Below are 113,852 nucleotides of genomic sequence, written 5' to 3' on the forward strand. Positions count from 1 at the left end.
CCCGGCAACAAGGGCTACTTCGTGACGCGATCGTACCAGACCATATCCGCGTTCAGCCCCTGCTGATACCCCTTCACGTTATCGCGCACCACGATCTGGGTTTTGCCCTGATCGACGAACACGTACGGCGAATTCTGCTGCAGCTGTTCCTGCATCTTCTTGTACAGATCCAGACGCTTCGCCGGATCCGGCTCGGCTACCGCCGCCAGCGTGGCTTTATTCAGCTCCGGAATTTTCCAGCCGTTCAGGCCGGCCACGGTACTGGATTTGCCGTCGTTCCACGCGAAGGCGCTGGCGTTGGAGTGCGCATCGAAGTAGTCCGGGATCCACAGACGAATCGCCGCCTGATGCTGCTTCGCGCGCACGCGGGCATAGACCTGGCTCCCGGCGGCTGGCAGCAGTTCCACCTTCACGCCGCCCTGGGCAAAGCTCGCCTGCATCGACTGGGCGATGGTGATAAACGGCGGCTTGTTCTCCACGTCCAGCGTGAAGTGCGCGTCTTTAATGCCCGCTTTCTCGAGGATCGCTTTCGCTTTCGCTGGGTCAAATTTAAATGGATTGTCTTCCAGCGCGCCCGGCAGGCCGACCGGCAGGAAGCTCTGATGAACAAAATACTGGCCTTTCAGCAGGTTTTTGGTGATGCCTTCATAGTCGACCAACCAGCGCGAGGCCTCCCAGAATGCCGGGTTGTTCAGCAGCGGGTTGGCGCTGTTAGCGGTGTTAAACACCAGGTAATTCTGCTCCGCGGACGGGATGCTCAGCACCTTGACGCCGGGCTTGCCGTCGAGCGCGCTAATCTGATCTGCCCCCAGATCGCGCGCCACGTCGGCATCACCCTGCTGGATCAGCAGGCGGCGCGAAGCCGGATCGGGGACGTTTTTAATAATGATGCTTTTCAGCTTCGGCGCGCCGCCGGGGGCGGAGTCGTTTGCTTCCAGCACGATGGCCTGATGCGGCTGATAGACGCGCATTTTGAACGCGCCGCTGCCCGCCGAGTGCATTTTAAGCCACGCGTTGCCAAAGTCGTTATCCTTCACGTTCGCCGCAACCTGCTTCTCATCGACGATGGAGGCAATCGGCGTGGAGAGAATATTCAGCGCCACCGCCGGGCTGACGTCCGCCGTCCAGTGAAGCTGGAGGGTATGGTCATCCACCTTTTTCAGCTGGCTGGCGATGTTGCTGGCGTCCCAGCCCAGCACGTTGAGGATAAAGGCCGGGGATTTGTTCAGCGTCACGGCGCGGGTATAGGAGAAGATCACGTCTTCCGGGCGCAGCGGGTTGCCGGAGGCAAATTTCGCATCGGGCTTGAGTTTGATTGTCAGGGTTTTTGCTGCCGCATCGGCTTCCCAGCTTTCCGCCAGAATCGGGGTGATTTTTTCCGGGTTATCGCGGTCCGGTTGCACCAGGCGCTGATACAGGCTCGGCACGGTCTGGATACTCGAAAGCTCGTTGGCTTCAGCCGGGTCGAGGCTTACGATGTCATCAAGCCCCTGCGCGACAACCAGCGTGTTGGGCGGAGTAGCGGCGTGGGCAACGCTTGAGAGCGCAGCCAGCACCAGTAACGGCAGCAATTTTTTAGTCATAGCGATCCCTGAAGAAAATATATTGTGATTGTTTTATGCTCCGCTACGGTAGGCTGACTGAGGATTTCCTCAAAGTCGAAATTCTGCTTTGCTTATGCCCTCCGGATATAACGCATTCGGTCTGGTTATGAGTCGCCTCTCTTCTCGCCCGCTTTTTAACCTGCTATAACAAACTCCTTACCTTTCAGGGAGTCAACGCCGTGCCCGAAATCAATCAACATGGTCAAACCGTTAACGATATCGTCCCAGACTGGAAATGCGCCCGCGTGTTAACCCGCACGCCGCTTACCGGCCAGTACTGCCGTCTTGAGCCGCTGGATGCGGAGCATCACTCTTCAGATTTGTTCGAAGCCTATGCTCTGGGCGACGACAGCGACTGGACGTGGCTTGCCAGCACGCAGCCGGAAAGCGTGGAAGCGACCGCGCACTGGGTGCTGGGAAAGGTGCTGGACGATGACCTGGTGCCCTTTGCCGTGATCGATTTACGCACCGAAAAAGCGGTAGGGCTGGTGAGCTATATGGCGATCGAGCGGTTTCTCGGCTCGGTGGAAATCGGCCACGTCACCTGGTCGCGCAAGATGAAAGGCACTCGCATCGGCACCGAAGCGGTGTGGCTACTGCTGAAAAACGCCTTCGAGCATAAGTACCGTCGGCTGGAGTGGAAGTGTGATTCGATGAATATCGCCTCACGTAGCGCGGCAGAGAGGCTGGGGTTTGTCTGGGAGGGACGGCTGCGCCAGAAGCTGGTGCGCAAAGGGCGCAACCGCGACAGCGATATGCTCTCTATTATTGACGGCGAATGGCCGCAAAGGGACGCGGAGCTGCGCGCCTGGCTGGCGGCGGAGAATTTTGACGGGGAAGGGCGGCAGATTAAGCGGTTAGAGGCGTTTAGGTTATAGGTGTTTTTGTAGGGTACATCTGAAACGGTCGATCAATCTGCGGAAATGGCTATTTCAATCAAATTGGTTTTTCCGGACTTCAGCCCCAGCGTCACCGCCGTGGCGATATCCGCGGCCTGGGTGACCCGGCAGCAGCGGATGCCCAACGCGGTACCCAGCGACTGAAAATCAATTTGCGGGTTAATCAGATCCATCCCGATAAAGCGCCCCAGCTTCGTCGAACTGTAGCCCGGCTGACCTTTCATAAAGTTCTTCAGGATGTTGTACTCCAGGTTGTTCATCACGATAAAGGTGACGGGCAACGCTTCGTGCGCTGCCGTCCAGAGCGCCTGCGGTGAATAGAGTGAAGCGCCGTCGCCAACCAGACACACTACCGGCTCGCGCCCCAGCCCCAGCGAGTGACCCACTGCTGCGGGCATCCCCCAGCCCAGACCGCCGCCGCGCATAAAGTAGTATCGCTGATGCTGACGATCGGAAATAAACTTGCGGACGTGTCTGGCCGTGGCAATGGCCTCATCGACAATCGTCGTGCCCGCCGGAATGGCGCGGATGACTTCCCAGGCCGCCACCATCGGTGAGATGGCCGGGCGCAACCGTTCGGCGGTCAGGCGTTCTTCCTGCTGCCGCCACTCGTTTTCCCGCTCCTCGCGCGCCTGAGCCAGCAGTTGCTGGTGGAGCAGCTTGCTGGCGGCCCGGTGCTGGTCCAGTCTCGGCAGCAGGTCGTGCAGAGAGAGCTTGATATCACCCATCACCGAAAGGCGAGTGGCATACGAGCGGCCAAGTTCGTTCATATCCGCCGAGAGCTGATACACCGCGCAGCTTTCCGGAATGGCCTCGCCCTCGCTATACAAAATGGCGATCAGGCTTCTGCCGCCGATGATAAACACGGCATCGTAGGCGTTGATGACGCTGGCAATTTCTCCTGCGGTGGTGGGCATGTTGCCCCGCCAGAGCGCGTGCTGGGTGGGAAAAGGCAAATTCAGCGGCCAGGAGGAGCCGTAGACGTGGGCGCTGAGCGCTTCTGCAAGCTGGACAATCTCCTGCGTTGAGCCGCTGGAGTGAACTTCATCTCCCGCCACTATCATGACCCTGCCGGGGGGAACCGCGCTGAGCGCCTGCGCCAGCTCGTCCAGCGAGCCCGCGACGGTGTGATAGTCCACTCTGGACGCCGTCTGTATCCCGGCGTCGCTCAGCTCTTCCATGACGTTCATCGGCAGAGAGAGAAGGACCGGGCCACCCGGAGGATAGCTGGCCGCGTGAAACGCGCGGCGCACCAGCACCGGGAGTTGGTCGGCGCTGGTAACCTCCTGCGCCCATTTAACCACCGGTGAGCCAATGGAGACAATGTCATCATACAGAAGCGGGTCGCGGACGTAGTGCCGCGTGTCCTGCTGTCCGACGGTGACCACCAGCGGGGTTTTCATGATCCGCGAATTAATCAGATTCCCCATGCCGTGCCCCAGACCGCTGGCGGTATGCAAATTGATAAAGCCGGTTTTGCCGGAGGCTTTTGCGTAGCCGTCGGCAATGGCAACCACGCTGCTCTCCTGGAGCGCCAGAACATAGTGAATATTTTCATGACGAAGCAGAGCATCGATGAGCGGAAGTTCGGTGGTGCCGGGATTGCCAAAAATATATTCCACGCCTTCACTCTCCAGCACCTCAAGGAGAATATCGGCGCCGGAGCGCATATTTAAATCTGATAAGGACGTTAATGATTTAATCATAATGACACCTCATTCAGTATTATTTAAGGCATGCTAAAATTCTTCCTGCGTCGGACGAACAACAATTTCATTAATATCAACGTCGCCGGACTGTTCGATAGCAAATAAAACGGAGCGGGCAATCGCGTCAGCCGAAATAGCCTGCTTATAAAATTCATGGAGAAATTTTTTACTCTCTTCGTCTGAGCTGCCGAACTGCAGCTCGCTTTCGACCGCGCCGGGAGAGATAAGCGTGGTGCGTATCGTTTTACCTGCTTCCTGGCGCAGACCCTCGCTCAGCGCGCGAACGGCGAATTTTGTCGCGCTGTACACCACGCCGCCGGGGGCAAGGACCTTGATGCCCGCCACCGAGGCAACGTTAATAAAGTGTCCGCTTCCCTGGCGCAGGAACACCGGTAATGCGGCCGCGACGCCGTACAGCACCCCTTTCAGGTTGGTATCAATCATCTTGTCCCATTCGTCGGTTTTCAGCTCGCTTAGGGGGGCGATAGCCATAAAGCCAGCGTTGTTGATCAGCACGTCCACGCGCTGGTATGCGGAGATGGCGGCCTCAATGGCACGCTGGACCTCTTCCTGACGGGTCACATCGGCCTTGACGGCGATGGCCTTACCGCCTTGCTGGATTATCCTGTCCACGAGGGCATTAATTTTGTCCTGACGGCGCGCCACCAGGACCAGTGAATACGCGTTATTCGCTAAATGGAGGGCTATGGCCTCACCAATCCCGCTGCTGGCTCCGGTGATAACGACAACCTTGTTTGCACTATTATTCATGATCTTATCTCACTGTTGTGTGATTCAAAAAATAAAAGGCACGGAAGGATTAAAGAATAACGGTGAATTCTTTAATTCTCGTTTTTTGATATATTTTATATCTGACATGGAATAAGGTTCATTTAAAACTTAATGGAGTCCGGAAGAGTATGTCAATAACGTTTTATAATAATAAAATTAATTGCAAGCCTAATATTTAATTCTTATATGTAACTGTCATATGAACAGAATGAAATTGGGTGGTCCTCGCGTCCCTGCGAATTAGGCAGGAGGGTTATATTTTTCCACTGTAAAGCACGGGCCCCGTGGGAAGGCCGGTGGGTGAGCCTCCCTCTGGTTCAAGGCTTATCGCTATCGTGGCGTCAGGAGTCAGCGCTGTGTTCCTGAGCGTAACGCGTGTCGGTATGGCGGTATGCAGCAGCCCCAGCGATATCGGTGCCTGACCGTCAGGGATCAGCCAAAGCTGCAGGCTATGTTGCGCCGCAATGGCGTTCGGTCTGAGCGGGGTAATGCTCAGATGCTCGCGTCTGGCGTCCGCACTGACTACCCACTCCCCATGCTGCCGGGCATCGTTAAGCACCATTAGCGGAGCGAGTTCCGGCGTGCGGGTGGAATACCAGGCAATGACGGTAACGGCGGCGAGGGAAGCCGCGGCCAACCAGCCGATATAAGGACGGCTTTTACGCAAAGGCATTGTAGAGGGCAGATCGAGGGCGATTCTCTTCCACACCGTTTCTGGCGGAGGAACTGGCGCAAGATGGCTATCGAGCGTGCTGAACATGTTCTGCCAGTATGCAGCGCGGGCGGCCAGGGCGGGTTCAACGGCAAGCCTTTTCTGAAACTGAAGCCGCGCCCCTCCCCGCAGGGTGCCGAGGGCATATTCTGCTGCCAGCATGTCGTCGCGTTTTTCAGCGTCATTCATAGCCCTACACACTCCCGAAGATGATCCATTGCGCGGCGGATCCAGCTTTTTACTGAGCCCACAGGCTGCTGAAGCCAGTCTGCTATGTCGCTGTGGGACATGCCCTGATAGTAGGCGAGCGTAATGCTCTGACGCTGTTCGTGGCTCAGGTGTTCCAGGCAATGCCTGAGCCGTGCTGCCTGCGCGTCGTCGTGCCAGCTGTTCGGCTCGTCGCTTTCGCTCAGCAGAATATCTTCGGAATACGACTCCTCGCGGGCGGCAGCGCGGGTTTGCCCGCTGCGCAGCCAGTCAATACAGCGGTTGCGAACAATATGCGTAAGCCAGGTCATCGGAGAACTCAGGGCGGCGTTATAGGTTTCAGCTTTACTCCAGACGGTGACAAAACAGTCGTGAAGGATCTCTTCTGCCCAGGCGCGATGATGAAGCATGCGCAGCGCGACGGCAAACAGGTGAGGCGATGTGAGTCGGTAAAGTTGTTCAAATGCGCGGCGATCGCCGTTAGCGATCGCCTGCATTAATTTCAACTGCTGTTGAGCCAGCGCGTTATCCATGTTTTTCCCGGAAGGCAACGTCACACTTCCGAAGTATAGACAACTACTTAGGCATCAGGACGGTATCAATCACATCGATCACGCCATTTTTCTGATGGACGTCATAGGTGCTGATGTTCGCCACGTTACCTTTACCGTCCTTGAGCTGAATATTGTGCGGGCCGTTGCTCATGATCCACAGAGGCTGACCGTTAACGGTTTTCAGTTCAGCGTGGCCGCCGCCCTGTTTAATTTTCTGCTCCAGCGCTTTCATATCGTAATTACCGGCTACCACGTGATAGGTCAGGATGCTGGTGAGCAGCGCTTTATTTTCCGGCTTCACCAGATTGTCGACCGTACCCGCAGGCAATTTTGCAAACGCCGCATCGGTTGGCGCAAAAACGGTGAAGGGACCTTTGCTCTGAAGCGTATCTACCAGCCCGGCCGCTTTGACCGCCGCAACCAGCGTGGTGTGATCTTTTGAATTCACAGCGTTTTCAACAATGTTTTTGCTCGGGAACATTTCCGCTCCGCCCACCATCACGGAGCCTGATGTCATGGCCGCTGATGCGCCTGCACAGAAGAGTAAAGCGCTGGATACGAATGCAACACTGAGTAGCTTTTTCATCATTTATCCTCGGATTAGGGAGCAAAGGCGTTGCTCACATACTCACATACGAGGGCAGGGGGAAAACTGGATGCAGGGAAATGAAAATAAATTTTTGAAGGGGTAGGTTAATCCCCTCTCCCCTATGGGGCTGAGGGGGCCCCACAAAGTAATGCCAGCACGGAACAGTCCCCTCGCCCCTCCGGGGAGAGGGTTAGGGTGAGGGGAACATACAGCTGTAGTGGTCATTCCGTTCACTTTATGTTCCTTGCTACTCTGTAACTCCATAACCGGTGAACGTGCCAGGGTGGCTCAGTCGCCACCACCCTGGCGACCCGGGCTCCCGGCGGTAAATCGCCGCTACGCGGTGCCCTCGGCTTATTCCTTCCGGCTTATCGGGGACGGGCGGAGGTAACGTCCCTGTAAAGCCCGCCCTCTCGGCGCATCCATGCGCCTCGCCCCGGCCTGCAGGAAACGCCTCAGCGATTTACAGCCGGACCAGGGCATCGCTGAAAGGCTTCAGTCGTTCTTAAACAACGTTATTGCTGCTGCTTAAAAATTACTGGGGATCCTTCAGCCTATGGGGAGAGGGCCAGGGTGAGGGGAAATATTTTCAGCGCCTCACCGGTGCCCCGTTCGCCACATAATACGCCGCCGTGCTCTTCGCCAGCGGCGCGCGACCGCGAATGGCGTCGGCAACCTTCTCGCCAATCATAATGGTGGTGGCGTTCAGGTTGCCGGTGATGATCTGCGGCATAATTGACGCATCCACCACGCGCAGCCCTTCCAGCCCGTGAACGCGACCTTCGCCGTCGACCACCGCCATCTCGTCATAGCCCATCTTGCAGGTGCCACACGGGTGGAAAGCGGTTTCGGCGTGGTTGCGCACGAACTCGTCCAGCTGTTCGTCGGTCTGGCAGTCGATGCCCGGGCTGATCTCGCGCCCGCGGTATTTATCAAGCGCCGGCTGGTGCATGATCTCGCGGGTGATGCGGATTGCGTCGCGGAACTCCTGCCAGTCCTGCTCGTGAGACATATAGTTGAACAGGATCGCCGGATGCTGGTGCGGATCGCGTGACGTGATGCGCACGTGCCCGCGGCTCGGCGAGCGCATGGAGCCGACGTGGCACTGGAAGCCGTGCTCTTTCACCGCGTTCGAGCCGTTGTAGTTAATCGCCACCGGCAGGAAGTGGTACTGAATATTGGGCCACTCGAACTCTTCGCGGCTGCGGATAAACCCGCCCGCCTCGAAGTGGTTGCTCGCGCCCACGCCGGTGCCGCCAAACAGCCACTCGGCGCCAATCTTCGGCTGGTTCCACCACTGCAGGGCAGGGTAGAGGGAAACCGGCTCTTTGCATTCGTACTGGAGGTACATCTCCAGGTGATCCTGCAGGTTTTCGCCCACGCCGGGCAGGTCGTGTACCAGCGGAATATCGAACTGCTTCAGCAGCCCGGCATTGCCCACGCCGGAGCGCTGCAGGATCTGCGGGGAGGCTATCGCCCCTGCGCACAGCAGCACCTCTTTGTTCGCCGTCGCTTTGGATGGGATAGTGCTTTCGCCTTCCAGCCACTCGACGCCCACGGCGCGTTTGCCGTCAAAGACAATATGATCGGTCATGGCGTGGGTGCGGATGGTCAGGTTCGGACGCGGTTTCGCCTGGTCCAGATAGCCGCGTGCGGTGCTGGCGCGTCGGCCCTGCGGCGTGACCGTGCGGTCCATTGGCCCGAAACCTTCCTGCTGATAGCCGTTGAGATCCTCAGTGCGAGGGTAACCCGCCTGCACGCCGGCTTCGACCATCGCTTCAAACAGCGGGTTCACGCCTGGTTTCGAGGTGGTGACGCTCACCGGACCGTCGCCGCCGTGGTAGTCGTTCGGCCCCACGTCGCGCGTCTCTGCCTTGCGGTAGTAGGGCAGGCAGTTGAGGTAGCTCCAGTGCTCCAGACCCGGCTCTTTAGCCCAGTTGTCCAGATCCATGGCGTTGCCGCGCACGTAGCACATGCCGTTGATCAGCGACGAGCCGCCCAGCCCTTTGCCGCGTCCGCACTCCATGCGACGGTTGTTCATGTAAGGCTCTGGCTCGGTTTCATACGCCCAGTTGTAACGCTTGCCCTGCAGCGGAAACGCCAGCGCGGCGGGCATCTGGGTGCGGAAGTCAAAGCGGTAATCCGGCCCGCCCGCCTCAAGCAGCAGGACGGTGGTATTTGGATCTTCAGTCAGTCGCGTTGCCAGTACGTTGCCGGCAGAGCCGGCCCCGATAATGATGTAGTCAAATTGCAAATAAACCTCCCGGTTAAAATATGGACTGGAATTTACCCATCTCAACCTGGATGGACTTCACCTGGGTGTAGCTCTGGAGCGTCATCACCCCGTTCTCGCGGCCAATGCCGGAGTGTTTGTAGCCGCCCACCGGCATCTCTGCGGCGGATTCACCCCAGGTGTTGATCCAGCAGATGCCCGCTTCGAGCTGATGAATAGCGCCGTGCGCGCGGTTCAGGTCGGCAGTAACGATGCCCGCCGCCAGTCCGTAGTCGGTGTCGTTGGCGCGGCGGATCGCTTCTTCATCGGATTCATAGGAGAGGATGGACATCACCGGGCCGAAGATCTCTTCGCGCACGATGGTCATCTCGTCGGTGCAGTCGGTAAACACGGTCGGGGCGACCCACGCGCCGTTATCAAAGCCGTCACCCTTTAGCACGTCGCCGCCGCACAGCACGCGCGCGCCTTCCTCTTTGCCTTTGGCGATGTAGCGCAGCACGCTGTCGCGGTGCGGGAAGCTGACCATCGGGCCAAAGTTGGTGCGTTCGTCGAACAGATCGCCCGCGCGGATGCGGCCCACGCGCTCGACGATTTTCTGCTCAAACGCGGCTTTAAATTTCGCGGGCACGAACACGCGGGTGCCGTTGGTGCACACCTGGCCGGAGCTGAAGAAGTTCGCCATCATGGCGATGTCCGCCGCGAGATCCAGATCCGCATCGTCAAAAATAATGAGCGGGGATTTGCCGCCCAACTCCATCGTCACCTCTTTCAGGGACGAGGCCGCCGAGTTGGCCATCACTTTCTTGCCGCTGGCGACGCCGCCGGTGAAGGAGACTTTCGCAATGCCCGGATGCTCGGTCAGGTACTGTCCGGTCTCCGCGCCCACGCCCGGCAGGACGTTAAACACGCCGTCCGGAACGCCCGCTTCGGTGTAGATCTCGGCAAGCTTCAGGGCAGTGAGCGGGGTCACTTCGCTCGGCTTGAAGATCATCGCGTTGCCCGCCGCCAGCGCCGGGGCGGATTTCCACAGGGCGATCTGGATCGGGTAGTTCCACGCCCCGATGCCCGCCACCACGCCCAGCGGTTCGCGGCGGGTGTAGACGAATGAGGTCTCACGCAGCGGGATCTGGCTGCCTTCCAGCGCCGGGATCAGCCCCGCGTAGTATTCCAGCACGTCCGCGCCGGTGACGATGTCGACGGTTGAGGTTTCGGAATACGCTTTACCGGTGTCGAGGGTTTCCAGCTTTGCGAGCTCGTCGTTGCGCTCGCGCAGGATATCGACGGCGCGGCGCAGAATGCGCGAGCGCTCCATGGCGGTCATCGCCGCCCAGATTTTTTGCCCGCGCTGTGCGCTTTCCACGGCGCGGTCCACGTCTTCGCGCCCGGCGGCCTGTATGCTCGCCAGGACTTCACCGTTGGCCGGGTTGATGGTCTCGAAGGTGCGACCGCTGGTGGCGGATGTATAACCACCATTGATATAAAGCTGCTGTTCTGCCATTCGGGACATAAATCCTCCTCGGTTATTCGGTCGGTAAATGCTGGCTGATAAAGTGGCTGGTGAGCGACTGGGCCAGCGTCTTATCCAGCGGCTTGCCGCTCAGGGCGGCGCGCAGCCACAGCCCGTCGATCAGCGCCGCCAGCCCGTAGCCCGCCTCTTCGGCCTGTTCGCGCGGCAGCTCGCGGCGGAACTCGTAGACCAGGTTCGACAGGAGACGGCGGCTGCTCACCTGCTGCAGGCGGTAGAGCATCGGCTGGTGCATGCTGCTCGCCCAGAAGGCCAGCCAGGCCTTCATCGCCGCACCGCTGGTCTGGGTTTCATCAAAATTGCCGCCGACAATGGCCTGCAGGCGCTGCTCCGCGCTGCCGTCAGGCAGGGCGTGCAGACGGCTCAATACCGCATCGCGCAGCTGGCCGGTGATGTCGCGCATGGTCGCTTCCAGCAGACCGTTTTTGTCTTTGAAGTAGTGGCTGATGATCCCCGTGGAAACGCCCGCCCGACGGGCGATCTGCGCGATCGTCGCGTCATGCATACCCACTTCATTTATTGCTTCCAGCGTGGCGTCGATAAGCTGCCTGCGCCGGATCGGCTGCATCCCCACTTTGGGCATTTTTGCCACTCCATTCATCAGCGTTGGTTAACCATTAAAGCGGTTTTTGATTGGACGTTCAATATAAAATGTGTCTTAATTGTTGCGGATTTGGATTTCAATAGTTACAAAAACAGTGGGGATACTGGATGACAGACCTTTCACAGGACAGAGAAAAAGACAAAATCAACCCGGTCGTTTTTTATACTTCCGCCGGGCTGATTTTGTTGTTTTCCCTGACGACCATTTTCTTTCGTGATTTTTCTGCCGAGTGGATTGGGCGCACCCTGAACTGGGTGTCGAAGACCTTCGGCTGGTACTATCTGCTGGCGGCGACGCTCTATATTGTCTTCGTGGTCTGCATTGCCTGCTCGCGCTTCGGTTCGGTGAAGCTCGGGCCCGAGCAGTCCAAGCCCGAGTTCAGCCTGCTGAGCTGGGCCGCGATGCTGTTTGCCGCGGGCATCGGCATCGACCTGATGTTTTTCTCCGTGGCGGAACCGGTCACGCAGTACATGCAGCCGCCGGAAGGGGCAGGTCAGACGATGGAGGCCGCGCGCCAGGCGATGGTCTGGACGCTTTTCCACTACGGCCTGACCGGCTGGTCGATGTATGCCCTGATGGGCATGGCGCTCGGATACTTTAGCTATCGTTATAATTTACCCCTCACCATCCGCTCCGCGCTCTACCCGATCTTCGGTAAAAAGATTAACGGCCCGATTGGCCACAGCGTCGACATTGCGGCGGTGATCGGCACCATCTTCGGTATCGCGACGACGCTCGGGATTGGCGTGGTGCAGCTCAACTACGGGCTGAGCGTGCTGTTTGATATCCCGGATTCAATGGCCGCCAAGGCGGCGCTGATTGCGCTCTCCGTCATTATCGCCACCATCTCGGTGACGTCGGGCGTGGATAAGGGCATCCGCGTGCTGTCCGAGCTGAACGTGGCGCTGGCGCTGGGCCTGATCCTGTTCGTGCTGTTTATGGGCGATACCTCGTTCCTGCTCAATGCTTTAGTGCTGAACGTGGGCGACTACGTGAACCGCTTTATGGGCATGACGCTGAACAGCTTCGCCTTCGACCGCCCGGTAGAGTGGATGAACAACTGGACGCTGTTCTTCTGGGCGTGGTGGGTGGCGTGGTCGCCGTTTGTCGGCCTGTTCCTCGCGCGCATTTCGCGTGGCCGCACCATTCGTCAGTTTGTAATGGGCACGCTGATTATCCCGTTCACCTTTACCCTGCTGTGGCTGTCGATTTTCGGCAACAGCGCGCTGCACGAAATTATCCACGGCAATGCGACCTTCGCGCAGGAAGCGATGGCGCACCCGGAGCGCGGCTTCTATAGCCTGCTGGCGCAGTATCCGGCGTTTACCTTTAGCGCCTCGGTGGCGACCATCACCGGCCTGCTGTTTTACGTCACCTCGGCGGATTCCGGCGCGCTGGTGCTGGGGAACTTCACCTCAAAGCTGAAGGACATCAACAGCGACGCACCGAACTGGCTGCGCATCTTTTGGTCCGTCGCCATCGGCCTGCTGACGCTCGGCATGCTGATGACCAACGGTATCTCTGCGCTGCAGAACACCACGGTGATCATGGGTCTGCCGTTCAGCTTCGTCATCTTCTTCGTAATGGCCGGGCTGTATAAATCACTCAAGGTGGAAGATTACCGCCGCGAAAGCGCCAACCGCGACACCGCGCCGCGACCGCTGGGGGCGCAGGATCGCCTGAGCTGGAAGAAACGCCTCTCACGCCTGATGAACTACCCCGGCACGCGCTATACCCGACAGATGATGGAGACGGTGTGTTACCCGGCAATGCAAGAGGTGGCGCAGGAACTGAAGCTGCGCGGTGCCTACGTGGAGCTGAAAAACCTGCCGCCGGACGAGGGCGAGAACCTGGGACACCTGGATCTGCTGGTGCACATGGGCGACGAGCAGAACTTTGTCTATCAGATCTGGCCACAGCAGTATTCGGTTCCCGGCTTTACCTACCGGGCGCGCAGCGGGAAGTCGACCTACTACCGGCTGGAGACCTTCCTGCTGGAAGGGAGCCAGGGGAATGATTTGATGGATTACAGCAAGGAGCAGGTGATTACGGACATTCTGGACCAGTATGAACGGCACCTGAACTTTATCCATCTGCACAGGGAAGCGCCGGGGAATAGCGTGATGTTCCCGGATGTCTAAACGGATTCTTAAAATACCTTTAATCTGTATATAAATACAGTTGTATGGCGCAATATTACTCAAGGAAGAGTAACAATGCAGCAAGAGCCTGACCCTGATGTCTTCAGGCTTTTGCTGCGATTAAGGAAGGAACCATGGATGAGTCACGCGATAGAGTTTATCGAAACATCTCTCTTTACCCGGCAGATAAAAAGCATTGCTACGGATGATGAATTAAAGGATCTGCAAAAGGAACTCATTGCCTGGCCTGATAAAGGCGACCTGATCCAGCAGACGGGTGGTTTACGTAAAATAAGAATGGCGGCAGGCACAAAGGGAAAGAGAGGCGGTGCCAGAGTGATTTACTTTTTTGCCACGGAGGAGGTGATCTATTTCATCATGGCCTATCCAAAAAACACCAAGGATAACCTGACTGAGTCAGAGAAAGCAGAACTTAAAAAACTTACTTCTGTTCTGAAAAATACGGCTTCCAATGCCATAAATAAAAGGTGTACTATGTACTCCAGTCAGGCAGGCGGAGGCTAACAATGAGTATCTTTGATGAGTTAAAATCTTCGCTCGAAGAGGCTGTTGAGATCCATAGCGGAAGGAAAGCGGCTTCCAGAGTTACTCGCTATGAAGTTGCAGATGTTCGCGCAATCAGAGAACAGCTCAATGTCACGCAAAGTGAAATGGCTAAGGCGCTTGGCACGAGCGTTGATACGATAAAAAGCTGGGAGTCTAAACGCCGAAACCCAACGGGATTAGCGGCGAAAGTGCTGAATGTGATTCGGGAAAACCCTGCGTTTTATAAAGCGCTTGCAGGGCAGTGAGTCATCCCCATGCCGTAAGGTGGGAGTTGTCCATCACATCGGCCTACCAGAGCGCTTTACCGTAGGCCTGATAAGCGAAGCACCATCAGGCGCAGTTTGACATCTTCCGACCAATACCTCTCCTGACCTCCCCTCTGCTGACACAACTTTAATGATAACCATTTTCATTTAAATATAGCCTGTGCTATACCTTATAGCACGGGCTAATTTTGCTTTGAATTTAATCACCTCAGGAGACTTCTGCGATGCACCCACGGCAAGGATTGAAGCGTCTGTTGCTCGGCGCGCTGCTCATGACTGCGACCACGACCGGCGCGCTGGCGGCTGAAAAGTTTCAGGTTATCACCACCTTTACCGTTATAGCCGATATGGCGAAAAACGTGGCGGGTGACGCCGCAGACGTGACGTCCATCACTAAGCCGGGCGCTGAAATTCACGAGTATCAGCCCACTCCGGGTGATATCAAACGCGCGCAGAAGGCGCAGCTGATTCTGGCGAACGGCATGAATCTGGAGCTCTGGTTCCAGCGTTTTTATCAGCACCTGAACGGCGTGCCGGAAGTGATTGTCACTAACGGCATTACGCCGATGGGGATCGGCGAGGGGCCGTATAACGGCAAGCCCAACCCGCACGCGTGGATGTCGCCGGACAACGCCTTGATTTACGTTGATAACATCCGCGACGCGCTGGTGAAGTACGATCCGGCCAACGCGCAGACTTACCAGCGCAACGCCGACGCCTACAAGCAGAAGATCACCGCCACTCTCGAACCGCTGCGTAAGCAGGTGGCGGAGATCCCGGAAGACAAGCGCTGGATGGTGACCAGCGAAGGTGCCTTCTCCTATCTGGCGCGGGATCTGGGGATGAAAGAGCTTTACCTGTGGCCGATCAACGCCGATCAGCAGGGCACGCCCCAGCAGGTTCGCAAGGTGATCGACCAGGTGAAAAAACATCATATCCCGGCGGTGTTCAGCGAAAGTACGGTCTCCGATAAGCCCGCGCGTCAGGTGGCGCGGGAAACCGATACCCACTACGGCGGCGTGCTGTACGTCGACTCACTGAGCGCGGAAAACGGCCCGGTGCCGACCTATATCGATCTGCTGAACGTCACCACCCGCACGCTGGTGCAGGGCATCCGTGACGGCATGAAGGAGTAACCATGCACGAGGGGATTGTTGTCTCAGACGTCACCGTGACCTACCGCAACGGCCACACGGCGCTGCGCGACGCGTCGTTCAGCGTGCCGGGCGGATCGATTGCCGCCCTGGTTGGCGTGAACGGTTCCGGCAAGTCCACGCTGTTCAAGGCGGTGATGGGCTTTGTGCGGGCGGCGAGCGGCACTATTACTATTCTGGGGCTGCCGCCTCACCGGGCGCTGCGCCAGAACCTGGTCGCCTACGTGCCGCAGTCGGAAGAGGTTGACTGGTCGTTTCCGGTGCTGGTCGAAGATGTGGTGATGATGGGCCGCTACGGGCACATGGGGTTTCTGCGTCGGCCCAAAGATCGCGACAGACAAATCGTGACCGACGCCCTGAAGCGCGTGGATATGCTCGAGCTGCGCCACCGGCAGATTGGCGAGCTGTCCGGCGGGCAGAAGAAGCGCGTGTTTCTGGCCCGGGCGATTGCCCAGCAGGGTGAGGTGATCCTGCTCGACGAGCCGTTTACTGGCGTGGACGTCAAAACCGAAGCCAGGATCATCAGCCTGCTGCGCGAGCTTCGCGACGAGGGCAAAACGATGCTGGTCTCGACCCATAACCTGGGCTCGGTCTCGGAGTTTTGTGATTACACGGTGATGGTCAAGGGCACCGTTCTGGCGAGCGGCCCGACGGAAACCACCTTTACCGCCGAAAATCTCGAGCGCGCCTTTAGCGGCGTGCTGCGCCACGTGGTGCTCAGCGGTTCGGAAGATCGCATTATTACCGACGATGAACGCCCCTTCGTGACGCACCGACAGGAGGCAAAATGAACGCGCTTCTCGAACCCTTCGGCTACGAGTACATGCTCAACGCGATGTGGGTCTCGGCGATGGTGGGCGGGCTGTGCGCGTTTCTCTCCTGCTATCTGATGCTTAAAGGCTGGTCGCTGATCGGCGATGCGCTGTCGCACTCCATCGTGCCCGGCGTGGCGGGCGCTTACATGCTCGGGCTGCCGTTCTCGCTGGGGGCGTTTTTATCCGGCGGACTGGCGGCGGGCAGCATGCTGTTTCTCAACCAGCGCAGCCGCCTGAAGGAGGATGCCATCATCGGGCTGATCTTCTCTTCCTTTTTCGGGCTCGGGCTGTTTATGGTCTCGCTTAACCCGACCTCGGTGAACATTCAGACCATCGTGCTCGGCAATATTCTGGCTATCGCCCCGGAGGATATCGTTCAGCTGACGATTATCGGCGTGGTGTCGATGGTTATCCTGCTGTTCAAATGGAAAGATCTGATGGTGACCTTTTTTGATGAGAATCACGCCCGCGCCATCGGCCTGCGCCCTGAACGCCTGAAAATTCTCTTCTTTACCCTGCTGGCGGTCTCTACCGTGGCGGCGCTGCAAACCGTCGGCGCGTTTCTGGTGATCTGTCTGGTGGTCACCCCCGGCGCGACCGCGTGGCTGCTGACCGACCGCTTCCCGCGCCTGCTGATGATTGCGGTCGCCATTGGCAGCATCACCAGCTTCCTCGGCGCGTGGGCCAGCTACTATCTGGACGGCGCGACCGGCGGCATTATCGTGGTTGCCCAGACGCTGCTGTTCCTGCTGGCGTTCGTCTTTGCGCCGAAGCACGGGCTGCTCGCCAGCCGCCGTCGGGCGCGTCAGACGCAGGAGGCACAGCCATGATGGCGCTGCTCCTTGAACCCTTCCAGTTTGCGTTTATGAACAACGCGCTGCTGATTTCACTCCTGGTGGCCGTGCCCTGCGCGCTGCTGTCGGTTTTTCTGGTGCTGAAAGGCTGGGCGCTGATGGGCGACGCCATGAGCCACGCGGTGTTTCCCGGCGTGGTGCTGGCGTGGATGATGGGCCTGCCGCTGGCGCTGGGGGCGTTTGTGGCCGGGTTATTCTGCGCGGTCGCCACCGGATACCTGAAGGATAACAGCCGAATCAAGCAGGATACGGTCATGGGGATCGTGTTTTCCGGCATGTTCGGCGCGGGCCTGATCCTCTATATCGCCGTCAAACCCGAGGTGCATCTCGACCACATTCTGTTCGGCGATATGCTGGGCATTAACGGGATGGACATTCTGCAAAGTGGGATCGTGGCGGGGCTGATCGCGCTGGTGATTGGCCTGAAGTGGCGCGACTTTCTGCTGTTCTGCTTTGATTACCAGCAGGCGCAGGCGAGCGGGCTGCGCACCCGCTGGCTGCACTACGGCTTACTGTGCATGGTCTCGCTAACCATCGTGGCGACGCTGAAGGCGGTGGGGATTATTCTGTCGATTTCGCTGCTGATTGCCCCCGGCGCGGTGGCGGTGCTGATCACCCGACGCTTCCACATGGCGTTGCTGGTCGCGGTCGCCGTTTCAGCCCTCGTGTCGGTAAGCGGTGTGTATGCGTCGTTTTATCTCGACAGCGCGCCTGCGCCGACCATCGTAGTGCTGTTCGCAATGGTGTTTATCGTGACGTTCGGGGTCACCAGCGTGAAGGCCCGTCGGCAGGAGAGCGTGACAGCAGGGTGATCGCCTGTTCACCCTGCTGTTGCCAGTGAAGGGTGAAGGCGGCGCCTTCGTTAAAGTCTGCCAGTTGACGAGTCAACGCCAGCGTAAGCGTCTTATCGTCAAGCTTTGTCACCCGGGCGCTGTCAAACCCCATATAAGCCTGCGCCCGTGGAAAGAGGGCTTTAAACAGGCTCTCTTTGGCGCTAAACACCAGCGTCAGTGCAAGGGCGAACGGGTATCCCGAGCGGGAAAGCACAGGCTCTTCCTGCAAATCGATGATCCCATCCTTTATTTCTCTGGCTTCGTTTTCGGGAAGTATCGCTTCGCAATCGATGCCGATAAGCGCCTGTCGCTCGCGGACCACAACCGCCATGGCCTGCGTACCGCTGTGGGTGATGCTGCCGGAAATACCGTCCGGCCAGAGCGGTTCGCCGCTGGGACCGATGCCGGGAACGGGGTGATCCGGTAAGGCGTGCGCGGCGGCGATACGACCCGCCAGGTGCTCGGTTTTGCGTTTGCGTCCGGCGTGTGAAAGCTCAGCGTGGTGGGGGAGCCAGAGGAGATCGGCGTCGGTGAAGGTGGTGGGGTCGAAGGTAATGCGGTGAACGGTGAGGTTGGCGAGAGCGAACGTGCGGTGGGTGGTGTGCATGGGATTTCCTTTATCAACGAATAGTGCGGCCTGATGCCCTCACCCCGACCCTCTCCCACAGGGAGAGGGAGCAAACACTAAAAACGGCAACAGGGTTGCCGTTTTGCTTTCACCTAGAAATGCGTATTCACGCTCATATACCAGGTCCGGCCCGGCTCATTATACGTATACGCACCCGCACCGTACATATACGCACCGGTAGTGGTGTTCCCGGTGGTCTGGGCATTACCCGCACGCCACTGGCGCTTGTCGAAGACGTTATCCACGCCGCCGGTCAGGCTGACGTTTTTGGTCACGTCCCAGGTCGCGCTCAGGCCAACGATGCTGTACGGGCTGACTTCGTCTTTCTCAGACCCGGTCACCGGCTGACCTTTGTAGTTGTACTTCTTCGGCTGCTGCTTGCCGTACCAGGTGAAGGTCGACTGGAGCGACACGTCCTGATGCACCTGCCAGCTCAGGGTTGAGTTCAGCGTGTACTCCGGAATAATCGACAGACGGTCGCCGGTCTCCTTATTCTTGCTCTGCAACATGTAGGTGATGTTGTTGGTCCAGTTGATGGTGTCGCTGACCGGCACGTTCAGGGAGCCTTCCAGCCCTTCGACCACCGCCTTCGGCACGTTTTCCCACTGGTAAATATCGGTGGTGACTTTGCTGGTGGACGTCTGACCAATCGGCGCGTAGCCCGCTTCGATCTTGTCGCGATAGTCGTTACGGAACCAGGTCACACCCGCCTGCCAGCCGTCACGTTTCCACTCCAGGCCGATCTCTTTGTTGATGCTGGTTTCAGCTTTCAGGTCGTCGTTACCCATCATGTAGCAGCCCACGCCGTCGGAGCTTGCGTAGCAGCCCTGACCTTTGCTGTAGAGCAGGTAGTTCGGGTTAGTCTGGTACAGGCTCGGTGCTTTGTAGGCGCGCGCGATCCCCATCTTCAGCGTAAATTCATCGCCAAGGCCCTGCGAGAGGTTGAGCGACGGGCTCCAGTTATTGCCGACGATGGTGTGGTGATCGAAGCGCAGGGCAGGGGTCAGCATGGTGCTGTCGGTCAGCTCCATGTTGTTTTCGGCGAACAGGGAGAAAATCTCCGCCGAGGAGTACGGGCTGCGGTCGTCGCTCATGCCCGGAATGGTGCCGCCCTGCTGGGCCTGGGTGTTAGAGGTGGAATCCTTCATGCGCTGCTGGTTCCACTCGGTGCCCAGCGTCAGGTTCTGGTTGACGATGAAATCAATCGGCAGGTTGATTTCGCTGTGCAGCATCACGTCGGCCAGGTCGGTGTCGGTGAATTTATTGCTGTTGAACAAGCCTTCCAGACCGCCCGCCAGCCCTTCGCCCAGACGGGAGTTGCGGGTGTGTTCGTACTGCGCCCAGTTGCTGGTGGTAATGCCGTTATCCCAGCCGCCGTTCCAGGTCACCGCAAAGTTCTGGCGGTAGATACGGTTAGTCTCTTTACCGTAGTTTTTCTTCACCAGCCCGCTGGAGCTGTTGTCGTTGTTGGTGTTCTGCGTGTCACCTGCGTACAGGTTGTTCTGGCGGCTGTAGCCGGCTTCAAACTCCAGAGACTGCATTGGCGCGAAGTCCCAGCGCACCACGCCGTTAATGTCTTTGTTTTCCACACCTTCACGGCCTGCGGGCAGCGTGTCGGCGTAAGCACCGGTACGGTCAGACTGGTGGCCCTGATTGATGTCCCACGCGTCGGCCTGGGTTTTGTCCAGGTTGCCGAACATGCGGAAGCTGAAATCGCCGCCCAGCGGACCGCTGAGGCTGAAGTTGGTACGCTTGGTGGAACCTTCGTCCTTGTGTTCTGGCGCATTCAGGTAGGTGTTCCAGGAGCCGTGCCACTGGTTGTCGAATTTTTTGGTGATGATGTTCACCACGCCGCCAGCCGCGCCGTTACCGTAGCGCGCGGCGGCCGGGCCGCGGATCACTTCGATGCGTTCGATCATCTCTGGTGGCACCCAGCCGGTATCGCCGCGGGTATCTCGCTCGCCGCGCCAGCCCAGGCGGATGGAGTTACGGCTGGTGACCGGCTTACCGTCGATCAGGATCAGGGTGTTTTCCGGGCCCATGCCGCGAATGTCAATCTGACGGTTGTTCCCGCGCTGGCCGCTGGTGGAGTTCCCGGTCAGGTTGACGCCCGGCATGGTGCGGATGATTTCAGCCACGTCCCGCGCGGGCGGGTTTTTGCGGATTTCATCGGCGGTGATGGTCGACACGCCCGGCGCCTGCAGGTTCTGCTCGGCGGCGGTGATCACCATCGTGTCTTCGTGCTGCGCGGTGGCGGTGTTGTCGTCAGCCATGGCGGGCAGCGCGACACCATAAATCCCTAAATTGACCAGCAAGGCCAGAGAGTGAATCTTCTTATTCATTGTACGTCCCGCTTTTATGGTTATTTAATGAGCGCGCTTCCCACAGCGCGGGCATTACGCTATTGCAAATGCAAATAGTTATCAATAATATTATCAATAAAATTTGTCCTGAAACAAAAAAGACTGTTAAACATGAGGTTATAAGGGTGACGGCGTTAACAACGGGAAGTGAAGCCTGGTGGCAGTCGAAAAACGGGCCAGAATGGGAACGTCTGAAGGCGAGCTATCGCGTCACCTTCTGGTGGCGTGACCCGGCAGGAACGCAGAAAACGTCAACGGTTAAACGCGTCTGGCTCTACATCACCGGCGTGACCGATCATCATCAAAATGCCCGCCCGCAATCTCTTGAGCGCATCCCGGATACCGACGTCTGGCAGTGGCAGGGCGAGTTCAGCCCCGAATGGCGCGGCAGCTACTGTTTTATCCCCTCCGATAACGAAAACGATTTTGCCAGCGCAGTGTTTGAAGGCGAGCAGCCGGACCGCATGGCGCTGCGCGAAGGCTGGCGCAAACTGTTGCCGCACGCGGTCTCCGACCCGCTGAATCCGCAGAGCTGGCGCGGCGGGCGCGGTCACGCCGTCTCGGCGCTGGAGATGCCGGATGCCCCCGTTCAGCCCGGCTGGGATCGTCCCGATACGCCGTATCAGCCGCCGGTCTGCATTGAGTGGAACAGTGCACGTCTGAACAACCGTCGCCGCGTGTGGATTTTTACCACCGGAGATGACAGCTCCGGGCGCCCGCTGGCGGTGCTGCTCGACGGGCAGTTCTGGGCCGAAAGCATGCCCGTCTGGCCTGCGCTGGCGTCGTTGACCCGCGACGGCAAACTGCCGCCTGCGGTCTACGTCTTAATTGATGCGATCGACACAGAACATCGCAGCCGGGAACTGCCCTGTAATCCCGATTTCTGGCTGGCGGTGCAGGAAGAACTCCTTCCCCTTGTGAAAACAACCGCCTCGTTCAGCGACCGTGCCGATCGGACCATCGTGGCGGGCCAGAGCTTTGGTGGCCTCTCTTCGCTTTATGCTGGCCTCAACTGGCCGCAGCGTTTTGGCTGCATCCTCAGCCAGTCCGGCTCTTACTGGTGGCCGCACCGCGGCGCGCAGCAGGATGGGCTGCTCATCGAACAACTTAAAGCGGGTGAAAAAACCGCACGCGGGCTGCGCATTGTCCTCGAGGCCGGGCGCAACGAGCCGCTTATCTTCCGCGCGAATCAGGCGATTTTCGCCGAACTACACACGCAGCAGCCGATTTTCTGGCGTCAGGTTGACGGCGGGCACGATGCGCTTTGCTGGCGCGGTGGGCTGACGCAGGGGCTGATGACCCTCTGGCAGCCGCTTATTCACTAACGGAGTCTGTATGGAATTCAGCAATCCTTTCGATAATCCGCAGGGACAGTTCGCCATTCTGCAAAACGACCAGGGGCAGTACAGCCTGTGGCCGCAGCAGTGCGAACTGCCCGCAGGCTGGCGCGTTGTCTGCGAGCCGCAGTCCCAGGAGGCGTGCCAGCAGTGGCTTGCCGGGCATTGGCAAACGCTTGTCCCGTCCCATTTTGCGGAGGGGAGCGCATGAACCGTCTTCCTATCGTTGCCGCCCAGCCGGGTATCTGGATGGCGGAGCAGCTTTCCTCCCTGCCAAACGCCTGGAGCGTGGCGCACTACACCGAACTGAAAGGCGACATTGACGCGCCATTGCTGGCAAAAGCGATTGCTGAAGGCATGATGCAGGCCGATACCCTGCGGATGCGTTTTGCCGAGGATAACGGCGAGGTGTGGCAGTGGGTGGATGACACCTTCATTCTGCCGGAGCCGTCCATCGTTCGCGTTACCTCTCACGACGACGCCGTGGCGCTGATGGAGGCCGATCTTAACCAGAACTTGCGCGTCGATAGCGGCCAGCCGCTGGCGTTTCACCAGCTGATTCAGGTGGGGGACAGCCACTGGTACTGGTATCAGCGCTATCACCATCTGGTGGTGGATGGCTTCAGCTTCCCGGCCATTACCCGCCAGATCGCCGCGATTTATACCGCCTGGAAAAAGGGTGAACCGACGCCTGCACCCCCGTTTACGCCGTTTGCCGAGGTGGTGGACGAGTATCAGCGCTATCGCGACAGCGAGGCGTACGCGCGCGACGGTGCCTTCTGGGCAGAGCAGCGCAAGCAGCTTCCTTCTCCGGTCTCGCTCTCTTCCGCGCCGCTGCCGGGACGCGCCGCCACTACCGACATTCTGCGCCTGAAAATTGCAATGGACGGCCGCGCCTTTAGCCAGCTTGCACAGGCGGCAGGGCAGGCACAGCGCACCGATCTGGCCCTTGCGCTGGTGGCGCTGTGGCTGGGCCGCCTCACCGGACGGCTGGACTACGCCGCCGGGTTTATCTTTATGCGCCGCATGGGTTCCGCGGCGCTCACCGCGACCGGGCCGGTGCTCAACGTGCTGCCGCTGGCGGTCAATATCGACGCGCAGGAGAGCCTGCCCGCGCTGGCGCTGCGACTGGCTAACCAGCTGAAAAAAATGCGCCGCCATCAGCGCTACGACGCCGAGCAGATCGTGCGCGACAGCGGGCGTGCCGCAGGCGACGAAGCGCTGTTTGGCCCGGTGCTGAACGTTAAAGTTTTCGATTATCAGCTGGATATCGACGGCGTGGAGGCCATCACCCACACGCTGGCAACCGGCCCGGTGAACGATCTCGAGCTGGCGCTGTTCCCGGACGAGCAGGGCGATCTCCGCATTGAGATCCTCGCCAATAAACAGCGTTACGATGAGGCGACGCTTACCCGTCACGTGGCGCGCCTGAACGCGATGCTGCTGCAGTTTTCGGCTAATCCGGACCTGCGCTGCGGCGAAGTGGAAACCGTTTCAGAGCAGGAATACGCGAAGCTCGCCCGCATCAACGATACCGGGCTGGCGTTACCGTCTACCACGCTGGCGGATCTGGTGGCGGAGCAGGCGAGCAAAACGCCGGACGCCCCTGCGCTGGCGGATGCGCACATCGAGCTGAACTATCGCCAGATGCGCGAGCAGGTCGTCGCGCTGGCAAACTTACTGCGCGAACGCGGCGTGAAGCCCGGCGACAGCGTGGCGGTGGCCCTGCCGCGCTCGGTGTTCCTGACGCTGGCGCTGCACGGCATCGTCGAGGCCGGTGCCGCGTGGCTGCCGCTGGATACCGGCTACCCGGACGACCGCCTGCGGATGATGCTGGAGGACGCGAAGCCGTCCCTGCTCATTACCACCGACGAGCAGCTCCCGCGTTTTAGCGATCTGCCGATTACGACGTTTAGTTACAACACACTGTTACCGGCTGCGGATGCGAAACCGCTCCGCCTGGCGACGCCGGAGCAGACGGCGTACATCATCTTTACCTCCGGTTCGACGGGACGCCCGAAAGGGGTCATGGTCGGCCATACCGCAATCGTTAACCGCCTGAAGTGGATGCAGGACCATTACCCTCTGACGGCGTTTGACGTGGTGGCGCAGAAAACGCCGTGCAGCTTTGACGTGTCGGTGTGGGAGTTCTGGTGGCCGTTTATCGCCGGGGCGAAGCTGGTGATGGCCGAGCCGGACGCGCACCGCGATCCGCAGGCAATGCAGAGTTTCTTTGCGCAGTACGGCGTGACCACCACCCACTTCGTGCCGTCGATGCTGGCGGCCTTTGTCGCCTCGCTGACCCCGGAAAACGCTGCGTGCTGCAAAACCCTTAAGCAGGTGTTCTGCAGCGGCGAAGCGCTGCCTACCGGGCTGTGCCGGGAGTGGGAACAGCTCACTCGTGCGCCGCTGCACAACCTCTATGGTCCAACGGAAGCGGCGGTGGATGTGAGCTGGTATCCGGCGTTTGGCCCCGAGCTGGCGGCGGTGGAAGGCAACAGCGTGCCAATTGGCTTCCCGGTGTGGAACACGGGGCTACGCATCCTTGACGCGATGATGCGCCCGGTGCCGTTCGGCGTGGCGGGCGACCTTTATCTCACCGGCATTCAGCTGGCGCAGGGGTATCTGGGCCGTCCGGATCTCACCGCCAGCCGCTTTATCGCCGACCCGTTTGCCCCCGGCGAGCGGATGTACCGCACCGGCGACGTTGCCCGCTGGCTGGACAACGGCGCGGTGGAGTATCTGGGCCGCAGCGACGATCAGCTAAAAATTCGCGGTCAGCGCATTGAGCTAGGTGAAATCGACCGGGCGATGCAGTCGCTGCCGGACGTCGCCCAGGCCGTCGCCCACGCCTGCGTGTTCAACCAGGCGGTGGCAACCGGCGGTGATGCCCGTCAGCTGGTAGGGTATGTCGTCTCTGAATCCGGCTTACCGCTGGATCGCGACGCGCTGCTGGCGTCGCTCAAAGCCCAGCTGCCGCCGCACATGGTGCCGGTAGTGCTGCTGCAAATCAGCGCGCTGCCGCTCAGCGCGAACGGCAAGCTCGACCGCAAGGCGCTGCCGCTGCCGGAGCTGACCAGCAAAACTTCTGGGCGCGCGCCGGAAACCGAAACCGAAGTCGCCGTCGCGCAGGCGTTTTCCGCGCTGCTGGGCTGCGAGGTGAGCGACATTGAGGCCGACTTCTTTGCCCTCGGCGGCCACTCGCTGTTGGCGATGCGCCTGGCGGCGCAGCTTAGCCGCGCGTTCGAGCGCAGGGTGACGCCGGGGCAGATTATGGTCGCCTCCACGGTGAGCAAGCTCAGCGCGCTGCTGGACTCGCAGATGAGCGACGAGCAGGCGCAGCGTCTGGGGTATGAAACCCTTCTGCCGCTGCGCGAAGGTAATGGCCCGACGCTGTTTTGCTTCCATCCGGCGTCCGGCTTTGCCTGGCAGTTTAGCGTGCTGGCGCGCTACCTCAGCCCGCGCTGGTCCGTCATGGGCATTCAGTCGCCGCGCCCGGAAGGGCCGATGCAGCAGTGTGCGGATCTGGATGGAGTGATTGAGCATCATCTGAATACGTTGCGTAAGCAGCAGCCGCAGGGGCCATACTATCTGTTCGGTTATTCTCTCGGCGGCACGCTGGCGCAGGGCATTGCGTCGCGTCTTTGCCAGTCGGGTGAAGAGGTCGCGTTCCTCGGCCTGCTGGATACCTGGCCGCCGGAAACCCAGAACTGGGCGGAGAAAGAGGCCAACGGTCTCGACCCGGAGGTGCTGGCGGAAATCGAGCGCGAGCGCCAGGCGTTTATCGCCGCGCAGCAGGGGCAGGGCTCCAGCGAGCTGTTTAACGCTATCGAAGGCAACTACGCCGACGCGGTGCGGTTGCTGACCACGGCTCACAGCGCGCGCTTTGACGGCAAAGCGACGCTGTTTGTCGCCGAGCGAACGCGAACGATGGATCCGCAGCAGGCCTGGTCACCGTGGGTGGCGGAGCTTGAGGTGTACAGCCAGGATTGCGCCCACGTGGATATCATTTCACCGCAGGCATTTGAGAAGATTGGGCCGGTACTGAAGGAAATTTTAGTATAGTGCAAATGCCCGGTGGCGCTGCGCTTACCGGGCCTACCGGAGCCGAGTGTAGGCCGGGTAAGGCGCAGCCGCCACCCGGCAATTACCGCCGACCTAACGGCACCACCAGCGGCGTGCCCGCCACTGGGTCGTCAATTATCATGCAGCGCATGCCGTAGATCCGCTCGATCAGATCCGGCGTCACAATCTCTTTCGGCGCGCCCTGCGCCACAATCTCGCCGTTGCGAAGCGCAATCAGATGCGTGGCGTAGCGGCACGCCTGGTTTAAATCGTGCAGCACCGCTGCCAGGGTATAGCCCTGCGTGCGGTTCAGCTCGCTCAGCAGCTCCAGCAGGTCAATCTGATGGCTGATGTCGAGCCAGGTCGTCGGCTCGTCCAGCAGCATGATGGCGGTCTCCTGCGCCAGCACCATCGCAATCCACGCGCGCTGGCGCTGCCCGCCGGAAAGGGTGTCCACGCTCTGCTGGGCCAGATCGGTAATCCCCGTCGCCTGCATCGCGCGGTTCACCGCCTCGTCATCCTCTTTACGCCAGCGGGTGAACAGCGGCTGGTGCGGATAGCGCCCGCGCGAGACCAGCTCCTGCACCGTGATGTCTCCCGGCGTGGTGGCGTTTTGCGCCAGCAGCCCGATGCGCCGCGCCACCTCTTTGCTGGCGAAGCGCTGGATCTGCTCTCCGTCGAGGAAGACGCTGCCTTCAGCCGGCGTCATCAGGCGGCTCAGCGTGCGCAGCAGGGTCGATTTGCCGCAGCCGTTCGGCCCGATGATTGCCGTAAAATGACCGTCCGGAATGGCGACGGATAAGTCACGGGCAATGATTTTTTTGCCGTAGCCGAGGGTAAGGTTTTCGCCGCGCAAGCGGGTAGTTGTGTCTGTCATTTCTTGCGTGACTCCTGAACGAGCAAGACGATGAGGTAAATCCCGCCGAGGCTGACGGTCACCACGCCCACCGGCAGTTGATAAGGCATAAACAGCCGCTGGGCGCAGAGATCGGCGGCCAATAGCAACAATGCGCCGCAGAACGCCGCCTGGGTTAATCCCCAGCGCGCGGTCCCGCTTAGGCGGCGGGCGATGTGCGGTGCCACGAGGGCGATAAACGAGATCGGCCCGGCGATGGCGGTAGAGGCGGCAGTCAGCAGTACGGCGACCAGCATCAGCATCAGGCGCGAGCGCTCGACGCCCACGCCCAGCGCGCAGGCGCTGTCGTCGCCCATCTCCAGCAGGCGCATGCGTCGCACCAGCAGCAGCGCGCCGATAAACATCAGCAAAATCAGCGGCGCGGCGGGCCAGGTTTTGCCCCACGTCAGGCCGTTGAGAGAACCGGCATACCACAGCCCGGCGGAGAGCGCGGTTTCCAGCGAGGCCTGCAGTAAAAGCCAGGTATTAAAGGCCATCAGCATGGCGCGGATGCCGATCCCGATGATGATCAGACGGAAGGTGTCGATACCGTTACGCCAGGCCAGCGCCCAGATCAGTAATGACGTCAGAATGCCGCCCGCCATCGCCGTAAAGGTAATCGCCGTCAGGTGCTGACCAAACAGCACCATCGCCACCAGCACGCCGCTCCAGGCCCCGGTGTTGAGGCCCATCACGTCCGGGCTGCCGAGCGGGTTGCGCATCAGCGACTGGAAGATTGCACCGCTCACGCCGAGCGCCGCGCCCACCAGAATGGCCATCGCCACGCGCGGCAGTCGCCACTCCGTCACCACCATAGTGATGTTGCGCGGCGCGCTGCCGAGCAGGGCGTTAAAGACCTGCGCAAAATCGAGCGTGACCGCGCCGCTGCGCAGGCTCCAGACCGCCAGCAGCAGAATGGCGACAAGCAGCAGGAAGACGCAGGCGACTAAACGCCGGGACGGGGCCATCATGCGCCACCTCCGCGTTTACGGCGTACCAGGAAGATCAGCACCGGCGCGCCGATAAAGGCGCTGACCACCGAGACGCGCAGTTCACCGGGCACCAGCAGGCGGCCCAGCACGTCGGCAAACAGCAGCAGGGCAGGGGTGGCCAGCAGCGTCACCGGCAGCGACCAGCGGTGATCCGCCCCCACCAGCCAGCGCGCCATGTGCGGCATCATCAGGCCAATAAAGGCGATCGGGCCGACCACCGCGGTCGCGCTGCCGCACAGCACGGTGATGGCGAGCAGACCAATCAGCTGCGTGCGCGCCACGCGGTTGCCGAGGGCGGTCGCGGTGTCGCTGCCGAGACTCAGGCTGTTGAGCGCGCGGCTTAAAAACAGCGCCACGGCGGCAGCGATAATGACCGGGATCGCCACCACTTTTAACGTTTCAAGGGTGCGGATATCCAGCGAACCGGCCTGCCAGAAGCGCAGCTGGTCGTAAACGTCCGGGTTGAGCAGGGCGATGCCGTTGGATAAGCCTTCCAGCACCGCCGCGAGCGCCACGCCCGCCAGCGTCAGGCGGACCGGACTCAGCTGGCCGCCGCCCTGGCTGCCGGTAAAGGCGACGACCAGCGAGGCGGCCAGCGCGCCGCAGAAGGCCATCGCCAGCTGTTCGGAGGGCGAGGTCAATCCGAACAGCGCCGCGCCGAGCACGATGGCAAAGCTGGCGCCGGAGTTAACGCCGAGAATGCCGGGGTCCGCCAGCGGGTTACGGGTAAGGGTTTGCATCAGGGCACCGGCAAGGCCGAGCGCGCCACCCGCCAGCAGTCCGGCAAGCGTGCGGGGGAGTCGGGCGTCGAGCACGATAATACAGTCAGCGCTCTGGCAGGTGCCGGAGAGCGCATCAACGATAACGGACGCGGGCAGCGGCTTCGCGCCGACCAGCAGGCTGAGTGCAACCGCAAGGCTCAGGAGCAGCAGTAAAACGGGCACGGCAACGGCGCGCACCGCAGAAGAGGAAAACGACATAGCAACATCCATGATTTGATAATGATAGTGATTATCGTTATCTATCTTATTTGGCTATGTTAGCATGTGCGCCCATGGAAAGGGTAGAAATAGACTCAAGGCTTTGTCATGAATCAAAAATCCTGGCTGCTCAACCTCAGCCTGCTGAAAACGCACCCGGCGTATCGCGCCGTATTTATCGCTCGCTTTATCTCCATTTTGTCCCTCGGGCTGCTCGGCGTGGCCGTGCCGGTACAGATCCAGACCCTGACGCACTCCAGCTGGCTGGTGGGGTTATCCGTCACCTTAACCGGCGGGGCGATGTTCATCGGCCTGATGGTCGGCGGCGTGCTGGCGGACCGCTACGAGCGTAAGAAGCTGATCCTGCTGGCGCGCGGCACCTGCGGCGTGGGCTTTATCGGGCTGTGTCTGAACGCCATGCTGCCGGAGCCGTCGCTGATCGCCATTTACGCGCTGGGGCTGTGGGACGGTTTCTTCGCCTCGCTGGGGGTGACGGCGCTGCTGGCGGCAACGCCCGCGCTGGTCGGGCGCGAGAACCTGATGCAGGCGGGGGCGATCACCATGCTCACCGTGCGCCTCGGCTCGGTGATTTCGCCAATGGTGGGCGGCCTGCTGCTGGCGACCGGCAACGTGGCGTGGAACTACGGGCTGGCGGCGGCGGGGACCTTTATCACCACCCTGACCCTGCTGCGCCTGCCGCTGCTGCCACCTCCGCCGCAGCCGCGCGAGCATCCGCTGAAATCGCTGATGGCCGCTATTCGTTTCCTGTTCAGCAACCCGCTGATTGGCGGCATTGCGCTGCTCGGCGGCCTGCTGACGATGGCGAGCGCCGTGCGCGTGCTCTACCCAGCGCTGGCGGGAGAGTGGCAGATGAGCGCCTCGGAGATTGGCGTGCTGTACGCCGCCATTCCGCTCGGCGCGGCCTGCGGGGCACTGACCAGCGGCAACCTGGCGCAAAGCGCGCGTCCGGGGTTGATTATGCTGCTTGCCACGCTGGCGTCGTTTATCGCCATTGGCTTCTTTAGCCTGATGCCGGTGTGGGCCCTGGGCGTGTTGTGTCTGGTGATCTTCGGCTGGCTGAGCGCCATCAGCTCGCTTTTGCAGTACACCCTGATCCAGACCCAGACGCCGGAAGGGATGCTCGGGCGCATTAACGGCTTGTGGACGGCGCAGAACGTGACGGGGGATGCGATTGGCGCGGCGATCCTCGGCGGGCTGGGGGCGATGATGACCCCGGTGGCCTCGGCGAGCAGCAGCGGGTTTGCGTTAGCGATGGTTGGCGTGATTTTGTTAGTGGCGCTGGTGGAATTGCGGCGGTTCAGGCAGGAGAGTGCCCCGGTGTGATTTGCCGGGTGGCGGCTGCGCCTTACCCGGCCTACATTTTGCACCCGTAGGCCCGGTAAGCGAAGCGCCACCGGGCGCAGGCATTACCCGAAAATTGCCTCTAAACGCTGCAACACCAACATCGCGCTGTAATAATCCAGGCGGAACGTCTCGGTTCCCAATGCCCAAACCCGTTTGTTCTTCACCGACGGCAGATGCGTCAGCAGCGGGTTGGCGTAAATCGCGTCGACGTCTTTCTTATCGCCCGCAAACACAAACAGCCCTTCACCGTTCAGCCCCGTCGCCAGGTTTTCACCGCCCAACTGAATAATGTCGTGGCGTTTGCCCTGGCTTTTCGAGGTCTGCAGCCCGGCGGGCAGCTCCGCCAGCGTAAAGCCCAGCTGGTGCAAAAGCTTGCCCTGTGCGGATTCAGCGGTCCACAGGTTGGCGCTGTGCGCGGCGGCGGTGTAGACGATGGCGTTCACAGGCTGCGGCGGCAGCTTCATCTGCTCTTTTACCTGCGCGAGCTGTTTATCAAAGGCGGCAATGCGCCCGGCGGCCTGTTTTTCCTGACCGGTGATGGTGCCCAACTGGGTCAGCAGTTCCTGCCAGCTCTTGTCGTCGTAGTTGATGATAAGCGTCGGCGCGATGGCGGAGAGCTGATCGTACAGCGCCAGCGCGGAATCCCCGCCGGTAGCGCTGATCAAAATCAGATCCGGCATCTGGGCGGCAACCGCTTCGGCGCTCGGCTCGCCAATGTACAGCCGCGCAACCTTGCGCTGTTTCGCAATATCCCCCCACTGGCGCAGGAAACCCTGCCCATCCGCCACGCGGTTGTTCGGCGTGGTGGCGCCGCTGGCGACGACCGGGGCGTCAATCGCCAGCAGGGAGCCGGTTAAGGTCACGCTGGTGGAGACAATGCGCGTCGGTTTGCTCTCAAGGGTATGCACGCCGCGGCTGTCGGTCACCTGGCGCGGCCAGTCGGCGGCGGTCGCTGAGGTTAGTCCTAAAACAAAAAGACCTGTCAGAAGAAAGGCATTACGGCAAAGGGCAGGGAATTTCACTGAGCGGCATCCTGTTATCGTTGAAGTTAATGCTTCTCATTTTCATGATTGCCGGGAAGGGATGCAAGCGTTTGTCGCACAAGTTGTTTGACCGACGGTTGACAGCGGGGCGCTGTGGGATTAGGTTAGCCGACGAAAATATAAATGATAATCATTATTGCTTCTTTTATCATTTTGAGGAGGATGATATGGATACGTCCCTGGCTGAGGAAGTTCAGCACACCGCAACTACGCTGCAATCAGACAGCTTTTTCTTTATGTCGCCTTACCGCAGTTTTACCACGTCCGGCTGCGTTGCCCGCTTTTCTGAGTCCGCCGTTGGCGGCGACGATCCGGCAGGCCGCTTCCAGCAGAAATTAGCCCAGGCTTTTCAGAACGCGAAGGCCAGCGGCATCGCCCATCCGGTCATGGTAGGGGCAATCCCATTCGATACCCGCAAGCCGTCGTCGCTGTTTATTCCCGAACGCTGGCAGACGTTTTCTCGCCCGGCGCGTCAGCAGTCTTCACGCTATTTCTCCGGTGCGCAGTCACTGAATATTGAAAAACGTACCGAGATCCCCCCGCAGCCTGTGTTTGAAGAGATGGTCGCCCGCGCCGCGGCGCTGACCGCCACGCCGCAGGTGAACAAGGTCGTGCTGTCGCGCCTGATTGATATTGCGACCGATAACAACATTGATAGCGGTGCGTTGATGGAGCGTCTTATCGCTCAGAACCCGGCGAGCTTTAATTTCCACGTGCCGCTGGAAGACGGCGGCGTGCTGCTGGGGGCAAGCCCCGAACTGCTGCTGCGCAAAGAGGGCGCGCACTTTAGCTCGCTGCCGCTGGCAGGCTCGGCGCGTCGTCAGCCAGACGACGTATTAGATCGCGAAGCGGGCAATAAGCTGCTGGCCTCCGAAAAAGACCGTCACGAGCACGACCTGGTGACCCAGGCGATGAAGGCCATTCTGGCACCGCGCAGCCACCATCTCAGCATGCCGGATTCTCCTCAGTTGATTACCACGCCGACGCTGTGGCATCTGGCAACGCCGGTAGAAGGCGAGGCGCGTGAAAATGAAAACGCCCTGACGCTGGCCTGCCTGCTGCACCCGACGCCTGCACTGAGCGGTTTCCCGCATCAGGCAGCAAAACAGCTGATTGCCGAGCTGGAGCCGTTCGACCGCGAGCTGTTCGGCGGCATCGTCGGCTGGTGCGACAGCGAAGGCAACGGCGAGTGGGTGGTGACCATCCGCTGCGCGCGTCTGCATAAAAATAGCGTTCGCCTGTTTGCCGGTGCGGGCATTGTTCCCGCCTCCTCGCCGGTGGGCGAGTGGCGCGAAACCGGCGTGAAGCTCTCCACCATGCTCAACGTTTTTGGTTTGCACTAAGGAATACTCATGACCATTCCCTTTACCCGCTGGCCTGAGGAATTCGCCCACCGCTACCGTGAAAAAGGCTACTGGCAGGATCTGCCGCTGACCCACATTCTGACGGATCGCGCGGACAGCGATGCGGTAGCGATAATCGACGGCGAGCGGCACATTACCTACCGCACGTTTAATCAGGCGGTGAACAACCTGGCGTCCGCCCTTGAGGCGCAGGGGCTGCACCGCGGCGAGACCGCGCTGGTGCAGCTCGGCAACGTGGCCGAGTTCTACATTACCTTCTTCGCGCTGCTGCAAATCGGCGTCGCGCCGGTGAACGCGCTCTTTAGCCATCAGCGCAGCGAGCTGAATGCCTACGCGGAGCAGATCAAACCCGCCGTGCTGATTGCCGATCGCGACCACGCGCTGTTTGTGGGCGATGACTTTCTCAACGCCTTTGTAGATGCGCACCGCTCGGTACGCGCCGTGCTGCTGCGCAGCGATAAGGGTGAACACGCGCTGGAAGCGGCGATTGCGCGCCCGGCGGACAATTTCATCCCGAACCCGACGCCCGCCGACGAGGTGGCGTTTTTCCAGCTCTCCGGCGGCAGCACCGGCACGCCGAAGCTGATCCCGCGCACGCATAACGATTACGACTACAGCATCCGCCGCAGCAACGAGATTTGCGGCATCACCGCCGAAACGCGTTACCTGAACGCGCTGCCCGCGGCGCATAACTACGCCATGAGCTCGCCAGGATCGTTAGGCGTTTTCACCGCGGGCGGCTGCGTGGTGCTGGCGAACGATCCGAGCGCGACGCTTTGCTTCCCGCTGATTGAACGGCATCAGATCAACGTCACCTCGCTGGTGCCCCCGGCGGTGAGCCTGTGGCTGCAGGCGATTGCCGACGGCGCGGGGAACGCGCAGCTGAGATCTCTGAAGCTGCTTCAGGTGGGCGGCGCGCGCCTCTCCGCCACGCTCGCGGCGCGCATTCCGGCGGAAATCGGCTGCCAGCTTCAGCAGGTGTTCGGCATGGCGGAAGGGCTGGTGAACTACACAGCGCTCGATGACGCGCCGGAGCGCATCATCAACACCCAGGGCCGTCCGATGTGCCCCGACGACGAAGTGTGGGTGGCGGACGAACACGGTAACCCGCTGCCGCGCGGCGAAGTCGGGCGTCTGATGACGCGCGGGCCGTATACCTTCCGCGGCTATTTCAACAGCCCGGAACACAACGCCAGCGCCTTCGACTCCAACGGCTTTTACTGCTCAGGGGATCTGATCGCCATCGACGAACAGGGCTACATCACCGTGCAGGGGCGCGAGAAAGATCAGATCAACCGAGGCGGGGAGAAGATCGCCGCCGAAGAGATTGAAAACCTGCTGCTGCGCCATGAGGCGGTGATCCACGCCGCGCTGGTGAGCATGGAGGACAGCCTGCTGGGCGAAAAAAGCTGCGCGTATCTGGTGGTGAAACAGCCCCTGCGCGCGGTCGAGGTGCGTCGCTTCCTGCGCGAGCAGGGCGTTGCCGAGTTCAAGCTGCCGGACCGCGTGGAGAGCGTGGATGCGCTCCCGTTAACGCCGGTCGGCAAAGTCGATAAGAAACAGTTGCGCCTGTGGCTCGCTGAACGCGCCCGGGGCTGAGGAACAGAGTATGGCTATCCCAAAATTAACCGCTTACGCCCTGCCGACGGCTGCAGAGCTGCCGACCAACAAGGTGAACTGGAGCTTTGAGCCGGAGCGCGCGGCGCTGTTGATCCACGATATGCAGGAGTATTTCCTGAACTTCTGGGGTGAAAATAGCGCGATGATGCAGCAGGTGGTGGCGAATATCGCCAGACTGCGCGCCTTCTGCAAAGCGCACAATATTCCGGTGTACTACACCGCTCAGCCGAAAGAGCAGAGCGACGAAGACCGCGCCCTGCTGAACGACATGTGGGGGCCGGGACTGACCCGTTCGCCGGAGCAGCAGCGTATCGTCGCTGAACTCACGCCGGACGAAGCCGACACGGTGCTGGTCAAGTGGCGCTACAGCGCGTTTCACCGCTCGCCGCTGGAGCAGATGTTGAAAGAGACGGGCCGCAACCAGCTGCTGATTACCGGCGTGTACGCCCATATCGGCTGCATGACCACCGCCACCGATGCCTTTATGCGCGACATCAAGCCGTTCTTTATCGCCGACGCGCTGGCGGATTTCACCCGCGACGAGCATCTGATGTCGCTGAACTACGTGGCCGGACGTTCGGGCCGCGTGGTGATGACCGACGAGCTGCTTCCGTCCGTTCCGGCGACCAAAGCCGCGCTGCGCGAGCTGATCCTGCCGCTGCTGGACGAGTCCGACGAGCCGATGGATGACGAAAACCTGATCGACTACGGCCTGGACTCGGTACGCATGATGGCGCTGGCCGCGCGCTGGCGCAAAGTGCACGGTGATATCGACTTCGTGATGCTGGCAAAAAATCCAACAATCGACGCCTGGTGGGCGCTGCTCTCCCGCGAGGTGAAGTAATGCGTTTTGATTTTACTGGCAAAACCGTCTGGGTGACGGGCGCGGGGAAGGGGATTGGCTACGCGACGGCGCTGGCGTTTGCGGAGGCGGGCGCGCAGGTGACCGGGTTCGATCTGGCCTTCCCGCAGGAAGATTATCCGTTTGCCATCGAAACGCTGGACGTGGCGGATTTTGCTCAGGTCAGCGATGTGTGTGGCCGTTTGCTTAATACCCTTGAGCGTCTGGACGTGCTGGTCAACGCGGCGGGTATTCTGCGCATGGGGGCGACGGACCAGCTCTCGCTGGAGGACTGGCAGCAGACCTTCGCGGTCAACGTCGGCGGCGCGTTCAACCTGTTCCAGCAGACGATGGGCCAGTTCCGCCGTCAGCAGGGCGGGGCGATAGTCACCGTGGCGTCCGACGCGGCGCACACGCCGCGCATCGGCATGAGCGCCTACGGTGCGTCGAAAGCGGCGCTGAAAAGCCTGGCCCTGACCGTCGGGCTGGAGCTGGCGAGCAGCGGCGTGCGTTGTAACCTGGTGTCGCCTGGCTCAACGGACACCGACATGCAGCGCACCCTGTGGACCAGCGACGACGCGGAGCAGCAGCGTATTCGCGGCTTTGGCGAGCAGTTCAAGCTCGGCATTCCGCTGGGCAAAATCGCCCGCCCGCAGGAGATTGCCAGCACGGTGCTGTTCCTGGCATCCGATGTCGCCAGCCATATCACCCTGCAGGATATCGTGGTGGACGGCGGCTCCACGCTGGGGGCGTGATGATCTGGAAACGTCATTTATCGCTCGAGGAGCTGAACGCCACCAGCATGAACACCCTGGTGGCGCATCTCGGCATCGTCTATACCCGTATCGGTGACGACACGCTGGAAGCGGAGATGCCGGTGGATGCGCGCACCCATCAGCCGTTCGGCCTGCTGCACGGCGGCGCGTCGGCGGCACTTGCGGAAACGCTGGGGTCGATGGCCGGCTTTCTGATGACTCGCGACGGACAGAACGTGGTGGGCACAGAGCTTAACGCCACGCACCACCGGGCGGTGTCGCAGGGGAGAGTGCGCGGGGTGTGCCAGCCGCTGCATCTGGGGCGCTCCAGCCAGAGCTGGGAGATCGTGGTCTTCGACGAGCAGGGGCGGCGGTGCTGCACCTGCCGGTTGAGTACGATGGTGTTGGGGTGAACGGGGCAGAATTGCCGGGTGGCGGCTTCGCCTTACCCGGCCTACACCTCACGTAGGCCCGGTAAGCGAAGCGCCACCGGGCAATGTTTACAACATCGATACCACCCGCTTCAACAGCCGAATTCGCGGTGCAATCGACGCTTTATCCAGCCATTCCGCAGGGCTGTGGAACCCGGCGCCAATCGGCCCCAGGCCGTCGAGCGTCGGGATGCCGAGCGCCGCGGTGTGGTTGGCGTCGCTCCCGCCGCCGACCGCCTGCCAGGTAATGTCGATACCCTCCGCTTTTCCTGCCGCTTCAACCTGCTGCATCAGGGCCTGAGTCGCTTTACTGGTTGCCATCGCCGGTTTGTGATTCACCCGCGCAAGCGTAGTGGTCACGCCGTCTAAAAAGCCTTTTTCACATAACGCCTCCAGCGCCTGATTCACCCGGTCGTACTCGTCGTTTTCCCAGAAGCGCACGTCGAGTTCGGCTACGGCGTTATCCGCCACCACGTTGGCCGCGCTGCCGCCGTGAATCACCCCGATGTTAAGCGTGGTGCCGCGATCCCAGTCGGTTAGCGCATTAATGGCGATGACGCTGTTTGCCAGCGCGGTAATTGCCGAGCGACCTTTCTCCGGGTCGTTGCCCGCGTGTGCCGCCACGCCGCTGAAGGTGAGGTGATAGCCCGCCATCCCTTTACGCGCTTTCACCAGCGAGCCGTCGGCTCGGGCGGCTTCGCAGACCAGCACGCAGCGGGAACGCTTAGCCAGCTCGCCAATCCATTCGTGGGAATGCACCGAGCCGGTCTCTTCGTCCGGGTTCATCGCCACGGCAATCGCGAGACGATCGTTGTCTGCGGCGTCGAGCCCGCGCATTGCCCACAAAATATTCAGAAGTCCGCTCTTCATATCCGAGACGCCGGGGCCGTACAGGCGGGTATCGTCCTCGCTCATCGGACGCTCGGCGACGGTGCCGGGGGCAAATACGGTATCCAGGTGCCCGACCAGCAGCACGTCAAAGCGTTCGGCCTGCGGTTTGTTGCTGACGAAGACGCCGGGACCCACCTTGTCGCCCAGGTTCACCTGCTCGGTGTGCCAGCCCTCGCGCTGCCAGAGCCGCTGCATGATGCCTGCCACGGCGGCAACGCCCGCAATGGTCTGGGTGCCGCAGTCCACGTTCACCAGGGTTTTCAGCTCTTCAATGTAATGGTCAAGATTCATGTTCACCTCCTGTTCAGAGAATAATGCGCATCAGCAGCATGGCTAAAAACGCGTTGACGACCGAGATGGCGATCATCAGCGGGATACGTTTGGCGCGGGTGCCGATCACGCCCAGAATGCGGCCCAGGTACTGTACCTGCGAGCCCATCAGGTAGATGGCGGGCGCCAGAATCGCCAGGTGTTCGCCGGTGAGGATACCTTTATCAAACAGGCCGATGGCGACGCCTATCCCGCCGCCCATCGACATCCAGCCGCCAATCAGCACGGCGGCCGCTTCGCCCGGCAGGCCGAACAGGCCCATTAACGGGGCGAAGATCATGCCCAGCCCTTTCAGGGCACCGGTAATTTCCAGCGCTTTGATGATGATAAACGCCATCACCACGTTGGGCAGGGTGCTGCTGGTGGCAATGCTCCAGCCTTTGCGCGCGCCTTCGACGAAGACATCGGTAATGACGGGGTTAGACTGTGGGGCACTCATGCGGCGTCTCCTTTGCGGGTGAAGGACAGGATCAATCGCAGCAGATTTGCGCCCACGATTTTCATGATGAACATGACGGCGATACAGGCTCCGATGGACGTGGGAACCGCCGCCGTGCCGTCAACGGCGACCAGCGTAAAGAGGATCGCCCCGGAAGAGAAAAAGTTGGTGATCATCGCCCCGGCGGAGAACTGGAACATGGCGAAAACGTCTTTCTCTTTTTCGCTGATTTGCCCTTCGTCTGACAGATTGCGGGTAAGCGATGCGCCCACGTCGGTGCTTTGCAGGCTGCCAATCAGCGCCAGCCCGGTGGTGCCGGGAATGCCCAGAAGCGGGCGCAGCAGAGGGGTTAAGAGTTTGCGGGCGGCACGCAGCGCGCCATAGTGCTCCAGCACGTTGATCATCCCCAGCGCGAACATCACCGCGGGAATTAAACCGAGCGCGAAGAGAAACCCGTCCATCGCGCCGCTGCCGCCGGTGCCGCGAAAGGCGCTGCTGGCTGTGGTTAACGTACCGTCATCCAGACTGGCTTTACTGACCACTTTGCCAAATGCGCCGTTGAGGGTGGTGAAATCAAAGATGCCGTACCACTCTTTTCCGCCTAACAGGCCGGAGAAGAAAACGGCTGCAAACGCCAGGGCGAAGTACGCGCCCGGACCGACCTTACTATCCTGAGGTACAGAACTGTTCATATCCTTTTCCTTGTATGTACGCGATTGCGCAGGATCATTCTGGCGAGGTTATGAGCAAAAAAAATGATACAAATCATTCCGTAAGGCGGCGCACGGATGAAAAAGGCAAAAGTGTGACCGAGGACGTCACGAAAGTGATCGGCTTAACAATGTGGTGTAAATGTCTGGTTTGACCACGCATTATTGCGTTTCAAAGTTGTTAAATTTTTCCGGTTGTTCTAGAAACAAAATGTAACATCTCACTGTTTCACAACAACGGATAACCACTATGAACAACTCAGGGAAATACCTTATATGGGCAGGGCTCTCCGTTGTGGGAGCCTTTGCCCTGGGCTATATCGCCCTCAACCGGGGGGAACAGATCAATGCGCTCTGGATCGTCGTCGCCTCCGTCTGCATTTATCTGATCGCGTACCGTTTTTATGGCCGCTATATCGCGAAGAACGTGTTAGGGGTTGACGCGACGCGCATGACGCCTGCCGTCCGCCATAACGACGGGCTGGACTACGTGCCGACCGATAAAAAAGTGCTGTTCGGTCACCACTTCGCGGCGATTGCCGGCGCGGGCCCGCTGGTGGGGCCGGTGCTGGCGGCGCAGATGGGCTACCTGCCGGGGATGATCTGGATCCTCGCGGGCGTGGTGCTGGCGGGCGCGGTGCAGGACTTTATGGTGCTGTTCGTCTCCACCCGCCGCGACGGGCGTTCGCTGGGTGAGCTGGTGAAGGAGGAGATGGGGGCAACCGCCGGGGTGATCGCTCTGGTGGCGACCTTTATGATCATGGTGATCATCCTCGCGGTGCTGGCGATGATCGTGGTGAAAGCGCTGACCCACAGCCCGTGGGGAACCTATACCGTTGCCTTCACCATTCCGCTGGCGCTGTTTATGGGGATCTACATTCGCTATCTGCGCCCGGGGCGCATTGGTGAAGTGTCGGTGATTGGCCTGGTGTTCCTCGTGTTCGCCATTATCTCCGGCGGCTGGGTGGCGGAAAGCCCAACCTGGGCACCGTTCTTCGACTTTACCGGCGTGCAGCTGACCTGGATGCTGGTGGGCTACGGCTTTGTGGCGGCGGTGCTGCCGGTGTGGCTCCTGCTGGCTCCGCGTGATTACCTTTCCACCTTCCTGAAAATCGGCACCATCGTCGGGCTGGCCATCGGCATTCTGATTATGCGCCCGACCCTGACCATGCCTGCGCTGACCAAATTCATCGACGGCACCGGCCCGGTCTGGACCGGTAACCTGTTCCCGTTCCTGTTTATCACCATCGCCTGCGGGGCGGTGTCTGGCTTCCACGCGCTGATTGCCTCCGGCACCACGCCGAAGATGCTGGCGAATGAAAATCAGGCCTGCCTGATTGGCTACGGCGGCATGTTGATGGAGTCCTTTGTCGCTATCATGGCGCTGGTCTCGGCCTGCATTATCGATCCGGGCGTGTACTTCGCGATGAACAGCCCGATGGCGGTGCTGGCACCTGCCGGAACCGTTGACGTGGTGGCATCCGCTGCACAGGTGGTGAGCGGCTGGGGCTTTGCCATTACCCCTGAAACGCTAACGCACATTGCTAATGAGGTGGGCGAGCAGTCGATCATCTCCCGTGCGGGCGGTGCGCCGACGCTGGCGGTGGGGATGGCCTACATCCTGCACGGCGCGCTGGGCGGGCTGATGGACGTCTCCTTCTGGTATCACTTCGCCATCCTGTTCGAGGCGCTGTTTATCCTGACGGCGGTGGACGCAGGAACCCGTGCGGCGCGCTTTATGCTCCAGGACCTGCTGGGCGTGATCTCCCCGAACCTGAAGCGTACCGATTCGCTCCCGGCTAACCTGCTGGCGACGGCGCTGTGCGTGCTGGCGTGGGGCTACTTCCTGCACCAGGGCGTGGTCGACCCGCTGGGTGGGATTAACACCCTGTGGCCGCTGTTTGGTATCGCCAACCAGATGCTGGCGGGCATGGCACTGATGCTCTGCGCGGTGGTGCTGTTCAAGATGAAGCGCCAGCGTTACGCGTGGGTGGCGTTAGTGCCAACCGCATGGCTGCTGATTTGTACCCTGACGGCAGGCTGGCAGAAAGCCTTCAGCCCGGACAACAAGGTGGGCTTCCTGGCGATCGCCAACAAGTTCCAGGCGATGATCGACAGCGGTAAGATCCCGGCGCAGTACACGGAGTCGCAGCTGTCGCAGCTGGTGTTTAACAACCGTCTGGACGCCGGGCTGACTATCTTCTTTATGGTGGTGGTCGTGGTGCTGGCGTTGTATTCTCTCAAAACCGCGCTGGCGGCGTTGAAAGTCGACAAGCCAACGGCAAAAGAGACGCCTTACGAGCCAATGCCTGAAAACCTGGAAGAGATTGTCACCCAGGCCAAAGGGGCACATTAATTTAATCAGACATACCCCTCACCCCGGCCCTCTCCCCAAAGGGGAGAGGGTGTTGTAAGTTCCCTCACCCCTTTGGGGAGAGGGTTAGGGTGAGGGGGAAACAAACGAGAAATGACCTATGTTCGACACCCTTTCCAAAGCAGGTAAGTACCTGGGCCAGGCCGCCAAAATGATGATTGGCGTGCCGGACTACGACAACTACGTCGAGCATATGCGCGTCAATCATCCGGACCAGACGCCCATGACCTACGAAGAATTTTTCCGCGACCGCCAGGATGCCCGCTACGGCGGCAAGGGCGGGGCGAAGTGCTGTTAACCCTCTTTCGGTAAATAGAGGCTGATCTGTTCCTGCCTGCAGCCGTAGATTGCCGCGAGCTTTTCGCGGGTGCGCTTTTGCGGACGGGAGTCCAGCGCTTCCAGCTGTGACACGGCGGACTGGCTGATGCCGAGTTTCTCCGCCACTTCCTGTTGTGACATGCCGCGCAGGATGCGCCATGCGGCCTGCAGGCTGACGTTCTGCCAGGTCATAATGCTGCACACTTCTCCGGGCAATTCCACGTCATCCAGACTATCGTGTTCGACCTCAATATCTTCCAGATCGTCATCGGTTTCGTCGTCAATTTCTGACATCTGTAAGAGCATACGAAAATATTCGTGATAGGGAATAACGGCGTACTGCGTTTTCCCGTTATCGTCCTTGATTAGCTGTACAGCCATAGGTGGCACTCTCCTCATGCAGGTAAGTCGTTGAAGTTCTGCGCTTGACGGCCAAAACATAACAATGGTTATCGGGATCGTCCCGAAGTGTATAGATGATGCGGTAATCGCCAACGCGTAGCCGGAAATGATCTTCTGTCGCCGATATTTTTTTGATATCGGGCCGGGGAGTTGAACGGTCATCCAGCTCAGTAAGCTTTACCTCAATGCGTCGCTGATACCGTTCGTCAATCTTTGAAAACGCCTTTTTTGCACCATTGGACCAGACAATCTTCATCCGTACCTCCACTGTACGCCCACATAAAATATAAGGAAATAATAAGACTATTAGATAAATTCCGAATTTCTTATGGGGGACTGTAGAGCGGAGAAAAAGCGCAGGTAAGAGGCAAAACGCAAACCGTCGAAGCGGCTCGAAAACGCCTCTGCCAGGCGACAGAGGCTTACAGAAAATCTGCGATCAGGCGTTCAAACCGCCGTCTACGTCCAGACCGGTACCGGAGATCTGCCCGGCTGCCGGGCTGGCGAGGAAGGTGACCGCCGCCGCGATGTCCTCCGGCTGGCCATAGTGACCGACAGCAATCATCTGGCGCTGGGCTTCCGCCTGTTCCCCGTCTTCCGGGTTCATATCGCTGTTGGTGGGGCCGGGGTGCACCAGGTTAACGGTAATGCCGCGCGGCCCTAAATCACGGGCCAGCCCGCGGGTGAGGGAGTTGAGGGCCGATTTGGTCATCGAGTAGACGGCGATACCCGGCTGCGCCACGCGGTTTGCCAGACAGCTGCCAATGTTAATGATGCGCCCGCCGTCGGACATATGCACCAGCGCTTCCTGAATGGCGATCACCACGCCGCGGATGTTGACGTTGATAAGGGCGTCGATGTCCGCCAGCGTCATGGACTCCAGCGGGCCGCCGCGCGCGATACCCGCGTTGTTGACCAGAATGTCCAGCCCGCCGAGGGAACGCGCCGCATGGGTGACGGCATCCTGAATCGCCTGCGCGCTGGCGCTGTCCGCCTGCACCGCTTCACCGTGCCGCCCAAGCGCCTTTATTTCATCGGCAACCGCCTGGGCTTTATCGGCCGATTTTTCATACGTAATAACCACGTCGGCACCGGCGCGTGCCAGCGACAGCGCGATAGCCCGACCCAACCCGCGGCTGGCGCCGGTAACCAGCGCCTTTTTACCTGTTAAATCGATCTGCATGATGACCTCGTTGCAAGAGTAGAAAGAATCATCATTAGGTATAGACGGTCGGGGCGGTTAACGGCTGAAGGATTCCACTTTCTCAAACGCGGCGCGCAGAACGTCAGGCGTTAGCGCAACCGGCAGATAGTGAATCGACTCCACCGGGCGCAGGGTGTGGGCAATGACCTTATCCAGCGCTTCCCGGTTATTGATGTCGACGTCCAGCTCGCGAAGCGTGGTCGGCAGGTTAAAACGCCGGTACGCCGTCACCAGCTGCGCCAGCACGTCGTCCTGGCCGAGCAGGGCGCTCTGCACCAGAATGCCGTAGGCCACCTTGGTGCCGTGGAGGTATTTTTCCGTCTGCGGCAGCACGGTTAGGCCGTTGTGCACCGCATGCGCCGCCGCCACGCGGGTATAGCGTTCGCCCAGGCCGCCGACCATCCCGCCACCGGCGATAATCGCATCCACCACGTCCCGGAACGCCTGGGTTTGTTCGCCGCGCTGCTGGTCGGCCAGCGCCTCTTCGCTGCGCGTCAGCAGCACGTCGCGGATCGCCAGCGCGCCGTTGATGCCGAGCCGCACGGTCAGCGGCAGGTTCTCCGGCTCAGGTGCCAACACCACCGCTTCGTACCACTTCGCCAGCGTATCGCCGATGCCTGCCAGCAGATATTCCGCCGGGGCGTTAAGGACGATCTGCGGCTCCACCAGCACCAGGAAGTTGGCGTCGTCGAAGATCTCAAAATGCAGCGCCTGACCGGCATCGTTGTACCAGACGGAAAGCGGGGTCCACGCCGCGCAGGTAGCGGCAATGGTGGGGATGCCCACGAACGGAATGCCTAAACGACGCGCCACGGCCTTGACGGTATCCATCACCGCGCCGCCGCCGACGCCAATCACCACGCTGGCGTCGCTGCCGGATTCATTCACCAGGTGGGTGACGTCGCGCTCGCTGCAGTGGCCTTTAAACAGCAGGCGTTTCGCCCCCGGCGCGTTAAAGCTCTCCGGCAGGAAAGGGCGCGCGCCTTCGATAGCGCGCTCGCCGTAGATCCACACCGCGCGGGAAAGCTGTTCCGGGGTAAAGAAGTTATCCAGCTGCGCAAGGCTTCCGGAATGGGAGAAATAGTTCGCCGGGCCAGGCACGACGCGGATATCGGTGTTGCTCATGGTGTTGTCCTTTTTTAGCAAGCGCTAACCCGATGTTATGTCTGGACATCCGGATGGCTAATAATATTTCGCTTTAAGTTATGCCTTTTCCGTCGTTGTCAGTCAACCGAAGCTGTGAAAAATTCGATAAATCAGAAGAGTAATGAAGGATTTACGCGGATGGTTTCCAGTCGCCTTGAGATGCGCGGTATCAGCCTGGCCTTTTCCGGCTTTCAGGCGCTGTCGCGCGTGAATTTCACCTTAACCGGCGGATCCGTACATGCGCTAACCGGTGCCAACGGTGCGGGGAAATCGACCCTGATGGCGGTGCTGTGCGGCACGCACAACCACTATGAGGGTGAGATCAGCATTAACAACCAGCCGGTGACGATCCGCGAACCGCTTGATGCCAAACGGCTGGGGATCCACCTCGTGCAGCAGGAGGTGGACGTAGCGCTGATCCCGGGGTTGAGCATCGCCGAGAACATCATGCTCGACCAGCTGGCGCAGCCGGGTCATCGCTTCAACTGGCGCGCGACCCGCCAGCAGGCGAGACAGGCGCTGGCGCAGCTGGATGTCTCTCTGGACGTACGCCGTTCCATCGACAGCTGTTCGCTGGCCGAAAAGCAGCAGATTTTGCTGGCACGCGCCTTGTCCCACCACTGCCGTTTTTTGATTCTTGATGAACCCACCGCGCCGCTGGATGCGCACGAGAGCGAGCGCCTGTTTGCGGTGGTGAGACGTTTAAAGCAGCAGGGCATCGGCGTGGTGTTTATCTCCCATCGCATTCACGAACTGAAGGCCATCTGCGACACCCTGACGGTGCTCCGCGACGGCAAGCTGATCGAGTCCGGACCGATGGCGGACCTCAGCGGCGAAGAGATTGTCGAGAAGATGCTCGGACACGTGCTGAGCGATATCTATCCGCCCGCACGACCGCCGCACGGCAACGAAACGCTGCTGCGGGTGGAAGGACTGCACGACGATGCGCTGCTGAAAGATATCTCCCTGCACCTGCGCAAAGGCGAAATCCTCGGCATCGCCGGGCTGGCGGGCGCAGGGAAAACCGAACTCTGCAAGGCGCTGTTTGGTGCCAGCAAAAGCCGCGTGGCAAACGGCGAGTTGAATCATCAATCCTGGCAGCCGCGCGACCCGGCTGACTCCGTGCTGCGCGGGCTGGCGCTGGTGCCGGAGGAGCGGCGCAAAGAGGGCATTTTTATCGACGAGCCGGTGAGCATGAACCTTGCCGTGTGCGCCGATAACAGCTTTTCGCGCTGGAGCCTGTTTGGCCATCGTCAGGCGTGGCGCTGGGCGGAAGAGGTGATTGCCCGCGTCGGCGTGCGCGCCCGCGGGCCGGGGCAGGTGCTGCGCCGTCTGTCCGGGGGTAACCAGCAGAAGGTCGCCATTGGTAAATGGCTGCGCAATGACGCCAGCGTGCTGATATTTGACGAGCCGACCAAAGGCGTGGACGTGAAGGCTAAAACCGATCTGTTCCAGCTGATCGACGGCCTGGCGCGCGAGGGTAAAGGGGTGATTTACGCCTCGGGCGAGTTTGCCGAGCTGGTCGGGCTATGCGACCGCATCTGCGTGCTGTGGGACGGGCGCATCGTGGCGGAAATCGCCGGGGCCGAGGCCCGAGAAGAGACACTACTTTATTATTCAACCGGAGGAACGGCGTCGTGAGCAAGGCCCTTTCAGTGAACGCGGCGGCGTCTGGCCGTCAGCAGATTTTCGATTTTCTCTACAAGTGGGGCATGCTGTTAACCGTCGTCGCGCTGGTGGCCGTCTTTGGCCTGGCGTCAGACAGCTTCCTCGATCCGAACAACATCATCAATATTCTGCGCTCGATTGCCATCGTGACGGTGATTGCCATTGGCGTGTCGATTTCACTGACCATCGGCGGGTTCGATCTCTCTGTGGGATCCACCGCCTCGCTGGCGAACGCGCTGGTGATCTCCCTTTTCGTCTGGCACGGATTCGGCACTACCGAGTCGATTCTGATCACCCTCGCGCTCTGCACGCTGGTGGGGCTGTTTAACGCTTTTCTGATCGTCATCCTGCGTATTCCGGACATGCTCGCGACCCTTGCCAGCCTGTTTGTGATTCAGGGTGTGGCGATGACCTACAGCTACGGCGGGTCGATTACCGAAAACATGGTGCTGCCGAGCGGCGACATGGCGGAAGGCACCATTCCGGCAGCGTTTAGCCTGCTGGGGCAGGTGCCGACCATTGTGATCGTCATGCTGGTGGTGACCGTGCTGGCGCAGCTGGGGTTGTCTTTGACCACTCACGGACGCCGGATGTACGCCATCGGCGGCAACCCCGAAGCCGCGCGTCTCTCCGGCATTCGCACTACGCGCTATAAGGTGGCGGCCTACGTGATCGCCTCGCTGCTGGCGGGATTGGGCGGGATTTTGCTGGCTTCGCGCATCGGTTCGTCGCAGGTGAATGCTGGCGGCGGATACCTGATGGACGCGGTGGCGGCGGCGTGGATCGGCTTCTCGCTGGCCGGATCCGGCAAGCCTAACGCGCTGGGCACGCTGGTCGGGGCGGTGATCCTCGGCGTGCTTTCAAACGGACTGGTGATGCTCTCCGTGCCGTACTACGCCATGGACATTATAAAAGGGCTGGTGCTTGCGGTGGCACTGGCGATTACTTACATACAAAAACGCTGACAACACAACGGGATAAAAAATGAAAAAGATTGCACTCTCTTTGGTGGCACTTGGGTTGCTCACGGCTCTGCCAGGCTTCGCGGCTACGCCCGCGCCGCTTCCGGCTGCCATTGCCAACCATGACGGCCCGATCCGCATCGCGGTGATCCGTAACCTTGGCTCAGACGACAACACCACGCAGTTTATTGCCGGGGCAATTCAGGAAGGGAAAAAGCTCGGCTTTAAGGTCAGCACCTTTTTAAGCAACGGGGACGATGCCAAATTCCAGGACTTCGTGAACCAGGCGATCAGCCAGAAATATGACGGGATTATCCTGTCTCAGGGGCGCGATCCGTACTCCACCGCGCTGGTGAAGAAAGCGGTGGATGCCGGGATCAAAGTCTCGGTGTTTGATACCGCCGTGAACGGTGAGATCCCGGGCGTGACCGTGACCCAGCAGGACGATGCCTCCCTGACCAACCTCTCCTTCGGCCAGCTGGCGAAAGATTTCAACGGCAAGGCCAATATCGTCAAGCTGTGGGTGGCAGGCTTCCCGCCGATGGAGCGTCGTCAGGCGGCGTACAAAGCGCTGCAAAAGCAGTATCCGGACATCAAAGAGCTGGAGTCTATCGGTGCCGTCTCATCTGACGTGCAGGGTGACACCGCCAACAAGTTGGGTGCGATCCTGGCGAAATACCCGAAAGGCAAAATCGACGCCATCTGGGGCACATGGGACGCCTTCAGCCAGGGCGCGTATAAGGCGCTGAAAGAGAACGGCCGCACCGAGATCAAGCTCTACAGCATCGATATCTCCAACCAGGATCTGCAGCTGATGCGCGAACCGGGCAGTTCGTGGAAGGTGAGCGTGGCGGTGGATCCGAAGCTGATTGGCGCGACGAACGTGCGTCTGGTGGCGAACAAGATTGCCGGGGAAGCGACGCCAGCGACCTACGATTTCAAAGCGGCAGCTATTCCACAGGCGCTGCTGACCGCCCAGCCGGGTGCGGTGAACGTGGCGTCTCTGGGGAAAATCATTCCGGGCTGGGGCCAGACGGAAGATTTTATCGCGCCGTGGTTTGCGACGCTGGAAGCCAGGTCAAAATAATGCCCGGTGGCGCTGCGCTTACCGGGCCTACGGTGTTGTAGGCCGGATAAGGCGCAGCCGCCACCCGGCGAAAGGACTCAAATATGTCTGCATTACCTCAACCCGAATACAGCCGCAATATGCGGCTGATTGGCCATAGCGACCAGGGCGGTCGCCCTGACGGCGTGCAGCTGATGGTGCACCGCGGTTTTGCTTATATCGGCCATATGGTGTCGCAGGGCTTTTCGATTGTCGACGTGCGAGACCCGAAGAATCCGAAAGCGGCGGGCTACGTGCCCGCGCCGCCCGGCACCTGGAACGTGCACCTGCAGGCGCATGACGACCTGTTGCTGGTCATCAACGCCCGGGACCTGTTTGCCGATGCGCGTTTTGCCGATGAAAAGGTCTACTACACCCGCCAGGTGGGCGAAACCGTCAGCGACGTGCAGGACAAAGGCTGGAGCGCGGGCTTGCGGGTGTTTGATATCTCCACGCCGGACAGGCCGCGCGAAATCGGCTTTCTGTCGCTGAGCGGCATTGGCATTCACCGCATCTGGTACGTCGGTGGCCGCTGGGCGTACGTCTCGGCGCTGATCGACGGTTTTACCGATTATATCTTCCTCACCATCGATCTTGCGGACCCGCGTAAGCCTGAAGTGGCGGGGCGCTGGTGGCTGCCGGGGATGAACCAGGCGGAAGGGGAGAAACCGAACTGGCCGGAAGGGAAACGCTTCGCGCTGCATCATGCGATTATCGCCGGGGATACCGCCTACGGGAGCTGGCGCGACGGCGGGCTGACGCTGCTGGACGTGAAAGACCGTACGCAGCCGACGCTGATTAGCCATCGTAACTGGAGCCCGCCGTTTGGCGGTGGGACGCACACCGCGCTGCCGCTGCCGGACCGCTCCCTGCTGGTGGTGCTTGACGAGGCGGTGCTCGATAACCAGGAAGACGGCGAAAAGCTGATCTGGCTGTTTGATATCCGCGAGCCGTCGAACCCGGTCAGCATCTCGACCTTCCCGCAGCCGGATGAAACCGACTACGTGGCGAAAGGGGCGCATTTCGGGCCGCACAACCTGCACGAGAACCGGCCGGGAAGCTTCGTCAGCTCAACGCTGATTTTTGCCACGTACCAGAATGCAGGTGTGCGCGCGTATGACATTTCCAATCCGTATCGCCCGGTGGAAACGGGGGCGCTGGTGCCCGCCGCGCCGGAGAGAATGATGGACACGCGGCCGAATCGCCCGCAGGTGATCCAGTCGTGCGACGTGTTTGTGGATGCGCAGGGGATTATTTACAGCACGGATTATAACGGTGGGTTGTCGGTGATTGAATATTTGGGGTGAGTGCGGTTTGATGCCCTCACCCCGGCCCTCTCCCACAGGGAGAGGGAGAAAATCAGGAGCGTAGGCCGGGTAAGGCGAAGCCGCCACCCGGCAAAAGCACTCAGCTGTACTGACGCACCCGCGCGACCAGCTCTTCCGCGCTGTCGATTCGGTCGGCAATGACAATCAGCGCCTTGCCGAGCGTAATCGCGTGGCGCAGGCATTCGTGGCGCATGGCGTCGTCCTGAATGGTGTCGATATCCGCCACGTGAGAAAGCCCCACGCTTCGGCGAATCAGCTCGGTGCCGCAGAAGCCGATAGCATCATGCCAGACCTTTTTCAGAAACGCGGAGGCGTAGCCCGGTGCGCTCAGCGCCGTATCGCGCGTTTTTTCGTTTGCCAGCGCCTGGAAGCGTTCTGCGAAGGTATTCCAGAGTTCCTGAATATCGGTCAGGCGCTGCTCGCGTGCGGCAGCGGCATCGCGAATGCCCAGATGCCCCGGCAGACCGCAGAAATTGAGCAACAGGTTGCCGATGGCGGTGCCCACGTCAAAGCCAATCGGCCCGAAATAGCCGAACTCGGCATCGATGGCCTTCAGGCTGCCGTCGGCCACAAAGATCGACCCGCTGTGAATATCGCCGTGCAGCAGGGCTTCAGCCTGAGAAAAGAAACGGTGCTTCAGGGAGGCCACGGCAATCTTCAGCTGGGCGTCGTCGCGCAGGGCGGCAACATCGTTTTCCAGCTCGGCCGGGTAGCTGTTGCGCTCGTGGATCTGGTACGGATCGTTAAAGAACAGATCTTCGGTGATCTCGCACATCTCCGGATTAATGAATTTTGCCACCTGCGCTTTTTTCTCGTGCGGGTGCAGGTAGAAATCGCTGGTGTGGAACAGCGCGTGAGCGAGGTATTCGCCCAGCTGCCGCGCCGCCTGCGGGTAGTAAATGTTGTTGATAAGCTCGCCGCGCCAGATGCGATGGCTGGAGAGGTCTTCCATCACCATCACCGCCAGTTCCGGGTCATAGTGGTGGATTTTCACGGTGTGCTGCGGGCTGTGCCGGTAGTGTTCGACCAGCGTTTGCGCCTCAAGACGGGCGCGGTCCAGCGTCAGCGGCCAGGACTCCCCGACGCAGCGCACGTAGGGCAGCGCCTGCTTGACGATGATGCGGCTCACGCCCGCGCTGTCGAAAATTTTGAACACCAGATTGAGGTTGCCGTCGCCTACCTCCTGCGCCTCCACCAGCGATGATGGGTCATCAAGGCCGCCAAACTGCCTGGCATACTCCACGGCGTCCTGGGCGGTAAAGGTACGGTATTGCGACATGGCCTGTTCCTCACGGGTTTGCTAATAAAGACATGTAGACGTCTATACATCTGGATTTCATCCTGACACAATGTGATACAACAACGCAACAGGGAATTAACGACATGCAGACAATACAGACGACCAGCCTGCGGGTGGCGGATAATCAGCTCTTTATTCTCGACCAGCAGGCCCTTCCGCAGGAGAAACGCTGGCTGGATGCCTCGACCGTAGAGGCGCTGGTGGGGCATATTCACGCCCTGCGGGTGCGCGGCGCGCCGCTGATTGGTCTCTCTGCAAGCCTGCTGCTGGCGCTGCTGGCGGAAAGCGGTAAAAGCCGCGACGAGCTGGCCTTGGCGCTGGACACCCTGCGCGCCTCTCGCCCGACGGCCGTGAACCTGATGAACAACCTCGACCGCATGAAGCTGGCGCTGTGGCAGGAAGATTTCGTTCCGGCGCTGACTGCGGAAGCGCTGCGTCTGATTGACGAAGACAAACGGCTATGCGACGCGATTGCGGCAGCCGGTAGCGCGCTGGTGAAACCCGGTAGCCGCCTGCTGACCCACTGCAACACCGGCGGGCTGGCAACGGCGGGCGTCGGCACCGCGCTGGGCGTTATTGCTCGTGCGCATAAGGAAGGAAACGTCAGCAACGTCTGGGTGGATGAAACCCGTCCTCTGCTGCAGGGCGGTAGATTGACCGCATGGGAACTCGGCGAACTGGGCGTGCCGTATCAGCTCATCACCGATTCAATGGCCGCCAGCCTGATGGCGAAAGGGGAAGTAGACGCCGTGTGGGTGGGTGCAGACCGTATTGCCGCCAACGGCGACGTGGCGAATAAGATCGGCACCTATTCCCTGGCGGTGCTGGCGAAATTCCACGGCATTCCGTTCTACGTTGCCGCGCCGCATACCACGCTGGACCCGGACTGCCCGAATGGAGACGCGATCCCCATCGAGCAGCGTGCGGCCAGCGAAGTGACGGGCGTGGCGGGAAGCTTTGGTGCGGTGCAGTGGGCACCGGAGAACGCACGGGTCTATAACCCGGCCTTTGACGTTACGCCTGCCTCGCTAATTAGCGGCTGGGTACTGGATACGGGCGTGGTCACGCCGCAAGAGGTGGCGGAAGGGAAATTCGCCTGAGTCCGGCTATCCTTTAAGGGGTTCCCTTAAGAGGACAATATCGTGACGCTCGATCCTGAAACTGACTTAAAACTGGAGCGCGTGGTGGATGCCCCGCGCGACCTGCTGTGGCTGTGCTGGACCACGCCGGAACATATCAAAAACTTCTTCATTCCTGCTCCCCATAAGGTGACCGAGTGCGACCTCGATCTCCGCGTGGGCGGGCGGTTCAATACCGTGTTTGAGGTGGACGGTCAGCGTATGGATAACCGCGGTGTCTTCCTGGAAATCGATCCCGGTAAAAAGCTGGTCTTTACCGACGGTTATACCGAAGGCTGGAAACCGGCCGAGAAACCGTTTATGACAGCGATCTTGCTGCTGGAAGACGTAGGCGAGGGCAAAACCCGCTACACGGCGATTGCACGTCACCCGACGAAGGACATCCGCGAGCAGCACGAGCAGATGGGTTTCCACGAAGGGTGGGGCATTGTGCTGGATCAGCTGGTGGGGTATGTGAAGGGGTTGAAGGTGTAACGCGCGCGGATGCCCTCACCCCGGCCCTCTCCCACGGGGAGAGGGAGAAAAGATCATGCCAGCCTTGGATACGCATCCGCGATCGCATCGCCCGTAAACTGGGCCACCCAGCCTTCCGGGTTATCGAAAATACGAATCGCCGTAAAGTTCGGCTCTGAACCCATATCGAACCAGTGCGGCGTGCCCGCGGGCACGGAGATCAGGTCGTTTTTCTCGCACAGCACCTGATACACCTCATCGCCAATGTGCAGGCAAAACAATCCCGCGCCTTCTACAAAAAAGCGCACTTCATCTTCGCCGTGGGTATGCTCGTTCAGGAATTTTGCGCGCAGCGCGTCTTTCTGCGGGTTGTCGGCGCGCAGGCTGATCACGTCCCAGCTCTGGTACCCTTTTTCCGCCACCAGCTTATCGATCGCATGCTGATAGGCTTCGATCACGGCTTCGGGCGCAGGATCGTGGCCTAAATCACGGTCAGCCGCCCAACGTTCAAACCGCACCCCTTTAGCGTTGAGCTGCTGGGCGATCTCGGCGGCGTCGGTGCTGTGCCACTGGTGTTGGCTGGCGTCTTTATCGGAATAAATGGTCAATGCGCTCATGAAGGGATCTGCTCCGGATTAATCTCGTCAAACTGGTGGACCTGATGGTGATGGCTTGCGCCGTCATCATCGCCGCGAATCAGCTGCAGGGTGCGAAAACCTGCCTGTTCAGCCGCGTCCAGCTCCTGATGGATATCGGACAGGAACAGGATCTGCGACGGGGCGATGCCCGTTTGTGCCGCAATGTTTTGATACGACTGCACTTCGCGCTTGGCGCCGATGTGGGTATCAAAATAGCCGCTGAACAGATGAGTAATATCACCTTCGTCGCTGTAGCCAAATAACAGTTTCTGCGCGGCGACGGAGCCCGAGGAATAAACATAGATATCAATGCCTTGCGCTTTCCATTTTTCCAGCGCAGGCAGTACGTCCGGGTAGAGGTGGCCGGTAAAGTCGCCGTTAACGTAGCCGTCGTGCCAGATGATCCCCTGCAGGGCTTTGAGCGCCGTGGATTTGCGGTCTTCGTCCATAAAGGCAAACAGGGCGTCGATAAGCTCGCTGACGCTGGCGTGCGGGCTGCCGATTTCATCGCGCAGGTTGTCCAGAATGGATGTGACCGGCTCGGCGTACTGCTGCGTGGTGACGAAGGCCGCCAGCCGCTCACGCGCATAGGGGAACAAAACATCATGGACAAAACGGATATCGCTGGTGGTGCCTTCAATATCCGTCACAATTGCGCGAATCATACTCTCTCCAGTTGTCGTAAACGCATTTCACATTCAAACAGGAATTCCAGTCCTTCCAGATGACGGCGGGCTTCGGCCACGTCGCGTCCCCAGCAGGTTAAGCCATGACCGCGCAGAAGAAAACCATAATTAAGCGGGCGTTCCTGCGCGTAATGGGCGATGCGCGAGGCGAGGGCATCGATGTCCTGGTCGTTATCAAATACCGGGATGGAAACCGTATCCAGATGCGTGGTCTGTCCGCTGAGCGATTTTTGCATCTCGAAGCCGCTGATGTTCAGTTCAGCCTCTTTTACCAGACGTGACAGCACCGTGGCGTTGACCGTGTGCACGTGCAGGACGGCGTTGGCCTCCGGGAACAGACGATAGATAAGGGTATGCAGCCCCGTTTCGGCTGATGGCTTACGACCAGACGGCGCGCGGTTGGTGGCGATTTCAACCTGTAGAAAATCTTCCGTCGTCAGGCTGCCTTTGTCTTTACCTGATTCGCTGAGCCAGCAGAGGCGTTCGTCCTGACGCACCGACATGTTGCCGCCGGTGGCGGGAGCCCAGCCTTTGGCACCAATCCAGCGGCATGCGTCGACCAAATGTGTGAGTTGCAGGTTGTCCGTCATTTCCTTTTACCCTCGCGGCCAGGAATATTCATATGGTTTAGACGTCTAAGCGTCTTGATTGCCAAAGACTAACATCGTGTTATAGTGGCAGCAACATAAGTATTACAAGCAGGCACAGCACAATGAGCAATAACGCATTGATTCCGCAGAGTAAACTCCCCAATCTCGGCACCACTATCTTTACGCAGATGAGCGCTCTGGCGCAGCAGCACAACGCCATTAACCTCTCGCAGGGGTTCCCGGATTTTGACGGACCGTCCTTTTTGCAGGAACGACTGGCGTACCACGTTGCCCAGGGAGCGAACCAGTACGCGCCGATGACCGGCGTGCCGGCGCTGCGGGAAGCCATTGCGGACAAAACGGCGGAGCTGTATGGCTATAAGCCCGATGCGAACAGCGAGATCACGGTGACGGCAGGGGCGACCGAAGCGCTGTATGCGGCCATCACCGCGCTGGTGCGCACCGGTGACGAGGTTATCTGCTTTGACCCGAGCTACGATAGCTACGCGCCTGCCATCGAACTTTCCGGCGGCGTGGTCAAGCGCGTGGCGCTACAGCCGCCGCATTTCCGCCCGGACTGGGAGGCATTCGCCGCGCTGCTGAGCGATAAAACCCGCCTGGTGATCCTGAATACGCCGCACAACCCGTCCGCGACGGTGTGGCAGAAAGCCGATTTCGCCGCGCTGTGGCAGGCCATCGCCGAACGTGACATTTATGTCCTGAGCGACGAAGTGTACGAGCACATCTGCTTTGCAGAGGAAGGGCACGCCAGCGTGCTGGTGCATCCGCAGCTTCGCGAGCGGGCAATCGCCGTGTCGTCATTTGGTAAAACCTATCATATGACCGGATGGAAAGTGGGCTATAGCGTGGCACCGGCCGCCATTAGCGCGGAGCTGCGCAAAGTGCACCAGTACCTGACCTTTGCCGTGAATACGCCTGCTCAGCTGGCGCTGGCGGACATGCTGCGTGCGGAACCTGAGCACTATCGCGAGCTGCCGGACTTCTATCGAAAACGCCGGGATCTGTTTGTGAACGCGCTGAGCCAAAGCCGTCTGGAGATTTTACCCTGCGAAGGGACCTACTTCCTGCTGGCCGACTACAGCGCCATTTCCGATCTGGACGATGTGAGCTTTTGCCAGTGGTTGACGAAAGAGGTGGGCGTTGCGGCGATCCCGCTCTCTGTTTTTTGCGCCGATCCCTTCCCGCATAAGCTGATTCGTCTCTGCTTTGCGAAACAGGAATCGACGCTGCTGGCGGCGGCAGAACGCCTTAACGCGCTCTGATTATTTTACCGTCCAGGCTTCCGAGTATCGACGGTCTGCAAAGAGTTCCAGCAGACCGTTGATCTGCTTGAGGCGCAGGACCTCGTCGCTGTCCATCCCCAGTTCCTGACCGATTTTCTCATCATCCCAGCCAAGCTGAACCAGTTCGCGGACGATATCGGACATCGCATGAATCTGGTGACGGCCGCGCGCCCGGTTATGGCGGATGGTCGCCGCCATCCGGTCGCCTTTTTTCTGTCGCGCTTTACGCAGGCAGGTGACCGGGAGGTAGCCTTTCAGCTGACGCTTTAATATCGCCCGGTTCGACCCCATTTCGTGGCGATGAAAGCCGTCGACGATCTCATAATGCTGAGCGTCGCTTTCCGTTACCACGATGGGCTGGGTGAAACCGTCCATCTCCAGCGATTTGCAGAGCAACCGTTTTTCCGGCGGTGCGACATTGTTGGGGTTGTAATCGTTCGCAGTAATCTCGCCCTGTTTGATCCACAGCACGCAGTCGACAGGCTGCTCGCGAAAAGGGCTGTGTTCATGGATGGCCTGGCGAAAGGCGTTGATGGCTTCAATGCGTTGGTCTTCGGGAAGAGACTGAAGATAGCGCGCCATGTCGTTAATCAATCGTTGTTGCATAAGATCCCCCATTCCTTGCGTTTTGACTTTATCCGTTCGCTGTAGCGCTGATAGTGCTTCGGTTTGTTAGGGCTGAATGAAAGGGCACGGCACCAGTAGTCATTGTTGAGTAATACCTTGCACACGCGTCGCCAGGACGGGATATCCTTCGCCCCGATATCGCCCTCCTGGGTGTCGGGAATATCGGCCATGCCTCTCTTCTGATACCAGTGCAAATAAATCGCGATTTTATTGCGGTAATGTTCCGCCGTGGTTTGCGGCATGCTGTCGAGCAGCAGCATGGCGTACTCGCGCCAGCTGAGCGCGTTGGGTTTAAGGAGTTTACGGTGGCCATAAAAGTGATTGTCCTGGCCCGCGTAAACCCCCCCGCTGTGCACGCCGCTTACCCGTTCGCACATCGCCGCCCAGCGTTCGGGCTCAACAACATGATAGAGCCACAGTCCCTGGCGCTGTTCCGGGCCAAAGGGTTCACAGATGCGCATGTAGCGCGGAGGAACGCCTGCCTGAAACATCAGGTCGTAAAGAGGGTTGTAACATCCGCCCGTTTTAGCAAACCATGTCCAGATATCGGCGGTTTTCCAGTCGTAGAGCGGATAGATGTACCAGGCGTGACCGCCCGGGGCGATGGTGGTCCAGGGTTTGTCATCGGCAAAGCGGCGCTTGCGCGCGTTCGCGATAGTCAAAAAACGATTGTAGGGTTCATCGGCGCGAATACCGACCATCATGGCTGCCGGACGGCTTCCGGAGAACCAGTCTGAAAATGCGCGAACAAAGGCTTCAAACGTCATGCCGGGCTGGTAGAAATCGAAGTAATCCGGATCGGTAATCGCGTCTGCGGGAGGCTGACGCACCCATCGCTTTCCTGGCTCCCAGCATTGCCATTCAGGGTAAAATTGCGTAAGCGCATTTTGCGTGGTGAGTGGCAGCGCCACCCACCAGCATTGCTCAATGACATCGGCATACTGCGCAATCATATTATTTACGTGCTGAATGGTATAAGTGAACTGCGCTTCCCAGTCGATAAAGAGCAGGTGGATTTTCTTTCCCATTTTTCGGGCCTCTCGGGCCGTCAAATGCAGCATAATGGTAGAATCCTTCCCCCCTGAAAATGAAACACAAACCCTGGGTAGATTCTCAAGTGTCCATGCAATGCGCTCTTTCGCGGCCTCAAGCACATTTTGATTAAGCGGATACTTATACATTGACATAGCCAAACTCCTCCCTGGATATAAATACCGGATGGGTGTCAATAATGGAGAAAGGATAATAGTAGTGAAAAATAAGAGCAGGTAAACGGAAAAAAGAAATGTTTTTATTATCTATAAATGAGACTTATCTTTTAACAAAATAGAAAGGCTGTGAGATCACAGCCTTGGGTGTTTATTTTTCTGCAAGCTGCTCAATAAATGTCGAGAACACCGTGCTGTTGAGCGCTGAGCGGTTATAAATCATGTACACCTCCAGAGGCGGAAGCTCAAAAGGGGCCTCTAATTTTTTTAATCTCAGAATGTCTTTGTATTTTTCATACAGGGCTTCTGGCACATAGCCGAGTAAATGTGAGGCGCTGATCATGGCGATAATGGTGAATACAGAGTCGCAGCGAAAACCGATGTTTTTTTCGACGTGCAATTTTTCCGCCATCGACTGGTAGTTCTTCACGCCGGGTTCTTCACTGAGGAAGAGCGTAAACTTCTCCTCCTGAAGCTCCTCCATCGTCACAACGTCTTTCATGCGCGGATGATCCTGACTGCATACCAGCAGCATGGAATAGATTGCATAAGGGACACAGACCATTGAACGGTTGTTAACCGGCGCCACAGAGAAAATCAGGTCCGCTTTACGGTACGCCAGCAGGTCTTCGGCGGAATCCGCCGTCAGCAGCATATCGTGAAGTTCTATCTGATAATTATGATTTCTCATCAACAGCTTGAGTGGCGAAAGCAGATTTTCCGTCGTCAGGATCTGCGGGCTGTAGACGACGAAATTCTTCTGTAGAGAAGACGCATTCATGATGTTAATGGTCTGCTCAAGCTGGTTGAGGTTTTGCTCAAGATGGTGATGAAGATTAACCCCAACGGTCGTCGGCGTGATCCCTTTGCCTGAACGGATAAATAATGGATCGTTGAGCTGATTACGTAAACGCTGCAGCGACTGACTCACCGCCGACGGCGTAATGTAGAGCGTTTCCGCCGCCTTGCTGATGCTGAGGTGTTGGTAAATGCATTCGAAAATCACCAGCAGGTTAAGGTCGAATTTTTTAAGGTCGTAAAGGTTTGCCATTTTTCATCCTGAGTACGCGACGTTGCGTTATCACATAACTGATAACTATAGAACTAAGTTAACCATTTACCATCCATGAAAGTTAACTGACTTAATTAGTTATGAAAACCCACTTAATATATCACGAACGTAGATTAATGAAATGGAACTTCAATGATCATTAAGATATTTTTATCTTTAAAAGAGCACGTGATAGTGAATAAAAATAGTGTGATTTATATATCGACAAGGAATTATAACGTGCTTTTATTTTTCTCCCGGTGGTCATGACGGCTACGCGACAGCACCGTTTGGTAAAACCTATCGCAGCCATAGATACGATTGCCCCTTACGTCCATTGCCCTGCGTCAGCACGGATGGTGTAATCAGGGGGCTGTTACGACCTTGATACCAGGGTAAGTAGAGCGCAACGCAACGCCGGTAGTTTTACCGGCACTGAAAGTTCCTGTGGAAAGTTCAGGTATCAGGGCCGCCCACCAGGGCGGCCTTTTTACTTTCGGGCTTTTGTTTGTTTCACAACGTTGTCTTGTTCGGGTTGTTAGGTTTGGCTGATTGATTTGATAAAGCATACGCATTAGCCCCGATGAATAAAGTTGGTTACCTTACATCTCAACGAAAACACGGAGGAAGTACAGATGTCTTTGATTAACACTAAAATTAAACCTTTCAAAAACCAGGCGTTCAAAAACGGTGAGTTCATTGAGGTCACTGAGAAAGATACCGAAGGCCGCTGGAGCGTCTTCTTCTTCTATCCGGCTGACTTCACCTTCGTTTGCCCGACCGAACTGGGTGACGTGGCTGACCATTACGACGAACTGCAGAAGCTGGGCGTAGACGTTTACTCTGTGTCTACCGATACCCACTTCACCCACAAAGCATGGCACGGCAGCTCTGAAACCATCGCGAAAATCAAATACGCGATGATCGGTGACCCGACTGGCGCCCTGACCCGTAACTTCGAAAATATGCGTGAAGATGAAGGCCTGGCAGACCGCGCGACCTTCGTTGTTGACCCGCAGGGCATTATCCAGGCTATCGAAGTTACCGCTGAAGGTATCGGCCGTGACGCATCTGACCTGCTGCGTAAAGTGAAAGCGGCTCAGTACGTGGCTTCTCACCCAGGCGAAGTGTGCCCGGCGAAATGGAAAGAAGGCGAAGCGACTCTGGCTCCATCTTTAGACCTGGTCGGCAAGATCTAAGTCTGTTAAGCCTGGCGGCGCTGCGCTTGCACAGGCCTACAGTATCGTAGGCCGGGTAAACGAAGTGTCACCCGGCAATCAATGGGCGCCCCCCGCGCCCATTTCATTCCAGCACCATGATGCAAGTTGCATTCAGGCCGCCCGTAAAAGGCAGCTTGCATGATGACGTTTTAAGAGAGGGAAGAACAATGCTCGACACAAACATGAAAACCCAGCTCAAGGCCTACCTTGAGAAACTGACCAAACCCGTTGAGCTGATTGCCACGCTGGACGACAGCGCGAAATCGGCAGAGATCAAGGAACTGCTGGCTGAAATCGCAGAGCTGTCACCGAAAGTGACGTTCAAGGAAGATAACGCGCTGGCCGTTCGTAAGCCTTCTTTCCTGATTACTAACCCAGGCTCTGACCAGGGGCCGCGCTTTGCCGGTTCTCCGCTGGGGCATGAATTTACCTCGCTGGTGCTGGCGCTGCTGTGGACCGGCGGTCATCCATCGAAAGAGGCCCAGGCGCTGCTGGAGCAGATCCGCGATATCGACGGCGATTTTGAGTTTGAAACCTATTATTCACTCTCCTGCCACAACTGCCCGGACGTGGTGCAGGCGCTGAACCTGATGTCTGTCCTGAACCCGCGCATTAAGCATACGGCGATTGACGGCGGTACGTTCCAGAATGAAATTACCGATCGTAACGTGATGGGCGTGCCGGCGGTCTACATGAACGGTCAGGAGTTCGGCCAGGGCCGTATGACGCTGACCGAAATCGTTGCCAAAGTGGATACCGGTGCTGAAAAACGTGCGGCGGAAGAGCTGAACAAGCGCGATGCCTACGATGTGCTGATCGTCGGTTCCGGCCCGGCGGGTGCGGCGGCGGCGGTGTACTCCGCGCGTAAAGGTATCCGTACCGGTCTGATGGGCGAACGCTTTGGTGGCCAGGTGCTCGATACCGTGGACATCGAAAACTACATCTCCGTGCCAAAAACGGAAGGTCAAAAACTGGCAGGCGCACTGAAAGCGCACGTCAGCGACTACGACGTGGACGTGATCGACAGCCAGAGCGCCAGCAAGCTGGTTCCGGCAGCGGTCGAGGGTGGTTTACACCAGATTGAAACCGCGTCCGGCGCGGTGCTGAAAGCACGCAGCATCATCATTGCCACCGGTGCAAAATGGCGCAACATGAACGTGCCGGGTGAAGATCAGTATCGCACTAAAGGCGTAACCTACTGCCCGCACTGCGACGGCCCGCTGTTCAAAGGCAAGCGCGTGGCGGTGATCGGCGGCGGTAACTCCGGCGTGGAAGCGGCTATCGACCTGGCGGGTATCGTTGAACACGTGACCCTGCTGGAATTTGCGCCAGAGATGAAGGCCGATCAGGTGCTGCAGGATAAAGTTCGCAGCCTGAAAAACGTCGACATCGTGCTGAACGCGCAGACCACGGAAGTGAAGGGCGACGGCAGCAAAGTGACCGGTCTTGAATACCGCGACCGCGTGAGCGGCGACGTGCACAGCGTTCAGCTTTCGGGGATCTTCGTGCAGATTGGTCTGCTGCCAAACACCACCTGGCTGGAAGGCGCGATTGAGCGCAACCGCATGGGCGAGATCATCATCGATGCGAAATGCGAAACCAGCGTGAAGGGCGTGTTTGCGGCGGGCGACTGCACCACCGTGCCGTACAAACAGATCATCATTGCCACTGGCGAAGGTGCGAAGGCGTCTCTGAGTTCGTTTGACTACCTGATTCGCACCAAAACCGCATAATAAAAGAAAGTAAGACGACACCTGCAATAGCAAGAGGCCACCGAAAGGTGGCCTCTGTTTTTTTACCGAACGACCATCACCGGAATGTGGGTGTGGCGGATCACGCTGGAGGCATTCGATCCCAGCAGGTGAGTGGTGATCGACGGATTACGTGAGCCAATCACCACCACGTCGGCTTTTAACTCACCCGCCAGTTCGTTTACGGCGTCGCGCACGTTGCCAAAACGCACGTGGGTTTTAATGCGCGACGGGTCAATGCTGAAGTGCTCAACCATGGTTTGCAGCCGCGTTTCCGCTTCGTGCTGCAGGTGCTCTTCGAAGCGACGCACGTCGGCGGCAAAACGATGCAGACTCAGGCTGGCCGAACCCGGTAATACATGAAGAAGATGAATAATGCCGTCCTGCTGCGCAAGGAACTCCGCGTGGCGAACAGCCTTGTCGCTCAACTCCATCTCAAAAACATCAACCGGCATAATGATTGTCTGGTACATACCCGTTACTCCTTGTTTATAAACGCTGAAATCATTCAAACATAAAATATTATCGGTTTCTGTAACCGCTACAGCACTTTTGTATTCCGCCAGGATAAATCTCAAAACGCCCGGATTTCAGGGCTGACCTTCAGAGGACGCTACCCTTTTAGAAGCTTACTCACATCCTTTCGGAGGTCGCATGAAAGCACTCACATACCACGGTCCACACCATGTTCGCGTTGATAATGTTCCCGATCCCGTCATTGAACAACCTGACGATATCATCCTGCGCGTCACGGCGACGGCGATCTGTGGATCCGATCTGCACCTCTACCGCGGTAAGATCCCGAAGGTCGAGCATGGCGACATTTTTGGTCATGAGTTTATGGGTGAAGTGGTCGAAACCGGCAGGGATGTGAAGAACTTGCAGAAGGGCGAGCGGGTCGTGATCCCCTTCGTGATTGCCTGTGGCGACTGCTTTTTTTGCCGTCTGCAACAGTATGCGGCCTGCGAGAAAACCAACGCCGGGCAGGGCGCGGCGCTGAACAAAAAGCAAATTCCTGCCCCTGCCGCACTGTTTGGTTATAGCCACCTATACGGCGGGGTGCCGGGAGGACAGGCGGAATACGTTCGCGTGCCGAAAGGCAATGTCGGACCGTTCAAGGTGCCGCAACTGTTGTCAGATGACAAAGCGCTGTTCCTCTCAGATATTTTGCCTACAGCCTGGCAGGCCGCAAAAAACGCGCAGATTGCAAAAGGCTCGAGCGTGGCCGTTTTCGGCGCGGGGCCAGTCGGTTTGCTGACCATCGCCTGCGCAAGGCTGTTAGGGGCTGAACAGATCTTTGTCATTGACCATCATCCGTACCGGCTGCAGTTTGCTCAGGAACGTTACGGTGCCATTCCCATTAACTTTGACGATGATAACGACGCGGCGGAAAAAATCATCGAGCAGACGGCGGGGCAGCGCGGCGTGGATGCGGTGATTGACGCGGTCGGGTTTGAAGCCAAGGGCAGCACCACGGAAACCCTCCTCAGTAATCTCAAGATTGAAGGAAGCAGCGGCAAAGCGCTACGCCAGTGTATCGCGGCCGTACGACGCGGCGGGGTGGTGAGCGTGCCGGGCGTCTATGCCGGGTTTATTCATGGGTTCTTATTTGGCGACGCATTTGATAAAGGGATCAGCTTTAAGATGGGGCAGACGCACGTTCATGCCTGGCTGGGCGAATTGCTGCCGCTGATTGAAAAAGGGCTGCTGACGCCGGAGGAGATCGTCACGCATTATTTGCCTCTGGCCGACGCTGAACGTGCGTACAAGATTTTTGAGAAACGGGAAGAGGCATGTCGCAAAGTCATTCTGGTCCCCGGCGCGGAAAGCCCCGAGGCGGCAGAGCAGCAGGTTAAGGGGCTGGTTAACGCTTTTCCAGGCGGGGTAGTGTGAGCGTAGTCGTTTACCAGTGACGCTCAAGATAAAGCACGGCCATGACGATAATCGCCATAAAAATGAGAAAAATAAGTGTGATAGCCAGTATCTCACTCATAACCGTCCCCGCGGCAACAAAACAGATTAAGCGTGGATTAAGGTGTTTTTGAGCGCTATAGGACAATCGGGTGAAATGACGAAAAGAGGATGCAAGTGCATCCTCTTTGCAAGGCAGGAAGCGCGGGATTAACGAAGGTAATCGCCTGCGGCTTCTGGCTGGTAGAGCAGCTCAAGCACTTCCAGATGCGTCGACGCGCCACCCGGTAGTTCCCAGTGAATGGTATCACCTGTGCGCAACCCAAGCAGGGCCGCACCCACAGGTGCCAGTACGGAAAGCTGTGTGCTGCTGTCGGTCATTTGCGTCGGATAGACCAGCGTGCGGGTCAACTCTTCGCCCGTCGTCAGGTTACGAAATTTCACCTGGCTGTTCATGGTAACCACATCCTGAGGCATGGTCTCAGGCGTGCACATCTGCGCCCGGTCAAGCTCCTCGTTCAGCGCATCGGCTACCGGGAGAGAAGCGAATTCGGGTTTCTCCAGAAGACGGTCAATACGTTCTGCGTCGAGCTCATTAATGATAATTGTGGGTCTGGACATTTTTTACTCCATGTCGTTAATACTGCGTGTAACGCAGAAACCAATCCAAAAGAAAACCCTCGCCGTCTGGCAGCGAGGGTTTAACTCTCCCGATGATACTGGCTGAGCGTGCAAGTTTGAAGTGATGAAGGTCACATTCATGGCCCATATGAATTTTCGCTGAAATTTATTCAGTCTTCATTTCGGGCGGAATACGTTACGCTGAGTGTCCTGAACCTGGGCGTTGCGCCCCCCAACGAGAGAGAACTATGTACTTCTACCAACCGTCTCAGGGTCACGGCCTGCCGCACGATCCGCTGAACGCCATTATTGGCCCGCGCCCGATTGGCTGGATCTCGTCCTGCGACACGAACGGCCTGCTTAACCTCGCGCCGTATAGCTTCTTTAACTGTTTCAACTATCGGCCACCGATCATTGGTTTTTCCAGCAACGGCTGGAAAGACAGCGTGCGCAATATTCGCGAAACGGGCGAGTTTGTCTGGAACCTGGCCACGCGCGATCTGGCTGCTGCGATGAACAAAACCTCGGCCATGCTCCCCCATGATGAAGATGAGTTTACCTTTGCCGGACTCACGCCCGTCGCCAGCCAGCTGGTGAAAGCGCCGCGCGTGGCAGAAAGCCCGGTGAATTTTGAGTGCCGCCTGTCGCAGTGCATCCAGCTGACCGGCGCAGACGGTACGCCAGTGGACACCTGGCTGGTATTGGGAGAAGTAGTCGGTATTCATATTGCTGACACGCTGCTTGAAGAGGGGATTTATCAGACCGCAAAAGCGCAGCCCATCCTGCGTGCGGGTGGGCCGACGGCGTATTACGGCATCAGCGATGAACACCGGTTCGATATGGTGCGTCCGGGCGCGGGTCAATAACCTGCTTTATCAATAACGAACTGTTTGCCGCAGTTGCCGGGATGCGGTTGCGGCGCAAAAGAGGCCGACGAGAGAGGGGCATTAATGGTGTCGGCTTTCAGGGAGATCTGCATCTCGGTCAGATAAGCCGGATTGCCGTTACAGGTAAGCTTAATGGCTTTGACGTTCTGTTTGCCCCAGCTTTTCGCGACGGCATTATCAAAGTCACGGCGGCTGACGGTCTTGCCGTAGTTATCCGCCAGAAATTTACCGACTGCGCTGGTTTTAACATCCTGATTTAAACGCACCATGGTGCCGAAGTAAGCGTCGGGATCAAAACCAAAGCAGACGCCATGTTTGGCATATTCGTAACGTTCCAGGCAGGAGTTCCCGCCCGCGCCGGGCATCACGCTGTTAAGCTTTGCGGCGCCTGAAAGTGACAGCCCGGTTTCTGCGGCAGAACATTTACGGCTTGCTTTTGCTTCAGGCATGTTCGGGACGGGGCGGGTGGCGCAGCCAAAGCGCATCCAGCGGCGTTCATCTACCCCGCGTGACGCGATGGATTTTGGCAGGCCAGGCCATAAGCCGTGCACGGTCAGGAAATCAGTTTTGCTGGCGCTCTCTTTTTGCAGGCGACATTCATCGGGTTCATTGCGATTGCGTTCGACCATGCTCTGACAGAATCCGGTTTGCCAGGAGAGCGCCAGAACGTAGCGATCGAAATCGCCATATTGCGTTGCCTTGAGGGGTTCTGCTTGTGCGGAGAGGACACAAAGGGCAAGCGCCATAGCGCCAGATGGGATAGCAATATCCTTACTGAACATTTGATTTCCTGATCGATTGAGTGCAATTAATTTCTGGAAATTATTAAAGCACAAAAAGCGCCCGCAGGCGCTTTTTGGTTATCAGGAATTTCGCTTAGGCGGCGCCGGGAACCAGCACTTCAGTGGCGATGATTACAATGATCAGGCCAACCAGCACGGGTACTGACGTCCGTTTCACTACCTCAAACGGCGAGATTTTTGCCATACCGGCGACGGCAACCACCACACCCGATACCGGAGAGATGGTACGGCCCAGGTTTGAGGCCTGAAGCATCGGGATGGAAAGGTAAGCCGGGTTAATGCCAGAGGAGTGAGCCAGTTTCGGGATCATCTCTACGAAGGCATAAAACGGTGCGTTACCGGAACCCGTGGTCATTGCCGCCAGCATGGTGAGGATCACCAGGACCAGCATCAGGATAATGCTGGCAGAGCCGAACGAGGTGGCTATGGAGATCAGGCTCTGAATAAAGCCGATGGTGCTGAGACCCTGGGCAAACACGCCCGCGGCAACCAGCAGCATCACGACGCCAGCAAACGCATCCGCCATCCCGCGATAGGCCACTTCCAGTCCTGAGAACACCTTCTGCGTGTTGAAGCCGCGCACAAATTCCAGCAAGGCAGCCAGCAGCATACAGATCACCAGAATGGTGATGATGTGCAGCTGTGGGCCCCATTTGCCGTCAAAAATCAGTACTCCGATAATCGGGGTGAACGGCAGAATGGCGTAAAACGCGGGCGCAGTGGTGGTGATTTCACTCACGTCCAGCATTTCATGGCTAATGTTCTCTTTCTTATCCAGATAGCGCTGCCAGAAGAAGTGGGCGATGCCCATACCCACGATGGCAACAATGGAGATGGGCAGCGTGGTCTTAAAGGCGAAATCGATGAGTGACATCTCCGCCGCCTTTGCCGCCAGCACAACGTCGCCGGAGGTTGGGGAGAGAATAATGGCTGCCGGAGAGGCACAAATTGCCGCGGCCGCGCCACGGCTGATACCGACGTTGACCATAACCGGGAACAGCGTTGCCATTAACAGTACGCCAAGGCCGGTTGCTGACGACACCGCAAGGGACATCAGGCAGGCGAGGAAATAGGCCGCGACCATGAGCAAATAGGGGGAGTTGATGTACTGCAGTGGTTTCGACGCCAGTTTGACCACCATATCGTTTGCGCCGATATGGGTCATATAGGCGGCAAAACCGCACAGCATCATAATCATCATGCCCAGGTCGCCACCGCGGCTCATGAGCAGAATTTTTATATATTCAACAATGTCGGTGGCCGTGTAGCCGGTGCTGGCTGCGCTGGCAGGTAACACCTGATGACCCATTAGCGCGCTAACAATCAGCAGGGTTAAGCCGCCGACAAATAACACGCCTGTGGCTGAGTACCCTTTAATGATGTAGCGGGCTACACCAACAATGACGACGACTCCGATAAGGAGTTCGATAAACGTAAGCATGATTTCCCCTGTCTCCTTGCTACCCGAAAGCACAAATAATCAATAAAAAAGAAGGATGAGAATGTGCCGAATTATTGCTCAGTCCTTGCTGATTAAAATCAATAAAAAGACTACTAAAGAAGGCATTGACGCTATTTTTGCCATCACTCCGGCATTTATGTCATATGGGTATTGACCGCCGGATACACCATTATATGTCATTTAGCGCACGGCAGGTGGGGAACGTGCGGGGCGCTGAAGCCTGTCTCTTCTGTGCACCTGGCAGCCTTTTGCCATAAGCCATATGATGCGTGTGGTTCAAAATCCTTTTTTCTTCTCCGGGTATATGATTATTTTGGCACAACGTATAAATATCTTTCACATGCTATGTGAATTTAAAAAGGCTTTGTGGGTTGCATTGAAAGTTATATTTTATTGTGAAAATTCATTGTCTTTAAAAATAGCGTCGTTGGCCTTCAGGTTTTGTTGTTGAATATAGTAGTGATGAAGTAGAAGTGCTACGAATATGTACCAAGGTGAGAACGGATGGCGGGCTTGCTGACGAGTGCTGAGGGCGGCGGCAGAGCCCGCCAGGGCTTGAGTGCATCTTCTCATCCTTTTTCTAAGAATATTCTCGGATTTAGGGCCATTAATTAGGAATAACGCTGATGTTGTTAAGGATTCATTCAACTATTCTATGGTAAAATTTGCCTCGAATACTAAGAATGGTAATTGCATTGTGATGGTACGTAATAAATTTTTCCTGATTTTGTTGTTTATTTTTGGGCAGTTAACTTTCTCTTCTGTCGCCAGGGCAGAGGATAACGCGGCGGATAAAGGTTGGTTCTCAACGTTTACGGATAACGTCGCGCAAACCTGGAAGGAGCCAGAACATTACGATCTCTATATTCCGGCGATAACGTGGCATGCACGTTTTGCCTATGACAAAGAAAAAACGGACCGCTACAACGAACGTCCCTGGGGAGCGGGTTTTGGTCAGTCCCGTTGGGACGACAAAGGAAACTGGCACGGACTGTACCTGATGGCGTTTAAGGACTCCTACAACAAGTGGGAGCCGATTGGCGGTTACGGTTGGGAGAAAACGTGGCGTCCTTTAGCGGATGAGAACTTCCATCTTGGCCTGGGCTACACGGCAGGCTTTACGGCGCGTGATAACTGGAAGTACATTCCGGTCCCGGTCTTGCTGCCGTTGGCATCCATTGGCTATGGTCCCGCGACGTTCCAGATGACCTACATCCCGGGAACCTATAACAACGGAAACGTTTACTTTGCCTGGATGCGTTTTCAGTTTTAACTGACAAAACGTAACAAACTGGCGAAAAAATGCACTCCTGTTGAATCGTAAAGGATAAAAATCCGTCAACGAAAATTAACGCGACTTTTGTCACTTTTTAGCAAAGATCCGCTGGACAAAAGGTTCCACAATTGATGTACTGATACCCGACACAGCATTTGTGTCGTTTTTTAATGTAAAGGTAATTTTGATGTCTAAGATTAAAGGTAACGTTAAGTGGTTTAATGAGTCCAAAGGATTCGGTTTCATTACTCCTGAAGATGGCAGCAAAGATGTGTTCGTACACTTCTCTGCAATCCAGTCTAATGGTTTCAAAACCCTGGCTGAAGGTCAGCGTGTTGAGTTTGAAATCACTAACGGTGCCAAAGGCCCTTCTGCTGCTAACGTAATCGCTCTGTAATTCAGACGCGTCAGCAAGAATTTCAAAACCCGCTCTTTGAGCGGGTTTTTTTCGTTCTGAATCAACCCATCAGATACATTTTCAGGAAGCTGGCGACGATTGCCACGCTCAGCAAAACCATTCCTGCGCTCATCAACTGTTCTTTCATACTGTCACCCTCGCTCCGTATTACGTCCAGAGTGGCAGAGAAAAATTAAGCCAACATTAACGTCGGGCGATTAATGCGCGCTGGCGGAAGAAAAGAGCCAAAATGCGATCCCGGTCATCGCAAATGAACCGAGCATATTGATGGCGATGTTCGTTAATGCCCAGCCAATGCGACCTTCCTGAAACAGGAACACCACTTCAGCAGAGAAGGTGGAGAACGTCGTTAAACCGCCACAGAAGCCGGTGGTAATCAATACCTTCCACACCGGGTCGATATGTGTCATGCGGTTAAACCAGGCTAGCCCCATACCGATAATAAAGGCACCAATCAGGTTTGCTGCCAGGGTTCCCATGGGAATGGCCTGATGAAGAGGGTTAAACCGCATACTCAAAAACCACCGCGCAACGCTACCCGTGCCTCCACCAATAAAAACGGCTATAAGTAGTTGTAACACTGTCAATACCTGCTATTGGATGTGTAAGTACGTCGAGTGTAACGCTGTTTTTTACCGGGGGACAAATATGTATGTTGCAGTAGGGCAGTTTGCGGTAACGCCGGACTGGAATGAGAATGCGGGAACATGCGTCTCCCTGATGGCTCAGGCGCGACAGAAAGGGGCGTCCTTGCTGGTGCTTCCCGAAGCGCTGCTGGCACGGGATGATAACGATCCTGATATGTCGGTTAAGTCGGCGCAGTCGCTGGACGGGGCGTTTTTACAGCAGCTGCTGGCAGAGAGCGCTGGCAATCTCATGACGACCATTTTTACGGTGCATGTACCTTCTGCGCCGGGCCGGGCAGTGAATACGCTTGTGGCTATCCGTGGCGGCGAGATTATTGCACGCTACGCTAAGCTTCATCTCTATGATGCGTTCAACATTCAGGAGTCACGACTTGTCGATCCCGGCGACAGCGTTCCACCCCTGCTGGAGGTCGATGGATTTAACGTGGGATTAATGACCTGCTACGATCTGCGTTTTCCAGAAATGGCACTGAATCTGGCTTTACAGGGTGCCGACGTCCTGGTATTGCCAGCGGCCTGGGTTAAAGGGCCCTTAAAAGAGCACCACTGGGCGACGCTGTTGGCCGCAAGGGCGCTTGATACCACCTGTTACGTGGTCGCTTCAGGAGAGTGTGGGAATAAGAATATTGGACAGAGCAGGGTTATCGATCCCTTGGGCGTGACCATCGCCTCAGCAGCCGAAGCGCCAGCGCTTTTGCTAACGGAGATACTATCAGAGCGAATTGCGCTTGCACGTCGGCAGTTACCCGTTCTTCGCAATCGACGGTTTGCGCCACCGCAATTATTGTGATGTTTTTTTCAACAATGCTTGATTCACCTTGTTACAGATTGCTATTGTGTGCGCGCGTCAAATGTCCGTTAATACGATCGGGTTTTTGGCGCTTAATGCAGCCTGTTTTATGTAAAGAAGGTATCTATGGGTGAGATTAGTATTACCAAACTGCTGGTGGTTGCCGCACTGGTCGTCCTGCTGTTTGGTACCAAGAAGTTACGCACGTTGGGTGGAGACCTGGGTGCTGCCATTAAAGGCTTTAAGAAAGCGATGAATGACGATGACGCGGCCGCGAAGAAAAGCGCCGAAGATAGTGTTCCTGCAGAGAAGCTTTCGCACAAAGAGTAATGGCAATCCTGCAAGGCTTGCATAAAAAAACCGGCTCATGAGGCCGGTTTTTTTGTGTTTCTGTAAAAAGATATTACAGGTTTATTTTACTTCTTCGCCTTTCGCCTGCATATCGGCGTGGTAGGATGAGCGAACAAACGGGCCACACGCTGCATGGGTAAAGCCCATCGCCATGGCTTCGGCTTTCATCTCGTCGAACTCATCAGGGCTAACATAGCGCTGTACCGGCAGATGGTGACGGCTTGGCTGCAGATACTGCCCCAGCGTCAGCATAGTAACACCGTGGCGGCGCAGATCGCGCATCACTTCGATGATTTCTGCATTGGTTTCACCGAGACCCACCATCAGACCGGACTTGGTTGGAATATGCGGATGCGCTTCTTTAAAACGCTCCAGCAACTTCAGAGACCAGTTGTAGTCTGCGCCTGGACGCACCTGACGGTAAATACGTGGCACGTTTTCCAGGTTGTGGTTGAATACGTCTGGTGGGGTGGCGGTCAGGATATCCAGCGCGCGGTCCATACGTCCACGGAAATCGGGAACCAGCGTCTCAATCTTGATGCTTGGGCTTTTCTCACGGATGGCAGTAATGCAGTCGGCAAAGTGCTGTGCACCACCATCACGCAGGTCATCACGGTCAACTGAGGTGATAACGACATAACGCAACGCCATGTCGGCGATGGTTTGCGCCAGTTTCTGCGGCTCGTTCACATCTGGCGCAACAGGGCGGCCATGAGCAACGTCGCAGAACGGGCAGCGGCGGGTACAGATAGCACCCAAAATCATAAATGTCGCGGTACCGTGATTGAAACATTCAGCAAGGTTAGGGCAGGAGGCTTCTTCACACACGGAGTGAAGGCCATTTTTGCGCATCGCCGCTTTGATCCCCTGGATACGCGAAGAGTCCGCCGGCAGTTTGATTTTCATCCACTCCGGTTTTCTTAACAGCGCTTCGCGCTCTGTAGCCACGTTTTTAACCGGGATAAGGGCCATTTTATCGGCATCGCGGTATTTAACACCGCGTTCCATCACAATGGGTTTACTCATAGCGTGCGTGTTCCAGTTGCGAATATCGAAGGAAAGCGTTTCAATTCAAGGGAATGTTGTATTTATCAACTATTTTTGAACGAACGACAGGCAGTATATCATTGAAACGGTCGGTAAAGCAGCCTGCCAGGTCGCCAATTTGTAAAATAGTTGTTGTTTTGTGCGTTTTGCCCCGCATACAGCAGGGGCTTGTGCTGCCAGGCGGGTTCAGAAGGCCTGGCGGATAACGTTGATGACGTTTTCCAGTACCGGATCGCGCAGGCTTAGCTTGTTGTAATGCAGCGAAATTTCAAGCGTTTCGTCATTTAACTGATCGAGCGGAATGCTCTCCAGCGGCCAGCATTTGCGCAGCAGGTTAAAGAGGCGCAGAGGCATTACGCACAGCATGTCGCTACTGCCAATGAGGGATGCAACGGTAAACATATTGTAACTGCTGAAGCTCACCTGGCGCTCCGGGAAGAGTTCATCAATGCGCTGCCGTAGCGGGTTGGATCCCTGGCCTTCTGCCATAAAAGAGGAATGCTCGTAGGCACGCAGGTTTTCAAGCGTCAAAGGCGCATTGAATGCGGGATGATGCTGACGGCATACCAGGATCAGGCTGTCGGCGTACAGGACATGCTGGCCTAAAGCCCTTGCACTGAAATTATTGCTGTCAATGATCAGGTCGGTCTGGAACTGCGCCAGCTGGGTTTCAGGATCATTCACGGTGACGTTGCGGATCAACAGCTGCGGCGCATGTTGCTTTATTGTCTTGTAGATAGCAGGCATCACCAGCACGCCCAATGATGGAGAGGTGCCAATAGTGATGGTTCTGTGTTTATCGTAGCTACCCGTGAGGTCCAGCGCGCCGAGAATCGATTCCAGTCCCTGGCTAATGTATTCATGCAGATGTGTGGCATAAGCCGTAGGGGTTACGCCCTGGCCCTTACGTATAAATAACGGATCCGGGAAAATAGCGCGCAGCTTTTGAATTGACTGGCTAATTGCTGAGGGAGTCAGATTAAGAATTTTCGCAGCGTTAACGATACCCTTATGGACATAAACTGCCTCAAAAATAGTCAACAAGTTGAGATCAATATTACGTAAAGTCCGAAAAATTTGTGGCTTATCTTCACCGCCGGGTTCATTCAGGCGTTTGGCTGGTAAATTAGTAGACTCCACGCTTTCACTCCGTATCCATTCACAATATGAATGATAGTTGAATTTATTTATTATGCTTGCAGAGATTCGTAAAGTGTTTCACTTGTTTAACGAAAACAGACAGTTGGGTGATTGTCACGCAAGTAATATGAGATCCGCAGGCGGCACTATCAAATTGATGAATAATATGTATCGCTAATATGCGGGCGCTTCGAAAATATAGAATCTGCTGATTGTTGTAAAGCGTAAATGCGGGAAATAGCCGTGGCCCGTCAAATAATCGAGCCACTAGCAAGAATATATTAAGCAGGGATATATTTGTGAGGAGGATTGTTAAGCAGTGCTAAAAAGTTCTTCAAAAGGACAGGACGAATTATTTCCGGGGTGGCGGTGGCTACCCACTGGCACATTTGCGTCATCTCCATACCCGCATAGCCGCACGGATTGATGCGCAGGAAGGGGGCGAGATCCATATTGATATTGAGCGCCAGCCCATGGAAGGAACAGCCTTTACGAATGCGCAGACCCAGCGAACAGATCTTCATCTCTCCCACATATACGCCCGGCGCATCCGCACGCGGATGGGCATCAATGCCGTATTCTGCGAGGGTGTTTACGACGGTTTGCTCCAGCAGGGTGACAAGTTCACGGACACCCAACTTTCTGCGCTTCAGGTTGAGCAACACGTACATCACCTGCTGACCCGGACCATGATAGGTCACCTGCCCGCCACGATCGCTTTGGATCACCGGGATATCGCCCGTCATCAACAGATGTTCGGCTTTTCCTGCCTGCCCCTGGGTAAACACAGGAAGGTGTTCAACTAACCAGATTTCATCGGGTGTGGTTTCATCGCGTGAATCAGTGAAGTCATGCATAGCCTGGGAGACAGGCTCGTAAGGTTGAAGCCCGAGATGGCGGACAAGAATGTTATCCTGGTACAAAACGACGTCTCCGAAGACGGGGAGAAAAGGGTGCGGAAAGTATATCACAGCAGGGAGAGGGGTTACCCGGCAAACCGGGTAACCGCAGAGGGACTACAGCACCATACGAACGATTTCGATATTGCCGAGTTCTTCGTACAGCGTCTCAACCTGCTCAATGTGTGTCGCAGTGATGGTAATAGAAACCGAGTGGTAGTTGCCCTTGCTGCTTGGTTTTACTGACGGAGAGTAGTCACCCGGCGCATGGCGCTGTACCACTTCAACCACCTGATCAACCAGCTCAGGCTTCGCCAGACCCATTACTTTGTAAGTAAATGAGGTAGGGAATTCAAGCAGTTCGTTAAGTTTGGTTTTCATGTCAGCTCCGGCGTAACGTCAAAAAATAATAACTCCCACGTCGGGTGGGAGTTATCAGGATACTTAGTATATGGGGATCAAAATCACACTTTCAAGTGTTCAGTTTTTAGCCAAACCAGTGGTGGAACATCAATTTGATGTAATCAATGATTTTGCTGAAGAAATTGCCTTCAGGAATTTCATCCAGCACCACGAGCGGACGCTGATCGATGGTTTTGCCGTCAAGCTGGAAGTTGATGGTGCCCACAACCTGGTTCTTCTGCAGCGGGGCGTGCAGTTCGGTGGTGTTGAGCACGTAGCTCGCTTTCAGATCTTTCATGCGGCCACGAGGAATGGTCAGATACAGATCTTTATCCACACCCAGGGAAGCACGGTCATTATCACCGAACCAGACTGGCTCTGAGGCGAACTCTTTACCCGCTTTCAGCGGATTGACGGTTTCGAAGAAACGGAAGCCCCAGGTCAGCAGTTTTTTGCTTTCGGTTTCACGGCCTTTGAAGGTGCGACCGCCCATCACGGCGGAAATCAGGCGCATCTGGCCTTCAGTCGCAGAGGCCACCAGGTTGTAACCCGCTTTATCGGTATGGCCAGTCTTGATGCCGTCAACGTTCAGGCTGTTATCCCACAGCAGGCCGTTACGGTTGGTCTGACGGATACCGTTGAAGGTGAACTCTTTTTCTTTATAGATGGTGTATTCGTTCGGGACATCACGGATCAGCGCCTGGCCAATCAGGGCCATGTCACGTGCGGAGCTGTACTGACCGTCTGCGTCCAGGCCGTGTACGGTCTGGAAGTGACTGTTTTTCAGACCCAGTGCGGAAACATAGCTGTTCATCAGGCCAACAAACGCGTCCTGGCTGCCTGCTGCGAAATCTGCCATGGCGACGCAGGCGTCGTTACCAGACTGCAGGTTGATACCGCGGATCAGCTGGGAGACGGGAACCTGCATGCCAGGTTTCAGGAACATCAACGATGATCCTTTGAACACCGGGTTACCGGTCGCCCAGGCATCGTTACCGATGGTGACCAGGTCGGTTTCTTTGAATTTACCTGCCTTCATGGCCTGGCCGATAACGTAGCTGGTCATCATTTTAGTCAGGCTGGCCGGATCGCGACGGGCATCGGCATTCTGTTCTGCCAGAACTTTGCCAGAGTTGTAATCGATCAGGATGTAGGATTCCGCGTCGATTTGCGGAACGCCAGGGATCATGGTCTTGATGTTCAGGTCATCCGCGTGAGCTGCAGAGAGAGCAGCTGCGCAAAGGGCCGCGGTCAGCGCCATGCGCTGCACAAAACGAGCAGAAAAAGTGGTCTTCATGGTCAGAACTACGACATCCGTGATGGAATTAAAAAAAGTGCCTTACTATAGCAAATGCTATACAGGCAGGCATCCGACTTTCATCATGAGATTGTGAATGTGTTTTACACAAATTGACATTTCGGATACCGCCGATTCATTACTTCGCAACAGTGATAAATGACTGGAGCTGCGCTTCACTTTGCAAACGCTGTTGCAGGGAAGCTGCCTGAGATTTGCTGGCAAACGGCCCCATCTGAATACGCCAGACTGCACCGTTTTGCTCAACGCGGCCCGGCACGCTGAACTGCTGGCTTAAGCGCTGCTGATACTGTTGTGCACGTGCCCGATCGCTGACGGCGCCGACCTGAACCACGTAGCTGCCGCTTGCGGCCGCAGGGGAGGGAGTACTTTGCGTGGTCGCTGGTGCGGTCACGGGAGCAGGTTGCGTGACTGGGGCTGCGACAACCGGGGCTGGCGTGGGTTCACTGCCTTCAAGAACGCCAGAGGATAAGGTTGTCGGCGCTCCAAGGAAACCGCTGCTTTTCACCGGGGCACCGGTACTGTCATCGCTTTGTAACGTATCGTTACTGATGGCGCGGACTTCGCCCTGTGGTTGAGCTGGCTCTGCAGGGGTAGACGCGCCTCCCATTCCGCCACTCAGATCAGGGCGAGCCGGCAGGGCATAGGTTTGTTTTGCGACAGTCGTACAGGCGGTGCCTGGACCTGAAAGGGTACCATCCTGCGCGACGATAATCGGATCGATACGCACTTTGGTGTTGTTCGAGGTGTTCAGACGGTCAGCCGCTGCGCGGGACAGCGAGATGACGCGGTCATTCCCGTATGGGCCACGGTCGTTGATACGCACGACGATCATACGGCCGTTCGCCAGGTTGGTGACGCGAGCATAGCTTGGGATCGGCAGCGTAGGATGCGCCGCCGTGATTTGCATCGGATCGAAGGTTTCGCCTGATGCGGTCAGGTTACTACCCGGCTCGGCATCATAAATGGCGGCAAAGCCAGCCTGGCTGAAACGGGAAGGATCCTGAACAATTTTGAAGCTTTTGCCGTCGCGCTGATAATCCTGATTCGCCGTTGCGTTCAGCGGTTCATAAATCGGATCGGCACCGCTAATTTCAACAATCGGGCCGTTACAGACCGCAGGCTGCGGCGGCGCGACGGTTGCCTGTTGCTGACCATCATCACTCGTGCAGGCTGCAAGTAAACTTGCTGCGATGCAGATCCCCAGCCACTGCTTACGCATTGCGATCCCCTTATTTTTATACGCTTTTGGACAACATTTTTCTGTGGGTATGGATCGACATGACGATACCAAACCCGGCCATCAACACGATCAGTGCCGAGCCCCCGTAACTCACCAGCGGCAGCGGTACGCCTACAACCGGCAGAATACCACTTACCATACCAATATTTACGAAGACATAAACGAATAAAATCAACATCAATCCGCCTGCCATCACGCGACCAAAGGTGGTTTGCGCTCGTGCGGCAATCCACAAACCTCGCATGATCAGCAGCACGTAGAGCGCCAGCAGAATTAAGATGCCAACCAGCCCTAACTCTTCCGCCAGCACGGCAAAGATAAAGTCGGTGTGGCGTTCCGGTAAGAATTCCAGCTGCGACTGTGTACCGTGCAGCCAGCCTTTCCCGCGCAGGCCACCGGAGCCAATCGCAATCTTCGACTGAATAATATGATAGCCCGCACCCAGCGGATCGGTTTCCGGATCGAGGAGCATCATCACGCGCTGGCGCTGGTAATCATGCATCAGGAAGAACCAGAGGATGGGGATAAAGGCGGCAACCAGCACCACCGCGATACCGATCAGACGCCAGCTCAGGCCTGACAGGAACAGGACAAACAGGCCGGACAGTGCGATAAGAATCGAGGTGCCGAGGTCAGGCTGTGCTGCAACCAGCAAGGTCGGCAGGAAAATCAGCACCAGCGCGATCGCGGTATTTTTTAGCGAAGGCGGGCAGACGTCGCGGTTAATAAATCGGGCGACCATCAGCGGTACGGCAATTTTCGCGATTTCCGACGGCTGGAAGCGGACGATCCCCAGATCCAGCCAGCGCTGTGCGCCCTTGGATATCGCACCAAAGGCATCAACCGCAACAAGCAGGATGATACAGAAAATATAGAGGTAGGGCGCCCAGCCTTCGTACACGCGGGGTGGGATCTGCGCCATCACCACCATGATGACCAGGCCCATCGCGATTTGGCCAATTTTGCGCTCCATCATGCCGATGTCCTGACCGCTGGCGCTCCAGATAACCAGGGCGCTGTATACCAGCAAAGCCAGCAGAATCAATAGCATGGCAGGGTCAATGTGGATCTTGTCCCACAGCGATTTTTTATTCGGATTATCCGTCATGATTATTGGTCCTCCGCCGCAGCGGCTGCCGGGTTTTCTGCCGGCAGTTCGGTGTTGTTATCACCCAGCATAATGTGGTCGAGGATTTGACGCATGATGGTACCTACAGCCGGACCTGCACCGCCGTTTTCGAGAATCATCGCCACTGCAACCTGCGGGTTATCATAAGGGGCAAACGCCGTCATGAGCTTGTGGTCACGCAGACGTTCAGCAATTTTGTGCGCGTTATAGGTTTCGTTTGCCTTCAGGCCGAAGACCTGCGCGGTACCCGATTTAGCGGCCACTTTGTAGGGTGCGCCAGCGAAGTACTTATGCGCCGTCCCGTTTGGACGGTTTGCCACGCCGTACATACCGTCTTTGGCGATTTCCCAGAAGCCGGAATGGATATCGCCCACTGGTGCCTCATGCGGCTGGATCCACGGGACTTTCTTGCCATTCTCAACCGTACTTTGCAGCAGATGCGGAACCTTCACCACGCCGTCGTTGATGAGGATCATCATCGCTTTGTTCATCTGCAGCGGGGTGGCTGTCCAGTAACCCTGGCCGATCCCGACCGGAATGGTATCACCCTGGTACCACGGCTTCTTAAAGCGCTTCAGTTTCCATTCGCGGGTGGGCATATTGCCAGAACGTTCTTCCGCAAGATCGATGCCGGTGTAGTGTCCGTAGCCGAATTTACTCATCCACGTCGACAGACGATCAATACCCATGTCATAGGCGACCTGGTAGAAGAAGGTATCCGCAGACTCTTCCAGTGATTTGGTCACGTTCAGATGACCGTGACCCCATTTCTTCCAGTCGCGGTAACGTTTTTCAGAGCCTGGTAGCTGCCACCAGCCGGGGTCAAACAGGCTGGTATTGCGATTGATCACGCCCGCACTCAGTGCAGAAACCGCAACGTAAGGTTTTACCGTTGACGCAGGCGGGTAAACACCCTGTGTCGCACGGTTCACCAGCGGGGTGTTTGGATCGTTAAGCAGACCGGAATAATCTTTGCTGGAGATACCGTCCACGAAGAGGTTAGGGTCGTAGCTCGGCATGGAGACCATGGCCAGAATCCCACCGGTGCGCGGGTCGGTGACGATAACGGCGGCACGGCTGCCTGCCAGCAGGGTTTCGATATACTGCTGCAGCTTAAGGTCGAGTGTCAGATACACATCATGACCCGCCTGCGGCGGTACCTCTTTCAGCTGGCGGATCACGCGGCCACGGTTGTTAACTTCAACCTCTTCATAACCGGTTTCGCCATGCAGCACATCTTCATAATAACGCTCAATCCCCAGCTTACCGATATCATGCGTTGCGGCGTAGTTGGCCAGCTTGCCGTCTTTATCAAGGCGGTCAACGTCTTTATCGTTAATCTTGGAAACGTAGCCAATCACGTGCGTCAGCGCAGAGCCGTAGGGATAGTAACGGCGCTTATAGCCTTTCACTTCCACGCCGGGGAATCGATACTGGTTCACGGCAAAACGGGCCACCTGCACTTCTGTCAGGTTGGTTTTGACCGGAATAGACGTGAAGCGGTGAGAGCGGGAGCGCTCTTTTTTAAAGGCGGCGATATCGTCATCGTTGAGATCGACCACGCTTCTCAGCGCGTTCAGCGTATCCTGCACGTTGTCGACCTTTTCCGGCATCATCTCTATTTGATAGATGGTGCGGTTTAAGGCCAGCGGCGTGCCGTTACGGTCGTAGATAATGCCGCGGCTTGGCGCGATCGGCACCAGCTTGATGCGGTTCTCGTTTGAACGCGTCTGGTAGTCGGTAAAGCGGACAATTTGCAGATTATAGAGGTTGGCGATCAGCACGCCGGTCAGCAGCAAAATCCCCGTAAAGGCGACCAGCGCCCGGCGCACAAACAGCGCGGACTCAGCCGTATAGTCGCGAAAAGAATTCTGTAGTTTCATCCGCTGCTTAATCTACCCTGGTCAGTCATTACTCGCGGTGGTAGGGGTGGTTGGTAGTAATGCTCCACGCGCGGTACAGGCTTTCTGCCACCAGCACCCTAACAAGCGGGTGGGGGAGCGTCAGCGCGGAGAGAGACCAACTTTGTTCTGCTGCCGCTTTGCAGGCGGGGGATAACCCTTCAGGTCCGCCAATCAACAGACTGACATCACGACCATCCTGCTTCCAGCGCTCCAGTTCGTGCGCCAGCTGCGGCGTATCCCAGGGTTTACCTGGAATATCGAGGGTAACGATGCGGTTTTTGCCTGCGGCAGCCAGCATCAGTTCGCCCTCTTTATCGAGAATACGTTTGATATCCGCGTTCTTGCCGCGCTTACCGGCAGGAATTTCCACCAGTTCGAACGGCATATCTTTTGGAAAACGACGCAGATACTCAGTAAAACCGGTTTGTACCCAGTCCGGCATTTTGGTGCCGACAGCGACCAGCTGCAACTTCACGCATTAACCCCAGAGTTTTTCCAGCTCATACAGGCGACGACTCTCTTCCTGCATGACATGGACAATCACATCGCCGAGGTCAACAACCACCCAGTCGGCGGTCGCTTCACCTTCAACGCCAAGCGGTAACAGCCCTGCTGCACGTGATTCCTGAACGACGTGATCGGCAATCGAAACCACATGGCGAGTAGATGTACCGGTGCAGATAATCATGCAGTCGGTGATGCTGGATTTACCTTTAACGTCGATAGCGATGATGTCCTGACCTTTCAGGTCATCAATTTTGTCGATAACAAAATCCTGGAGTGCTTTACCCTGCAAGTTTTCCCCCTGGGTGAATGAGATTGTGTAACTATAAATTCGTAGCCAGACAGTATACCTGAACTGACGCCAGTGTCGGGACAAATGTCACCGGCCGGGCTTTTGAAGGCGGGTATCATCCCACCCTCCGCCGGAGATTGCATCGCCATTTTTGTAAAACAATTTCTGTAAAGCAATGATCGGCGGGAAAGTCTGGCAGCGGAGGATAACAGTATGGCTTACCCTGTCAAGGCAGGATAATCAATCAGCCGCTTTTTCTTGCCTCAGGCTATGCGTCTGCGCTTTTCTGATACAACCCGTGCTGATTGATATACGCCAGCACTGACGAAGGCAGCATATCGTCACAGGCTAAACCCTGTTGCAGGCGCTCGCGAATGAGCGTCGCAGAAATATCAAACCACGGCGTTTCTGCCAGATAAATCTTCCCGGCTGGCTGATTATGCAGATCTTCCACGTTGTCGGTGAGATGAGCTTCAAGCCATTGCTGGTACTGTGGTTCGCGCATGGTCAGCGGATAGCCGGGGCGACGGCACACGAGAAGGTGGCTGTTCTCCAGTATGGTTTCATACTGATGCCAGGTAGGAAAGTTGAGCAGGGAATCCTGACCGATAATAAAGGCCAGCGGTTTATTCGGCCCTTGTTCAGCTCGCCACTCCTGCAGCGTCTGGGACGTCCAGGACGGGGTGTTGCGACGCAACTCCCGTTCGTCAAGACGGAAAAGGGGTTTATCCGCAATCGCCAGCGCGAGCATCTCTTTTCGCTGTTCGCTGGTGGCCTCTGGTTGAGGACGGTGCGGCGGAACGTTATTGGGCATAATGATTACGCGCTGCAGGCCGATCAGATTCGCCAGAATTTCAACCGGCTTAAGATGCCCGTAATGCACAGGGTCGAAGGTTCCGCCGTACAGCGCTTGTAGAGAATGCATGCTATCCATCGATAAATACGTCTGCCAGCGCCTTGTGGCAGAGCAGCAGTGAAAGGCTTTCCAGCTCCGACCAGACCGACTGACCGTAATCTTGTTTCAAGGTGAGCTCGGCGCGCATCAAAAGCTGAACAGCCTGGCGCAGCTGCTCATGACTCAGGCGGTTGATGGCCTCGGTGGTCATCGCCCTGCGGTTTTGCCATACACGGTGTTTATCAAACAGTGAACGCAATGGCGTATGGGCAGACTGACGCTTGAGCGTATTCAGTAACAACAGCTCTCGCTGGAGCGTGCGCAGCAAAATGACAGGTTCACTGCCTTCAAGGCGCAGCTGCTGCAATATGTGTAGCGCGCGTTTGCTCTTTGCTGACAGCAGCGCGTCAACCCAGTGAAACGGCGTAAAGTGGGCTGCATCATTTACCGCCTGCTCAACACGCGGTAACGTCAGTTTACCGTCAGGCCAAAGCAGAGAAAGCCTGTCGAGTGCCTGCGCCAGCGCCAGCAGGTTGCCTTCATAGCAGTAGCAAAGCAGCTGGTTCGCCGCCTCATCCAAGTGAAGATTGTGCTGTTTTGCTCGCGCGGCTACCCATTTAGGCAGATGTGCCTGTTCAGGTGTCTGGCAGGTGACCTGCACAGCGTTGGTCGCAAGTTGAGTAAACCACGCTGCGTTTTCCTGCGCCTTAGTGAGCTTGTTACCGCGCACAATCAGCAGCAGATCGCTGTGTAACAGGCTGACCAGGGTGGCGAGTTGCTCATTCATGGCCGCGTTAGGGCCATTTTCCGGCAGCAGGATCTGGATTGTCTGGCGCGATGCAAACAGGCTCATTGCCTGGCAAAGTGAAAAGAGGGCGTTCCAGTCGGTGTTGTTGTCCAGCTGGACGGTGTGGTGCTCATCAAAGCCCTGAGCGACCGCCGCGTGACGAACGGCATCCAGACTTTCCTGAAGTAATAGCGGATCGTTTCCGAGCAGCAGATACGCCGCGCGCAGCCCTTCATTGAGCTGCGCGCGGAGTTGTTCAGGATACAACCTGATCATCAGTTACCCATCGACGTTGACATGGTCGGCGCGTTAGCGTCCGGTGTGTCGATAATGTCAGAGCCTTGTTTCGTCGACGCAGCAATGCTTGGCAGTTTACGGATCAGCTGTTCCGCTGCCTTATCATACATTTCGTTGATGATAATCTGCTGCTCGGCATCTTTTGCCAGTGCCGTTTGCGGGTTATCGAAGAACGAACGGTAGACTTTAGTACTGATTGGATAAATGTCTTTACCCGGAATCAATACGGCCGCTTTCACGTTAAGCACCATCTGATATTCCGCAGTACGGCCATCCTGGAAGATGGACGCGGTATCTTTAGACAACGTCGAGGTCAGGATGCGGAATGACGGAACATCCTGGCGCAAAGTGCCTTTCTCGATCAACTCAACATCGTTCAAACGGAGCTGGTTACGTACAGCCCGGCTGAGTGGGCCATTCGGATCCGATGAGTCGAAGATCAACGTTTTCATCTGAGGCGGCACTGCCGTCGTATTGCGCAGATGCCACCCGCAACCTGCGGTGACAAGCACCGCCAGGGATAAGAGTATTGTTGCCAGTTGTCGCACGTTTCCTCCCGCGCTTAGCCAACGACCAGATTAAGCAGTTTACCTGGTACGTAGATCACTTTACGTACGGTAACGCCCTCAAGATATTTTGCAACCAGCGGTTCCTGACCTGCGCGTTCGCGAACCTGCTCTTCGGTTGCATCAACAGCCACGGTGATTTTACCACGCACTTTGCCGTTGACCTGCACCACAACCAGGGTGGTATTTTCCACCATCGCTGATTCGTCTGCTACTGGCCACGGCGCGTTGTCGATATCGCCTTCGCCTTTCAGCTCCTGCCACAGGGTGAAGCTGGCGTGTGGTGTGAACGGATTAAGCATGCGAACAACGGCCAGCAGCGCTTCACGCATGATGGCACGATCCTGCTCGCCATCCTGCGGGGCTTTCGCCAGCTTATTCATCAGTTCCATAATAGCCGCAATTGCGGTATTGAAGGTCTGACGACGACCAATATCATCGGTTACTTTCGCAATTGTTTTATGAACATCGCGACGCAGCGCCTGCTGATCTTCAGTCAGTGCCGCAGCGTTCAGTGCTGGCGCATCACCCTGTGAGGTGTGCTCGTAAACCAGTTTCCAGACGCGTTTCAGGAAGCGGTTAGCGCCTTCAACGCCGGATTCCTGCCATTCGAGGGTCATGTCGGCCGGAGAGGCAAACATCATGAACAGACGCACGGTGTCAGCGCCGTAACGCTCAACCATGACCTGCGGGTCGATACCGTTGTTTTTGGACTTGGACATCTTGCTCATGCCGGTGTAAACCAGTTCATGACCTTCAGCGTCTTTCGCCTTAACGATACGGCCTTTTTCGTCGCGCTCAACGATCGCATCAACCGGAGAAACCCAGTTACGTTCGCCGTTCGCGCCCACGTAATAGAACGCATCTGCCAGCACCATGCCCTGACACAGCAGCTGTTTCGCGGGTTCGTCAGAGTTCACCATGCCCGCATCGCGCATCAGCTTATGGAAGAAGCGGAAGTAGAGCAGGTGCATGATGGCGTGTTCGATACCACCGATATAGATGTCTACCGGCAGCCAGTAGTTTGCCGCATCGGAATCCAGCATACCGTCCTGATACTGCGGGCAGGTGTAGCGCGCGTAGTACCAGGAGGATTCCATAAAGGTATCGAAGGTGTCGGTTTCACGCAGCGCAGGCTGACCGTTGACGGTGGTTTTTGCCCACTCAGGATCGGCTTTGATCGGGCTGGTGATGCCGTCCATGACGACGTCTTCCGGCAGGATCACCGGCAGCTGATCTTCAGGCGTTGGCATGACGGTGCCGTCTTCCAGCGTCACCATTGGAATTGGCGCACCCCAGTAACGCTGACGGGAAACGCCCCAGTCGCGCAGACGGAAGTTCACTTTACGCTCGCCTACGCCCAGCGAAGCCAGCTTGTCGGCAATGGCGTTGAAGCCGTCTTCAAAGCTCAGGCCGCTAAATTCGCCGGAGTTGAACAGGGTGCCTTTTTCGGTCAGCGCTTGCTCGGACAGGTCGGGTTCAGAACCATCGGCGGCCAGAATAACGGCTTTAATCGGCAAACTGTATTTGGTAGCAAACTCGTAGTCGCGCTGATCGTGGCCCGGTACGGCCATTACCGCACCAGTGCCGTATTCCATCAGAACGAAGTTAGCTGCCCACACTGGAATGGCTTCGCCAGTCAGTGGATGTTTGGCATAGAAGCCCGTTGCAACGCCTTTTTTCTCCATCGTCGCCATGTCGGCTTCGGCCACTTTGGTGTTGCGGCATTCGTCGATGAAGCGAGCCAGTTCCGGATTGTTCTCTGCCGCTTTCTGCGCCAGCGGGTGACCTGCGGCTACGGCCAGGTAGGTCGCGCCCATGAAGGTATCCGGACGGGTGGTGTAGACGGTCAGGGTCTGGTCGTAGTTCTCAACGTTGAAGGTAATCTCCACGCCTTCAGAACGGCCGATCCAGTTGCGCTGCATGGTCTTAACGGTATCTGGCCAGTGATCCAGTTTATCCAGATCGTTCAGCAGTTCGTCGGCGTAAGCGGTGATTTTGATAAACCACTGTGGGATCTCTTTACGCTCAACTTTAGTGTCACAGCGCCAGCAGCAGCCGTCGATAACCTGTTCGTTCGCCAGAACGGTCTGGTCATTTGGGCACCAGTTCACGGCAGAGGTCTTCTTGTATACCAGGCCTTTTTTATACAGCTCGGTGAAGAACTTCTGTTCCCAGCGATAGTATTCCGGGGTACAGGTTGCCAGCTCGCGGCTCCAGTCATAGCCAAAGCCCAGCATTTTGAGCTGGTTTTTCATGTACGCGATGTTGTCGTACGTCCACGGTGCCGGTGCGGTGTTGTTTTTAACCGCCGCGCCTTCAGCAGGCAGACCGAATGCATCCCAGCCGATTGGCTGCAGGACGTTTTTGCCCAGCATGCGCTGGTAGCGTGCAATCACATCACCGATGGTGTAGTTACGCACGTGGCCCATGTGTAGTCGACCAGAAGGATAGGGAAGCATCGACAGGCAGTAATACTTCTCTTTGCTCTCGTCTTCGGTTACTTCAAAGGTGCGCTTCTCGTCCCAGTGTTGCTGGACTTTTGATTCTATCTCTTCCGGGCGGTATTGCTCTTGCATGGCAGCCAGTGGTCCTGTTTTCAATACAGCTACTAAATGTAGCCAATGGATGTGGTATCTCAGATCCGCATAGCATAGCCCAAACGCCCGCGTCAAAACAGCCTTTCGCACAAATGCGCTTTGCAGGAATTTACCGCGTCTGTGCGTCACCTGACAAAGCGGCGGCGAAATAAGGTCTATTATTAGAAATAGTTACTTACCCGGGAGGCAAAATGATGAACAAGGTTGCTCAATTTTACCGCGAACTGGTGGCGACACTGACGGAACGGCTGCGCAACGGCGAGCGCGATATCGACGCGCTGGTCGAGCAGGCGCGCTCCCGGGTGGTGCAAACGGGTGAGTTAACGCGAACCGAAGTGGAAGAGGTGACGCGCGCCGTGCGGCGTGATCTGGAAGAGTTCGCGCGCAGTTACGAGGAGAGCCAGGACGAGGTCGCGGACAGCGTCTTTATGCGGGTTATTAAAGAGAGTCTGTGGCAGGAGCTGGCGGATATCACCGACAAAACGCAGCTGGAGTGGCGCGAGGTGTTTCAGGATTTGAACCACCACGGCGTCTACCAGAGCGGTGAAGTGGTGGGGTTGGGGAACCTGGTCTGTGAGAAGTGTCATCACCATATTGCGGTGTACACGCCGGACGTGCTGCCGCTGTGTCCGAAGTGCGGGCACGATCAGTTCCAGCGTCGGCCGTTTGAGCCCTAGGTAAAAGCAAAACTGTTTGCTCCCTCTCCCCATGGGAGAGGGTTGGGGTGAGGGCATCAGGCCGCACTATAGTAAGCCAGTCTCTCCGCCAGCAAATCCACAAACGCCTCCCGGTCGATATTCACCATCACCGTGGTATTCGGTTTATTCCCCGTCAGCGAGTAATAATCCACCACCGTCATGCCCTGGGTGTATTTTCCCTGTGTCTCAACGCCAACCCATCTGTCCACCGTGGTAAACATTTCAGGTTTTAACAGCCAGGCAATGGTGCACGGGTCGTGCAGCGGTGCGCCGTGGAACCCCCACTTCTCGGCTTTGTGATACTCCATAAAGAAGTCGAGCAGTTCGGCCACGGTTGTCGCAACCGGGTTGCCCACCGAGCGGAAGCGCTCAATATCGTCCGCCATAATCTGCGCGCGGTGGGTAACATCCAGCCCCGCCATCACAATCGGTAATCCTGACTGGAAGACAATCTCCGCCGCCTCCGGGTCGACAAAAATGTTGAACTCCGCCGCCGGCGTCCAGTTCCCCAGCCCCATTGCGCCACCCATAATCACGATCCGGGCGATTTTACCGTGCAGTTCCGGATGACTGTTCAGCAGCAGCGCAACGTTGGTTTGTGGTCCGGTTGCCACCAGCGTTACGGGCTCCGCGCTTTCGCGCAGCACCTTCGCCATCAGCTCGACGGCGGTACAGTTTTGCGGTGCAAACACCGGCTCCGGCAGCGTAGGGCCGTCCAGCCCGCTTTCACCGTGGACGTTATCCGCGATGATAAGCTCGCGCATCAGCGGCTTCACGGCCCCACCCGCAACCGGAATATCGGTGCGTTTAAGCAGCGTGAGCATGCGCAGCACGTTGCGCAGGGTTTTTTCAGGCGTCTGGTTTCCGGCGGATGAGGTGACGGCTTTTACGTTGAGTTCAGGGGAGGCAAGTGCAAGGACGAGTGCGATCGCGTCATCATGACCTGGATCGCAATCGAGAATGATCGGCTGTGCCATAGGGTTCTCCATTCTTAGCGTTATTTTGTGACAAGGTTAACGCTGCAATGTGACGCCGACGAGAAGCAGAGTGTGAAAGCGTGAAGCAGTGCGCAATCCGCAGATCGCGCACCGGGAAGATTAATGCAGGATTTTGGCGAGGAAGTCTTTGGCGCGGTCGGATTTCGGGTTGGCAAAAAACTCTTCTTTCGGAGAGTCTTCCACAATTTTCCCTTCGTCCATAAAGATCACGCGGTTGGCCACTTTACGGGCGAAGCCCATTTCGTGGGTTACGACCATCATGGTCATCCCTTCGTGCGCCAGCTCGACCATTACGTCCAGCACTTCATTGATCATCTCAGGATCGAGCGCCGACGTTGGCTCATCAAACAGCATCGCCACCGGATCCATACACAGCGCGCGGGCGATCGCCACGCGCTGCTGTTGGCCACCGGAAAGCTGTGCCGGGAATTTATCGGCATGTGCCGAGAGACCCACGCGTTCCAGGAGCTTCAGCCCTTTCTCGCGCGACGCCTTTTTATCACGCTTAAGCACTTTTACCTGTGCCAGCGTCAGGTTCTCGATGATAGAGAGGTGAGGGAACAGCTCAAAATGCTGGAACACCATGCCGACGTGTGAGCGAAGCTGAGCAAGATTGGTTTTCTTGTCGTTCACTTTGGTACCGTTGACGACAATTTCACCCTGCTGCACCGGCTCCAGGCCGTTAACGGTTTTGATCAGCGTCGACTTACCGGAGCCGGACGGTCCACACACCACCACGACGTCGCCTTTTTTCACTTCTGTGGAGCAGTCGGTCAGCACCTGAAAGTGCCCATACCATTTCGAAACATTTTTCAGGGAAATCATTATACAGTCCTTTTCTTCAGCCAGCTGACCAACAGCGACGCGCTTAAACTAATCACAAAATAGACCCCACCCGCAAAGAGGACCATCTCAACCTGCGTACCATCACGCTCGCCGATGGTGGACGCGGTACGGAAGAAGTCTGCCAGGCTCAGGACGTAGACCAGAGAGGTATCCTGGAACAGCACGATGCCCTGGGTCAGCAGGAGCGGAACCATGGCGCGGAACGCCTGCGGCAGAATAATGAGCTGCATGGATTGCCAGTGGGTCATCCCCAAAGCCAGTGCGGCGCTGGACTGCCCGCGGGAGATACTCTGAATGCCCGCACGGATAATCTCGGAGTAGTAAGCGGCCTCAAACATCGAGAATGCCACCATGGCGGAGATCAGGCGGATATCGGTTTTCGGCGACAGTCCCAGTACGTTCTGCAGGAAGCCGGGAACAATCAGGTAAAACCACAGCAGCACCATCACCAGCGGAATGGAGCGGAAGACGTTAACGTAGGCAGTCGCAAACCAGGCGAGGGGTTTAAAGCTCGACAGGCGCATCACCGCCAACAGGGTGCCCCAGACGATACCGATGATGATGGCGATCACGGTGATCTTTAAGGTGATCACCAGGCCATCCAGCAGGTAAGGCATGGATGGAACGATAGAACTCCAGTCAAATTCGTACATTATTTGCCCCCCAGATTGCCCGGCAGGCGAATTTTGCGTTCAACCATGTTCATCACCAGCATGATGAAAGCGTTAATCAGAACGTAAGCGAGGGTAATCGCGGTGAAGGATTCCCACGCGTGGGCGGAGTAGTCCAGCAGCTTACCCGCCTGCGCCGCCATATCCACCAGACCAATAGTCGAGGCGATGGCCGAGTTTTTCACCAGGTTCATCATCTCTGACGTCATCGGTGGAACGATAACGCGATAGGCGTTAGGCAGCAGAACGTAACGGTAGGCTTGCGGCAGCGTCAGGCCCATCGCCAGAGCCGCGTTCTTTTGCCCGCGCGGCAGTGACTGGATGGCAGCACGCACCTGTTCGCAAACGCGCGCGGCGGTGAACAGCCCCAGGCACAGCATGGAAGAGACAAAGAACTGAACGTTAGGATCCAGTTCCGCCTTGAACCACATGCCGATATTTTCCGGCAGCAGTTCCGGAATGACCAGGTACCAGGTAAAGAACTGCACGATCAGCGGAACGTTACGGAACAGTTCAACGTACAGGGTGCCGAGTGTTGAAAGAAAGCGATTGGGAACGGTGCGCAGAATACCGAACAGCGAACCGACAAGAAACGCGATAATCCACGCCGTTATCGATAGCGCAACGGTGACCTGAAAGCCGCTCCACAGCCAGCCAAGATAGGTGGTGTTGCCGAACGGGGCTTGTTGCAGAAAGATGCCCCAGTTCCAGTCAATTGACATAATAAACTCCAGAAAAAAAAGGGTAGCAGCGCTACCCTCGAAGATTGGTGAGAAGCTCATTTTCGCGCTGAGTGGGGAACGACCACTCAACGTATAGTCTGTCCATGCTTCCCGACAATCGAGAGGGCAGGAGATCCCGCCCCTGTCGTTCTAATTAGTTAAGCGCTTTATCGTTTGGTGATTTGAACAGTGCTTTCATGTCGTCAGACAGTTCAAAGTTCATGTTGAGGTTCTTTGGTGGAATCGGGTTCTTGAACCATTTGTCGAACCATTTTTCCGCGTCGCCGGATGTCTGTGCCTGCGCGATGGTGTCATCAATCAGCTTTTTGAAGTCAGCATCGTCTTTACGCAGCATACAACCGTAGGCTTCTTTCGACTGCGCGGTGCCCACGATTTCCCAGTTGTCTGGTTTCTTCGCTTTCGCACGTTCGCCCGCCAGCAGGGCGTCATCCATCATAAACGCGACGGCACGACCGCTTTCCAGGGTACGGAAGGAGTCGCCATGGTCTTTCGCGCTGATGATGCGCATATCCATTTTCTTCTCGTCGTTCAGCTTATGCAGCAGCACTTCGGAAGTCGTACCGGAGGTCACAACGACCGCTTTGCCTTTCAGGTCAGCAAAATCTTTGATTGCGCCGCCTTTCTTGGTCAGCAGACGGGTACCCACGACAAAGATGGTGTCGGAGAAGGCGGCCTGTTTCTGACGCTCAAGGTTGTTGGTGGTGGAGCCACATTCAAAATCAAAGGTGCCATTCTGCAGCAGCGGAATACGGTTCTGTGAAGTGATTGGGATCAGCTTCACCTGCAGGTCAGGTTTGTTCAGCTTTTTCTTCACAGCTTCAACGATGGCGTTGGAGTAATCCTGTGAATAGCCTACGACTTTTTGCGTGTTGTCGTAGTAAGAGAACGGGACAGAAGATTCACGGTGGCCGACCACGATGACGCCGTTTTTGGCAATCTTGTCGAGAGTGCTGCCTGCTGCCGGAGCATCTTCAGCGTGAACGACGCCAGCAGACATTCCCATAACCAGCATTGCTGTGGCCAGTTTACGTAATTGCATACCCAACTCCTTTCTTATCAGCGCCAGTGACGCATTGATACCCATTGTGATGTTGTTATATCTCGCGCTATGCGAGTGCAGTGTTATGCAAGCTTGTTAACATTTAGTCTGGCTTAATGTAAAGATTTTGCTGCGTTATTGTTTATTTTTGCGAAGCGCGCCGCACCATTCAGAGGCAATAATCTTTCGTTGCACCGTTTCGGTGCTGCCGATGATCTACGCTGGTGCGACAAGGTTGCACGTTAAGCCAAACTGCGTTTGCGCGAATAAACAAAGCAATAGGCGTGCCAGAATGGGAGTTTGGAGGGTATTGTCGGGTGGCGGCTACGCCTTACCCGACCTACGGGAGCAAAAATGTAGGCCGGGTAAGCGTCAGCGCCACCCGGCAACAGAAGGTAAAATTATTTACGACGCTGACGCAGACTCATCAGCACCGCGGCAAAGCCGAACAGCGTGGTCAAAATCCACAGCGGCCAGTTGCCGGTACGTGCGTACGGCGTCAGCCCCGTGGTAGGCGTGACGGTAGTGGTCAGCACCTCGCGGGTGAACTGCGGGATCATCGCCTGAATGTCACCCTGCGGACCAATCACAGCGGTGATGCCGTTGTTGGTGCTGCGCAGCAGCGGACGCGCCAGCTCCAGGGAGCGCATGCGCGCCATCTGGAAGTGTTGCCACGGGCCGATTGACTTACCAAACCACGCATCGTTGGAGATGGTCAGCAGATAGTCAGTATCCGGGCGGAAGTTATCGCGCACCTGTTCCCCGAGAATGATTTCGTAGCAGATGGCCGCCGTCAGGGCGAGACCGTGCGCGTGCAGCTGAGGCTGAACGTACGGACCGCGGCTGAAAGAGGACATCGGCAGGTCAAAGAACGGGGCCAGCGGGCGCAGAATCGACTCCAGCGGGACAAATTCACCAAACGGTACCAGGTGATTCTTGTTGTACCGGTCAGTGGATTGATAGCTGTATTCGCTGTCTTTACCGAGCGTAATGATGGTGTTGTAGGTGTCGTAGCGGTTTTGCTGATTCAGACGTGCATCAACGATGCCGGTAATCAGCGTGCTGCCGCGCGCCACCAGCAGATCGTTCATCATGTTGAGGAACGGCTGCTGGTTAATTTCCAGATCGGGAATGGCGGACTCCGGCCAGATAATCAGCTGGGATTTACCCATCACCTCTTCGGTGGCGTTGGCGTAGATCTTCAGCGTATTCAGCAGCTCTTTTTCGTCCCACTTCATGGACTGCGGGATATTCCCCTGCACCATGGAGACCTGCATGGCGCGCTCGGGTTCAGGCGTGAACCACTGGATATAACGCAGCGGGAAGGGCAGGACGAAAAGCACCAGCGCCACAGCCAGCGGTTTCCAGCAGCGCGTGACCAGCGCCAGCACCAGCAGGCCGCTGACCACCATCAACAAGAAGTTAATTGCTTCAACGCCCATCACCGGTGCCAGCCCTTTCAGCGGGCCGTCAATCTGGCTGTAGCCGAACTGCAGCCACGGGAAGCCGGTAAGCACCCAGCCGCGCAGGAACTCGGTAATTTGCCAGACAACCGGCGCGGCAATCGCGACGCGCAGCCAGGTGGTTTTAGGCCACAGACGCGAGAGGATCCCTGCGAACAGTCCGGTATAGAGCGAGAGATAGGCGGCGAGCAGCACAACGAGGAAGACGTTAACCGGCCCCGGCATGCCGCCAAACTGCGCGATGCTGACGTAGACCCAGTTGATGCCTGAGCCAAACAGCCCCAGCCCCCAGAAGTAACCGATGGCGGCAGCCTGTACCGGACGACGATTCAGGGTCAGGCCCTGAAGCCCCATCAGGGAGAGAAGGGCCACGGGCCAGATGTCGTAAGGAGAAAAAGCCAGCGTACCGCTGGCTCCGAGCAACAGCGCCAGCAGCAAACGGACGCGCTGGCGTTCAAGTAATGGGGCAAATGCCATTTACATTAATCTTCCAGTTTTGGCACCGGTGAGTCGTCCGGCGTTCTGACGTGAACCTGAATAATACGTCGGCTGTCGGCCATGGCGACTTTGAATTGGTAACCGTCGATGTCAACGGTCTCTCCGCGCGCCGGAAGATGACCAAAGGCCTGCATCACCAGTCCGCCAATGGTATCGACCTCTTCATCGCTGAAGTGAGTGCCGAAGGCGTCGTTGAAGTCCTCAATCGAGGCCAGCGCACGAACGGTCCATGTGTGGCGGCTAAGCTGACGGAAGTCGATATCTTCTTCTTCGTCATACTCGTCTTCGATTTCGCCTACGATCAGCTCAAGAATATCTTCGATCGTGACCAGACCTGAGACGCCGCCGAATTCATCAATAACAATCGCCATGTGGTAACGCTGAGAACGAAACTCTTTCAGCATCCGATCCACACGTTTACTTTCCGGCACAACCACGGCCTGGCGTAACACTTTTTCCATGCTGAAGGCTTCGGCATCGCTGCGCATAAACGGCAGCAGATCTTTGGCCATCAAAATCCCTTCGATGTGATCTTTATCTTCGCTGATGACCGGGAAACGCGAGTGGGCGGATTCGATGATCACATCGAGGCACTCGTCCAGCGTCTGGTTACGTTTCAGGGTGATCATCTGCGAGCGGGGGATCATGATGTCGCGGACGCGCTGGTCGGCGATGTCCATGACCCCTTCGAGCATTTCGCGCGTATCTTCGTCGATAAGGTCGTTCTGCCCGGAATCACGAATCAGCTCCAGCAGTTCATCACGGTTTTTCGGTTCGCCGTGGAAAAGCTGGTTCAGAATGAGGGAGAAAAATCCCTTTTTACTGTTTGTCGTGTCGCTACTGTGTGAATTGTCGTCGCTCATGGCGTTTGTTAAGGGTTCTCTTGTGAGTTCAATGTTTACCGCCGCGCTATGTCCTTACGCGGCGGCATGTTAGTCAGGCGTTAGACCGACTATTCTTTCTCGGCAATGTACGGATCCTCATAGCCCAGAGCAAGCATTATCTCTGTCTCGAGGGACTCCATCTCTTCCGCTTCGTCATCTTCAATGTGATCGTAGCCGAGCAGGTGCAGGCTGCCGTGTACCACCATATGCGCCCAGTGGGCGTCGAGCGGCTTTTGCTGCTCTTTGGCTTCCTGTTCAACCACCTGACGGCAGATGATCAGATCGCCAAGCAGCGGCATCTCGATGCCCGGTGGCGCTTCGAACGGGAAAGAGAGCACGTTGGTCGGCTTATCTTTCCCGCGGTAGGTCAGGTTAAGCTCATGGCTTTCTGCTTCATCCACCAGGCGAATCGTGACTTCTGATTCTTCCTGAAACTGGGGGATGACCGCATCCAGCCATTTCTGAAACTGTGCCTCATCTGGCATGCCGGAATTGTCTTCACAGGCCAGCTGTAAATCGAGGATCACCTGACTCATTTCTGTTCTTGCTCCTGCGCTTCGCGCTTACGTTCCGCGGCCTGTTCGGCCCTGCGTTTTTGATCTGCCTCTTCCCAGGCTTCATAGGCGTTAACGATACGTGCGACCACCGGGTGGCGAACGACGTCTTCACTGTGGAAGAAGTTGAAGCTGATTTCATCGACCTCGGCCAGGACCTCAATGGCGTGGCGCAGGCCAGATTTGGTGCTGCGCGGCAGGTCGATCTGGGTGACATCACCGGTGATAACCGCTTTCGAGTTAAAGCCAATACGCGTCAGGAACATCTTCATCTGTTCGATGGTGGTGTTCTGGCTCTCATCGAGAATGATGAACGCGTCGTTAAGCGTACGGCCACGCATGTAGGCCAGAGGCGCAACTTCAATCACGTTACGCTCAATCAGCTTTTCAACTTTCTCAAAGCCTAACATCTCGAACAGCGCGTCATAAAGCGGACGCAGGTAAGGGTCCACTTTCTGACTTAAATCGCCCGGCAGAAAGCCCAGTTTTTCACCCGCTTCAACGGCAGGGCGGGTCAACAGGATACGACGAATATCCTGACGCTCCAGCGCATCCACCGCAGCGGCAACGGCGAGATAGGTTTTACCCGTACCTGCCGGGCCCACGCCAAAGGTGATGTCGTGGTCGAGGATATTGGCGATGTACTGCGCCTGGTTCGGCGTACGTGGCTTGATGACGCCGCGTTTAGTCTTGATGTTGATCGCCTTGCCGTAGTCCGGCACGCTTTCCGCGCTTTGCTCAAGCACGCGTGCCTCTTTAATGGCGAGGTGAATTTGTTCCGGTTCGATGTCCTGAATCTCGCCACGCATTGGGGCGGTATCGACATACAGGCTGCGCAGAATATCCGCAGCCGCGTTGACGCAGATAGGGCGTCCGGTGAGTTTGAAATGGTTATCGCGACGATTGATTTCGATACCCAGACGTCGTTCCAGTTGTTTGATGTTGTCATCAAACGGCCCGCACAGGCTCAGCAGGCGAGCGTTGTCTGCGGGCTCAAGGCTAATTTCACGCGTGTCTATATTCAAACCGTTCCTCTTTGAGTGTTTTGTAGGCCTGGCGACATAAAACTGTCATTACCGAAAGTATTCACGCCTTAGATTAAAGGCGCAAGCATTGCTATGCATATTGGGACGACGAGAGGAAATACAAGGCCTGCCGGAAAGGCAGGCCAGAAGGATTACGGCTGGTAAATGCCCACGCCTGAATCGTTGACTTTGCGGGTGCGAGAGATAACAGATTCCGGAGATTCAGCAATTCGCAGGCCCATTTCGTCTTCGGTACGTACCAGCTTCGCGCGCAGCGAGTTGGTCAGCACGTCGACAATCTCGACGTCCACGAATTTACCGATCATGTCCGGGGTGCCTTCAAAGTTCACCACGCGGTTGTTTTCGGTACGACCGGACAGTTCCATAATGCTCTTGCGCGAGGTGCCTTCCACCAGAATGCGCTGAACGGTGCCGAGCATACGGCGGCTCCACGCGTTGGCCTGCTGGTTAATACGCTCCTGCAGAATATACAGACGCTGCTTTTTCTCTTCTTCCGGCACATCGTCAACCATATCGGCCGCAGGTGTTCCAGGACGCGCAGAGAAAATGAAGCTGTAGCTGACGTCAAAATTCACTTCACCAATGAGCTTCATGGTGCGCTCGAAGTCATCGGTGGTTTCGCCAGGGAAGCCAACGATGAAGTCGGAGCTGATCTGGATATCCGGACGCGCGGCAAGCAGCTTACGAATGGTGGATTTATACTCCAGCACCGTATGTGGACGGCCCATCAGGTTCAGCACGCGGTCAGAGCCACACTGAATCGGCAGGTGCAGGAAGCTCACCAGCTCAGGTGTGTCGCGATAAACGTCAATGATGTCGTCAGTGAATTCCATCGGATGGCTGGTGGTAAAGCGAATGCGGTCGATACCGTCAATCGCGGCCACCAGGCGCAGCAGCTCGGCAAAGCTGCCGGTAGTGCCGTCGTAGTTCTCACCGCGCCAGGCGTTAACGTTCTGGCCCAGCAGGTTCACTTCGCGAACGCCCTGTGCGGCAAGCTGGGCGATTTCAAACAGAATATCGTCTGCCGGACGGCTGACCTCTTCACCGCGGGTGTAAGGCACCACGCAGTAAGTACAATATTTGTTGCAGCCTTCCATGATGGAGACGAAAGCGGTCGGGCCATCAGCGCGCGGTTCTGGCAGACGGTCAAATTTTTCGATCTCCGGGAAGCTGACGTCAACGACCGGGCTGCGATTGCCGCGCACTTTATTGATCATCTCTGGCAGGCGGTGCAGGGTCTGTGGGCCAAAGACAATATCCACATACGGCGCTCTCTGGCGGATCAGCTTACCTTCCTGCGATGCGACGCAGCCGCCCACGCCGATGATCAGGTCCGGATTTTTACGCTTGAGAAGCTTCCAGCGGCCTAATACGTGAAAGACTTTCTCCTGCGCTTTTTCACGAATCGAACAGGTGTTCAGCAGCAGCACGTCCGCTTCTTTCACGTTTTCTGTCAGCTGGTATCCGTGGGTTGAATCCAGCAGATCGGCCATCTTGGATGAATCGTATTCGTTCATCTGACAGCCCCAGGTTTTTATATGGAGTTTTTTAGTCATCGACTTGCTCAGCTCAGGATTGCAAGCCGCGTATTGTAATGCTTTGGTGGGGTTGTGACCAGTATGAAGGTTATGGGCCTCAAGACCACAAAAATCCGGTAAACTTAAGGGATTCTCCAATAAGGAAAATTGACCATGACACTCCTACACACCGAAGTTGCCGTTGTCGGCGGCGGTATGGTCGGCGGCGCGCTGGCGCTGGGGCTGGCGCAACAGGGATTTGAAGTAACGGTAATTGAACAGGCTGCTCCGCCAGCCTTCGATCCCGCCAGCAAACCGGATGTACGCATTTCCGCGATCAGCGCGGCGTCTGTCGATTTGCTGCGCGGGCTGGGCGTCTGGGAGGCGGTGCTGGCGATGCGTGCGCATCCGTACAGCCGTCTCGAAACCTGGGAGTGGGAAAATGCCCACGTCGCGTTTGATGCCGCCGAGCTGAAGCTGCCGCGTCTGGGCTATATGGTAGAGAACAATGTGCTCCAGCTCGCGCTCTGGCAGGCACTGGAGGCGCACCCGAACGTCACGCTGCGTGTTCCTGACTCCCTCAAGGCGTTGCATCATCAACCGGGTGGATATGTGCTGACGCTGGATAACGGCGATGAGCTGGCCGTGAAGCTGGTGGTGGGGGCGGATGGTGCCAATTCGCAGGTCAGACAGATGGCGGGCATTGGCGTTCATGCCTGGCAGTATCAGCAATCCTGCATGCTGATCACCGTTCAGTGTGAAAATGCGCCCGGTGAGGGCACCTGGCAGCACTTTACCCCGAACGGCCCGCACGCCTTTTTACCGCTGTTTGATAACTGGGCCTCACTGGTGTGGTACGACAAACCAGCGCGCATTCGCCAGCTGCAGGGGCTGAGTATGAAACAGCTGCAGCGTGAAATTCTGCTGCACTTCCCGAGCCGCTTAGGTCACGTCACGCCGGTTGCGGCTGGCGCATTCCCGCTTACGCGCCGTCACGCTTTACAGTATGCCCGTGAAGGGCTGGCGCTGGTGGGCGATGCGGCACACACCATTCACCCGCTGGCCGGGCAGGGGGTGAATCTGGGATATCGTGACGTCGACGCGTTACTGGACGTGTTAGGTAATGCGCGCACTCATGCTGAAGCCTGGGCCAGCCATCAGATTCTGAAACGCTACCAGACGCGACGTATGGCGGATAACTTCATCATGCAGTCGGGGATGGATCTGTTCTACGCCGGGTTCAGTAACGACCTGGGGCCGGTGCGCATTTTGCGTAACATTGGATTAATGGCGGCAGAGCGTGCCGGTGGTTTGAAGCGCCAGGCGCTGAAATACGCTCTCGGACTCTAATCCTTTTACCCTCTCCCCGTGGGAGAGGGCCAGGTTGAGTCAGTACAAAAAAAAAAAGCCCGCAGAGCGGGCTTTTTTGTTACTTAAGTGGCTGGGGTGCAGGGATTCGAACCCCGGAATGCTGGTATCAGAAACCAGAGCCTTACCGCTTGGCGACACCCCAATTGCGTTAAACAGACTGCTTAACGACTTTTTTAAATTGGCTGGGGTACGAGGATTCGAACCTCGGAATGCTGGTATCAGAAACCAGAGCCTTACCGCTTGGCGATACCCCAACAATTTTTTCTAGTCTATCGAATAACTCGACAGATTACTAATTTGGTGGCTACGACGGGATTCGAACCTGTGACCCCATCATTATGAGTGATGTGCTCTAACCAACTGAGCTACGTAGCCAGTACTGCAATCTTCGATGGCTGGGGTACCTGGATTCGAACCAGGGAATGCCGGTATCAAAAACCGGTGCCTTACCGCTTGGCGATACCCCAATACCGCGGAGAACCGCAAAATCGAAGAAATATGGCTGGGGTACCTGGATTCGAACCAGGGAATGCCGGTATCAAAAACCGGTGCCTTACCGCTTGGCGATACCCCATCCGTGCAACGCTATCCTGGGAATGGTGCGGGAGGCGAGACTTGAACTCGCACACCTTGCGGCGCCAGAACCTAAATCTGGTGCGTCTACCAATTTCGCCACTCCCGCAAAAAAGATGGTGGCTACGACGGGATTCGAACCTGTGACCCCATCATTATGAGTGATGTGCTCTAACCAACTGAGCTACGTAGCCATCTTTTTTCGCGTTACCTTATCGGCGTTGCGGGGCGCATTATGCGTATAGACCCTTGCAGCGTCAACACCTTTTTCAACGAAAATAGCCGGAATGTGACTGTTTGGTTAGGTTGCGAACAGCGTGGCCGAATATTCGGCAATTATTGGTTATTAATCGGTTTTAGCGGGTGAAAAGTGGGGAAAAAAATCAGGCCCCGGAGGGCCTGATGTCTTCATATTGATTATTTGTAGGCAGACTGGTGAACGCCGACCGCACGTCCTGACGGATCGTTCATGGATTTGAACGATTCATCCCATTCAATCGCTTTGGCAGATGAGCAGGCAACGGAAGGACCACCCGGCACACATTCGGCAGCGCTAGGTACCGGGAACAACTCTTCGAAAATTTCACGGTACAGATACGCCTCTTTCGAGCCTGGCGTGTTGTACGGGAAGCGGAAGCTTGCGGTTTCCAGCTGTTGGTCAGAAACCTGTTTCGCCGCCACCTCTTTCAGGGTGTCGATCCAGCTGTAACCGACGCCATCAGAGAACTGCTCTTTCTGACGCCATGCAACGCTCGCCGGCAGGTAGGATTCAAAACATTCACGCAGGATATGTTTTTCCATTTTGCCGTTGCCGCACATTTTGTCCTGCGGGTTGATGCGCATCGCCACGTCGAGGAATTTCTTATCCAGGAACGGCACGCGCGCTTCCACGCCCCAGGCGGACATCGCTTTGTTGGCGCGCGCACAGTCAAACATATGCAGCGCCTGCAGCTTACGCACGGTCTCTTCGTGCAGCTCTTTGGCGTTCGGCGCTTTGTGGAAGTACAGGTAGCCGCCAAATACTTCGTCAGAACCTTCACCGGAGAGCACCATTTTGATGCCCATCGCTTTGATCTTACGCGACATCAGGTACATCGGCGTTGAGGCGCGGATGGTGGTCACGTCATAGGTTTCAATGTGATAGATCACATCGCGGATCGCATCCAGACCTTCCTGCACGGTGAAGTGAATTTCATGGTGCACGGTGCCGAGGTGGTTCGCGACTTCCTGCGCGGCTTTCAGGTCAGGAGCCCCTTCCAGGCCTACAGCGAAGGAGTGCAGCTGCGGCCACCAGGCCTCAGAGCGCTCCTGATCTTCCACGCGACGGGCCGCGAATTTTTTGGTGATCGCGGAGATCACGGAAGAGTCCAGGCCGCCGGAGAGCAGTACGCCGTAAGGCACGTCTGACATCAGGTGGCTTTTTACGGAATCTTCCAGCGCCTGACGCAGCTCGGCTTTGTCAGTCACGTTGTCTTTTACCGCGTCGTAGTCGAACCAGTCGCGCTGGTAGTATTGGCGGATCTCACCGTCTTTGCTCCACAGGTAGCTGCCTGCCGGGAACTCTTTAATGGTGCGGCACACCGGGACCAGGGCCTTCATTTCAGACGCAACGTAGAAGTTGCCGTGCTCATCGTGGCCCATGTACAGCGGGATAATACCGATGTGGTCGCGGCCAATCAACCAGGCGTCTTTTTCACTGTCGTACAGCGCGAAGGCAAACATGCCCTGCAGGTCGTCCAGGAACTCCGGGCCTTTTTCCTGATACAGCGCCAGGATCACTTCACAGTCGGAACCGGTCTGGAACGCGTAGCGATCGCCGTATTCGGCGCGCAACGCCTGATGGTTATAGATTTCACCGTTTACCGCCAGCGCGTGCGTTTTTTTCTCGTTATACAGCGGCTGTGCACCGGCGTTGACGTCAACAATGGACAGACGTTCGTGAGCCAGAATCGCTTTATCGCTGGCGTAGACGCCTGACCAGTCCGGGCCGCGATGGCGCATCAGGCGGGACAGTTCGAGTGCTTTTTTACGCAGTTCGCCTGCGTCAGTTTTAATATCCAGTACGCCAAAAATTGAACACATAACCTTCTCCGTTAACCCTGTTGCTTTGTAATGTTGCTTGCTTATGAAAATGCCGCAAAGGGTAAAGGCGCGCAAGCGTTTTACCGGGGAAAACGCAAATAGCGCAATGGTGATTGCAGAATGTTGAAAAAAGCGTACGCCTGACGCGCTTTTATTGAGGATTATTTAATAGAAGGCGTTTTTTATTAGATGGTGCTTCGGTTTTGCGAGCCAGAAATGAAAAACCACGCCCTGAGGCGTGGTTGGGTGTCAGATAATGTCGATTTCATCGACGGAGGGGTAAATCCAGCTTGGCCGGAACGGCATCGCGTCAATGTCATCAAGTTGAGAGACGCCAGAAAGCACCAGGATGGTCTCAAGACCCGCCTGGAAACCGGCCAGAATATCGGTGCGCAGGTTATCGCCGACAATCACGGTTTCTTCGGAGTGTGCCTGCATCTTGTTCAGCGCGGCACGAATGATCCACGGGCTCGGTTTACCGACCACAAACGGCTGACGACCGGAGATTTTCTCAATACCGGCGCACAGCGCGCCGCAGGCCGGATAAAAACCACGGCCGTGCGTATCCGGATTGGTGGCGATAAAGCGCGCGCCGCTGGCGACAAAGTACGCCGCTTTATGCATCATCTCCCAGTTAAAGGAGCGCGTTTCGCCGACAATCACAAAGTCCGGGTTCACATCGGTAATGGTAAAGCCTGCTTTATACAGCTCGTGGATCAGCGCGCCTTCACCGACGACATAGGCCTTTTTTCCTTCCTGACGCTTCAGAAAATCAGCGGTTGCCATCGCGGAGGTATAAAATACGCTGTCCGGCACGTTGACGCCCGCCGTGGCAAAGCGATTTGCCAGATCCTGACCGGTTTGGGAAGGGTAGTTCGTGAGAAGAACCAGTGGCATTCCTTTGTCGATGATGCGGTGAAGAAACTCCGCAGCACCCGGCACGGCAACGTTGTCGTGCATCAGCACGCCGTCGATATCACAAATTACATTCTTAATGGTCATGGACAATCCGGCATCAAAAAAAGAAGGCGTTACTATAAGTCCCGATCAACTTTCCAGCAAATGCTGGAGCAGGATCCCGTTGAGCATGGCGCGTTTTACCAGGGCAAACGCACCAATTGCGGAGCGGTGATCCAATGTAGATCGCACTACCGGTAAATTCTGACGAAACGCTTTCAGCGCCTGGGTATTGATGCAACCTTCAATGGCGGGCAGCAAGACTTTTTCGGCTTCGACGATTTCCCCGGCAATCACGACTTTTTGCGGGTTAAAAAGGTTGATAGCAATGGCGATGGTTTTGCCAAGATGGCGTCCAACCTGCTCGATCACTTCGCAGGCCAGCGCATCGCCTTTATTAGCGGCTTTGCAGATGGCGCCGATCTTACAGTCGTTCAGCGTTACACGGCTTTGATAGCCCTGTTCCAGCAGATGGCGAACGCGGTGCTCGATGGCGGCGTTGGCGGCAACCGTTTCAAGGCAGCCGAAGTTGCCGCAGTGGCAGCGCTCGCCGAGCGGTTCAACCTGAATGTGACCAATTTCGCCGACGTTGCCGTTGCGACCGATAAAAATGCGGCCATTCGAGATAATGCCCGCACCCGTCCCCCTGTGTACGCGCACCAGAATAGAGTCTTCGCAGTCCTGGCTCGCACCAAAGTAGTGCTCAGCCAGCGCCAGTGAGCGAATATCATGACCCACAAAGCAGGTGACTTTAAAGCGCTTTTCCAGCGCGTCGACCAGCCCCCAGTTCTCGACCTGGATATGCGGCATGTAACGAATCACGCCGCTTTCCGGGTCGACAAGGCCGGGCAGGATCACTGAGATAGCGATAAGTTCGCGGATCTTACGCTGACAGCTCTCAATAAAGCGCGCGATGGTGTTCAGCAGCGCGTGTTCCAGCGTCTCCTGGGTGCGCTCCGGAAGCGGATAGTGCTCTTCAGCGATGGCTTTACTGCTCAGATCGTAAAGCGTAAGGGTGGTGTCGTGACGTCCAAGACGCACACCAATCGCCTGGAAATTGCGGGTTTCGGTAATGATGGAGATGGCGCGGCGGCCCCCGGTGGAGGCCTGCTGATCGACTTCTTTGATCAGACCGCGCTCAATAAGCTGACGCGTAATTTTTGTTACGCTGGCGGGAGCAAGCTGGCTTTGTTCGGCTATCTGAATTCGAGAGATTGGCCCGTGTGAGTCAATCAGGCGATAAACCGCCGCACTGTTAAGTTGTTTAACGAGATCGACATTACCGATTTGAGCTTGTCCGCCTGGTGTCATACTTTTACTTACTCAGTGACGACCTCGTTACCATTAACGATGGTCTTAATAATTTTATAATCGTGTGTGAACGCCGTCAGGTTTGCAACCATACCCGGTGCAATTCCGCCAAGCTGTTTATCCACGCTCATTGCGCGAGCCGGATAAAGCGTCGCCATACGCAGCACTTCATCAAGCGCAATGCCGCAATGCTCAACCAGGTTACGTACCCCTTCAATCATGGTCAGGGCAGAACCGCTCAGCGTGCCGTTTTCGTCCACACAGAGTCCATTGCGGTAGTATATTGTTTTACCAGCAAAAATGAACTGCTCAATATTTGCCCCTGCTGGCGCTGTGGCATCTGTCACCAGACACAGCTTGTCGCCTTTCAGGCGTTTTGCGTTGCGAATGTTGGTGAAATCGACGTGCAAGCCGTCTGCGATGATGCCGCAGTAAACGTCTGGCTCATCCAGAATCGCGCCGACCAGCCCCGGCTCGCGACCGGTAATATACGGCATTGCGTTGTACAGATGCGTCGCAAAAGTAATACCTGCGCGGAAACCGGCTTTCGCTTCTTTCTGCGTGGCGTTTGAGTGACCCGCTGACACCACGATCCCGGCGGCAGCCAGTTTGCTGATAACCTCAGTACCGGTCATTTCAGGTGCCAGCGTCACTTTGGTGATGACATCAGCATTAGCACACATGTAGTCAACCAGCTCAGCGTCCGGTTTGCGGACGTAGTCCGGGTTATGCGTACCTTTCTTCACCATGTTCAGCCACGGCCCTTCAAGGTGCAGACCCAGCGCCTGATTAGGGTGTTTGGCCAGGTATTCACGCATCACGCGGATACCCTGCTTCATGAGGTCATCACTGCTGGTGATGAGCGTTGGCAAATAGCTGGTGCAGCCCGATTTCTCGTTGGCTTTCTGCATGATCTCCAGCGTTTCGACCGTCACGGCATCCGCGGAGTCATTGAACTGCACACCGCCGCAGCCGTTAAGCTGTACGTCGATGAAACCGGGGGAGATTACTGCTCCATTGAGTGAGCGCTGTTCAATCTCCGGCGGCAGTTCTGCCAGCGGACAAACACGTTCAATCAGGCCATTCGCGATAACAATCGCGTGGTCATCCAGAATTTCATGGCCGGTATAAATCCGACCGTGGGTTAAAGCGTACATAACGACCCCCGGTTTAAAAAAAAGCGACCGCCCCTGCATACAGAGGCGGTTATTCAATTACAGACCTTTGATGTTCTCTGCTTCTAACTCGTTGAAGTATTTCAGCGTTTTCACTTTCAGCTCCATCGTGGACGGTTCGTCACACACGACGACGGCTTTAGGATGCAGCTGCAGGCAGCTGATGGTCCACATGTGGTTAACGTTGCCTTCAACGGCAGCCTGGAGTGCCTGCGCTTTCACGCCGCCCAGTACCAGAATCATCACTTCTTCGGCATCCAGCAGGGTGCCTACGCCAACGGTCAGGGCGTATTTTGGAACCTGGTTCACGTCGCCGTCAAAGAAACGGGAGTTTGCCACGCGGGTGTCATGGGTCAGCGTTTTAATACGGGTACGGGAAGCCAGAGAAGACGCTGGTTCGTTGAACGCGATATGACCATCGTTGCCCACGCCACCCATGAACAGGTGGATTTTACCGTAAGAACGGATTTTTTCTTCGTACTGACGGCATTCTGCGTCAATATCAGGCGCGTTTCCATTCAGCAGGTTAATATTTTCAGCTGGGATATCAACGTGATCAAAGAAATTACGGTGCATAAAGCTATGGTAGCTTTCCGGATGTTCCTTTGGCAGGCCAACGTATTCGTCCATGTTGAAGGTCACAACATGCTTAAAGCTAACCTGGCCCGCTTTGTGCATTTCAACCAGGGCTTTATACGCTGTCAGTGGGGTACCGCCGGTTGGAAGGCCAAGAACGAAAGGACGATCGGCGGTAGGTTTGAACGCATTAATGCGGTTAACGATATGACGCGCAGCCCATTTACCGACTTGTTCAGCTGTTGCCAGGGGGATCAGTCTCATTGTTCACCTCTAAAGTTTAATTAAAAAAGTGGGCGGATGATTAGTGCAACCTGATACTTAAGCGTAACCTGGAACCTTTCAGGCCGGATCAATCCGTCTTGATTTTTTGAATGATAAAATAAGTTTTCGCTGTTAGCCAGTGAAAGGGAGGGGTGATTACGATATTTGGTGACAAAAATCACAAAAAATGGGTGTTTAATTTGCGATACGAATTAATTTTTCACACACTCACAATGCCAGTGAATCATCAACTGTATCTATTAGTTAATGACACAATAAAAACACAGCAGAGAACGTGCCTGAAACGGGGTCTCATAGGGGGAAGAAAGTGAGTATTCTAGGTTATTTACAAAAGGTTGGCCGCGCGCTTATGGTGCCGGTTGCCACGCTGCCAGCGGCAGCGATATTAATGGGTGTCGGTTACTGGATTGACCCGGTTGGCTGGGGTGGAGACAACGCGCTAGCGGCGTTCTTCATTAAGTCTGGTTCTGCCATTATCGACAACATGTCCGTACTGTTCGCCATTGGTGTGGCTTACGGTATGTCCAAAGATAAAGACGGTGCTGCGGCATTGACCGGCTTCGTGGGCTTCCTGGTGCTGACCACGCTCTGTTCTCCGGCTGCGGTTTCCATGATCCAGAAGATCCCGGCGGACCAGGTTCCTGCCGCGTTCGGTAAGATCAGCAACCAGTTCGTGGGTATCCTCGTCGGTATTATCTCTGCGGAACTGTACAACCGCTTCAGCAGCGTTGAGCTGCCGAAAGCGCTGTCGTTCTTCAGCGGCCGTCGTCTGGTGCCAATCCTCACCTCCTTCGTGATGATCTTCGTTGCGTTCATCCTGATGTACATCTGGCCGGTGATCTTCGACGGTCTGGTGAACTTCGGTGAACACATCCAGAAGCTGGGTTCCGTCGGTGCGGGCGTGTACGCGTTCTTCAACCGTCTGTTGATCCCTGTTGGTCTGCACCACGCGCTGAACTCCGTATTCTGGTTCGACGTTGCCGGTATTAACGATATTCCTAACTTCCTGGGTGGCGCACAGTCCATCGAAGCAGGTAAAGCGGTTGTGGGTATCACCGGTCGTTACCAGGCAGGCTTCTTCCCAATCATGATGTTCGGCCTGCCGGGCGCAGCGCTGGCTATCTACCACTGCGCGCGTCCAGAGAACAAAGCGAAAGTGCTGGGCATCATGATGGCAGGTGCGTTCGCGGCCTTCTTCACCGGTATCACCGAGCCGCTGGAATTCTCCTTCATGTTCGTTGCGCCGGTTCTGTATGTGATCCACGCCGTGCTGACCGGTATCTCCGTGTTCATCGCTGCAAGCATGCAGTGGATTGCCGGTTTCGGCTTCAGCGCCGGTCTGGTGGATATGGTGCTGTCGTCCCGTAACCCGCTGGCGACCCACTGGTGGATGCTGATCCCTCAGGGTCTGGTGTTCTTCGCTATCTACTACGTGGTGTTCCGCTTCACCATCACCAAATTCAACCTGATGACTCCGGGTCGCGAGCTGGCTGTTGCCGGTAGCGAAGCGGATGGTCAGGATGTGAACGTGAGCGGCGGTCAGGAGCAGGATGTTTCTGGTCTGGCGCGTCAGTACATTGCCGCTGTCGGCGGTTCTGATAACCTGACCGGTATCGATGCCTGTATCACTCGTCTGCGTCTAAACGTTAAAGACTCTTCTCTGGTGAACGAAGCGCTGGCAAAACGTCTGGGTGCGTCCGGCGTTATCCGCCTGAACAAAACCAGCGTGCAGATTATCGTCGGCTTCGTGGCAGAGAAAATTGCTAACGCGATGAAAACGACGGGTCCGGTAGCCGCAGCTGAAGCCACTGCAGCGCCTGTTGCACCCGCTGCTGCTAAACCACAGGCTGTGCCAAATGCGGTGACCATCGCCGCGCTGGTTTCCCCGGTTACGGGTGACGTGGTTGCCATTGAGCAGGTACCTGACGAAGCGTTCGCCAGCAAAGCGGTCGGTGACGGCGTGGCTGTGAAGCCAACGGACAAAACCGTAGTGTCTCCTGCTGCCGGTACCATCGTGAAAATCTTCAACACCAACCACGCGTTCTGCCTCGAAACGGAAAAAGGCGCGGAGATCGTTGTCCACATGGGTATCGATACCGTTGCGCTGAACGGCCAGGGCTTTACTCGCCTGGTGGAAGAGGGTGCAGAAGTAGTGGCAGGCCAGCCGATTCTGGAAATGGATCTGGACTTCCTGAACGCTAACGCGCGCTCGATGATCAGCCCGGTCGTGTGCAGCAACATCGACGACTTCAGCGGTCTGGTTATCCAGGCGAAAGGTCAGGTGGTTGCGGGCCAAACGCCACTGTATGAGATTAAAGGCAAGTAATCGCTCCTGAGTAGAGTCATGCCTTAAGCGGCGGGGGATATCCTCCGCCGCTTTTTTTTGCAGCAAACGCCCCCATTATTTTCATCTGATACGTATTTTCCGTAACTAAGGGTTGTCACTACGTCCGGCTTATAAGATCATATGCCATTATACGTTGTTTACGCTTTGAGGAATCCACGATGAGTGAGGCAGAAGCCCGCCCGAGTAACTTTATTCGTCAGATCATCGATGAAGATCTGGCCAGTGGTAAGCACACCACAATTCATACCCGCTTCCCGCCGGAGCCGAACGGCTACCTGCATATTGGGCATGCAAAATCTATCTGCCTGAACTTTGGTATTGCGCAAGATTATCAGGGCCAGTGCAACCTGCGTTTCGATGACACCAACCCAGTAAAAGAAGACATCGAATACGTTGAGTCCATCAAGAACGACGTGCAATGGCTGGGCTTCAGCTGGTCTGGCGATATCTGCTACTCCTCTGACTATTTCGATCAGCTGTACGCCTACGCTGTAGAGCTTATCAACAAAGGTCTGGCGTATGTGGATGAACTCTCTGCTGACGAAATCCGTGAATACCGCGGCTCGCTGACCGCTCCGGGCAAAAACAGCCCATACCGCGATTGCAGCGTAGAAGAGAACCTGGCGCTGTTTGAAAAAATGCGTGCCGGTGGCTTCGAAGAAGGCAAAGCGTGTCTGCGTGCCAAAATCGACATGGCCTCTCCGTTCATCGTGATGCGCGATCCGGTGTTGTACCGCATTAAGTTTGCGGAACACCACCAGACCGGTAACAAGTGGTGCATCTACCCGATGTACGACTTCACCCACTGCATCAGCGATGCGCTGGAAGGCATTACGCACTCTCTGTGTACGCTGGAGTTCCAGGACAACCGCCGTCTGTACGACTGGGTGCTGGATAACATCACCATTCCGGTGCATCCGCGTCAGTACGAGTTCTCTCGTCTGAACCTGGAATACACCGTGATGTCCAAGCGTAAGCTGAACCTGCTGGTCACCGACAAGCACGTTGAGGGCTGGGATGACCCGCGTATGCCGACCATCTCCGGTCTGCGTCGTCGTGGCTACACCTCTGCGTCTATCCGCGAGTTCTGCAAACGCATCGGTGTCACCAAACAGGACAACACCATTGAGATCGCTTCTCTGGAATCCTGCATTCGTGAAGACCTGAACGAAAACGCCCCGCGCGCGATGGCGGTGATCGACCCGGTTAAGCTGGTTATCGAAAACTACCCGCAGGGCGAGAGCGAGCTGGTGTCTATGCCTAACCATCCGAGCAAGCCGGAGATGGGTACCCGCGACGTGCCGTTCAGCGGCGAAATCTGGATCGATCGTGCTGACTTCCGCGAAGAAGCGAACAAGCAGTACAAGCGTCTGGTGCTGGGCAAAGAAGTCCGTCTGCGTAATGCATACGTGATTAAAGCTGAGCGCGTTGAGAAAGATGCAGAAGGTAACATCACCACCATTTTCTGTTCTTACGATGCAGAAACGCTGAGTAAAGATCCTGCTGATGGCCGTAAGGTGAAGGGCGTTATTCACTGGGTGAGCGCTTCCCATGCGCTGCCGGTTGAGATCCGTCTGTATGACCGTCTGTTCAGCGTGCCCAACCCAGGCGCGGCTGACGATTTCCTGGCGACCATTAATCCTGAATCACTCGTTATCAGGCAGGGTTACGCTGAGCCGTCCCTGAAAGCGGCTGAAGCGGGTAAAGCGTTCCAGTTCGAGCGTGAAGGTTACTTCTGCCTGGACAGCCGTTACAGCACCGCAGAGAAACCGGTATTTAACCGTACCGTCGGCCTGCGTGACACCTGGGCTAAGATCGGCGAATAATATTGCTGCTCTGGTCAAGGAGAAACAAACGCCGCTTATTGCGGCGTTTTTTTTATTTAATGATCATGGTATTAAGCCAGGGCTTAAAGATAAGCCGCTAAAATAGCAGGTCAATGAGGTGCTACTTATTTTTCTAAAAAAAGTTTGTATTTTTACGAAATACAAAAAGGATGAAAAATAAACAGCAAGTACCTGCGCTACCCGCTGAAATTTCTGATATTTCCCCGCCAATCCTCGCTCTCCTCTAAATGTTACAAAGCACTACGAATTATGTGCACTTCGTCATAATCCTGACTTTTGCCCACGGAAAAGCATTGATAATTCGCGTCGCGAAAAATAACCTAAAGGCGGTAGTTAATTCGAGGGTATTTCTAACTACCCCTGACCTTTTGGTCTTTTATATTTTCGCCGTTGAGGCGTTTTAATTCGTCAAAGAGGAATAATCTATGCGTACGTTCAGTGGCAAACGTAGTGCGCTGGCGCTGGCTATCGCTGGTGTGACAGCAATGTCGAGCCTGGCGATCACCCCAGAAGCTAAGGCAGAAGGTTTCATCGATGATTCTACCCTCACGGGCGGTATTTATTACTGGCAGCGTGAGCGTGACCGTAAAGACGTCACTGAAGACAAATACAAAACCAACCTTTCGCACTCCACCTGGAACGCTAACCTGGACTTCCAGTCAGGCTATGCCGCGGATATGTTCGGTCTGGATATTGCTGCCTTCACCGCCATTGAAATGGCTGAAAACGGCGACAGCGCACACCCGAACGAAATCGCCTTCTCCTCCAGTAACAAAGCGTATAAAGAAGACTGGTCTGGCGATAAAAGCGGTGTCAGCCTGTACAAGGCAGCAGCGAAATTCAAATACGGCCCGGTGTGGGCACGTGGGGGCTATATTCAGCCAACCGGTCAAACGCTGTTAGCGCCGCACTGGAGCTTTATGCCGGGTACCTACCAGGGCGCGGAAGCCGGGGCTAACTTTGACTACGGCGATGCGGGCGCGTTGAGCTTCTCCTATATGTGGACCAACGAGTACAAAGCACCGTGGCACATTGAGATGGACAAGTTCTACCAGAACGACAAGAAAACCAAAGTCGATTACCTCCACTCGCTGGGCGCAAAATACGACTTCAAAAACGACCTGGTGCTGGAAGCTGCATTTGGTCAGGCAGAAGGTTATATCGATCAGTATTTTGCTAAAGCCAGCTATAAATTTGATGTTGTGGGCAGCCCGCTGAGCACCAGCTACCAGTTCTACGGCACGCGCGATAAAGCCAGCAATGGCACCGTTAACGATATCTATGACGGCACTGCATGGCTGCAGGCACTGACCTTCGGCTACAAAGTGGGCCAGGTCGATTTACGTCTGGAAGGAACATGGGTGAAGGCAGAAGGGCAGCAGGGCTATTTCCTGCAGCGTATGACGCCAACCTACGCGTCCTCTAACGGTCGTCTCGATATCTGGTGGGATAACCGCTCTGACTTCAACGCCGACGGCGAAAAAGCGGTGTTCTTCGGCGCAATGTATGACCTGAAAAACTGGAACCTGCCAGGCTGGGCGGTGGGTGCATCTTACGCTTACGCCTGGGACGCAAAACCTGCGGATATGGCGACACCGGACGCGTACTACGATCCAAACTATCGTTTGAAAGAGTCTTCTTACAGCCTTGATGCGATCTACACCCTGCAGGATGGCCGGGCGAAAGGCACGATGTTCAAACTGCACTTCACGCAGTATGACAACCATTCCGATATCCCGAGCTACGCGGGCGGTTACGGCAACATCTTCCAGGATGAACGTGACGTGAAATTCATGGTCATTGCGCCATTCACTATCTTCTGATGAACACACCGGCGGGCAATGTCCCGCCGGTATGGAGACTGCACATGATGAAAAAAATCGTAATCGTCGCGTTGCTGGCATCAGGGCTGGTGGCGTGTGCTCAGACTGAGGCACCAAAAGAAGATTCCCGCCTGAAGGAGGCCTATTGCGCCTGTATCAATACAGCGGAAGGGTCGCCGGAGAAAATCGAAGCCTGTCAGAGCGTGCTGAACGTGCTGAAGAAAGAGAAAGCGCATGAGCAGTTTGCGACGCAGGAAAACGTCCGCGTGATGGATTACCAGGCCTGCATTCAGGCGCGTAAAACCGGTAACGATCAGGAAGTGGCGAAGCGTTGCGATAAGATCTGGAGCGATATTCGCAGTAACAATAAATAAGTTGCTTTACGCCCGGTGGCGCTGCGCCACCGGGCTTTTTTTAGCGCAAAAAAAAGCCAACCTTACGGCTGGCTCAGAGTATAAACACGATATTATTTCGCGTCGTGCGCGTGGTCGTCTTCGCGGCAATCGCCTTCAGCACAGTGACCATACAGGTACAGGCTGTGGTTGGTCAGGCGAATGCCGTGACGTGCGGCGATTTCACGCTGGCGTGATTCGATGGAATCATCGCTGAATTCAATAACCTTGCCACAATCGAGGCAGATCAGGTGATCGTGATGGTGCTGCTGGGTCAGCTCGAAAACGGATTTGCCGCCTTCGAAGTTATGACGGGTAACAATGCCCGCGTCATCAAACTGGTTCAGCACACGATACACGGTTGCCAGCCCAATCTCTTCACCCATGTCGATAAGACGTTTGTAGAGGTCTTCCGCACTGACATGGTGATTGTCTGGCCCCTGAAGCACTTCAAGGATTTTTAACCGAGGAAGCGTTACTTTCAGGCCAGCCTTCTTTAATGCGGTATTGTTGTCAGTCATGCGGAATCTGTCCTGTTGCTAAACGATTCACTTCTAAAGAAGAAGTGACAGAAAATGCACTTGGGATAATGCGTCTCATTATAGAACTGCCATGGCTAAATGAAAACTGCAAGTCTCAAGCAAAGTATGCTTATAAAAACGTGGTATCACCAACAAACTTGTTCGATGGCATCCACTTTTTACCAGGGGGATATTGTACAGGTCTGAACGAAAAAGTTAAAAGTTTGTAGCAATTAATTTAATCGGTTTTACCTGGTAAGCGGGCGCAACCGGAGTTGCGCCACCGGAAAATCAGGCGTTAAGAATGTCGTCGAGGTTCAGTTCTTCGCGAACCTGCTTAACCCATTTCTCAACGCGTTCAGCGGTCAGTTCTGGCTGACGGTCTTCGTCAATGGCAAGGCCGACAAAGTGGTCGTCGTCTGCCAGGCCCTTAGAGGCTTCAAAGTGGTAACCCGCCGTTGGCCAGTGGCCCACGATAGCAGCACCGCGCGGTTCAATAATGTCGCGGATGGTGCCCAGTGCGTCACAGAAGTATTCTGCGTAGTCTTCCTGGTCGCCACAACCGAACAGCGCGACCAGCTTACCGTTGAAGTCAACTTCTTCCAGGGTTGGGAAGAAATCATCCCAGTCACACTGCGCTTCGCCGTAGTACCAGGTTGGAATGCCCAGCAGCAGGATGTCATAGCCTTCGAGATCTTCTTTGCTGCTCTTGGCGATGTCGTGCACATCGGCAATGTCTTTACCGAGCTGTTTTTGAATGTTTTTTGCGATATTTTCGGTATTGCCGGTATCACTGCCAAAGAAAATGCCGATGATTGCCATGAGTAAAATAACCTCTTGAAACTTAATGGTATGGTGGCGCAATTTGTCCACGGATAAGGGCAATAATAGCAGAACAGGCAACCCTGCGGAAACAGCTATCGCGCAGGACTGCACTCTGTGCTACATGAAAAGGGTCATAAAGGGGATTTTCAGACTTATGCCTTGCTGCGCAATGTCTCAAGTTGGGTGATTAACATCTCTTCAATCAGTTCGCTGCGGCTGATGTTACGCGCCTCGGCCAGCTCATTTAGTGCATCGACAGCATCGGCGTTCAGCTTCAGTTCGACACGCTTAAGCCCACGATTTTTATCGCGTTTAAGCTGGTTGCGTTTATTAATACGCAGCTGTTCATCGCGCGAGAGCGGATTCGTTTTTGGTCGTCCCGGTCGACGCTCATTCGCGAACAGATCTAGTGTCGTACGGTCCGTTTGTTCTTTGGCCATGATTCTGAGACTTCGGGGGAAATACGCCGCCCTGCTAATGCCCGGGCGATAAGCGCGCCATCATACATCACCGAAAACGGCACGCCAACGACTGGAAGCCCACAACCTTCCAGTCGCTCTCTTTTTAATCAATTTGCAGTATCAGAGAGATAGCGACGAATGGCGCGCAGCACGGCGTCCGGTTTTTCGGCGTGAACCCAGTGCCCGGCACCGGCGATCACATGGGCGCGAGCCTGCGGGAATTGGGCCAGCAGCGTGTCGCGGTAGGCATCGGTAACGTAAGGAGAGTTTCCGCCGCGAATAAAGAGGGTAGGGTGTGGCCACGCGGGGACGTTTTCCCAGCCCACGATGTTGTTGTATCGCTCCCAGAGCACCGGCACGTTAAAACGCCATTGCCCGTCGACAAACGACTTCAGAAGGAACTGCACGACGCCTTCTTCATCCAGATGCTCACGCATCACGGCGGCGGCCTGTTGGCGTGTTGCGACGCCCGCTTCTGTGACCGCATTAATAGCGGCGAAAATCTCATCGTGACGGCGGACGTTATAATCCACAGGCGCGACGTCAATGACAACCAGCCCGTTGATACGCTCTGGCGCA

At 56.8% G+C, this 113,852-nt stretch carries 108 protein-coding genes and 7 tRNA genes (1 of these 115 only partly in view); 40 read left to right on the forward strand and 75 right to left on the reverse strand.

Annotation, left to right across the window (positions count from 1 at the left end):
* Positions 1-14: 14 nt before the first annotated feature.
* Complete coding sequence (locus tag ACTJJA_RS01625; protein ID WP_440665831.1) at positions 15-1,583, reverse strand: ABC transporter substrate-binding protein; 1,569 nt, start codon at positions 1,581-1,583, stop codon at positions 15-17.
* Between the two features lie 200 nt (positions 1,584-1,783).
* Between ACTJJA_RS01625 and ACTJJA_RS01630 the strand changes: the two genes are divergently transcribed.
* The gene (locus tag ACTJJA_RS01630; RefSeq protein ID WP_440665833.1) at positions 1,784-2,482 is read left to right on the forward strand and encodes a GNAT family N-acetyltransferase; all 699 of its coding nucleotides are present in this window, start codon (positions 1,784-1,786) and stop codon (positions 2,480-2,482) included.
* Between the two features lie 32 nt (positions 2,483-2,514).
* On the opposite strand, the gene ACTJJA_RS01635 is transcribed toward ACTJJA_RS01630, so the two are convergent.
* The 8 genes from ACTJJA_RS01635 to betI form a co-directional block, all read right to left on the reverse strand.
* A complete protein-coding gene (locus tag ACTJJA_RS01635) occupies positions 2,515-4,209 on the reverse strand; it encodes a thiamine pyrophosphate-binding protein (RefSeq protein WP_440665835.1) in 1,695 nt (564 codons plus the stop codon).
* Between the two features lie 33 nt (positions 4,210-4,242).
* Entirely contained in the window at positions 4,243-4,983 is a 741-nt protein-coding gene (locus ACTJJA_RS01640) for an SDR family oxidoreductase (protein ID WP_440665837.1), read from the reverse strand.
* A 274-nt stretch (positions 4,984-5,257) separates the two neighbouring features.
* A complete protein-coding gene (locus tag ACTJJA_RS01645; RefSeq protein ID WP_440665839.1) occupies positions 5,258-5,905 on the reverse strand; it encodes an anti-sigma factor in 648 nt (215 codons plus the stop codon).
* Positions 5,902-6,456: an RNA polymerase sigma factor gene (locus ACTJJA_RS01650; RefSeq protein ID WP_440665841.1), complete on the reverse strand. Its 555-nt coding sequence runs from the start codon at positions 6,454-6,456 to the stop codon at positions 5,902-5,904. The genes ACTJJA_RS01645 and ACTJJA_RS01650 overlap by 4 nt, the downstream gene beginning before the upstream one ends.
* A gap of 43 nt (positions 6,457-6,499) precedes the next feature.
* Positions 6,500-7,063 carry a fasciclin domain-containing protein gene (locus ACTJJA_RS01655; RefSeq protein ID WP_023334833.1) on the reverse strand — a complete coding sequence of 188 codons (564 nt, stop codon included), beginning with the start codon at positions 7,061-7,063 and terminating at the stop codon, positions 6,500-6,502.
* Between the two features lie 592 nt (positions 7,064-7,655).
* On the reverse strand, positions 7,656-9,320 hold the full coding sequence (betA, locus tag ACTJJA_RS01660) for a choline dehydrogenase (RefSeq protein ID WP_440665843.1): 1,665 nt from the start codon (positions 9,318-9,320) through the stop codon (positions 7,656-7,658).
* 13 nt (positions 9,321-9,333) lie between these two features.
* The gene (gene betB, locus ACTJJA_RS01665; protein WP_440665845.1) at positions 9,334-10,806 is read right to left on the reverse strand and encodes a betaine-aldehyde dehydrogenase; all 1,473 of its coding nucleotides are present in this window, start codon (positions 10,804-10,806) and stop codon (positions 9,334-9,336) included.
* A gap of 13 nt (positions 10,807-10,819) precedes the next feature.
* A complete protein-coding gene (betI, locus tag ACTJJA_RS01670; RefSeq protein WP_108415800.1) occupies positions 10,820-11,407 on the reverse strand; it encodes a transcriptional regulator BetI in 588 nt (195 codons plus the stop codon).
* A 128-nt stretch (positions 11,408-11,535) separates the two neighbouring features.
* On the opposite strand from betI, the gene betT reads away from it, so the two are divergent.
* The 7 genes from betT to ACTJJA_RS01705 all read left to right on the forward strand — a co-directional run bounded on the left by betT (position 11,536) and on the right by ACTJJA_RS01705 (position 18,037).
* Entirely contained in the window at positions 11,536-13,569 is a 2,034-nt protein-coding gene (gene betT / locus ACTJJA_RS01675; protein ID WP_089599352.1) for a choline BCCT transporter BetT, read from the forward strand.
* Between the two features lie 138 nt (positions 13,570-13,707).
* Positions 13,708-14,094: a type II toxin-antitoxin system RelE/ParE family toxin gene (locus tag ACTJJA_RS01680; RefSeq protein ID WP_440666556.1), complete on the forward strand. Its 387-nt coding sequence runs from the start codon at positions 13,708-13,710 to the stop codon at positions 14,092-14,094.
* A gap of 2 nt (positions 14,095-14,096) precedes the next feature.
* Positions 14,097-14,381, forward strand: coding sequence for a NadS family protein (gene nadS / locus ACTJJA_RS01685; protein ID WP_440665848.1), 285 nt, complete (start codon positions 14,097-14,099; stop codon positions 14,379-14,381).
* A 245-nt stretch (positions 14,382-14,626) separates the two neighbouring features.
* Positions 14,627-15,538 carry a metal ABC transporter substrate-binding protein gene (locus ACTJJA_RS01690; RefSeq protein ID WP_312961976.1) on the forward strand — a complete coding sequence of 304 codons (912 nt, stop codon included), beginning with the start codon at positions 14,627-14,629 and terminating at the stop codon, positions 15,536-15,538.
* Between the two features lie 2 nt (positions 15,539-15,540).
* A complete protein-coding gene (gene sitB / locus ACTJJA_RS01695; RefSeq protein WP_010428383.1) occupies positions 15,541-16,347 on the forward strand; it encodes an iron/manganese ABC transporter ATP-binding protein SitB in 807 nt (268 codons plus the stop codon).
* Positions 16,344-17,201 carry an iron/manganese ABC transporter permease subunit SitC gene (sitC, locus tag ACTJJA_RS01700; RefSeq protein WP_440665850.1) on the forward strand — a complete coding sequence of 286 codons (858 nt, stop codon included), beginning with the start codon at positions 16,344-16,346 and terminating at the stop codon, positions 17,199-17,201. The genes sitB and sitC overlap by 4 nt, the downstream gene beginning before the upstream one ends.
* The gene (locus ACTJJA_RS01705; protein ID WP_042713803.1) at positions 17,198-18,037 is read left to right on the forward strand and encodes a metal ABC transporter permease; all 840 of its coding nucleotides are present in this window, start codon (positions 17,198-17,200) and stop codon (positions 18,035-18,037) included. Before sitC ends, ACTJJA_RS01705 begins: the two co-directional genes overlap by 4 nt.
* Here the strand turns inward: ACTJJA_RS01705 and entD are convergent.
* Together entD and ACTJJA_RS01715 are read right to left on the reverse strand one after the other, a co-directional pair.
* Positions 17,991-18,665 (reverse strand): enterobactin synthase subunit EntD, encoded by a 675-nt coding sequence (entD, locus tag ACTJJA_RS01710; RefSeq protein WP_440665853.1) that lies wholly within the window; start codon positions 18,663-18,665, stop codon positions 17,991-17,993. The two genes, ACTJJA_RS01705 and entD, sit on opposite strands and share 47 nt — an antisense overlap.
* A 113-nt stretch (positions 18,666-18,778) precedes the next feature.
* Positions 18,779-21,028: a TonB-dependent siderophore receptor gene (locus tag ACTJJA_RS01715; protein ID WP_010428395.1), complete on the reverse strand. Its 2,250-nt coding sequence runs from the start codon at positions 21,026-21,028 to the stop codon at positions 18,779-18,781.
* Between the two features lie 146 nt (positions 21,029-21,174).
* On the opposite strand from ACTJJA_RS01715, the gene fes reads away from it, so the two are divergent.
* Genes fes through entF form a run of 3 tightly spaced genes read left to right on the forward strand, consistent with a single transcriptional unit; the run spans position 21,175 to position 26,451 of the window.
* Positions 21,175-22,374, forward strand: coding sequence for an enterochelin esterase (gene fes / locus ACTJJA_RS01720; RefSeq protein ID WP_440665855.1), 1,200 nt, complete (start codon positions 21,175-21,177; stop codon positions 22,372-22,374).
* A 10-nt stretch (positions 22,375-22,384) separates the two neighbouring features.
* Complete coding sequence (locus ACTJJA_RS01725; protein ID WP_221550594.1) at positions 22,385-22,597, forward strand: MbtH family protein; 213 nt, start codon at positions 22,385-22,387, stop codon at positions 22,595-22,597.
* Complete coding sequence (gene entF, locus ACTJJA_RS01730; protein ID WP_440665858.1) at positions 22,594-26,451, forward strand: enterobactin non-ribosomal peptide synthetase EntF; 3,858 nt, start codon at positions 22,594-22,596, stop codon at positions 26,449-26,451. The genes ACTJJA_RS01725 and entF overlap by 4 nt, the downstream gene beginning before the upstream one ends.
* A gap of 82 nt (positions 26,452-26,533) precedes the next feature.
* Here entF and fepC read toward each other — a convergent pair whose 3' ends face one another.
* Genes fepC through fepD form a run of 3 tightly spaced genes read right to left on the reverse strand, consistent with a single transcriptional unit; the run spans position 26,534 to position 29,318 of the window.
* Positions 26,534-27,328, reverse strand: coding sequence for an iron-enterobactin ABC transporter ATP-binding protein (gene fepC / locus ACTJJA_RS01735; RefSeq protein ID WP_440665860.1), 795 nt, complete (start codon positions 27,326-27,328; stop codon positions 26,534-26,536).
* Positions 27,325-28,314 carry an iron-enterobactin ABC transporter permease gene (gene fepG / locus ACTJJA_RS01740; protein ID WP_440666558.1) on the reverse strand — a complete coding sequence of 330 codons (990 nt, stop codon included), beginning with the start codon at positions 28,312-28,314 and terminating at the stop codon, positions 27,325-27,327. The genes fepC and fepG overlap by 4 nt, the downstream gene beginning before the upstream one ends.
* Positions 28,314-29,318, reverse strand: coding sequence for a Fe(3+)-siderophore ABC transporter permease (gene fepD / locus ACTJJA_RS01745; protein ID WP_174340521.1), 1,005 nt, complete (start codon positions 29,316-29,318; stop codon positions 28,314-28,316). The genes fepG and fepD overlap by 1 nt, the downstream gene beginning before the upstream one ends.
* 108 nt (positions 29,319-29,426) lie before the next feature.
* Between fepD and entS the strand changes: the two genes are divergently transcribed.
* Positions 29,427-30,662, forward strand: a complete 1,236-nt coding sequence (gene entS / locus ACTJJA_RS01750; protein ID WP_440665862.1) for an enterobactin transporter EntS — start codon at positions 29,427-29,429, stop codon at positions 30,660-30,662.
* 83 nt (positions 30,663-30,745) lie between these two features.
* On the opposite strand, the gene fepB is transcribed toward entS, so the two are convergent.
* Entirely contained in the window at positions 30,746-31,705 is a 960-nt protein-coding gene (gene fepB, locus ACTJJA_RS01755; protein WP_440665864.1) for a Fe2+-enterobactin ABC transporter substrate-binding protein, read from the reverse strand.
* Positions 31,706-31,893: 188 nt separating this feature from the next.
* Here fepB and entC point away from each other — a divergent pair, with 188 nt between their 5' ends.
* The 5 genes from entC to entH are packed head-to-tail and all read left to right on the forward strand — an operon-like array spanning position 31,894 to position 36,719.
* On the forward strand, positions 31,894-33,069 hold the full coding sequence (entC, locus tag ACTJJA_RS01760; protein WP_218307850.1) for an isochorismate synthase EntC: 1,176 nt from the start codon (positions 31,894-31,896) through the stop codon (positions 33,067-33,069).
* A gap of 9 nt (positions 33,070-33,078) precedes the next feature.
* Entirely contained in the window at positions 33,079-34,689 is a 1,611-nt protein-coding gene (entE, locus tag ACTJJA_RS01765; RefSeq protein ID WP_440665866.1) for a (2,3-dihydroxybenzoyl)adenylate synthase EntE, read from the forward strand.
* Positions 34,690-34,699: 10 nt separating this feature from the next.
* On the forward strand, positions 34,700-35,554 hold the full coding sequence (locus tag ACTJJA_RS01770) for an isochorismatase (protein ID WP_218307852.1): 855 nt from the start codon (positions 34,700-34,702) through the stop codon (positions 35,552-35,554).
* Positions 35,554-36,306, forward strand: a complete 753-nt coding sequence (gene entA, locus ACTJJA_RS01775) for a 2,3-dihydro-2,3-dihydroxybenzoate dehydrogenase EntA (RefSeq protein ID WP_440665869.1) — start codon at positions 35,554-35,556, stop codon at positions 36,304-36,306. The genes ACTJJA_RS01770 and entA overlap by 1 nt, the downstream gene beginning before the upstream one ends.
* Positions 36,306-36,719 (forward strand): proofreading thioesterase EntH, encoded by a 414-nt coding sequence (entH, locus tag ACTJJA_RS01780; protein WP_420984894.1) that lies wholly within the window; start codon positions 36,306-36,308, stop codon positions 36,717-36,719. Before entA ends, entH begins: the two co-directional genes overlap by 1 nt.
* Before the next feature lie 87 nt (positions 36,720-36,806).
* On the opposite strand, the gene ACTJJA_RS01785 is transcribed toward entH, so the two are convergent.
* The 3 genes from ACTJJA_RS01785 to ACTJJA_RS01795 are packed head-to-tail and all read right to left on the reverse strand — an operon-like array spanning position 36,807 to position 39,089.
* The gene (locus ACTJJA_RS01785; RefSeq protein WP_440665871.1) at positions 36,807-37,919 is read right to left on the reverse strand and encodes a M20 family metallopeptidase; all 1,113 of its coding nucleotides are present in this window, start codon (positions 37,917-37,919) and stop codon (positions 36,807-36,809) included.
* Positions 37,920-37,932: 13 nt separating this feature from the next.
* Positions 37,933-38,397: a YjiG family protein gene (locus ACTJJA_RS01790; RefSeq protein WP_440665873.1), complete on the reverse strand. Its 465-nt coding sequence runs from the start codon at positions 38,395-38,397 to the stop codon at positions 37,933-37,935.
* Positions 38,394-39,089, reverse strand: a complete 696-nt coding sequence (locus tag ACTJJA_RS01795) for a nucleoside recognition domain-containing protein (protein ID WP_440665875.1) — start codon at positions 39,087-39,089, stop codon at positions 38,394-38,396. Before ACTJJA_RS01795 ends, ACTJJA_RS01790 begins: the two co-directional genes overlap by 4 nt.
* A gap of 268 nt (positions 39,090-39,357) precedes the next feature.
* On the opposite strand from ACTJJA_RS01795, the gene cstA reads away from it, so the two are divergent.
* On the forward strand, positions 39,358-41,463 hold the full coding sequence (cstA, locus tag ACTJJA_RS01800; protein ID WP_421511783.1) for a pyruvate/proton symporter CstA: 2,106 nt from the start codon (positions 39,358-39,360) through the stop codon (positions 41,461-41,463).
* A 118-nt stretch (positions 41,464-41,581) separates the two neighbouring features.
* The gene (locus tag ACTJJA_RS01805) at positions 41,582-41,779 is read left to right on the forward strand and encodes a YbdD/YjiX family protein (protein WP_006809671.1); all 198 of its coding nucleotides are present in this window, start codon (positions 41,582-41,584) and stop codon (positions 41,777-41,779) included.
* Here the strand turns inward: ACTJJA_RS01805 and ACTJJA_RS01810 are convergent.
* The 4 genes from ACTJJA_RS01810 to ACTJJA_RS01825 all read right to left on the reverse strand — a co-directional run bounded on the left by ACTJJA_RS01810 (position 41,776) and on the right by ACTJJA_RS01825 (position 44,530).
* Positions 41,776-42,180, reverse strand: coding sequence for a helix-turn-helix domain-containing protein (locus tag ACTJJA_RS01810; RefSeq protein ID WP_440665877.1), 405 nt, complete (start codon positions 42,178-42,180; stop codon positions 41,776-41,778). The genes ACTJJA_RS01805 and ACTJJA_RS01810 overlap by 4 nt on opposite strands.
* Positions 42,152-42,457: a type II toxin-antitoxin system RelE family toxin gene (locus tag ACTJJA_RS01815; RefSeq protein ID WP_440665879.1), complete on the reverse strand. Its 306-nt coding sequence runs from the start codon at positions 42,455-42,457 to the stop codon at positions 42,152-42,154. Before ACTJJA_RS01815 ends, ACTJJA_RS01810 begins: the two co-directional genes overlap by 29 nt.
* A gap of 183 nt (positions 42,458-42,640) precedes the next feature.
* Positions 42,641-43,384 (reverse strand): SDR family NAD(P)-dependent oxidoreductase, encoded by a 744-nt coding sequence (locus ACTJJA_RS01820; RefSeq protein ID WP_421511784.1) that lies wholly within the window; start codon positions 43,382-43,384, stop codon positions 42,641-42,643.
* Between the two features lie 57 nt (positions 43,385-43,441).
* Positions 43,442-44,530, reverse strand: a complete 1,089-nt coding sequence (locus tag ACTJJA_RS01825) for an oxidoreductase (RefSeq protein ID WP_440665881.1) — start codon at positions 44,528-44,530, stop codon at positions 43,442-43,444.
* 159 nt (positions 44,531-44,689) lie between these two features.
* Between ACTJJA_RS01825 and ACTJJA_RS01830 the strand changes: the two genes are divergently transcribed.
* The 4 genes from ACTJJA_RS01830 to ACTJJA_RS01845 all read left to right on the forward strand — a co-directional run bounded on the left by ACTJJA_RS01830 (position 44,690) and on the right by ACTJJA_RS01845 (position 49,593).
* A complete protein-coding gene (locus ACTJJA_RS01830) occupies positions 44,690-46,192 on the forward strand; it encodes a sugar ABC transporter ATP-binding protein (RefSeq protein ID WP_010428464.1) in 1,503 nt (500 codons plus the stop codon).
* On the forward strand, positions 46,189-47,184 hold the full coding sequence (locus tag ACTJJA_RS01835; RefSeq protein WP_039024441.1) for an ABC transporter permease: 996 nt from the start codon (positions 46,189-46,191) through the stop codon (positions 47,182-47,184). The genes ACTJJA_RS01830 and ACTJJA_RS01835 overlap by 4 nt, the downstream gene beginning before the upstream one ends.
* A gap of 19 nt (positions 47,185-47,203) precedes the next feature.
* Entirely contained in the window at positions 47,204-48,268 is a 1,065-nt protein-coding gene (locus tag ACTJJA_RS01840) for a sugar ABC transporter substrate-binding protein (RefSeq protein ID WP_440665884.1), read from the forward strand.
* A gap of 83 nt (positions 48,269-48,351) precedes the next feature.
* Entirely contained in the window at positions 48,352-49,593 is a 1,242-nt protein-coding gene (locus ACTJJA_RS01845; protein WP_440665886.1) for an LVIVD repeat-containing protein, read from the forward strand.
* A gap of 100 nt (positions 49,594-49,693) precedes the next feature.
* Here the strand turns inward: ACTJJA_RS01845 and mtnK are convergent, their stop codons facing one another.
* Complete coding sequence (gene mtnK / locus ACTJJA_RS01850) at positions 49,694-50,893, reverse strand: S-methyl-5-thioribose kinase (protein ID WP_440665888.1); 1,200 nt, start codon at positions 50,891-50,893, stop codon at positions 49,694-49,696.
* A gap of 104 nt (positions 50,894-50,997) precedes the next feature.
* On the opposite strand from mtnK, the gene mtnA reads away from it, so the two are divergent.
* Positions 50,998-52,014, forward strand: a complete 1,017-nt coding sequence (gene mtnA, locus ACTJJA_RS01855) for an S-methyl-5-thioribose-1-phosphate isomerase (protein WP_440665889.1) — start codon at positions 50,998-51,000, stop codon at positions 52,012-52,014.
* Between the two features lie 42 nt (positions 52,015-52,056).
* On the forward strand, positions 52,057-52,527 hold the full coding sequence (locus ACTJJA_RS01860; protein ID WP_440665891.1) for an SRPBCC family protein: 471 nt from the start codon (positions 52,057-52,059) through the stop codon (positions 52,525-52,527).
* Between the two features lie 53 nt (positions 52,528-52,580).
* Here the strand turns inward: ACTJJA_RS01860 and ACTJJA_RS01865 are convergent, their stop codons facing one another.
* The 3 genes from ACTJJA_RS01865 to ACTJJA_RS01875 are packed head-to-tail and all read right to left on the reverse strand — an operon-like array spanning position 52,581 to position 54,420.
* Positions 52,581-53,123 carry a 1,2-dihydroxy-3-keto-5-methylthiopentene dioxygenase gene (locus ACTJJA_RS01865; RefSeq protein WP_023293046.1) on the reverse strand — a complete coding sequence of 181 codons (543 nt, stop codon included), beginning with the start codon at positions 53,121-53,123 and terminating at the stop codon, positions 52,581-52,583.
* Complete coding sequence (gene mtnC / locus ACTJJA_RS01870; protein ID WP_440665894.1) at positions 53,120-53,809, reverse strand: acireductone synthase; 690 nt, start codon at positions 53,807-53,809, stop codon at positions 53,120-53,122. The genes ACTJJA_RS01865 and mtnC overlap by 4 nt, the downstream gene beginning before the upstream one ends.
* Positions 53,806-54,420 carry a methylthioribulose 1-phosphate dehydratase gene (locus ACTJJA_RS01875; protein ID WP_440665895.1) on the reverse strand — a complete coding sequence of 205 codons (615 nt, stop codon included), beginning with the start codon at positions 54,418-54,420 and terminating at the stop codon, positions 53,806-53,808. Before ACTJJA_RS01875 ends, mtnC begins: the two co-directional genes overlap by 4 nt.
* Positions 54,421-54,542: 122 nt before the next feature.
* Here ACTJJA_RS01875 and ACTJJA_RS01880 point away from each other — a divergent pair, with 122 nt between their 5' ends.
* The gene (locus ACTJJA_RS01880; RefSeq protein ID WP_440665897.1) at positions 54,543-55,703 is read left to right on the forward strand and encodes a pyridoxal phosphate-dependent aminotransferase; all 1,161 of its coding nucleotides are present in this window, start codon (positions 54,543-54,545) and stop codon (positions 55,701-55,703) included.
* On the opposite strand, the gene ACTJJA_RS01885 is transcribed toward ACTJJA_RS01880, so the two are convergent.
* From ACTJJA_RS01885 to citR, 3 genes are all read right to left on the reverse strand, one after another.
* Positions 55,704-56,330: an IbrB-like domain-containing protein gene (locus tag ACTJJA_RS01885; protein WP_440665899.1), complete on the reverse strand. Its 627-nt coding sequence runs from the start codon at positions 56,328-56,330 to the stop codon at positions 55,704-55,706. It abuts the gene before it with no gap.
* Complete coding sequence (locus ACTJJA_RS01890) at positions 56,315-57,538, reverse strand: phosphoadenosine phosphosulfate reductase (RefSeq protein ID WP_440665901.1); 1,224 nt, start codon at positions 57,536-57,538, stop codon at positions 56,315-56,317. Before ACTJJA_RS01890 ends, ACTJJA_RS01885 begins: the two co-directional genes overlap by 16 nt.
* A 172-nt stretch (positions 57,539-57,710) precedes the next feature.
* Positions 57,711-58,610, reverse strand: a complete 900-nt coding sequence (citR, locus tag ACTJJA_RS01895) for a DNA-binding transcriptional repressor CitR (RefSeq protein ID WP_440665903.1) — start codon at positions 58,608-58,610, stop codon at positions 57,711-57,713.
* Positions 58,611-59,245: 635 nt separating this feature from the next.
* On the opposite strand from citR, the gene ahpC reads away from it, so the two are divergent.
* Positions 59,246-59,809 (forward strand): alkyl hydroperoxide reductase subunit C, encoded by a 564-nt coding sequence (ahpC, locus tag ACTJJA_RS01900; protein WP_010428492.1) that lies wholly within the window; start codon positions 59,246-59,248, stop codon positions 59,807-59,809.
* 188 nt (positions 59,810-59,997) lie between these two features.
* Positions 59,998-61,563 carry an alkyl hydroperoxide reductase subunit F gene (ahpF, locus tag ACTJJA_RS01905; protein WP_109081159.1) on the forward strand — a complete coding sequence of 522 codons (1,566 nt, stop codon included), beginning with the start codon at positions 59,998-60,000 and terminating at the stop codon, positions 61,561-61,563.
* 62 nt (positions 61,564-61,625) lie between these two features.
* Here the strand turns inward: ahpF and uspG are convergent, their stop codons facing one another.
* Positions 61,626-62,054 (reverse strand): universal stress protein UspG, encoded by a 429-nt coding sequence (gene uspG / locus ACTJJA_RS01910; protein WP_440665905.1) that lies wholly within the window; start codon positions 62,052-62,054, stop codon positions 61,626-61,628.
* A gap of 181 nt (positions 62,055-62,235) precedes the next feature.
* On the opposite strand from uspG, the gene ACTJJA_RS01915 reads away from it, so the two are divergent.
* On the forward strand, positions 62,236-63,474 hold the full coding sequence (locus ACTJJA_RS01915; RefSeq protein WP_238459060.1) for a zinc-dependent alcohol dehydrogenase: 1,239 nt from the start codon (positions 62,236-62,238) through the stop codon (positions 63,472-63,474).
* 10 nt (positions 63,475-63,484) lie between these two features.
* Here ACTJJA_RS01915 and yldA read toward each other — a convergent pair whose 3' ends face one another.
* On the reverse strand, positions 63,485-63,574 hold the full coding sequence (yldA, locus tag ACTJJA_RS01920) for a small membrane protein YldA (RefSeq protein ID WP_272941838.1): 90 nt from the start codon (positions 63,572-63,574) through the stop codon (positions 63,485-63,487).
* 128 nt (positions 63,575-63,702) lie between these two features.
* A complete protein-coding gene (rnk, locus tag ACTJJA_RS01925; protein ID WP_010428502.1) occupies positions 63,703-64,113 on the reverse strand; it encodes a nucleoside diphosphate kinase regulator in 411 nt (136 codons plus the stop codon).
* 248 nt (positions 64,114-64,361) lie between these two features.
* Between rnk and ACTJJA_RS01930 the strand changes: the two genes are divergently transcribed.
* Positions 64,362-64,979, forward strand: a complete 618-nt coding sequence (locus tag ACTJJA_RS01930) for a flavin reductase family protein (RefSeq protein ID WP_440665909.1) — start codon at positions 64,362-64,364, stop codon at positions 64,977-64,979.
* On the opposite strand, the gene rna is transcribed toward ACTJJA_RS01930, so the two are convergent.
* Together rna and dcuC are read right to left on the reverse strand one after the other, a co-directional pair.
* The gene (gene rna / locus ACTJJA_RS01935; RefSeq protein WP_371317572.1) at positions 64,973-65,746 is read right to left on the reverse strand and encodes a ribonuclease I; all 774 of its coding nucleotides are present in this window, start codon (positions 65,744-65,746) and stop codon (positions 64,973-64,975) included. The genes ACTJJA_RS01930 and rna overlap by 7 nt on opposite strands.
* A 130-nt stretch (positions 65,747-65,876) precedes the next feature.
* Positions 65,877-67,244, reverse strand: coding sequence for an anaerobic C4-dicarboxylate transporter DcuC (gene dcuC, locus ACTJJA_RS01940; protein WP_089598881.1), 1,368 nt, complete (start codon positions 67,242-67,244; stop codon positions 65,877-65,879).
* 676 nt (positions 67,245-67,920) lie between these two features.
* Between dcuC and pagP the strand changes: the two genes are divergently transcribed.
* Positions 67,921-68,538, forward strand: a complete 618-nt coding sequence (pagP, locus tag ACTJJA_RS01945; protein ID WP_440665911.1) for a lipid IV(A) palmitoyltransferase PagP — start codon at positions 67,921-67,923, stop codon at positions 68,536-68,538.
* Between the two features lie 190 nt (positions 68,539-68,728).
* Positions 68,729-68,938 carry a transcription antiterminator/RNA stability regulator CspE gene (gene cspE / locus ACTJJA_RS01950; protein ID WP_002439184.1) on the forward strand — a complete coding sequence of 70 codons (210 nt, stop codon included), beginning with the start codon at positions 68,729-68,731 and terminating at the stop codon, positions 68,936-68,938.
* 218 nt (positions 68,939-69,156) lie between these two features.
* On the opposite strand, the gene crcB is transcribed toward cspE, so the two are convergent.
* The gene (gene crcB, locus ACTJJA_RS01955) at positions 69,157-69,540 is read right to left on the reverse strand and encodes a fluoride efflux transporter CrcB (protein ID WP_100165302.1); all 384 of its coding nucleotides are present in this window, start codon (positions 69,538-69,540) and stop codon (positions 69,157-69,159) included.
* Positions 69,541-69,607: 67 nt separating this feature from the next.
* Here crcB and ACTJJA_RS01960 point away from each other — a divergent pair, with 67 nt between their 5' ends.
* Both ACTJJA_RS01960 and tatE read left to right on the forward strand, forming a co-directional pair.
* A complete protein-coding gene (locus ACTJJA_RS01960; RefSeq protein ID WP_440665913.1) occupies positions 69,608-70,396 on the forward strand; it encodes a deaminated glutathione amidase in 789 nt (262 codons plus the stop codon).
* A 126-nt stretch (positions 70,397-70,522) separates the two neighbouring features.
* Positions 70,523-70,726 carry a twin-arginine translocase subunit TatE gene (gene tatE, locus ACTJJA_RS01965; RefSeq protein ID WP_010428567.1) on the forward strand — a complete coding sequence of 68 codons (204 nt, stop codon included), beginning with the start codon at positions 70,523-70,525 and terminating at the stop codon, positions 70,724-70,726.
* An 81-nt stretch (positions 70,727-70,807) separates the two neighbouring features.
* Here the strand turns inward: tatE and lipA are convergent, their stop codons facing one another.
* The 14 genes from lipA to leuS all read right to left on the reverse strand — a co-directional run bounded on the left by lipA (position 70,808) and on the right by leuS (position 85,749).
* A complete protein-coding gene (gene lipA, locus ACTJJA_RS01970; RefSeq protein WP_010428570.1) occupies positions 70,808-71,773 on the reverse strand; it encodes a lipoyl synthase in 966 nt (321 codons plus the stop codon).
* Positions 71,774-71,980: 207 nt separating this feature from the next.
* Positions 71,981-72,934, reverse strand: a complete 954-nt coding sequence (locus ACTJJA_RS01975; protein WP_010428572.1) for a YbeF family transcriptional regulator — start codon at positions 72,932-72,934, stop codon at positions 71,981-71,983.
* 281 nt (positions 72,935-73,215) lie between these two features.
* On the reverse strand, positions 73,216-73,857 hold the full coding sequence (gene lipB, locus ACTJJA_RS01980; protein WP_440665916.1) for a lipoyl(octanoyl) transferase LipB: 642 nt from the start codon (positions 73,855-73,857) through the stop codon (positions 73,216-73,218).
* Between the two features lie 93 nt (positions 73,858-73,950).
* Positions 73,951-74,214, reverse strand: coding sequence for a DUF493 family protein YbeD (ybeD, locus tag ACTJJA_RS01985; RefSeq protein ID WP_006177135.1), 264 nt, complete (start codon positions 74,212-74,214; stop codon positions 73,951-73,953).
* Positions 74,215-74,320: 106 nt separating this feature from the next.
* Positions 74,321-75,532, reverse strand: coding sequence for a D-alanyl-D-alanine carboxypeptidase DacA (gene dacA / locus ACTJJA_RS01990; protein WP_042715190.1), 1,212 nt, complete (start codon positions 75,530-75,532; stop codon positions 74,321-74,323).
* Positions 75,533-75,671: 139 nt separating this feature from the next.
* Complete coding sequence (gene rlpA, locus ACTJJA_RS01995; RefSeq protein ID WP_440665918.1) at positions 75,672-76,775, reverse strand: endolytic peptidoglycan transglycosylase RlpA; 1,104 nt, start codon at positions 76,773-76,775, stop codon at positions 75,672-75,674.
* 16 nt (positions 76,776-76,791) lie between these two features.
* Complete coding sequence (gene mrdB / locus ACTJJA_RS02000) at positions 76,792-77,904, reverse strand: peptidoglycan glycosyltransferase MrdB (RefSeq protein ID WP_042715186.1); 1,113 nt, start codon at positions 77,902-77,904, stop codon at positions 76,792-76,794.
* Positions 77,905-77,906: 2 nt separating this feature from the next.
* Entirely contained in the window at positions 77,907-79,808 is a 1,902-nt protein-coding gene (mrdA, locus tag ACTJJA_RS02005; protein WP_221550647.1) for a peptidoglycan DD-transpeptidase MrdA, read from the reverse strand.
* A 28-nt stretch (positions 79,809-79,836) separates the two neighbouring features.
* Positions 79,837-80,304 carry a 23S rRNA (pseudouridine(1915)-N(3))-methyltransferase RlmH gene (gene rlmH / locus ACTJJA_RS02010; RefSeq protein WP_003858701.1) on the reverse strand — a complete coding sequence of 156 codons (468 nt, stop codon included), beginning with the start codon at positions 80,302-80,304 and terminating at the stop codon, positions 79,837-79,839.
* A gap of 3 nt (positions 80,305-80,307) precedes the next feature.
* Positions 80,308-80,625: a ribosome silencing factor gene (gene rsfS / locus ACTJJA_RS02015; RefSeq protein ID WP_003858696.1), complete on the reverse strand. Its 318-nt coding sequence runs from the start codon at positions 80,623-80,625 to the stop codon at positions 80,308-80,310.
* A gap of 268 nt (positions 80,626-80,893) precedes the next feature.
* On the reverse strand, positions 80,894-81,559 hold the full coding sequence (nadD, locus tag ACTJJA_RS02020; protein WP_440665921.1) for a nicotinate-nucleotide adenylyltransferase: 666 nt from the start codon (positions 81,557-81,559) through the stop codon (positions 80,894-80,896).
* Entirely contained in the window at positions 81,552-82,583 is a 1,032-nt protein-coding gene (gene holA, locus ACTJJA_RS02025; protein ID WP_440665923.1) for a DNA polymerase III subunit delta, read from the reverse strand. Before holA ends, nadD begins: the two co-directional genes overlap by 8 nt.
* A complete protein-coding gene (lptE, locus tag ACTJJA_RS02030) occupies positions 82,583-83,152 on the reverse strand; it encodes an LPS assembly lipoprotein LptE (RefSeq protein WP_041951371.1) in 570 nt (189 codons plus the stop codon). The genes holA and lptE overlap by 1 nt, the downstream gene beginning before the upstream one ends.
* A 14-nt stretch (positions 83,153-83,166) precedes the next feature.
* Complete coding sequence (gene leuS, locus ACTJJA_RS02035) at positions 83,167-85,749, reverse strand: leucine--tRNA ligase (protein WP_182402560.1); 2,583 nt, start codon at positions 85,747-85,749, stop codon at positions 83,167-83,169.
* Positions 85,750-85,964: 215 nt separating this feature from the next.
* Here leuS and ACTJJA_RS02040 point away from each other — a divergent pair, with 215 nt between their 5' ends.
* The gene (locus ACTJJA_RS02040; protein WP_440666561.1) at positions 85,965-86,447 is read left to right on the forward strand and encodes a zinc ribbon-containing protein; all 483 of its coding nucleotides are present in this window, start codon (positions 85,965-85,967) and stop codon (positions 86,445-86,447) included.
* 56 nt (positions 86,448-86,503) lie between these two features.
* Here ACTJJA_RS02040 and rihA read toward each other — a convergent pair whose 3' ends face one another.
* From rihA to miaB, 10 genes are all read right to left on the reverse strand, one after another.
* A complete protein-coding gene (gene rihA / locus ACTJJA_RS02045; protein WP_440665926.1) occupies positions 86,504-87,445 on the reverse strand; it encodes a pyrimidine-specific ribonucleoside hydrolase RihA in 942 nt (313 codons plus the stop codon).
* A gap of 120 nt (positions 87,446-87,565) precedes the next feature.
* Entirely contained in the window at positions 87,566-88,291 is a 726-nt protein-coding gene (locus ACTJJA_RS02050) for an amino acid ABC transporter ATP-binding protein (protein WP_010428605.1), read from the reverse strand.
* Positions 88,291-88,965 carry a glutamate/aspartate ABC transporter permease GltK gene (gene gltK / locus ACTJJA_RS02055; protein WP_042718003.1) on the reverse strand — a complete coding sequence of 225 codons (675 nt, stop codon included), beginning with the start codon at positions 88,963-88,965 and terminating at the stop codon, positions 88,291-88,293. The genes ACTJJA_RS02050 and gltK overlap by 1 nt, the downstream gene beginning before the upstream one ends.
* Positions 88,965-89,705, reverse strand: coding sequence for a glutamate/aspartate ABC transporter permease GltJ (gene gltJ / locus ACTJJA_RS02060; protein WP_440665929.1), 741 nt, complete (start codon positions 89,703-89,705; stop codon positions 88,965-88,967). Before gltJ ends, gltK begins: the two co-directional genes overlap by 1 nt.
* A gap of 154 nt (positions 89,706-89,859) precedes the next feature.
* Positions 89,860-90,765 (reverse strand): amino acid ABC transporter substrate-binding protein, encoded by a 906-nt coding sequence (locus ACTJJA_RS02065; protein WP_010428610.1) that lies wholly within the window; start codon positions 90,763-90,765, stop codon positions 89,860-89,862.
* A 401-nt stretch (positions 90,766-91,166) separates the two neighbouring features.
* Positions 91,167-92,705 carry an apolipoprotein N-acyltransferase gene (lnt, locus tag ACTJJA_RS02070; protein ID WP_440665930.1) on the reverse strand — a complete coding sequence of 513 codons (1,539 nt, stop codon included), beginning with the start codon at positions 92,703-92,705 and terminating at the stop codon, positions 91,167-91,169.
* A gap of 5 nt (positions 92,706-92,710) precedes the next feature.
* Entirely contained in the window at positions 92,711-93,589 is an 879-nt protein-coding gene (gene corC, locus ACTJJA_RS02075; RefSeq protein WP_010428614.1) for a CNNM family magnesium/cobalt transport protein CorC, read from the reverse strand.
* Between the two features lie 89 nt (positions 93,590-93,678).
* Complete coding sequence (ybeY, locus tag ACTJJA_RS02080) at positions 93,679-94,146, reverse strand: rRNA maturation RNase YbeY (RefSeq protein ID WP_010428616.1); 468 nt, start codon at positions 94,144-94,146, stop codon at positions 93,679-93,681.
* The gene (locus tag ACTJJA_RS02085; RefSeq protein WP_010428617.1) at positions 94,143-95,189 is read right to left on the reverse strand and encodes a PhoH family protein; all 1,047 of its coding nucleotides are present in this window, start codon (positions 95,187-95,189) and stop codon (positions 94,143-94,145) included. Before ACTJJA_RS02085 ends, ybeY begins: the two co-directional genes overlap by 4 nt.
* Positions 95,190-95,341: 152 nt before the next feature.
* Positions 95,342-96,766, reverse strand: a complete 1,425-nt coding sequence (gene miaB, locus ACTJJA_RS02090; RefSeq protein ID WP_120159149.1) for a tRNA (N6-isopentenyl adenosine(37)-C2)-methylthiotransferase MiaB — start codon at positions 96,764-96,766, stop codon at positions 95,342-95,344.
* 135 nt (positions 96,767-96,901) lie between these two features.
* Between miaB and ubiF the strand changes: the two genes are divergently transcribed.
* Positions 96,902-98,077: a 3-demethoxyubiquinol 3-hydroxylase gene (gene ubiF / locus ACTJJA_RS02095; RefSeq protein WP_440665933.1), complete on the forward strand. Its 1,176-nt coding sequence runs from the start codon at positions 96,902-96,904 to the stop codon at positions 98,075-98,077.
* A gap of 88 nt (positions 98,078-98,165) precedes the next feature.
* Here the strand turns inward: ubiF and ACTJJA_RS02100 are convergent.
* From ACTJJA_RS02100 to nagB, 12 genes are all read right to left on the reverse strand, one after another.
* Positions 98,166-98,240 (reverse strand) — tRNA-Gln (locus ACTJJA_RS02100).
* Between the two features lie 37 nt (positions 98,241-98,277).
* Positions 98,278-98,352 (reverse strand) — tRNA-Gln (locus ACTJJA_RS02105).
* Positions 98,353-98,396: 44 nt separating this feature from the next.
* A tRNA-Met gene (locus tag ACTJJA_RS02110) sits at positions 98,397-98,473 on the reverse strand.
* A 17-nt stretch (positions 98,474-98,490) separates the two neighbouring features.
* Positions 98,491-98,565: transfer RNA gene (locus tag ACTJJA_RS02115), tRNA-Gln, on the reverse strand.
* Positions 98,566-98,597: 32 nt separating this feature from the next.
* A tRNA-Gln gene (locus ACTJJA_RS02120) sits at positions 98,598-98,672 on the reverse strand.
* A 23-nt stretch (positions 98,673-98,695) separates the two neighbouring features.
* Positions 98,696-98,780: transfer RNA gene (locus ACTJJA_RS02125), tRNA-Leu, on the reverse strand.
* A gap of 8 nt (positions 98,781-98,788) precedes the next feature.
* Positions 98,789-98,865: transfer RNA gene (locus tag ACTJJA_RS02130), tRNA-Met, on the reverse strand.
* A gap of 223 nt (positions 98,866-99,088) precedes the next feature.
* Positions 99,089-100,753, reverse strand: a complete 1,665-nt coding sequence (gene asnB / locus ACTJJA_RS02135) for an asparagine synthase B (protein WP_237846326.1) — start codon at positions 100,751-100,753, stop codon at positions 99,089-99,091.
* Positions 100,754-101,002: 249 nt separating this feature from the next.
* Entirely contained in the window at positions 101,003-101,755 is a 753-nt protein-coding gene (nagD, locus tag ACTJJA_RS02140; RefSeq protein ID WP_010428628.1) for a ribonucleotide monophosphatase NagD, read from the reverse strand.
* A 45-nt stretch (positions 101,756-101,800) separates the two neighbouring features.
* Positions 101,801-103,021, reverse strand: coding sequence for a DNA-binding transcriptional regulator NagC (nagC, locus tag ACTJJA_RS02145; RefSeq protein WP_256459924.1), 1,221 nt, complete (start codon positions 103,019-103,021; stop codon positions 101,801-101,803).
* 8 nt (positions 103,022-103,029) lie between these two features.
* The gene (gene nagA / locus ACTJJA_RS02150; protein WP_440665936.1) at positions 103,030-104,178 is read right to left on the reverse strand and encodes an N-acetylglucosamine-6-phosphate deacetylase; all 1,149 of its coding nucleotides are present in this window, start codon (positions 104,176-104,178) and stop codon (positions 103,030-103,032) included.
* A 57-nt stretch (positions 104,179-104,235) separates the two neighbouring features.
* Positions 104,236-105,036, reverse strand: coding sequence for a glucosamine-6-phosphate deaminase (gene nagB, locus ACTJJA_RS02155; protein ID WP_010428635.1), 801 nt, complete (start codon positions 105,034-105,036; stop codon positions 104,236-104,238).
* Between the two features lie 328 nt (positions 105,037-105,364).
* Between nagB and nagE the strand changes: the two genes are divergently transcribed.
* From nagE to chiQ, 4 genes are all read left to right on the forward strand, one after another.
* Positions 105,365-107,383 carry an N-acetylglucosamine-specific PTS transporter subunit IIBC gene (nagE, locus tag ACTJJA_RS02160; protein WP_440665938.1) on the forward strand — a complete coding sequence of 673 codons (2,019 nt, stop codon included), beginning with the start codon at positions 105,365-105,367 and terminating at the stop codon, positions 107,381-107,383.
* 179 nt (positions 107,384-107,562) lie between these two features.
* The gene (gene glnS / locus ACTJJA_RS02165) at positions 107,563-109,230 is read left to right on the forward strand and encodes a glutamine--tRNA ligase (protein ID WP_440665940.1); all 1,668 of its coding nucleotides are present in this window, start codon (positions 107,563-107,565) and stop codon (positions 109,228-109,230) included.
* A 446-nt stretch (positions 109,231-109,676) separates the two neighbouring features.
* The gene (gene chiP, locus ACTJJA_RS02170; RefSeq protein ID WP_010428644.1) at positions 109,677-111,074 is read left to right on the forward strand and encodes a chitoporin ChiP; all 1,398 of its coding nucleotides are present in this window, start codon (positions 109,677-109,679) and stop codon (positions 111,072-111,074) included.
* Between the two features lie 47 nt (positions 111,075-111,121).
* Positions 111,122-111,448, forward strand: coding sequence for a ChiQ/YbfN family lipoprotein (gene chiQ / locus ACTJJA_RS02175; RefSeq protein ID WP_440666562.1), 327 nt, complete (start codon positions 111,122-111,124; stop codon positions 111,446-111,448).
* Positions 111,449-111,540: 92 nt separating this feature from the next.
* On the opposite strand, the gene fur is transcribed toward chiQ, so the two are convergent.
* The 4 genes from fur to ybfF all read right to left on the reverse strand — a co-directional run.
* Positions 111,541-111,987 carry a ferric iron uptake transcriptional regulator gene (fur, locus tag ACTJJA_RS02180; RefSeq protein ID WP_010428651.1) on the reverse strand — a complete coding sequence of 149 codons (447 nt, stop codon included), beginning with the start codon at positions 111,985-111,987 and terminating at the stop codon, positions 111,541-111,543.
* Positions 111,988-112,278: 291 nt separating this feature from the next.
* Positions 112,279-112,809, reverse strand: coding sequence for a flavodoxin FldA (gene fldA, locus ACTJJA_RS02185; RefSeq protein ID WP_063848930.1), 531 nt, complete (start codon positions 112,807-112,809; stop codon positions 112,279-112,281).
* Positions 112,810-112,964: 155 nt separating this feature from the next.
* Entirely contained in the window at positions 112,965-113,252 is a 288-nt protein-coding gene (gene ybfE / locus ACTJJA_RS02190; RefSeq protein WP_010428654.1) for a LexA regulated protein, read from the reverse strand.
* A gap of 128 nt (positions 113,253-113,380) precedes the next feature.
* Positions 113,381-113,852: the 3' portion of an esterase gene (gene ybfF / locus ACTJJA_RS02195; RefSeq protein WP_440665943.1), read on the reverse strand. 302 nt of this gene lie beyond the right edge of the window; only the last 472 of its 774 coding nucleotides appear in the window; the start codon falls outside the window, past its right edge — the gene reads right to left on this strand; its stop codon occupies positions 113,381-113,383.

Origin of the sequence: Enterobacter sp. 22452, from assembly GCF_052045065.1 — a bacterium.
In the GTDB taxonomy this organism is placed as follows: Bacteria; Pseudomonadota; Gammaproteobacteria; order Enterobacterales; family Enterobacteriaceae; genus Enterobacter; species Enterobacter mori.

Bases quoted from the DNA above. Each gene is read 5' to 3' on its own strand.
- ACTJJA_RS01625 (WP_440665831.1), bottom strand. From the start codon at position 1,583: ATGACTAAAAAATTGCTGCCGTTACTGGTGCTGGCTGCGCTCTCAAGC.
- ACTJJA_RS01635 (WP_440665835.1), bottom strand. From the start codon at position 4,209: ATGATTAAATCATTAACGTCCTTATCAGATTTAAATATGCGCTCCGGC.
- ACTJJA_RS01640 (WP_440665837.1), bottom strand. From the start codon at position 4,983: ATGAATAATAGTGCAAACAAGGTTGTCGTTATCACCGGAGCCAGCAGC.
- ACTJJA_RS01645 (WP_440665839.1), bottom strand. From the start codon at position 5,905: ATGAATGACGCTGAAAAACGCGACGACATGCTGGCAGCAGAATATGCC.
- ACTJJA_RS01650 (WP_440665841.1), bottom strand. From the start codon at position 6,456: ATGGATAACGCGCTGGCTCAACAGCAGTTGAAATTAATGCAGGCGATC.
- ACTJJA_RS01655 (WP_023334833.1), bottom strand. From the start codon at position 7,063: ATGAAAAAGCTACTCAGTGTTGCATTCGTATCCAGCGCTTTACTCTTC.
- betB (WP_440665845.1), bottom strand. From the start codon at position 10,806: ATGTCCCGAATGGCAGAACAGCAGCTTTATATCAATGGTGGTTATACA.
- betI (WP_108415800.1), bottom strand. From the start codon at position 11,407: ATGCCCAAAGTGGGGATGCAGCCGATCCGGCGCAGGCAGCTTATCGAC.
- betT (WP_089599352.1), top strand. From the start codon at position 11,536: ATGACAGACCTTTCACAGGACAGAGAAAAAGACAAAATCAACCCGGTC.
- ACTJJA_RS01680 (WP_440666556.1), top strand. From the start codon at position 13,708: ATGAGTCACGCGATAGAGTTTATCGAAACATCTCTCTTTACCCGGCAG.
- nadS (WP_440665848.1), top strand. From the start codon at position 14,097: ATGAGTATCTTTGATGAGTTAAAATCTTCGCTCGAAGAGGCTGTTGAG.
- ACTJJA_RS01690 (WP_312961976.1), top strand. From the start codon at position 14,627: ATGCACCCACGGCAAGGATTGAAGCGTCTGTTGCTCGGCGCGCTGCTC.
- sitB (WP_010428383.1), top strand. From the start codon at position 15,541: ATGCACGAGGGGATTGTTGTCTCAGACGTCACCGTGACCTACCGCAAC.
- sitC (WP_440665850.1), top strand. From the start codon at position 16,344: ATGAACGCGCTTCTCGAACCCTTCGGCTACGAGTACATGCTCAACGCG.
- ACTJJA_RS01705 (WP_042713803.1), top strand. From the start codon at position 17,198: ATGATGGCGCTGCTCCTTGAACCCTTCCAGTTTGCGTTTATGAACAAC.
- entD (WP_440665853.1), bottom strand. From the start codon at position 18,665: ATGCACACCACCCACCGCACGTTCGCTCTCGCCAACCTCACCGTTCAC.
- ACTJJA_RS01715 (WP_010428395.1), bottom strand. From the start codon at position 21,028: ATGAATAAGAAGATTCACTCTCTGGCCTTGCTGGTCAATTTAGGGATT.
- ACTJJA_RS01725 (WP_221550594.1), top strand. From the start codon at position 22,385: ATGGAATTCAGCAATCCTTTCGATAATCCGCAGGGACAGTTCGCCATT.
- entF (WP_440665858.1), top strand. From the start codon at position 22,594: ATGAACCGTCTTCCTATCGTTGCCGCCCAGCCGGGTATCTGGATGGCG.
- fepC (WP_440665860.1), bottom strand. From the start codon at position 27,328: ATGACAGACACAACTACCCGCTTGCGCGGCGAAAACCTTACCCTCGGC.
- fepG (WP_440666558.1), bottom strand. From the start codon at position 28,314: ATGGCCCCGTCCCGGCGTTTAGTCGCCTGCGTCTTCCTGCTGCTTGTC.
- fepD (WP_174340521.1), bottom strand. From the start codon at position 29,318: ATGTCGTTTTCCTCTTCTGCGGTGCGCGCCGTTGCCGTGCCCGTTTTA.
- entS (WP_440665862.1), top strand. From the start codon at position 29,427: ATGAATCAAAAATCCTGGCTGCTCAACCTCAGCCTGCTGAAAACGCAC.
- entC (WP_218307850.1), top strand. From the start codon at position 31,894: ATGGATACGTCCCTGGCTGAGGAAGTTCAGCACACCGCAACTACGCTG.
- entE (WP_440665866.1), top strand. From the start codon at position 33,079: ATGACCATTCCCTTTACCCGCTGGCCTGAGGAATTCGCCCACCGCTAC.
- ACTJJA_RS01770 (WP_218307852.1), top strand. From the start codon at position 34,700: ATGGCTATCCCAAAATTAACCGCTTACGCCCTGCCGACGGCTGCAGAG.
- entA (WP_440665869.1), top strand. From the start codon at position 35,554: ATGCGTTTTGATTTTACTGGCAAAACCGTCTGGGTGACGGGCGCGGGG.
- entH (WP_420984894.1), top strand. From the start codon at position 36,306: ATGATCTGGAAACGTCATTTATCGCTCGAGGAGCTGAACGCCACCAGC.
- ACTJJA_RS01785 (WP_440665871.1), bottom strand. From the start codon at position 37,919: ATGAATCTTGACCATTACATTGAAGAGCTGAAAACCCTGGTGAACGTG.
- ACTJJA_RS01790 (WP_440665873.1), bottom strand. From the start codon at position 38,397: ATGAGTGCCCCACAGTCTAACCCCGTCATTACCGATGTCTTCGTCGAA.
- ACTJJA_RS01795 (WP_440665875.1), bottom strand. From the start codon at position 39,089: ATGAACAGTTCTGTACCTCAGGATAGTAAGGTCGGTCCGGGCGCGTAC.
- cstA (WP_421511783.1), top strand. From the start codon at position 39,358: ATGAACAACTCAGGGAAATACCTTATATGGGCAGGGCTCTCCGTTGTG.
- ACTJJA_RS01805 (WP_006809671.1), top strand. From the start codon at position 41,582: ATGTTCGACACCCTTTCCAAAGCAGGTAAGTACCTGGGCCAGGCCGCC.
- ACTJJA_RS01810 (WP_440665877.1), bottom strand. From the start codon at position 42,180: ATGGCTGTACAGCTAATCAAGGACGATAACGGGAAAACGCAGTACGCC.
- ACTJJA_RS01815 (WP_440665879.1), bottom strand. From the start codon at position 42,457: ATGAAGATTGTCTGGTCCAATGGTGCAAAAAAGGCGTTTTCAAAGATT.
- ACTJJA_RS01820 (WP_421511784.1), bottom strand. From the start codon at position 43,384: ATGCAGATCGATTTAACAGGTAAAAAGGCGCTGGTTACCGGCGCCAGC.
- ACTJJA_RS01825 (WP_440665881.1), bottom strand. From the start codon at position 44,530: ATGAGCAACACCGATATCCGCGTCGTGCCTGGCCCGGCGAACTATTTC.
- ACTJJA_RS01830 (WP_010428464.1), top strand. From the start codon at position 44,690: ATGGTTTCCAGTCGCCTTGAGATGCGCGGTATCAGCCTGGCCTTTTCC.
- ACTJJA_RS01840 (WP_440665884.1), top strand. From the start codon at position 47,204: ATGAAAAAGATTGCACTCTCTTTGGTGGCACTTGGGTTGCTCACGGCT.
- ACTJJA_RS01845 (WP_440665886.1), top strand. From the start codon at position 48,352: ATGTCTGCATTACCTCAACCCGAATACAGCCGCAATATGCGGCTGATT.
- mtnK (WP_440665888.1), bottom strand. From the start codon at position 50,893: ATGTCGCAATACCGTACCTTTACCGCCCAGGACGCCGTGGAGTATGCC.
- mtnA (WP_440665889.1), top strand. From the start codon at position 50,998: ATGCAGACAATACAGACGACCAGCCTGCGGGTGGCGGATAATCAGCTC.
- ACTJJA_RS01865 (WP_023293046.1), bottom strand. From the start codon at position 53,123: ATGAGCGCATTGACCATTTATTCCGATAAAGACGCCAGCCAACACCAG.
- mtnC (WP_440665894.1), bottom strand. From the start codon at position 53,809: ATGATTCGCGCAATTGTGACGGATATTGAAGGCACCACCAGCGATATC.
- ACTJJA_RS01875 (WP_440665895.1), bottom strand. From the start codon at position 54,420: ATGACGGACAACCTGCAACTCACACATTTGGTCGACGCATGCCGCTGG.
- ACTJJA_RS01880 (WP_440665897.1), top strand. From the start codon at position 54,543: ATGAGCAATAACGCATTGATTCCGCAGAGTAAACTCCCCAATCTCGGC.
- ACTJJA_RS01885 (WP_440665899.1), bottom strand. From the start codon at position 56,330: ATGCAACAACGATTGATTAACGACATGGCGCGCTATCTTCAGTCTCTT.
- ACTJJA_RS01890 (WP_440665901.1), bottom strand. From the start codon at position 57,538: ATGTCAATGTATAAGTATCCGCTTAATCAAAATGTGCTTGAGGCCGCG.
- citR (WP_440665903.1), bottom strand. From the start codon at position 58,610: ATGGCAAACCTTTACGACCTTAAAAAATTCGACCTTAACCTGCTGGTG.
- ahpC (WP_010428492.1), top strand. From the start codon at position 59,246: ATGTCTTTGATTAACACTAAAATTAAACCTTTCAAAAACCAGGCGTTC.
- ahpF (WP_109081159.1), top strand. From the start codon at position 59,998: ATGCTCGACACAAACATGAAAACCCAGCTCAAGGCCTACCTTGAGAAA.
- uspG (WP_440665905.1), bottom strand. From the start codon at position 62,054: ATGTACCAGACAATCATTATGCCGGTTGATGTTTTTGAGATGGAGTTG.
- ACTJJA_RS01915 (WP_238459060.1), top strand. From the start codon at position 62,236: ATGAAAGCACTCACATACCACGGTCCACACCATGTTCGCGTTGATAAT.
- yldA (WP_272941838.1), bottom strand. From the start codon at position 63,574: ATGAGTGAGATACTGGCTATCACACTTATTTTTCTCATTTTTATGGCG.
- rnk (WP_010428502.1), bottom strand. From the start codon at position 64,113: ATGTCCAGACCCACAATTATCATTAATGAGCTCGACGCAGAACGTATT.
- ACTJJA_RS01930 (WP_440665909.1), top strand. From the start codon at position 64,362: ATGTACTTCTACCAACCGTCTCAGGGTCACGGCCTGCCGCACGATCCG.
- rna (WP_371317572.1), bottom strand. From the start codon at position 65,746: ATGGCGCTTGCCCTTTGTGTCCTCTCCGCACAAGCAGAACCCCTCAAG.
- dcuC (WP_089598881.1), bottom strand. From the start codon at position 67,244: ATGCTTACGTTTATCGAACTCCTTATCGGAGTCGTCGTCATTGTTGGT.
- pagP (WP_440665911.1), top strand. From the start codon at position 67,921: ATGGTAAAATTTGCCTCGAATACTAAGAATGGTAATTGCATTGTGATG.
- cspE (WP_002439184.1), top strand. From the start codon at position 68,729: ATGTCTAAGATTAAAGGTAACGTTAAGTGGTTTAATGAGTCCAAAGGA.
- ACTJJA_RS01960 (WP_440665913.1), top strand. From the start codon at position 69,608: ATGTATGTTGCAGTAGGGCAGTTTGCGGTAACGCCGGACTGGAATGAG.
- tatE (WP_010428567.1), top strand. From the start codon at position 70,523: ATGGGTGAGATTAGTATTACCAAACTGCTGGTGGTTGCCGCACTGGTC.
- lipA (WP_010428570.1), bottom strand. From the start codon at position 71,773: ATGAGTAAACCCATTGTGATGGAACGCGGTGTTAAATACCGCGATGCC.
- ybeD (WP_006177135.1), bottom strand. From the start codon at position 74,214: ATGAAAACCAAACTTAACGAACTGCTTGAATTCCCTACCTCATTTACT.
- dacA (WP_042715190.1), bottom strand. From the start codon at position 75,532: ATGAAGACCACTTTTTCTGCTCGTTTTGTGCAGCGCATGGCGCTGACC.
- rlpA (WP_440665918.1), bottom strand. From the start codon at position 76,775: ATGCGTAAGCAGTGGCTGGGGATCTGCATCGCAGCAAGTTTACTTGCA.
- mrdB (WP_042715186.1), bottom strand. From the start codon at position 77,904: ATGACGGATAATCCGAATAAAAAATCGCTGTGGGACAAGATCCACATT.
- mrdA (WP_221550647.1), bottom strand. From the start codon at position 79,808: ATGAAACTACAGAATTCTTTTCGCGACTATACGGCTGAGTCCGCGCTG.
- nadD (WP_440665921.1), bottom strand. From the start codon at position 81,559: ATGGATAGCATGCATTCTCTACAAGCGCTGTACGGCGGAACCTTCGAC.
- holA (WP_440665923.1), bottom strand. From the start codon at position 82,583: ATGATCAGGTTGTATCCTGAACAACTCCGCGCGCAGCTCAATGAAGGG.
- leuS (WP_182402560.1), bottom strand. From the start codon at position 85,749: ATGCAAGAGCAATACCGCCCGGAAGAGATAGAATCAAAAGTCCAGCAA.
- ACTJJA_RS02040 (WP_440666561.1), top strand. From the start codon at position 85,965: ATGAACAAGGTTGCTCAATTTTACCGCGAACTGGTGGCGACACTGACG.
- rihA (WP_440665926.1), bottom strand. From the start codon at position 87,445: ATGGCACAGCCGATCATTCTCGATTGCGATCCAGGTCATGATGACGCG.
- ACTJJA_RS02050 (WP_010428605.1), bottom strand. From the start codon at position 88,291: ATGATTTCCCTGAAAAATGTTTCGAAATGGTATGGGCACTTTCAGGTG.
- gltK (WP_042718003.1), bottom strand. From the start codon at position 88,965: ATGTACGAATTTGACTGGAGTTCTATCGTTCCATCCATGCCTTACCTG.
- gltJ (WP_440665929.1), bottom strand. From the start codon at position 89,705: ATGTCAATTGACTGGAACTGGGGCATCTTTCTGCAACAAGCCCCGTTC.
- ACTJJA_RS02065 (WP_010428610.1), bottom strand. From the start codon at position 90,765: ATGCAATTACGTAAACTGGCCACAGCAATGCTGGTTATGGGAATGTCT.
- lnt (WP_440665930.1), bottom strand. From the start codon at position 92,705: ATGGCATTTGCCCCATTACTTGAACGCCAGCGCGTCCGTTTGCTGCTG.
- corC (WP_010428614.1), bottom strand. From the start codon at position 93,589: ATGAGCGACGACAATTCACACAGTAGCGACACGACAAACAGTAAAAAG.
- ybeY (WP_010428616.1), bottom strand. From the start codon at position 94,146: ATGAGTCAGGTGATCCTCGATTTACAGCTGGCCTGTGAAGACAATTCC.
- miaB (WP_120159149.1), bottom strand. From the start codon at position 96,766: ATGACTAAAAAACTCCATATAAAAACCTGGGGCTGTCAGATGAACGAA.
- ubiF (WP_440665933.1), top strand. From the start codon at position 96,902: ATGACACTCCTACACACCGAAGTTGCCGTTGTCGGCGGCGGTATGGTC.
- asnB (WP_237846326.1), bottom strand. From the start codon at position 100,753: ATGTGTTCAATTTTTGGCGTACTGGATATTAAAACTGACGCAGGCGAA.
- nagD (WP_010428628.1), bottom strand. From the start codon at position 101,755: ATGACCATTAAGAATGTAATTTGTGATATCGACGGCGTGCTGATGCAC.
- nagC (WP_256459924.1), bottom strand. From the start codon at position 103,021: ATGACACCAGGCGGACAAGCTCAAATCGGTAATGTCGATCTCGTTAAA.
- nagA (WP_440665936.1), bottom strand. From the start codon at position 104,178: ATGTACGCTTTAACCCACGGTCGGATTTATACCGGCCATGAAATTCTG.
- nagB (WP_010428635.1), bottom strand. From the start codon at position 105,036: ATGAGACTGATCCCCCTGGCAACAGCTGAACAAGTCGGTAAATGGGCT.
- glnS (WP_440665940.1), top strand. From the start codon at position 107,563: ATGAGTGAGGCAGAAGCCCGCCCGAGTAACTTTATTCGTCAGATCATC.
- chiP (WP_010428644.1), top strand. From the start codon at position 109,677: ATGCGTACGTTCAGTGGCAAACGTAGTGCGCTGGCGCTGGCTATCGCT.
- chiQ (WP_440666562.1), top strand. From the start codon at position 111,122: ATGAAAAAAATCGTAATCGTCGCGTTGCTGGCATCAGGGCTGGTGGCG.
- fur (WP_010428651.1), bottom strand. From the start codon at position 111,987: ATGACTGACAACAATACCGCATTAAAGAAGGCTGGCCTGAAAGTAACG.
- fldA (WP_063848930.1), bottom strand. From the start codon at position 112,809: ATGGCAATCATCGGCATTTTCTTTGGCAGTGATACCGGCAATACCGAA.
- ybfE (WP_010428654.1), bottom strand. From the start codon at position 113,252: ATGGCCAAAGAACAAACGGACCGTACGACACTAGATCTGTTCGCGAAT.